General features: G+C 60.0%; 96 protein-coding genes and 1 pseudogene (1 of these 97 running past the window's edge). 58 read left to right on the top strand and 39 right to left on the bottom strand.

Annotated elements, in window-relative coordinates:
- From gmtZ to PMI25_RS16185, 5 genes are all read right to left on the bottom strand, one after another.
- Positions 1–2,432, bottom strand: partial view of a gamma-mobile-trio integrase GmtZ gene (gene gmtZ / locus PMI25_RS16205; protein WP_081755214.1) — the 5' portion only. 157 nt of this gene lie to the left of the window's left edge; the window shows 2,432 of its 2,589 coding nt (coding positions 1–2,432); the start codon lies at positions 2,430–2,432; its stop codon lies beyond the left edge, outside the window.
- Entirely contained in the window at positions 2,429–3,880 is a 1,452-nt protein-coding gene (gene gmtY, locus PMI25_RS16200) for a gamma-mobile-trio recombinase GmtY (protein WP_007967169.1), read from the bottom strand. The genes gmtZ and gmtY overlap by 4 nt, the downstream gene beginning before the upstream one ends.
- Before the next feature lie 232 nt (positions 3,881–4,112).
- Positions 4,113–5,222, bottom strand: a complete 1,110-nt coding sequence (locus PMI25_RS16195; protein WP_150113639.1) for an alpha-xenorhabdolysin family binary toxin subunit B — start codon at positions 5,220–5,222, stop codon at positions 4,113–4,115.
- On the bottom strand, positions 5,185–6,384 hold the full coding sequence (locus tag PMI25_RS16190) for an alpha-xenorhabdolysin family binary toxin subunit A (protein WP_007967173.1): 1,200 nt from the start codon (positions 6,382–6,384) through the stop codon (positions 5,185–5,187). The genes PMI25_RS16195 and PMI25_RS16190 overlap by 38 nt, the downstream gene beginning before the upstream one ends.
- Before the next feature lie 223 nt (positions 6,385–6,607).
- Complete coding sequence (locus PMI25_RS16185; RefSeq protein ID WP_007967175.1) at positions 6,608–7,528, bottom strand: helix-turn-helix domain-containing protein; 921 nt, start codon at positions 7,526–7,528, stop codon at positions 6,608–6,610.
- 161 nt (positions 7,529–7,689) lie between these two features.
- On the opposite strand from PMI25_RS16185, the gene PMI25_RS16180 reads away from it, so the two are divergent.
- The 5 genes from PMI25_RS16180 (at position 7,690) to PMI25_RS16160 (ending at position 14,013) form a co-directional block, all read left to right on the top strand.
- Positions 7,690–9,048 (top strand): glutamine synthetase family protein, encoded by a 1,359-nt coding sequence (locus PMI25_RS16180; RefSeq protein ID WP_045122083.1) that lies wholly within the window; start codon positions 7,690–7,692, stop codon positions 9,046–9,048.
- Between the two features lie 156 nt (positions 9,049–9,204).
- The gene (locus PMI25_RS16175) at positions 9,205–10,293 is read left to right on the top strand and encodes a polyamine ABC transporter substrate-binding protein (RefSeq protein WP_007967179.1); all 1,089 of its coding nucleotides are present in this window, start codon (positions 9,205–9,207) and stop codon (positions 10,291–10,293) included.
- Positions 10,290–11,591: an NAD(P)/FAD-dependent oxidoreductase gene (locus PMI25_RS16170; protein ID WP_007967181.1), complete on the top strand. Its 1,302-nt coding sequence runs from the start codon at positions 10,290–10,292 to the stop codon at positions 11,589–11,591. The genes PMI25_RS16175 and PMI25_RS16170 overlap by 4 nt, the downstream gene beginning before the upstream one ends.
- Positions 11,592–11,789: 198 nt before the next feature.
- Positions 11,790–13,445: a PqiB family protein gene (locus tag PMI25_RS16165; protein ID WP_007969455.1), complete on the top strand. Its 1,656-nt coding sequence runs from the start codon at positions 11,790–11,792 to the stop codon at positions 13,443–13,445.
- 16 nt (positions 13,446–13,461) lie between these two features.
- Positions 13,462–14,013, top strand: a complete 552-nt coding sequence (locus tag PMI25_RS16160; protein ID WP_007969453.1) for a PqiC family protein — start codon at positions 13,462–13,464, stop codon at positions 14,011–14,013.
- Here the strand turns inward: PMI25_RS16160 and PMI25_RS16155 are convergent.
- Positions 13,971–15,281 (bottom strand): sensor histidine kinase, encoded by a 1,311-nt coding sequence (locus tag PMI25_RS16155; protein WP_007969452.1) that lies wholly within the window; start codon positions 15,279–15,281, stop codon positions 13,971–13,973. The two genes, PMI25_RS16160 and PMI25_RS16155, sit on opposite strands and share 43 nt — an antisense overlap.
- A gap of 313 nt (positions 15,282–15,594) precedes the next feature.
- On the opposite strand from PMI25_RS16155, the gene PMI25_RS16150 reads away from it, so the two are divergent.
- The 6 genes from PMI25_RS16150 to PMI25_RS16125 all read left to right on the top strand — a co-directional run bounded on the left by PMI25_RS16150 (position 15,595) and on the right by PMI25_RS16125 (position 23,659).
- The gene (locus tag PMI25_RS16150) at positions 15,595–16,275 is read left to right on the top strand and encodes a histidine phosphatase family protein (RefSeq protein ID WP_007969451.1); all 681 of its coding nucleotides are present in this window, start codon (positions 15,595–15,597) and stop codon (positions 16,273–16,275) included.
- 294 nt (positions 16,276–16,569) lie between these two features.
- Positions 16,570–18,291, top strand: a complete 1,722-nt coding sequence (gene arnT / locus PMI25_RS16145; protein ID WP_007969450.1) for a lipid IV(A) 4-amino-4-deoxy-L-arabinosyltransferase — start codon at positions 16,570–16,572, stop codon at positions 18,289–18,291.
- A complete protein-coding gene (locus PMI25_RS16140) occupies positions 18,288–19,805 on the top strand; it encodes an ArnT family glycosyltransferase (RefSeq protein ID WP_024164471.1) in 1,518 nt (505 codons plus the stop codon). Before arnT (PMI25_RS16145) ends, PMI25_RS16140 begins: the two co-directional genes overlap by 4 nt.
- A 186-nt stretch (positions 19,806–19,991) precedes the next feature.
- Positions 19,992–21,005 carry an iron ABC transporter substrate-binding protein gene (locus tag PMI25_RS16135; RefSeq protein ID WP_007969503.1) on the top strand — a complete coding sequence of 338 codons (1,014 nt, stop codon included), beginning with the start codon at positions 19,992–19,994 and terminating at the stop codon, positions 21,003–21,005.
- A gap of 3 nt (positions 21,006–21,008) precedes the next feature.
- Positions 21,009–22,604, top strand: a complete 1,596-nt coding sequence (locus PMI25_RS16130) for an ABC transporter permease (protein WP_007969504.1) — start codon at positions 21,009–21,011, stop codon at positions 22,602–22,604.
- Positions 22,601–23,659: an ABC transporter ATP-binding protein gene (locus tag PMI25_RS16125; RefSeq protein WP_007969505.1), complete on the top strand. Its 1,059-nt coding sequence runs from the start codon at positions 22,601–22,603 to the stop codon at positions 23,657–23,659. The genes PMI25_RS16130 and PMI25_RS16125 overlap by 4 nt, the downstream gene beginning before the upstream one ends.
- Here the strand turns inward: PMI25_RS16125 and PMI25_RS16120 are convergent, their stop codons facing one another.
- Positions 23,660–24,550: a site-specific integrase gene (locus PMI25_RS16120; protein ID WP_027611947.1), complete on the bottom strand. Its 891-nt coding sequence runs from the start codon at positions 24,548–24,550 to the stop codon at positions 23,660–23,662. It abuts the gene before it with no gap.
- Positions 24,551–24,989: 439 nt separating this feature from the next.
- Between PMI25_RS16120 and arnB the strand changes: the two genes are divergently transcribed.
- The 14 genes from arnB to PMI25_RS16050 all read left to right on the top strand — a co-directional run bounded on the left by arnB (position 24,990) and on the right by PMI25_RS16050 (position 40,689).
- On the top strand, positions 24,990–26,138 hold the full coding sequence (gene arnB, locus PMI25_RS16115) for a UDP-4-amino-4-deoxy-L-arabinose aminotransferase (protein WP_007969509.1): 1,149 nt from the start codon (positions 24,990–24,992) through the stop codon (positions 26,136–26,138).
- Positions 26,135–27,166 (top strand): undecaprenyl-phosphate 4-deoxy-4-formamido-L-arabinose transferase, encoded by a 1,032-nt coding sequence (arnC, locus tag PMI25_RS16110; protein WP_007969510.1) that lies wholly within the window; start codon positions 26,135–26,137, stop codon positions 27,164–27,166. Before arnB ends, arnC begins: the two co-directional genes overlap by 4 nt.
- Positions 27,163–29,154: a bifunctional UDP-4-amino-4-deoxy-L-arabinose formyltransferase/UDP-glucuronic acid oxidase ArnA gene (gene arnA / locus PMI25_RS16105; protein ID WP_007969511.1), complete on the top strand. Its 1,992-nt coding sequence runs from the start codon at positions 27,163–27,165 to the stop codon at positions 29,152–29,154. The genes arnC and arnA overlap by 4 nt, the downstream gene beginning before the upstream one ends.
- Positions 29,154–30,038: a 4-deoxy-4-formamido-L-arabinose-phosphoundecaprenol deformylase gene (arnD, locus tag PMI25_RS16100; protein WP_007969512.1), complete on the top strand. Its 885-nt coding sequence runs from the start codon at positions 29,154–29,156 to the stop codon at positions 30,036–30,038. Before arnA ends, arnD begins: the two co-directional genes overlap by 1 nt.
- Positions 30,035–31,684: a lipid IV(A) 4-amino-4-deoxy-L-arabinosyltransferase gene (gene arnT, locus PMI25_RS16095; RefSeq protein WP_007969513.1), complete on the top strand. Its 1,650-nt coding sequence runs from the start codon at positions 30,035–30,037 to the stop codon at positions 31,682–31,684. The genes arnD and arnT (PMI25_RS16095) overlap by 4 nt, the downstream gene beginning before the upstream one ends.
- Entirely contained in the window at positions 31,681–32,025 is a 345-nt protein-coding gene (gene arnE, locus PMI25_RS16090; RefSeq protein WP_007969514.1) for a 4-amino-4-deoxy-L-arabinose-phosphoundecaprenol flippase subunit ArnE, read from the top strand. The genes arnT (PMI25_RS16095) and arnE overlap by 4 nt, the downstream gene beginning before the upstream one ends.
- Entirely contained in the window at positions 32,022–32,435 is a 414-nt protein-coding gene (gene arnF / locus PMI25_RS16085) for a 4-amino-4-deoxy-L-arabinose-phosphoundecaprenol flippase subunit ArnF (RefSeq protein ID WP_007969515.1), read from the top strand. The genes arnE and arnF overlap by 4 nt, the downstream gene beginning before the upstream one ends.
- On the top strand, positions 32,432–33,811 hold the full coding sequence (locus PMI25_RS16080) for a UDP-glucose dehydrogenase family protein (protein ID WP_007969518.1): 1,380 nt from the start codon (positions 32,432–32,434) through the stop codon (positions 33,809–33,811). The genes arnF and PMI25_RS16080 overlap by 4 nt, the downstream gene beginning before the upstream one ends.
- Complete coding sequence (locus PMI25_RS16075) at positions 33,808–35,406, top strand: ArnT family glycosyltransferase (RefSeq protein WP_007969520.1); 1,599 nt, start codon at positions 33,808–33,810, stop codon at positions 35,404–35,406. Before PMI25_RS16080 ends, PMI25_RS16075 begins: the two co-directional genes overlap by 4 nt.
- Before the next feature lie 83 nt (positions 35,407–35,489).
- Positions 35,490–36,008: a GNAT family N-acetyltransferase gene (locus tag PMI25_RS16070; RefSeq protein ID WP_007969521.1), complete on the top strand. Its 519-nt coding sequence runs from the start codon at positions 35,490–35,492 to the stop codon at positions 36,006–36,008.
- Positions 36,009–36,150: 142 nt separating this feature from the next.
- A complete protein-coding gene (locus PMI25_RS16065) occupies positions 36,151–37,329 on the top strand; it encodes an MFS transporter (protein ID WP_007969523.1) in 1,179 nt (392 codons plus the stop codon).
- A gap of 154 nt (positions 37,330–37,483) precedes the next feature.
- Positions 37,484–38,173: an HPP family protein gene (locus tag PMI25_RS16060; RefSeq protein ID WP_007969524.1), complete on the top strand. Its 690-nt coding sequence runs from the start codon at positions 37,484–37,486 to the stop codon at positions 38,171–38,173.
- 254 nt (positions 38,174–38,427) lie between these two features.
- Positions 38,428–39,534, top strand: coding sequence for an enoyl-CoA hydratase/isomerase family protein (locus PMI25_RS16055; protein ID WP_007969525.1), 1,107 nt, complete (start codon positions 38,428–38,430; stop codon positions 39,532–39,534).
- 3 nt (positions 39,535–39,537) lie between these two features.
- A complete protein-coding gene (locus PMI25_RS16050) occupies positions 39,538–40,689 on the top strand; it encodes an acyl-CoA dehydrogenase family protein (protein ID WP_007969526.1) in 1,152 nt (383 codons plus the stop codon).
- Between the two features lie 186 nt (positions 40,690–40,875).
- Here PMI25_RS16050 and PMI25_RS16045 read toward each other — a convergent pair whose 3' ends face one another.
- The 6 genes from PMI25_RS16045 to PMI25_RS16020 form a co-directional block, all read right to left on the bottom strand.
- Positions 40,876–41,649 (bottom strand): enoyl-CoA hydratase, encoded by a 774-nt coding sequence (locus PMI25_RS16045; protein ID WP_007968973.1) that lies wholly within the window; start codon positions 41,647–41,649, stop codon positions 40,876–40,878.
- A gap of 15 nt (positions 41,650–41,664) precedes the next feature.
- Positions 41,665–42,792, bottom strand: coding sequence for an acyl-CoA dehydrogenase (locus tag PMI25_RS16040; protein WP_007968974.1), 1,128 nt, complete (start codon positions 42,790–42,792; stop codon positions 41,665–41,667).
- Between the two features lie 131 nt (positions 42,793–42,923).
- Entirely contained in the window at positions 42,924–44,117 is a 1,194-nt protein-coding gene (locus PMI25_RS16035) for an acetyl-CoA C-acyltransferase (RefSeq protein ID WP_007963444.1), read from the bottom strand.
- 12 nt (positions 44,118–44,129) lie between these two features.
- The gene (locus PMI25_RS16030) at positions 44,130–44,891 is read right to left on the bottom strand and encodes an SDR family NAD(P)-dependent oxidoreductase (protein WP_007963441.1); all 762 of its coding nucleotides are present in this window, start codon (positions 44,889–44,891) and stop codon (positions 44,130–44,132) included.
- A gap of 15 nt (positions 44,892–44,906) precedes the next feature.
- The gene (locus PMI25_RS16025; RefSeq protein WP_007963439.1) at positions 44,907–46,571 is read right to left on the bottom strand and encodes an AMP-binding protein; all 1,665 of its coding nucleotides are present in this window, start codon (positions 46,569–46,571) and stop codon (positions 44,907–44,909) included.
- Between the two features lie 246 nt (positions 46,572–46,817).
- Positions 46,818–47,834, bottom strand: a complete 1,017-nt coding sequence (locus PMI25_RS16020) for an AraC family transcriptional regulator (protein WP_007963436.1) — start codon at positions 47,832–47,834, stop codon at positions 46,818–46,820.
- Between the two features lie 283 nt (positions 47,835–48,117).
- Here PMI25_RS16020 and efeU point away from each other — a divergent pair, with 283 nt between their 5' ends.
- Genes efeU through efeO (PMI25_RS16000) form a run of 4 tightly spaced genes read left to right on the top strand, consistent with a single transcriptional unit; the run spans position 48,118 to position 52,340 of the window.
- Entirely contained in the window at positions 48,118–48,966 is an 849-nt protein-coding gene (gene efeU, locus PMI25_RS16015; protein ID WP_007963434.1) for an iron uptake transporter permease EfeU, read from the top strand.
- Positions 48,967–48,974: 8 nt separating this feature from the next.
- Complete coding sequence (gene efeO, locus PMI25_RS16010) at positions 48,975–50,174, top strand: iron uptake system protein EfeO (protein WP_007963432.1); 1,200 nt, start codon at positions 48,975–48,977, stop codon at positions 50,172–50,174.
- 17 nt (positions 50,175–50,191) lie between these two features.
- Positions 50,192–51,490: an iron uptake transporter deferrochelatase/peroxidase subunit gene (efeB, locus tag PMI25_RS16005; RefSeq protein WP_007963430.1), complete on the top strand. Its 1,299-nt coding sequence runs from the start codon at positions 50,192–50,194 to the stop codon at positions 51,488–51,490.
- A 25-nt stretch (positions 51,491–51,515) separates the two neighbouring features.
- Positions 51,516–52,340, top strand: coding sequence for an iron uptake system protein EfeO (gene efeO, locus PMI25_RS16000; protein ID WP_007963429.1), 825 nt, complete (start codon positions 51,516–51,518; stop codon positions 52,338–52,340).
- A 132-nt stretch (positions 52,341–52,472) separates the two neighbouring features.
- Here the strand turns inward: efeO (PMI25_RS16000) and pssA are convergent, their stop codons facing one another.
- Entirely contained in the window at positions 52,473–53,816 is a 1,344-nt protein-coding gene (pssA, locus tag PMI25_RS15995) for a CDP-diacylglycerol--serine O-phosphatidyltransferase (RefSeq protein ID WP_007963427.1), read from the bottom strand.
- 217 nt (positions 53,817–54,033) lie between these two features.
- Here pssA and PMI25_RS15990 point away from each other — a divergent pair, with 217 nt between their 5' ends.
- Both PMI25_RS15990 and PMI25_RS15985 read left to right on the top strand, forming a co-directional pair.
- A complete protein-coding gene (locus tag PMI25_RS15990) occupies positions 54,034–54,597 on the top strand; it encodes a TetR/AcrR family transcriptional regulator (protein WP_007963425.1) in 564 nt (187 codons plus the stop codon).
- Between the two features lie 56 nt (positions 54,598–54,653).
- Complete coding sequence (locus PMI25_RS15985) at positions 54,654–55,133, top strand: nuclear transport factor 2 family protein (protein WP_007963424.1); 480 nt, start codon at positions 54,654–54,656, stop codon at positions 55,131–55,133.
- 122 nt (positions 55,134–55,255) lie between these two features.
- Here PMI25_RS15985 and sfnG read toward each other — a convergent pair whose 3' ends face one another.
- A complete protein-coding gene (gene sfnG, locus PMI25_RS15980) occupies positions 55,256–56,338 on the bottom strand; it encodes a dimethylsulfone monooxygenase SfnG (RefSeq protein ID WP_007963423.1) in 1,083 nt (360 codons plus the stop codon).
- 333 nt (positions 56,339–56,671) lie between these two features.
- Here sfnG and PMI25_RS15975 point away from each other — a divergent pair, with 333 nt between their 5' ends.
- Positions 56,672–57,451 carry a TSUP family transporter gene (locus PMI25_RS15975; protein WP_007963422.1) on the top strand — a complete coding sequence of 260 codons (780 nt, stop codon included), beginning with the start codon at positions 56,672–56,674 and terminating at the stop codon, positions 57,449–57,451.
- Here the strand turns inward: PMI25_RS15975 and nudC are convergent.
- The 3 genes from nudC to PMI25_RS15960 all read right to left on the bottom strand — a co-directional run bounded on the left by nudC (position 57,419) and on the right by PMI25_RS15960 (position 60,063).
- Positions 57,419–58,249, bottom strand: a complete 831-nt coding sequence (nudC, locus tag PMI25_RS15970; RefSeq protein WP_007963421.1) for an NAD(+) diphosphatase — start codon at positions 58,247–58,249, stop codon at positions 57,419–57,421. The two genes, PMI25_RS15975 and nudC, sit on opposite strands and share 33 nt — an antisense overlap.
- A 6-nt stretch (positions 58,250–58,255) precedes the next feature.
- The gene (locus PMI25_RS15965) at positions 58,256–59,068 is read right to left on the bottom strand and encodes a crotonase/enoyl-CoA hydratase family protein (RefSeq protein ID WP_007963420.1); all 813 of its coding nucleotides are present in this window, start codon (positions 59,066–59,068) and stop codon (positions 58,256–58,258) included.
- 221 nt (positions 59,069–59,289) lie between these two features.
- Positions 59,290–60,063: a class I SAM-dependent methyltransferase gene (locus tag PMI25_RS15960; protein ID WP_007963419.1), complete on the bottom strand. Its 774-nt coding sequence runs from the start codon at positions 60,061–60,063 to the stop codon at positions 59,290–59,292.
- A gap of 175 nt (positions 60,064–60,238) precedes the next feature.
- Between PMI25_RS15960 and PMI25_RS15955 the strand changes: the two genes are divergently transcribed.
- From PMI25_RS15955 to pncA, 4 genes are all read left to right on the top strand, one after another.
- Positions 60,239–60,772 carry a tetratricopeptide repeat protein gene (locus tag PMI25_RS15955; protein ID WP_007963417.1) on the top strand — a complete coding sequence of 178 codons (534 nt, stop codon included), beginning with the start codon at positions 60,239–60,241 and terminating at the stop codon, positions 60,770–60,772.
- Positions 60,773–60,835: 63 nt separating this feature from the next.
- Positions 60,836–61,321 carry an RNA polymerase sigma factor gene (locus PMI25_RS15950; protein WP_443200889.1) on the top strand — a complete coding sequence of 162 codons (486 nt, stop codon included), beginning with the start codon at positions 60,836–60,838 and terminating at the stop codon, positions 61,319–61,321.
- Positions 61,318–62,076 carry an anti-sigma factor family protein gene (locus PMI25_RS15945; protein ID WP_007963412.1) on the top strand — a complete coding sequence of 253 codons (759 nt, stop codon included), beginning with the start codon at positions 61,318–61,320 and terminating at the stop codon, positions 62,074–62,076. The genes PMI25_RS15950 and PMI25_RS15945 overlap by 4 nt, the downstream gene beginning before the upstream one ends.
- Positions 62,077–62,126: 50 nt before the next feature.
- Positions 62,127–62,753, top strand: a complete 627-nt coding sequence (gene pncA / locus PMI25_RS15940) for a bifunctional nicotinamidase/pyrazinamidase (protein ID WP_007963410.1) — start codon at positions 62,127–62,129, stop codon at positions 62,751–62,753.
- Between the two features lie 156 nt (positions 62,754–62,909).
- Here pncA and PMI25_RS15935 read toward each other — a convergent pair whose 3' ends face one another.
- Positions 62,910–64,211, bottom strand: coding sequence for an ATP-binding protein (locus PMI25_RS15935; protein ID WP_007963408.1), 1,302 nt, complete (start codon positions 64,209–64,211; stop codon positions 62,910–62,912).
- Between the two features lie 4 nt (positions 64,212–64,215).
- Positions 64,216–64,917, bottom strand: coding sequence for a response regulator transcription factor (locus tag PMI25_RS15930; RefSeq protein WP_007963407.1), 702 nt, complete (start codon positions 64,915–64,917; stop codon positions 64,216–64,218).
- A gap of 277 nt (positions 64,918–65,194) precedes the next feature.
- Between PMI25_RS15930 and PMI25_RS15925 the strand changes: the two genes are divergently transcribed.
- From PMI25_RS15925 to PMI25_RS15910, 4 genes are all read left to right on the top strand, one after another.
- On the top strand, positions 65,195–66,352 hold the full coding sequence (locus PMI25_RS15925; RefSeq protein ID WP_007963406.1) for an efflux RND transporter periplasmic adaptor subunit: 1,158 nt from the start codon (positions 65,195–65,197) through the stop codon (positions 66,350–66,352).
- Between the two features lie 15 nt (positions 66,353–66,367).
- Entirely contained in the window at positions 66,368–69,466 is a 3,099-nt protein-coding gene (locus PMI25_RS15920) for an efflux RND transporter permease subunit (RefSeq protein WP_007963404.1), read from the top strand.
- Between the two features lie 168 nt (positions 69,467–69,634).
- The gene (locus tag PMI25_RS15915; RefSeq protein ID WP_007963403.1) at positions 69,635–70,276 is read left to right on the top strand and encodes a DUF1345 domain-containing protein; all 642 of its coding nucleotides are present in this window, start codon (positions 69,635–69,637) and stop codon (positions 70,274–70,276) included.
- Between the two features lie 241 nt (positions 70,277–70,517).
- Positions 70,518–71,000 (top strand): hypothetical protein, encoded by a 483-nt coding sequence (locus PMI25_RS15910; protein ID WP_007963402.1) that lies wholly within the window; start codon positions 70,518–70,520, stop codon positions 70,998–71,000.
- 44 nt (positions 71,001–71,044) lie between these two features.
- Here the strand turns inward: PMI25_RS15910 and PMI25_RS15905 are convergent, their stop codons facing one another.
- The 3 genes from PMI25_RS15905 to PMI25_RS28155 all read right to left on the bottom strand — a co-directional run bounded on the left by PMI25_RS15905 (position 71,045) and on the right by PMI25_RS28155 (position 76,440).
- Positions 71,045–73,288 carry an autotransporter outer membrane beta-barrel domain-containing protein gene (locus tag PMI25_RS15905; RefSeq protein WP_007963401.1) on the bottom strand — a complete coding sequence of 748 codons (2,244 nt, stop codon included), beginning with the start codon at positions 73,286–73,288 and terminating at the stop codon, positions 71,045–71,047.
- 210 nt (positions 73,289–73,498) lie between these two features.
- Positions 73,499–75,547 (bottom strand): hypothetical protein, encoded by a 2,049-nt coding sequence (locus tag PMI25_RS15900; RefSeq protein WP_007963400.1) that lies wholly within the window; start codon positions 75,545–75,547, stop codon positions 73,499–73,501.
- 86 nt (positions 75,548–75,633) lie between these two features.
- Positions 75,634–76,440: a hypothetical protein gene (locus PMI25_RS28155; RefSeq protein WP_007963396.1), complete on the bottom strand. Its 807-nt coding sequence runs from the start codon at positions 76,438–76,440 to the stop codon at positions 75,634–75,636.
- A 213-nt stretch (positions 76,441–76,653) separates the two neighbouring features.
- Here PMI25_RS28155 and PMI25_RS15895 point away from each other — a divergent pair, with 213 nt between their 5' ends.
- The 5 genes from PMI25_RS15895 (at position 76,654) to PMI25_RS15875 (ending at position 82,018) form a co-directional block, all read left to right on the top strand.
- Positions 76,654–77,682: a LacI family DNA-binding transcriptional regulator gene (locus tag PMI25_RS15895; protein WP_007963389.1), complete on the top strand. Its 1,029-nt coding sequence runs from the start codon at positions 76,654–76,656 to the stop codon at positions 77,680–77,682.
- Between the two features lie 178 nt (positions 77,683–77,860).
- The gene (locus tag PMI25_RS15890) at positions 77,861–78,643 is read left to right on the top strand and encodes a sugar phosphate isomerase/epimerase family protein (RefSeq protein ID WP_007963388.1); all 783 of its coding nucleotides are present in this window, start codon (positions 77,861–77,863) and stop codon (positions 78,641–78,643) included.
- Positions 78,636–79,670 (top strand): sugar kinase, encoded by a 1,035-nt coding sequence (locus tag PMI25_RS15885; RefSeq protein ID WP_007963387.1) that lies wholly within the window; start codon positions 78,636–78,638, stop codon positions 79,668–79,670. The genes PMI25_RS15890 and PMI25_RS15885 overlap by 8 nt, the downstream gene beginning before the upstream one ends.
- A gap of 56 nt (positions 79,671–79,726) precedes the next feature.
- Positions 79,727–81,025: an MFS transporter gene (locus tag PMI25_RS15880; RefSeq protein ID WP_007963386.1), complete on the top strand. Its 1,299-nt coding sequence runs from the start codon at positions 79,727–79,729 to the stop codon at positions 81,023–81,025.
- A 15-nt stretch (positions 81,026–81,040) separates the two neighbouring features.
- Positions 81,041–82,018 (top strand): 2-hydroxyacid dehydrogenase, encoded by a 978-nt coding sequence (locus PMI25_RS15875; RefSeq protein WP_007963376.1) that lies wholly within the window; start codon positions 81,041–81,043, stop codon positions 82,016–82,018.
- Between the two features lie 142 nt (positions 82,019–82,160).
- On the opposite strand, the gene PMI25_RS15870 is transcribed toward PMI25_RS15875, so the two are convergent.
- From PMI25_RS15870 to PMI25_RS15855, 4 genes are all read right to left on the bottom strand, one after another.
- Positions 82,161–83,348, bottom strand: coding sequence for a pyridoxal phosphate-dependent aminotransferase (locus tag PMI25_RS15870; protein WP_007963375.1), 1,188 nt, complete (start codon positions 83,346–83,348; stop codon positions 82,161–82,163).
- Between the two features lie 41 nt (positions 83,349–83,389).
- Complete coding sequence (locus PMI25_RS15865) at positions 83,390–85,015, bottom strand: methyl-accepting chemotaxis protein (RefSeq protein ID WP_007963374.1); 1,626 nt, start codon at positions 85,013–85,015, stop codon at positions 83,390–83,392.
- 337 nt (positions 85,016–85,352) lie between these two features.
- Complete coding sequence (locus PMI25_RS15860; RefSeq protein WP_007963373.1) at positions 85,353–86,495, bottom strand: glycerate kinase; 1,143 nt, start codon at positions 86,493–86,495, stop codon at positions 85,353–85,355.
- A gap of 216 nt (positions 86,496–86,711) precedes the next feature.
- Positions 86,712–87,830, bottom strand: a complete 1,119-nt coding sequence (locus PMI25_RS15855) for a sugar diacid recognition domain-containing protein (RefSeq protein ID WP_007963370.1) — start codon at positions 87,828–87,830, stop codon at positions 86,712–86,714.
- A 172-nt stretch (positions 87,831–88,002) separates the two neighbouring features.
- On the opposite strand from PMI25_RS15855, the gene PMI25_RS15850 reads away from it, so the two are divergent.
- The 3 genes from PMI25_RS15850 to rarD all read left to right on the top strand — a co-directional run bounded on the left by PMI25_RS15850 (position 88,003) and on the right by rarD (position 91,550).
- Positions 88,003–89,313, top strand: a complete 1,311-nt coding sequence (locus tag PMI25_RS15850; protein WP_007963368.1) for an MFS transporter — start codon at positions 88,003–88,005, stop codon at positions 89,311–89,313.
- Positions 89,314–89,529: 216 nt separating this feature from the next.
- Positions 89,530–90,543 (top strand): aldo/keto reductase, encoded by a 1,014-nt coding sequence (locus PMI25_RS15845; RefSeq protein WP_007963363.1) that lies wholly within the window; start codon positions 89,530–89,532, stop codon positions 90,541–90,543.
- 125 nt (positions 90,544–90,668) lie between these two features.
- Positions 90,669–91,550: an EamA family transporter RarD gene (rarD, locus tag PMI25_RS15840; protein WP_007963362.1), complete on the top strand. Its 882-nt coding sequence runs from the start codon at positions 90,669–90,671 to the stop codon at positions 91,548–91,550.
- Between the two features lie 119 nt (positions 91,551–91,669).
- Here rarD and hppD read toward each other — a convergent pair whose 3' ends face one another.
- Together hppD and PMI25_RS15830 are read right to left on the bottom strand one after the other, a co-directional pair.
- Positions 91,670–92,746, bottom strand: coding sequence for a 4-hydroxyphenylpyruvate dioxygenase (hppD, locus tag PMI25_RS15835; protein ID WP_007963361.1), 1,077 nt, complete (start codon positions 92,744–92,746; stop codon positions 91,670–91,672).
- A gap of 245 nt (positions 92,747–92,991) precedes the next feature.
- Positions 92,992–93,940: pseudogene (locus PMI25_RS15830) on the bottom strand (DMT family transporter).
- A gap of 78 nt (positions 93,941–94,018) precedes the next feature.
- On the opposite strand from PMI25_RS15830, the gene PMI25_RS15825 reads away from it, so the two are divergent.
- The 3 genes from PMI25_RS15825 (at position 94,019) to PMI25_RS15815 (ending at position 97,142) form a co-directional block, all read left to right on the top strand.
- A complete protein-coding gene (locus PMI25_RS15825) occupies positions 94,019–94,891 on the top strand; it encodes a LysR family transcriptional regulator (protein WP_007963358.1) in 873 nt (290 codons plus the stop codon).
- A 115-nt stretch (positions 94,892–95,006) separates the two neighbouring features.
- A complete protein-coding gene (locus PMI25_RS15820) occupies positions 95,007–96,542 on the top strand; it encodes an EAL domain-containing protein (RefSeq protein WP_007963347.1) in 1,536 nt (511 codons plus the stop codon).
- A 234-nt stretch (positions 96,543–96,776) separates the two neighbouring features.
- Positions 96,777–97,142, top strand: a complete 366-nt coding sequence (locus PMI25_RS15815) for a histone-like nucleoid-structuring protein, MvaT/MvaU family (protein ID WP_007963346.1) — start codon at positions 96,777–96,779, stop codon at positions 97,140–97,142.
- 219 nt (positions 97,143–97,361) lie between these two features.
- Here the strand turns inward: PMI25_RS15815 and PMI25_RS15810 are convergent, their stop codons facing one another.
- Positions 97,362–97,880, bottom strand: coding sequence for a DUF4946 domain-containing protein (locus PMI25_RS15810; protein WP_045122096.1), 519 nt, complete (start codon positions 97,878–97,880; stop codon positions 97,362–97,364).
- 139 nt (positions 97,881–98,019) lie between these two features.
- Between PMI25_RS15810 and gloA the strand changes: the two genes are divergently transcribed.
- Positions 98,020–98,541, top strand: coding sequence for a lactoylglutathione lyase (gloA, locus tag PMI25_RS15805; RefSeq protein ID WP_007963339.1), 522 nt, complete (start codon positions 98,020–98,022; stop codon positions 98,539–98,541).
- A gap of 175 nt (positions 98,542–98,716) precedes the next feature.
- On the opposite strand, the gene ahpF is transcribed toward gloA, so the two are convergent.
- The 3 genes from ahpF to PMI25_RS15790 form a co-directional block, all read right to left on the bottom strand.
- Entirely contained in the window at positions 98,717–100,279 is a 1,563-nt protein-coding gene (gene ahpF / locus PMI25_RS15800) for an alkyl hydroperoxide reductase subunit F (RefSeq protein ID WP_007963338.1), read from the bottom strand.
- Between the two features lie 125 nt (positions 100,280–100,404).
- Positions 100,405–100,968 (bottom strand): alkyl hydroperoxide reductase subunit C, encoded by a 564-nt coding sequence (gene ahpC, locus PMI25_RS15795; RefSeq protein WP_003224621.1) that lies wholly within the window; start codon positions 100,966–100,968, stop codon positions 100,405–100,407.
- A gap of 136 nt (positions 100,969–101,104) precedes the next feature.
- On the bottom strand, positions 101,105–102,043 hold the full coding sequence (locus tag PMI25_RS15790) for a site-specific integrase (protein WP_007963337.1): 939 nt from the start codon (positions 102,041–102,043) through the stop codon (positions 101,105–101,107).
- Positions 102,044–102,220: 177 nt separating this feature from the next.
- Here PMI25_RS15790 and PMI25_RS15785 point away from each other — a divergent pair, with 177 nt between their 5' ends.
- Positions 102,221–103,237, top strand: a complete 1,017-nt coding sequence (locus tag PMI25_RS15785; RefSeq protein ID WP_007963335.1) for a DNA-binding protein — start codon at positions 102,221–102,223, stop codon at positions 103,235–103,237.
- On the opposite strand, the gene gorA is transcribed toward PMI25_RS15785, so the two are convergent.
- On the bottom strand, positions 103,234–104,592 hold the full coding sequence (gorA, locus tag PMI25_RS15780) for a glutathione-disulfide reductase (protein ID WP_024164469.1): 1,359 nt from the start codon (positions 104,590–104,592) through the stop codon (positions 103,234–103,236). The two genes, PMI25_RS15785 and gorA, sit on opposite strands and share 4 nt — an antisense overlap.
- 197 nt (positions 104,593–104,789) lie before the next feature.
- On the opposite strand from gorA, the gene PMI25_RS15775 reads away from it, so the two are divergent.
- On the top strand, positions 104,790–107,036 hold the full coding sequence (locus PMI25_RS15775; protein WP_007966072.1) for a TonB-dependent siderophore receptor: 2,247 nt from the start codon (positions 104,790–104,792) through the stop codon (positions 107,034–107,036).
- 201 nt (positions 107,037–107,237) lie between these two features.
- Complete coding sequence (locus tag PMI25_RS15770) at positions 107,238–107,447, top strand: hypothetical protein (protein ID WP_007966070.1); 210 nt, start codon at positions 107,238–107,240, stop codon at positions 107,445–107,447.
- A gap of 84 nt (positions 107,448–107,531) precedes the next feature.
- Here PMI25_RS15770 and PMI25_RS15765 read toward each other — a convergent pair whose 3' ends face one another.
- From PMI25_RS15765 to PMI25_RS15745, 5 genes are all read right to left on the bottom strand, one after another.
- On the bottom strand, positions 107,532–108,029 hold the full coding sequence (locus tag PMI25_RS15765; protein WP_007966067.1) for a GNAT family N-acetyltransferase: 498 nt from the start codon (positions 108,027–108,029) through the stop codon (positions 107,532–107,534).
- 108 nt (positions 108,030–108,137) lie between these two features.
- Complete coding sequence (locus tag PMI25_RS15760) at positions 108,138–108,719, bottom strand: DinB family protein (protein WP_007966065.1); 582 nt, start codon at positions 108,717–108,719, stop codon at positions 108,138–108,140.
- A 17-nt stretch (positions 108,720–108,736) separates the two neighbouring features.
- Positions 108,737–109,855, bottom strand: a complete 1,119-nt coding sequence (gene zapE, locus PMI25_RS15755; protein ID WP_007966063.1) for a cell division protein ZapE — start codon at positions 109,853–109,855, stop codon at positions 108,737–108,739.
- 126 nt (positions 109,856–109,981) lie between these two features.
- Positions 109,982–110,941, bottom strand: a complete 960-nt coding sequence (gene speB / locus PMI25_RS15750; RefSeq protein WP_007966061.1) for an agmatinase — start codon at positions 110,939–110,941, stop codon at positions 109,982–109,984.
- 16 nt (positions 110,942–110,957) lie between these two features.
- Positions 110,958–112,049 (bottom strand): polyamine ABC transporter substrate-binding protein, encoded by a 1,092-nt coding sequence (locus PMI25_RS15745; protein WP_007966059.1) that lies wholly within the window; start codon positions 112,047–112,049, stop codon positions 110,958–110,960.
- 99 nt (positions 112,050–112,148) lie between these two features.
- Between PMI25_RS15745 and PMI25_RS15740 the strand changes: the two genes are divergently transcribed.
- The 3 genes from PMI25_RS15740 (at position 112,149) to PMI25_RS15730 (ending at position 115,320) form a co-directional block, all read left to right on the top strand.
- The gene (locus PMI25_RS15740; RefSeq protein WP_007966057.1) at positions 112,149–113,042 is read left to right on the top strand and encodes a LysR family transcriptional regulator; all 894 of its coding nucleotides are present in this window, start codon (positions 112,149–112,151) and stop codon (positions 113,040–113,042) included.
- 272 nt (positions 113,043–113,314) lie between these two features.
- The gene (locus tag PMI25_RS15735) at positions 113,315–114,781 is read left to right on the top strand and encodes a nucleobase:cation symporter-2 family protein (RefSeq protein WP_007966055.1); all 1,467 of its coding nucleotides are present in this window, start codon (positions 113,315–113,317) and stop codon (positions 114,779–114,781) included.
- A gap of 65 nt (positions 114,782–114,846) precedes the next feature.
- Positions 114,847–115,320, top strand: coding sequence for an LEA type 2 family protein (locus tag PMI25_RS15730; RefSeq protein WP_007966053.1), 474 nt, complete (start codon positions 114,847–114,849; stop codon positions 115,318–115,320).
- Positions 115,321–115,343: the final 23 nt, after the last annotated feature.

The following is a 115,343-nucleotide window of genomic DNA, read 5'->3' as shown; positions in this document are numbered from 1 at the left end:
AGGCTGGAAACCTCACGAAAGCCTTCCATTTGGTTTCGCGGGGACACTCGTAATGCCATAGACCTCATCATCGCGTTGCCAGCAATGAGCTGGAGGCGATCATCCATTCCCATCAAAATGGGTGCATAGCCACCTTGCATGAGCAGGTTGTTCAGGGCGCGGGAGCGCTTCTCAATGGCTGGTGTCGCCCGCAGATCGTCCGTCAAAGCGGCGTAGATTTCGGCGTTCTCACAAAGCTGAGAAAGCTGCCACATTTCGCTGTTGGTCTCGATAAATGAAATAGGCTGGTGGATATCCTCCAGGGAGCCCAACGCGACCAGTTTCGCGGAGGAGTCATCTGCATTCCTCTCTTCCTCGATAGCGATAATCCTACTGATGATCTGGAAACAGGAGACCAAGTCTTTAGCGTACTCATCAGCCTCCTTGACCTGCTTCTGGTATCGACTTTCGGCCTGTTGTAGCTCCGCTTGCAGCAAAAACGGACGCTTTTCCTCCTTCGCAAAATACATCTCATTGAGCAATGCATCGCGCTCCTGCTCGATCTCGACGGCAACCGATGAGACCAAGGAGGCTCGATAACTCAGCATATTGAGGTGCGCTACCAGCGCCGGCAGATAGCTTGCATCCGTGAGGAACCAGCGGCATCGGACGCAGTTTTCCAGGCCGTGCGGCACTGGGCCGTAGACGTTGCCTCGACCACCACGCCCCAGAAGCTCCCCGCCGTTCCAGCACCCGCCAATGTTGCTCATTTCGTCGGATCGAACGCTATTTCCGCCGACGAGGCACAAGCCTATATGCCGCTGCTCCCAACCAATGGCGTTACGATTTAACAAAACAAGCTCAATCGCGCTGGCATCAATGTATGCCGTTTTTGAGTGGATCTGACGCATGTCAGCATCCTTAAGAAAGACTTTTAGGCTTTCGTCCTGGACTGCGCTGATGCGTCCGCTCGCACTGTCCATTACTTGCGACACCATCGCCGGGGTTGGCTTGGTGTAATGCAGGGTCATAATGATCCTGGAGTGCCCTGCAATCAGTTTTGAAAGCACGGGCATTGGGACACGGCCTTCCATGGCATAGCACGTCAGGAGCGAAACACGAAGACTATGAAGCGGGAAGTCCGTTTTGACTGGCGGCGTCTTCAGGCCAGGCGCAGGTGGCTCTACAAAGCGCAGCCTGGAGCCATCCGACAAGGTTTGCCCCCTGTCTGCGACGCGATCTTCCAACGTTGAAAGCAATCGATACCAAAGGTTGGGTAGCGAACTGATCGTAATAGGCTTGTCACGCTCCCCTTCATCGGCAGTCGGATCGCGGAAGAGGAAGCAAATTGAGCCCATATCGCTCTTTTGCTCCTGAGTTTTGACGCCACAGTGCTTCTCACCTAATTCGGTGCATGGTGTTGGGCCAGCGATTGGATTGTACTTTTCTTGCCAGTTTCGCAAACGCTCCAGCCAGTACAACACATCCTCGTTTTGCCACGGAATCGTATACCCACGCTCGCGTGTCTCCTTATTCTGGTCTGCCGTTTTGTTTGTGCTGATGTAGAGGCCGGTCATGACTTCGCCGATATCCTGACTATGGATACGGCAGAAAACCCCTCGCTTCCAAGGGTTTGATTCGCGGCCTAGCGAAAATTCGTGGCTCTCGTTGAGCACCCAGTCGCCTGCCACATAGCGCCACGTATCTGCCTCTCCCGAGTCTAGGAGGCGTACCTGGTAGGTGCGAAGGGGCAAGTGCAGCTTGGTATACAGAGCCACCGACCTGACGGGTGACCAGATTTCGTACCGGCCATTTTTGAAGCGCCAGACGCAGTCCGGATCGTTCTCGTTGATGATGGACTGCGCTACTTGGAACCAGTCTCCGAAGTCCGACCTCAGTTGGCCGGACTGCATTTGAGCCCATTTCCAGTCATGGAATGTGCCCCTGGCCTGCGGGCACAGAATTTCGCGTAGCTCACGAATGTATGCATAAGGCAAAGGGCTATGCACGGTCTCTGTGATTACCGTCTTTTCTTTACCTTTGACGAACGGGTTCTTGGCCATGGCTACTGGCACGCCATGATCAGTTGGCTCGCTGAAGCTATGAATGATGATCCAGTCGAACAGACTCACGATCCAGTTTTGGTTTTTCACGGCAGTGTTCGAGTTCATAGAGGCCTCCAAAAGCGACCTCAAGTCCGGCAACAAATCTTGCTGAGCGAACTGGAAAAACACTTCTGGACTGGCCCCGCCAGGCACCAACGGCAGGTAGTTGACCGCGAACCAGTTCATTGCGTTGATCTTTACCCCGATAGAACCCGTCTGAGTGGCCATCCAGCCCGACAAGAACTGACGCCAGCGCTCCCAGGCTTCGCCTCGCTCCACCGGAAGCCAACTGAAACTTGTATCTGAAGAGCGCCCGTCTCGTGGGCCGCGCTTGGTTGTCTTGGTCAAAATTTCTTAACTCTGTATGGGGCACGTGACGATTCGAGATCTGCCCAGGTTTCTGGCAGCGCCTCGTCCCAATTGTTGAATGACGAAATGATGTGGCCGCTGTCTGCCAGCTCCCTGAGCTTTTCTTCAGCGGCTGTAAGTGCAGAAGACACATCCGCGACACCAGGTGCGGTGTATCGTTTTTGCGACTCCAGGGAGGTGTGATGCAGCGCCTTGCGGATGATTTGCGGTGTAACTCCAGCCTTCGTCAGCCGCCTGCCGAAAGCATGCCTATGCCCATGGGTAGAGCGACCCTCAGGCTTGGAAACGGTCTGCCCAATACGTGCTAGGGCTCGCTTATAGTTGCCGTTAAAGGCCTGAAGGGTATACGGCTGGCCTGCCGCCGACTCGTCGTAGGATACGAAGGCGTATGGGTGGTGCCGCTCGACGGTTGTCAAATATCGAACATGCACCTTCCAAAGCTGCATGAAGAGCACGCTGAAGCGTGGAGGGAACCAGTGCAGCTGGATGTAATTGTCGGCATGGTCAACCATCCTTGTTTTCCACCCAATTCGTTTGGTGCCTTGCAGGAGATTCCGGGCTGTCAGTGCATACTGCTCTCTCAAATATGCCGCTCGTGTCGTGGCACCTTTGCGTCCCCTCCAATCGTCCGGTGCCCTGCCATCTTCTGGATGAAAGACGCGCACCATGGCACCGCCTTCGATCAGCGGGTGGTCTACCACATCCATCACCCAGAGGTGTTGCGCGTCGCTTTCCCGTAGCCCCGCACCATGCATCATGATCAGTATCAACTGATCCCGCACCGCACACCGGGGGTCTTTAGCCCCGCCGAAACCATCCATGTACATGGCCTGGAACAGCTTCTCTGGGAACGCCACGGCATCATCATCGACCTTGCTGAGAGTGCGCCGCCCACGAATGTTGCGTGCCTTGGCGACGTTGTCAGCGAGCGCCTTGCTTTTGATATGACCAAGGAAATCATTGCTGTTACGCCGATGCCAGGCGGCGTAATTGAGCCGCTGGTCAAACGTACTAGCAGTTATCAAGGGGTTCATGGCAGGCGCGTCGTACAGATCAGCCAGATAGTCGGTAAATCCCTTGAGCACGGAGACGTGTCGGTTAGACGTGTTCCGGCTAGCAGGAACCCACCCTAGGCCTGATGGATCTAGCCCATCATCACCAATGGTTCCCGTGTACAAGCGGGAGGCAAACGCCTGGAACAGGGCGCGGGGATCAGAGAAGTTATGCTGGTTGGCCTCCATGTACTCCAGCAGCAGCTTTGTGGCCTGAGTTACAACACGCTGCCAGCTAGGACTAAGGTGATGGTTGGACAGGAGATAGTCAACGAGAGAGGACACCACGCCATGGTCAGTGATTAGAACTGGGATCTCGCTTTGGAATCCCGAGTCATCTACTACCACCTTAGCTACTACCTGTACCACCGCCATCCAGAGCACCCACCCAAAAAGGGGCGAATGGTACAGATAGTACACCTAGTGATGTCAACACCTTGATTCTCAGGGGAGGGTAGAGCTGTGTTTCCCCCTTGATCTAGTATTCTTAGTATGGTTTTAGGTGATACCAATAACGGCTATTTAGTGGAGTTAAAAGACGATAGCAGCTCAATCGCCGAATTTTGCAACAAGCGCGATCAATCACTCGATTAATCGCGCCCCGTCCTTAACTGATCATCATCGCGTTGTAGTCAGCGCTCAATGACTGCAGATGATCACGATACCGCTTGACCATCAAAGACAGATCCCCCGGCGCGTAATCCGTCCCCGTGAGTCGTTCAAGTGCCACGGCAAAACCTCTCCAGATATTAGCCACTGTCATGATTTCCTCACCGGCCACCCTGCGGCGGCGGCTGATTTCGACGACCGCATTGGCATCCGCCAGCACATCTTCAGCCACTTGCAGATCGGTGTTAAGCGCGTCCATTGCTTGGGAAATGCTCTGGATCTCCTTGTCCAGATGATCGCGTGACTTCGCCAGTTCGCTGTACTTGATGCCGTCCGACACCACACCCAAGACCTTGCGCACCAGTTCAATGCCCTGCTTCACCGCTTCCTTTTTCGGGTTTTCCATGTCGAGGCTGTCGAGTTCCTTGTTCGTCGGAATGTAGTTCTTGTACATATCCGCCAGGTTGAATTCGCGAATTACATCCTGGGCCTTGATCAAGGTGTCGCGCTGCTCAACGCACGTTGCCTTGTTATGGCTGTGCTCATTCAGATGCGTCAGGATCCGCGCCTTGCGCTCCTTGGCGACATTGAGTGGTTCATTGGCTCGCTCACCTATTTCGACGTTGTAGACACTCCGCACATCCTGTTCCAGACGCTGCGCACACTCGGCAAATCGCGCCTCGACACGTTCGAGCATCGCTTCGACATTACTTTTCAGGTTGCGGATTTCGCCGTTGACCAGGCTGCGATCTTCGTCAGTCAGGTCGTCGCGGCTCAAGGCATCGCGCAATTCATCCAGCGCAGCGAAATAGCTGTCGCCGGATGCATTACTCAGCGCAGTAAGCAGGATCGGAAAAGCTTCGCGCAATGATTGATCAGTGTTGTTCAGGTACGCGGCGACTTGCTGCGCGCGCTCTTGTAAAACTTCGGACCGAACGTTGCGAAAACGCGCCAGCGTCGAGATATCGCGAATGGTCTGCACAATGTTCTTAACGTCGACCGTCGGGAAATGCGGGGTATTGATAGGTGTCACGCCGTTCATGGCAATAATCCTCACAGCAGATAAGTAATCAGTTGAACGATTTTTTGTATTCGTCCAGCGCTTCATTGAAGGTAGCCAGCAACTCACCGGCGGTGCTCTTCACGTCACGCCACGGGTCGATCACCAGCGCGAACTCGGCAACAAACGTGGTCAGGCGCTGGGCATCGTTGATGCGTTCGAATTGCTGCGCCGACGAATCGATTTTGCTGAGCATGGTTTGCCACATGGTGTTGAGGATGTTCAGCGCCGCCTCTGCGCCCGCCATGCGGATGCCGATGTCGCCGAAATTCGACATCGAGCTTTCAATTGCGCTTTGCAGGCTTTCCTTGCCGCTGACACTTTCTTGTAACGCATCGACCTCAGCCTTCAGTGCGTTGCGCTCCTTGCGCGCAGTCTCGGCCTTGGGGCCGAAGATCGAACCGGAAATCGGCCAGAAAATTGGCAGACCACCAGAGAAAGACATACCGACGTAATAGTCGTAATCCTTGTCCAACTGGGTGATTCGTTCTTTCTTCTCCTTGATGGTCTGCCTGGTGCTGGCGATCGACTCGACCAGGTTGTTGCGCTCCATCAGGTCGTACTTGCCCTTCACTTCCGACTGCAAACCGAACACTCGCTTGCCGCTCGACAAATCGCCACCCGAGAGCTCGATCTTGAAGTTGGAAATGCGATCCTTGAGTTCCCGCGTGGCGCCTTGCTGGCGTTGAACATCGGTCTTCATCAACTTGATGATTTCAGTCACCGCCGAGGCCACTTCACCATCGTCCGAGGTGTAAGTAATACCGGCCAGATCATTGCCGGTCATTCGCCCCAACGTAGCCCTGACCCGATCCATGATGGGCATTTCCTTGATCACCGAAATGATTTCCCCGCCACTGCTGACGATGTTTTTCGCCGCCGAGGAAAGATCGATACTTTGCTGAATGATCTTGCTTTCAACCGCATCCCAACTCGAGGCATGAATGCGGATCTTTTTGAACAACACCTGAATGTCGGCCGGCTCCAGCCCCGCTACGTTGATCGTCTTGTACTTCAGATACGACTCGACTTCCGGCAATTCACTGGGCAGTGACAGGCCTTTTTTCACGTACTGCTTGATCTTGATCACGTCTTCTCTGGTCAACAATCCGGCGTCGCGCGCAACGCCCGGGTATTGTCCGGAGATAAGGTGAAGTACCGCCTGCGGGAGGTTGTTACTGCTTTCCGAGTCTTTCAGTGGAACAGCCATCTTGATTGCCTCTATTCATGAAGGCCGATGCAATCGTTGCACCGACCCGCAGAAAGCTAGATGACGTTTTTGATTGACTCAAAGCGTTGGAATGAATCGTTAAACACAGCGCAAATGGCTGATTACACTGCGTTTTATAAAGAATGATGGCCTGCATGAAACATTGCGCCACACATGTCGGAATTGCCTGACAGGCAGCGATTACAAATTCATCAGCAAATACTCAACGCAGTGCGTTTGATTTGTCCGAACGCTTGAGTGTTTCACTCGGCAGCTCTTTGAACAGCGCCCGATAACTGCTGGAAAACCGCCCCAGATGCCAGAATGACCACTGCATCGCCACCTCGGCCACGGTGGTTTCCGTGGGCCGGCGCTTGAGCAATTCGCGGTGTGCACTGTTCAGTCGGCGCAGGCGCAGCCAGTGGCTCGGTGTCATCCCGGTATAGGCCTTGAACGCCTGCTGCAATTGTCGCAACGGCACCCCTGCGACCTTCGACAGTTCGAGCAGATTGACGGTGTCTTCCGGCGAATCCGCCGCCCACTCCCCTACTCGCTTCATGATCATCCGTTCCTCGCTACGCCGCTGTAATCCGCCGCGATCAAGACGGGTGTGTGCGTTGTCGAGGATGAACAGGCAGTCTTCGAGTAACTGCTGAGTCAGTGAGTCTTTATCAAACGGATCAACAGCTTGCGACAACTTCGTGAGCGTTGAGCTTAACCAGCGACTGAACAAGGCGTTCTGCCCGCAGTTAAGCGGCGCCATGAACAATCCATCGAGTCTCGCCACCTCCAGACCGTGCTGACGGACGAATTCCGGGCCGAACACCACGGCGATTTCCTGGTAGTTCTCCGGGGTGATCCAGATGTTGCGGCTGTCTTCGTTGAGCAGATACAGCGCGTTGTCGCTGCGATCGAAACAGAACGCCAAGGCACCCGATGGCGCACTGAATGTCTGCTCGACGCGGGTGTTCATCTGTTCTTCGTAGACCTGCACACCCTCCAGATCCAGATAGCGGATCTGCCCGGCGAAATGCCCGGGAGACATCTGCTGGTAATGCTGGACCCAACCCGGCGTGGCGCGGATCTGTTCGCTGACATCAGCGGTATTGAAAGCCTGAACCTGTAGCGGATTACACGTTGTCATGGGAGACCTTGCGCACTCTTTTGGTGCGCTTTGGTGCTGCTTAAAGTGGATAGATGGAACTGCAAGGCACGCCCAAGATAGTCGTCAACGCGCCACAGGGGAAGGGGCGGAAGATGAAACCCGCCCTCCCCGGCGTCTATAAAACCAATAACGAGGTCTTTATGAATGCCCCTTTCGATCAGCTGTTCACATGGCTGAAAGATCACAAGATTACCGAAGTTGAATGTGTGGTCAGCGACCTGACCGGCATCGCCCGCGGCAAGATCGCACCGACCAACAAGTTCCTGCATGAGCGAGGCATGCGCCTGCCGGAAAGTGTGCTGCTGCAAACGGTAACCGGGGATTTTGTCGACGACGACATCTACTACGACCTGCTCGACCCGGCCGACATCGACATGGTCTGCAAACCGGTGAGCGACGCCGTGTATGTGATTCCATGGGCAATCGAGCCGACCGCCATCGTCATCCACGACACCTTCGACAAGTTCGGCAACCCGATCGAACTGTCGCCGCGCAACGTGCTGAAGAAAGTCCTGCAGCTGTACACCGACAAGGGCTGGAAGCCGATCGTGGCGCCAGAAATGGAGTTCTACCTGACTCAGCGCTGCGAAGATCCGGACCTGCCACTCAAGGCGCCGCTGGGCCGTTCGGGCCGTGCCGAAAGCGGTCGGCAATCGTTCTCGATCGATGCCGCCAACGAGTTCGATCCGCTGTTCGAAGACGTCTACGACTGGTGCGAGCTGCAAGGTCTGGATCTGGACACGCTGATCCACGAAGACGGTCCGGCGCAGATGGAAATCAACTTCCGGCACGGCGACGCCCTGGATCTGGCCGACCAGATCACCGTGTTCAAACGCACCCTGCGCGAAGCGGCGCTCAAGCACAACGTCACCGCCACGTTCATGGCCAAACCGATTGGCGACGAACCTGGCAGCGCCATGCACCTGCACCAGAGCGTCGTAGAGATCGCCACCGGCAAGCCGATCTTCGCCAATGCCGACGGCACGATGAGCGAGCTGTTCCGCCATCACATCGGCGGCCTGCAGAAGTACATTCCGAAAGTGCTGCCGATGTTTGCGCCGAACGTCAACTCGTTCCGCCGCTTCCTGCCGGACACTTCGGCGCCGGTGAACGTTGAATGGGGCGAAGAAAACCGCACTGTCGGCCTGCGTGTACCAACCTCTGGGCCGGAAGCCATGCGCGTGGAAAACCGCCTGCCGGGCGCCGACGCCAACCCGTACCTGGCGATCGCCGCGAGCCTGCTGTGTGGCTACATCGGCATGATCGAAGGCATCGAGCCGAGCGCTGCCGTCGAAGGCCGCGCCTACGAACGCCGCAACCTGCGCCTGCCGATCACCATCGAAGACGCGCTGACGCAAATGGAAGAGTGCGACACCGTTGCGCGCTACCTGGGTAGCAAGTTCGTGCGCGGCTACGTCGCGGTGAAACGCGCCGAACATGAAAACTTCAAGCGCGTGATCAGTTCGTGGGAGCGTGAGTTCCTGCTGCTGAGCGTCTGACCAACAACCACAAACCCTGTGGGAGCTGGCTTGCCAGCGATTACGTCGGCACAGTCGACATCACTATCGACTGACCCACCGCTATCGCTGGCAAGCCAGCTCCCACAAGGGGCCGTGCTCACCCGAAAAACTCCAATAACTCCAAGAGGTGTCGATATGCGTCTATTGAAATCCATGGTTCCCGCGGCGCTGGCGCTGTTGTGCAGCACCGCTGCCCTGGCCCAGCCACAGGTCAGCGTCTACAACTGGACCGACTACATCGGTGAAACCACCCTCGCCGACTTCCAGGCCAAGACCGGGATCAAGGTGATCTACGACGTGTTCGACTCCAACGAAACCCTGGAAGGCAAGCTGCTCGCCGGCCGTACCGGCTACGACGTGGTGGTGCCATCCAACCACTTCCTCGCGCGTCAGGTGAAGGCCGGGGCGTTCCTCAAACTCGATCGCGAGCAGTTGCCGAACTGGAAAAATCTCGATCCCAAGCTGCTTGAACTACTCGAGAAGAACGACCCGGGCAATCAGCACTCGGTGCCGTACCTGTGGGGCACCAACGGCATCGGCTACAACGTCGACAAGGTCAAGGCTGTGCTCGGCATCGATCACATCGATTCCTGGGCTGTGCTGTTCGAGCCGGAAAATCTGAAGAAACTCACCCAATGCGGCGTGTCGATGATGGACTCGGCGGACGAAGTGTTTCCGGCGATCCTCAACTACATGGGCATGGACCCACGCAGCGAAAACCCGGAAGACTATAAAAAGGCTGAAGAGAAACTGCTGAGCATCCGCCCGTACATCACCTACTTCCATTCCTCGAAATACGTGTCCGACCTGGCCAATGGCGACATCTGCGTAGCCTTCGGTTACTCCGGCGATGTGTTCCAGGCGGCCAACCGCGCCAAGGAAGCCAAGAACGGGGTGAACATCGCTTACGCGATTCCGAAGGAAGGCGCCAACCTGTGGTTCGACCTGCTGGCAATCCCGGCCGACGCCAGCAACACCAAGGAAGCTCACGCCTTCATCAATTACCTGCTCGATCCGCAAGTGATCGCCAAGGTCAGCGCTTCGGTCGGTTACGCCAACCCGAACCCGGCCGCCAAGCAGTACATGGATCAGGCGCTGGTGAACAATCCCGAGGTCTATCCGTCCCAGGCGGTGCTGGACAAGCTCTACATCTCCTCTACCCCGCCTCAGTCGATCATGCGTCTGATGACCCGATCCTGGAGCAAAGTGAAGTCGAACAAATGAATCAGTACACGCAAGAACACGCCCGCTCCTATTACGCCGCTTCGGCCCGGGCCAGCACGCCCTGGCCGGCACTCGACGGTGATCTCAGCGCCGATGTCTGCGTGATCGGTGGCGGGTTCACCGGGGTCAACACCGCGATCGAGCTGGCGCAGCGCGGGCTGTCGGTGGTGTTGATCGAAGCCCGGCGCATCGGCTGGGGCGCCAGCGGGCGCAACGGCGGTCAGTTGATTCGCGGTATCGGTCATGAGGTCGAAGGCTTTGCTCGCTATGTAGGCAATGACGGAGTGCGTTACTTGCAGCGCGCAGGCATCGACTCGGTGGAACTGGTGCGCCAGCGCATCACCGAGAACGCCATCGAGTGCGACCTGCGCTGGGGCTTCTGCGAGCTGGCCAACACCCCGGCGCAGTTCGCCGCGTTCAAGGAGGAGCAAGTCAGCCTCGGCGAACTTGGCTATCGACATGAAACCCGGCTGGTCGGCTCGGAGCAGATCCGCCAGCAAGTGGTCAACGCCGACGGCTACGCCGGTGGCCTGATCGACATGGGTTCCGGCCACCTGCACCCGCTGGATCTGGTGCAAGGCGAAGCGCGTCTGGCGGCGTCTTTAGGGGTACGGATCTTCGAGCAAAGCCCGGTGCTGCAGATCATTCATGGCGAAACCGTTGAAGTGCGTTGCGCCAGCGGCAGCGTTCGCGCTGGCAGTCTGGTGCTTGGTTGCAACGCGCATCTGGATGAACTCGAACCGCAACTCAGCGGCAAGGTCCTGCCCGCCGGCAGTTACATCATCGCCACCGAGCCGCTGTCCGAGGAGCGCGCCGCGCAACTGATCCCGCACAACCTCGCGTTGTGCGACCAGAAAGTCGGACTCGATTACTACCGGCTCTCGGCGGATCGGCGCCTGCTGTTTGGCGGCGCCTGCCACTATTCCGGCCGCGACCCGGCGGACATCGCCGCCTACATGCGGCCGAAGATGCTCAAGGTCTTCCCGCAATTGGCGGACGTGCGCATCGACTATCAATGGGGCGGCAAGATCGGCATCACCGCCAACCGCTTCCCGCAGGTTGGCCGACTCCAGCAGCAGCCCAACGTGTTCTACGCTCAGGGTTATTCCGGTCACGGCCTCAACGTTACGCACTGGTGCGCCAAACTGCTGGGCGAGGCAATCCACGCCGGCCACAGTCAGGGCATGGACGTGTTCAGCGCCGTGCCGCACATGACCTTCCCCGGGGGCCCGGCCCTGCGTTCGCCGCTGCTGGCACTGGGCATGTTCTGGTACCGCCTGCGCGAAATCTTAGGCTGAACACTCCCCCCCGTAGGAGCTGCCGCAGGCTGCGATCTTTTGATCTTGATTTTTAAGGTCAAAAGATCGCAGCCTGCGGCAGCTCCTACACAAATCCACGTAATCCCGTGAATTTGCTCTATCGCCAAGCACTTCTATATTGATGAGGTGCTTTTGCGTTCCTGACGCTCAGCATCCACAAAACCGAGGAGGACATGGATGAAGTCGTCAGCCGCCGATGAGCCACGAGCACCGGGCCAAGCGCCGATCAAGACGCGACGCTTCAGTATTTCACTGGTGTGGATCGTTCCGATCGTCGCGGTGCTGGTCGGTATTTCGCTGGTGGTGCACAACCTGCTGCAGGAAGGCCCGACCATCGTCGTCAACTTCAAGACCGGCAGCGGCCTGACCGCCAACAAGACCGAGGTCAAATACCGCAACGTGGTGATCGGCCAGGTGACTGACGTCGAGTTGAGCGGCGATCAGAAGAGCGTCGACGCCACGATAAAACTGGCCAAGCAGGCCGAAACTTTCACCCGCGAAGACTCGCACTTCTGGGTCGTGCGCCCGCGCATCGGTGCCGGTGGCGTGTCGGGCATCGACACCCTGCTCTCCGGCGACTACATCGGTGCCGACATCGGCCAATCCGACAGCCGCGCGAAACACTTCAAGGGCCTGGAGAATCCACCGCCGATCACCTACGGCGAACCGGGCAAGCGCTTCATGCTGCACGCGCCGGATCTCGGCTCGCTGGACATTGGTTCGCCGGTTTACTACCGCAAGATTCCCGTTGGCCAAGTGGTTACCTACACCCTCAATCCCGAGGGTAAAGGCGTCGACATCGAGGTGTTCATCCATTCGCCGAACGACGCCTTCGTCACCGAAAACACCCGGTTCTGGAACGCCAGCGGCATCGACATCAATGTCGGCGCCAACGGCTTTGCGGTGAAGACCGAATCGCTGTCGACCATGCTGGTCGGCGGCATCGCCTTCCGTGCGCCGGATTACAGCCCCAACGATGTGGCCGCCGCCGACGACAAGGACTTCGAACTGTTCGCCGACCAGCAAACCGCCCTCGCCCCGCCCAATGGCAAAGCGCAATACATGGTGCTGCGCTTCGAACAGTCCTTGCGCGGGCTCAAGGTCGATGCGCCGGTGGAATTTCTCGGCATGGAGATTGGCCGGGTGGTCGGCATCAATCTGGACTTTGACGCGAAGAAACGCAGTTTTCCGCTGAACGTCGGCATCGTCATTTACCCGCAGCGCCTCGGTCAGGCCTACAAGAAAATGCTCACCGAATTCAAGCACGACCCCGACGACGAGGCCGCTGGCATTCGTTTGCTCGGCACTTTCGTCGACAATGGTCTGCGCGCCCAGGCCCGCAGCGGCAACCTGCTGACCGGGCAGTTGTACATCGCGCTGGACTTCTTCCCGAAAGCCGAGAAAGTCGCGTTCGACGCGACGGCTCGGCCGGTGGTCTTGCCAACCGTGCCCGGCAGCCTCGAGCAGTTGCAGGAAAAACTCGAAGCCGTGGTCGACAAGCTCAACAAACTGCCGGTCGAACGGATTGCCGGCAACCTCGACAGCAACCTCGTCGAGCTGCGCAAAGGCCTGACCCAGTTCAACGCGAAAACCCTGCCGAGCGTGCAGACCACCCTGGCCGATGTCAGCAAGACCTTGCAGTCCGCCAGCTCGACCCTGGCCGAAGATTCGCCGCAGCGCGAGAAACTCACCGAGACCCTCGACGAACTCGGGCGCATGTCGCGTTCGCTGCGTGAGCTGTCGGATTATCTCGGTCGCCATCCGGAATCGCTGATTCGCGGTCGTCCCGACAACGCGGCGCCGCTGGATCTGAAAGGACCGCCGCGCAATTGAGCACAGGAGCTCCCCCATGGCTTTACCGCTGAAGATCACCGTGCTCGCTGCGTTCATGCTGCTGGGCGCCTGCCGCAGCGAGCCGATCAACTTTCACACCCTGACCCCGGTGCAACTGCCGGCGTCCCGCTCGGGCGCGCAGATTCCGATCGAGGCGATCAGCGTGCCGCCGCAAGTTGACCGTCCGCAAATCGTCATCCGTCAGGGCAACAATGGCCTGGCGATTCTGGAAACCCAGTGGTGGGGGGCGAGTCTGGGGGATGAGCTGCGCAGTGCCTTGAACGATCAACTGAGCAATACCGGCAGTCGCGGCAACGTCTCGGTGCGCATCGATGTGCGGCGGTTTGATTCGATTCCCGGCCAGTACGGGTTGATCGACGTCAAATGGCGCCTGCGCCCCAGCGGTGCGGCGGACAATACTCTGCTGACCTGTCATTCAACCTTGCAAACAGCGTCCGGCCCGAGCATCGACGACCTGGTGGCCGCGCAACAGAACAACGTCAAACGCCTGGCTGCCCTGATCAATCAGGCGGCGGGCAATTCTCGCGTCTGCCCGTCGGCCTCCTGAGTCGCCAACAGCGTGACAGTGAAACGGCAGCCGTTGGGTTCTCGAGTCACCAACTGAACCTGCCAGCGCTGATGGCTGCAGATCCGCTGCACCAGCGACAACCCCAGCCCGAGGCCTTCACCGCGCTGCTCGTCACCGCGCACGAATGGCTGGAACATCGCGTGACGTTTCTCTTCCGGAATACCGATGCCGCTGTCCTCGACCACGAAACTGTCCTTGAGCAGGGTCAAGCGGACAAAACCCTGATCGGTGTAGTGCCAGGCGTTGCGCAACAGATTGCCCATGACCGACTGCAAGAACGTCAGGTCATAACGCGCAGTGCCCGCCAGTTGCGGCTCGTAGATAAACTCCAGACCCTTTTCCCGAATCAGTCGCCCCCAGATTTCCACCTGGGCGTCGGCGATAGATTTGAGTGTGCAAGTGGATTCGGTGCCAAGCTCTTCCGGCTTGCGCGCCAGCATCAAGAAGGTTTCGACCAGTTGGCGCATCTCAGCGCTGGCCCGGGCGATGCGTGTGACCTGTTGGGTGGAACGCGGATCCAGCGAGGGGTTGGCCAGTAACAACTCGCAGGAGCTGGCCAGAATCATCAATGGCGTGCGCAGTTCGTGGCTCACGTCGCTGGTGAAGAGCTTTTCCCGGTTCAGGGTTTCGCGTAACCGGCCGAGGGTCTGGTCAAAAGACAGCGCCAGCTCTCCTACTTCATCATCGGCGTAATCCGGATGCAGGGCCGGCGCCAGCGCGATCAACTGATCACGATGCCGCACCTGCCCCGCCAGGCGAATCACCGGCGCCATGACCTGCCGCGCCAGCAGCCTGCCGAGCGCGACAGCCAGCATGACGCTGAGGATGAACCCGACAATCACCACCACGAACAGCAAGTGCTCGCGCTGTTCGAAGCTTTCCTGATTGCGCAGCAGCACATATTTGCGGCCGCCGACCGCCTCGACCATCGCGTAGAAGTCATCACCGTTGAAGGTGATCTCCTGAAACCCCTGGGGCAATGCTGCCAGTTGTGGCGTCAGCGCCATGGGCCCCGGGCCGTTCTCGAAAAAAAACAGTTCGCTCTTTTCCGGCTCGTGGCGCCACTCGTTGATGTCGTCCATTGCCAACAAGCGGCGCAATCCGCCGCTGAGGGCGGTCATGGTCAGCTTGTGCTCGACGACATGCACCGTGGCCACGATGCCCATTGCGAAGACACCGGCCACCACCGCGCTCATCAAGGCGAACACAATCACAATCCGATTGGCGAGGCTTTGCTTGAGGTCCATCCGGTTCATTGACTCCAGTGCTGATGTCGGGGCTGCAAGGGGCGGCGCGACGACGTTGACCAATATTCGCAGCTTCGCCTTGCCCGGCGTTGTTGTTAAGTGTTTAAAACAAACAAAACGTGTATTTGAGTTTGTTTATCAAATAGCCGTTTTAGTTAAAACACGCCGGACCTCGCAAATTTTTCACATGTTCTTCACTGCACCGCCACGACTCTGAACGTAGTGTTCAGCAGCCATTCAAGTAGACCACCGTAAAGTAACTAACCTCCTGGAGCTTACGTTGCACTGTGCGTGTACTGAGTGGAACTCGGGAATGACAAGGGGCAACGTTGTGGTTGAATTAGTACAAGTACAATCGGTGTCCAAACGATGGGATCTGTCTCGTCCGCGCACCTGGGCAGTCATTGCTGTCGGTTTGCTGCTGATCGTATTGATTTGCGGCTTCGTCTGGACGCAACGCTCGCCCGCCAACCTGCGCTATGCCAGTGCATCGACTACCCAGGAGTGGGTGAAGGCCTGGCAGGCCGGTGAGATCGTCGCACTGGTGCGACATACCGAGCGTTGCGACCGCTCGACCAATACTTGTCTGGGGCCGGCGGACGGTATCACTCAGGCTGGCAGCATTGCTGCAGCCGACGTCGGCCGCGGCTTTACGCAACTGGGCCTGGAAAAGACCCAGTTCTTCAGCAGCCCGTTGACGCGCACCCTGCAGACTGCGCACTACATGCTCGGCCACGATGCCGTCGCTGCGGAATGGCTGGAAACCTGTGGCCCGACAATGCGCAATGAATTGGTGGCACACAAGACCCCGGGACAGAACATGATTCTGGTAACCCACAGCGGCTGCATCGCCGATTTCGAACGGCAAACCGGTTACCCACGCGCGGTCGCCGCCGAATATGGCAGCACTGTTTTGGCCCGGATAGATGCGCAAGGAAAACTTGAAGTCATCGGCATCATGAATCCCGAAGGCTGGCAACGACTGGCCAAGTAATCATCAAAACTTAGTCGACAACAAACGGCCCGGCCAATGCTCTGGCACAGGTATTGCCGTGTATGAAATTTGTAATAAGAAATGTTTTTTACTTTCCAGAACTGGAAAAAATTAATTTTAAAGCTTGTCTTCTCAAGGAGAACTTAACGCTGGAAGCAGACCCGTTCTCTGAATGCAGGACACGCCCATCGGCCGTGCTCGCCTCTGCATTCATTCAACCCAGTGCCGCGCCTGCAACGGAAATTGCCAGGCCGTCACTGAAACGCACACTTTGTACTGCACCAAGGTCCAGTCATGACGTCTGAGAACAAACCGCTGCACCATGCGGCGTTGAATTTGCCGCGCCTCCACCAGAGCACCCTGATCGAACGCTTCGCGATCCCCGGTCTGGTGCTGGCATTCGTGGTGTTTTATCTGCTGCCGCTGATGACCCACGGTCTGTGGATTCCCGATGAAACCCGATATGGGCAGATCAGCCAGGAAATGCTGCAGAGCGGCAACTGGGTGGCGCCGCACTTCATGGGTATTCGCTACTTCGAAAAACCGATCGCCGGCTACTGGATGATCGCCATCGGCCAGGCAATTTTCGGTGAAAACCTGTTCGGCGTGCGCATCGCCTCGGCACTCAGCTCCGGGGTTAGCGTGTGGCTGGCCTGGCTGCTGGCCCGGCGCCTGTGGAACAACCCGCGAATCAGCGCCGCGTGCGCCCTCCTTTATATGAGCTTCGGCCTGATCGCAGGGCAAGCCGGCTATGCCAACCTCGATCCGCAGTTCACCTTGTGGGTCAACCTGAGTCTGGTGGCGATCTGGTTTGCCATCGACAGCAACACCCCGCGCGCGCGCCTGGGTGGCTGGGCTTTGTTGGGATTCGCTTGTGGCATGGGCCTGATGACCAAGGGTTTCCTCGCCTTGATGCTGCCGGTGCTGATCGCCCTGCCCTACATGATCTGGCAGCGGCGTTTCGGCGAACTGGTGCGTTATGGGCTGGTTGCCGTTGCAGTGGCCGCGCTGGTCAGTGTGCCATGGGCACTGGCCGTACATGCCCGTGAACCTGATTTCTGGCGGTTCTTCTTCTGGCATGAACACATCCGCCGCTTCGCCGCTGGTGAAGACGCGCAACACGCACGACCATGGTGGTTCTACCTGCCGCTGCTGTTTGCGTCCACCTTGCCGTGGGCACTGCTGTTGCCTTCGACGCTGCTGCGTGCCTGGCGGGAAAAGCGCGATCCGAAAATCGCCTTCCTCGCCTTGTGGTTCCTGCTGCCGCTGGCATTTTTCAGCGCGAGCAGCGGCAAACTGCCGACCTACATCATGCCGTGCCTGCTGCCTCTGGCCCTGTTGATGGGCTACACGCTGATAGGCTGGCTTGAGCGCCAGAACGGCCGCGTCTTGCGGATCAACGGTGTGGTCAACGTGATGCTGGCCATTGCCGCACTGGTCGCGCTGATTTATCTGCAAGCGACCCGTGAAGTTTACGAACACACCGAAATGTTCAGCCTGTCGCTGGGCTATATCGTGCTGCTCGGCTGGCTGATTGCCGGTTCGCTGCAAGCCCTGCGCCCGCTGACGTTATGGGCGATGCCGGCGTTGGGCATCGGCCTGCTCGTCGCATTGCTGCCAGCGGCGATGCCGGCGACCATCGTCAACAGCAAGATGCCGGATCAGTTCATTGCCGAGCATCAGCAGGAACTGAGCGAAACCAGCTCGTTGCTGAGTAACGACCTGGGCGCTGCGTCGGCACTGTCTTGGCGTTTGCGTCGTCCGCAAGTCGACCTGTTCAACACAGTTGGCGAACTCAAGTACGGGCTCGATGACCCGGCCATGGCGTCACGCAAGGTCAGCCTCGACGGCGTAGGCGAATGGATGACCGAAGCGCGCAAAAAAGGCTCGGTGGGCGTGGTGATGCGGGTCAACAGCACCTCTGACGAGCAGCAACTGGAGCTGCTGCCGATCGATGGTCAGCACTTCCGGCGCGGCAACCTGGAAATCTTCATCTTTGCCCAGAGCAAACCATGACCGCAGACAAAAAAGATCGGGGTGCGTTGCTGCTTCTGCTGGCCGCGACTGCCCTGCTGTTATTGCTCGGCCTGGGCAGTCGCGAGCTGTGGGGCCCGGAAACCCGCTGGGCCAACATCGCCTTGCAGATGCTGCAAAGCGGCGACTATTTCGACCCCTATCTCAAGGGCAGTCCTTATTACGACAAACCGCTGCTGTCGTACTGGTTGATCACCGCCACCTCGTGGTTCACCGGCGGATTGGGGCACTGGTCGTTGCGTCTGTCTTCGGTGATTTCCGCGTGGTTCAGCGTGTGGCTGGTGTACCTGCTCGGCGAGCAACTGTTTCGCAAAGGCACCGGGCTGATCGCCGGCTGGATGCTCGCGACCACCTTCTACTTCGTGTTCTGGGCGCGAGTGGCCACCGCCGACATTCTCACTGTCTGCGGTGTGCTGGCGGCCGTCTGGTGGTATTGGCGCGGCCCGGATGACACCCGTTTCTGGCGCTACGTGGTGTTCTTCGGCCTGCTGTCGCTGACCTCGCTGTTCAAGGGCCTGATCGGTTTCATCCTGCCGGGGCTGGTGTTGCTGCCACACCTGCTCAGCGAACACCGCTGGAAACGTCACCTGAACCTGCGACTGTTCGGCGCGCTGTTGATCGCCGGGGCGTTTTACATGGCGCCGTTCCTGTTGTCTCACCTCTACGGTGCGCCCAATTACGAACAAAGTGGCCTCGGCCTGGTGCTGCGTGAAAACGTCGTGCGGTTTTTCCAGCCGTTCGATCAATTCGGGCCGATTTACACCTACTTGATCTACCTGCCGGTCTACACCTTGCCCTGGGCGCCGTGCTGGTTGATTGCCTTGTGGGTTGCCGCGCGTAACTGGAAGCACATCGAACCGGACACCCGCTGGCTGATTCAAGGCCTTGCACTGCTGATGCTGTTTTTCACCGCCAGTGGCAGTCGCCGCAGCTATTACGTGTTGCCGCTGGTGCCCTTCGCGCAGTTGCTGGGTGCCTGGTGGGTAACCCGGCGCATGGCCGCCCGCAACAGCGAAGGCCGTGGGCTGAAGATCGGTTTCGCTGTCACCACTGTGTTGCTCGTCGCGGTACTGGGTGTGCTTTACCCGTGGACCAACAGCGGCGGCGGTGTCATCCGTTTCGGCGAACAGGTACGCGAACAGGCCAGTCAGCAGGCACCGTTGAATCAATGGCGCTTGGTCATGATCGAGGTCGACAACAAGGTGCCGATGTACCTGCAAACCGGCGGTACACCGTTCTACTACGTGCCGGAAACGATCGAGGACTTCCCACACAATGGCGACACAGCGACGCTGATCGCCTGGCTGCAACGCACCAGCGGTGAACATTGGGATCCGCAACGCACGATTTTCGTGGCGCAATACCGTTCCGGTGACGCCGTGCCACTCGATGCGCTGAAGGCTGATCATCAGGTCATCACCACCACCCCGACCCGTGGCGAGCAGCTATTCCACGGGCGAGCAGACCAGAGCGTGGCCTACATCCCCCACTCCTGAGCAATGACGTTAAGACAAAAGTAGAGAGTCGCGGTAAATTTGAATGGCAATGACAAGTATTAACGGCTTCTTTGACGTTTTTTTCTCATTTGCCACCCTACATTGCCGCGACTCGACACTTGCAAATCGTTCGCATTGTTTCCTGCGAGGGTTTGCTCATAACGTCTGAAAACAGGAGCTGCCCAAATGAATCCACGCCTTCCATCCTTCTTCAAACGCGCCTTGCTGGCCACCGCGTTGCTCGGCACCGGGCAGGCATTTGCCGCAGACTCGGTGGGTCTGGTGGTCTACAACGCGCAGCATGAAACCCTGACCAAGGCCTGGGTGGCCGGGTTCACCGAGGAAACCGGCATTCCGGTGACCATCCGCAACGGCGATGACACCGAGATGGGCAACCAGCTCGTGCAAGAAGGCGCCGCCTCGCCGGCAGACGTATTCCTCACCGAGAACTCCCCGGCCATGGTGCTGGTGGACAACGCCAAACTGTTCGTCCCGTTGGCGCCGACAACCCTTGAACAAGTCGATTCCGCCTACCGTCCGGCCCACGGCAATTGGGTCGGCATCGCCGCCCGTTCCACCGTGTTCGTCTACAACCCGAGCAAGTTGACTGAAAAAGACCTGCCCAAATCCCTGCTCGACCTCGCCACCCCGGCCTGGAAAGGCCGTTGGGCCGCCTCCCCGGCTGGCGCCGACTTCCAGGCGATCGTCGCCGCCGTCCTGCAGCAGAAAGGCGAAGCCGCCACGCTGGAATGGCTCAAGGGCATGAAGACCAACGCAACCATCTATCGCGGCAACAGTGCAGTGCTCAAGGCCGTCAACGCCGGGCAGATCGACAGCGGCGTGATCTACCACTATTACAGCTTCGTCGATCAGTCCAAGACCGGCGAGAACAGCAAAAACACCAAGCTGTACTACTTCAAACATCAGGATCCGGGCGCGTTCGTCAGTACCTCCGGCGCCGGCGTGCTGGCATCGAGCAAGCATCAGGATGAAGCGCAGAAGTTCGTCGAATACATCACCGGCAAGCAAGGTCAGGAGGTGCTCAAAACCGGCACCTCGTTCGAATACGCCGTGGGCAAAGACGCGCCGTCCAATCCGAAGCTGACCCCGCTGAAAACCCTCGACGCGCCGAAAGTCGATGCTTCGACCCTCGACAGCAAAAAAGCCGTCGAGCTGATGACCCAGGCCGGATTGCTCTGAGTGATGCCCGAAACCTTGCCTGCACCGGCCGTTGCGACGGCCGCCGCCAGCCTCATTCACCCGCCCCGCACGCTGGCCGGGCGTGGCAGTTCGTGGGTGGTGAGCTCGGCGGTGCTGGTGTCGTTGTTGTCCCTGCTGCCGATTGCATTCGTGATCGGTGTGGCGTGGTACACCGGCTGGGCGACCATCGAGGCCCTGATCTTTCGCCCGCGGGTCGGCGAATTGCTGATCAACACTGTGCTGCTGGTGCTGATCACCCTGCCGCTGTGCATCGTGCTTGGAACTACCCTGGCCTGGCTGACCGAACGCAGTAACCTGCCCGGCCGCCGATGGTGGTCAGTGCTGGCGGTCGCGCCGCTGGCGGTGCCGGCGTTCGTCCACAGTTACGCGTGGGTCAGCCTGGTTCCGTCGATCCACGGTCTGCCGGCCGGTGTGCTGGTGTCGGTGATCGCCTATTTCCCGTTTCTGTACTTGCCGATTGCCGCGACCTTGCGCCGTCTCGATCCGGCGATTGAAGATGTCGCGCAATCCTTGGGGCTCAAGCCGTGGGCGGTGTTCTTTCGGGTGGTGTTGCCGCAATTGCGCTTGGCAATCTGCGGTGGCGCCTTGCTGGTCGGTTTGCATTTGCTGGCCGAGTACGGCTTGTACGCGATGATCCGTTTCGACACCTTCACCACGGCGATCTTCGATCAGTTCAAATCGACCTTCAACGGCCCGGCCGCCAACATGCTCGCCGGGGTTCTGGCGCTGTGCTGTCTGGCGATGCTCACCGCTGAATCCGCTGCCCGTGGCAACGCTCGCTATGCGCGAGTCGGTTCCGGCAGCGCCCGGGACCAGCGCAGCGTGCAACTGGGCCGAGGCGTGACAACCCTGGCTTTATTGCTGCAAACCTTGACCTGCCTGCTCGCTCTCGGTGTGCCGTTGCTCACGCTGGGCCGCTGGTTGGTGGCCGGTGGTATGCAGGTCTGGCAAGGTGACGAGTTGCTGCCGGCGCTGCTGCAGACCTTGTCTTACGGAGTGGCCGGCGCGTTGCTGACCAGTGTCGCGGCGATTCCCATTGCCTGGCTGTCGATCCGTTCTCCCGGCAAACTGCAGCGCTTGCTGGAAGGCTGCAACTACATCACCAGTTCGCTGCCCGGCATTGTCGTTGCGCTGGCGTTGGTCACCGTAACCATCCATTTCGCCCGGCCGATCTACCAGACCACCATCACCGTGCTGCTGGCTTATCTGCTGATGTTCCTGCCGCGGGCACTGGTCAGCCTGCGCGCCGGTTTCGCTCAGGCCCCGGTCGAGCTGGAAAACATCGCGCAAAGCCTTGGCCGCTCGCCGATTCGCGCATTATGGCTGATCACCGTGCGCCTGGCGGCTCCCGGCGCGGCGGCGGGTGCAGCGCTGGTGTTTCTGGCAATCACCAATGAGCTGACCGCGACCCTGCTGCTTGCGCCCAACGGCACGCGCACCCTCGCCACCGGTTTCTGGGCCATGACCAGCGAAATCGATTACGCCGCCGCAGCGCCCTACGCGTTCTTGATGATCCTGCTTTCCCTGCCGCTGACGGCCATCCTCTATCACCAATCCAGGCGTACCGCTGGCCGATGAACGCTCTCGAACTGCTCAACCTCAGTAAAACCTTCGGCGCGCAGAAGGCGCTCGACGACGTCAGCCTCAACGTGCCGACCGGCAGCCGCACGGTGATCGTCGGCCCCTCCGGTTCCGGCAAGACCACGCTGTTGCGGATGATCGCCGGCTTCGAGTTTCCCGACAGCGGCAGTCTTACCCTCAACGGCCAGACGCTGGTCGACCGCAGCCACGCAGTGCCGGCCTATCAACGGCAGATCGGCTACGTCCCGCAGGACGGTGCGTTGTTCCCGCACATGACGGTGGCGGCGAACATCGGTTTTGGCCTGGCGCTGACCGGTGCCGCGCGCCATCAACGCATTCAGGAATTGATGGACAGCGTCGCCCTCGATGCCAACATGGCCAACCGTTGGCCCCACGAATTGTCCGGTGGCCAGCAACAGCGGGTCTCGCTGGCCCGTGCTCTGGCGCAACAGCCACGGCTGATGCTGCTCGACGAGCCGTTCTCCGCCCTCGACACCGGTTTGCGCAGTGCCATGCGCAAAATGGTCGCGCGCCTGCTCGAAGACGCCGGCGTCACCACCATTCTGGTGACCCACGACCAAAGCGAAGCGTTGTCGTTTGCCGATCAATTGGCGGTGATGCGCGGTGGCCGGCTGGTGCAGTCCGGGCATCCGATGGATCTCTACCGCTATCCGCAGGATGAACAGACCGCGCACTTTCTCGGCGAAGCGGTGGTCCTGCCCGCGCGAATCGAGGCGGGTTGGGCGCATTGCGATCTGGGTCAGGTGGCGGTGAACAGCAACGGCTTCAGCGGCGCTGCGCAGATCATGCTGCGCCCCGAACAATTGCAGATCGCCGAGGTGGCGTCTGACGGTCAAGGTTGCCCTGCGCTGGTCACCGACCGCGATTTTGCTGGCAACACCTGCACCCTGACGGTTGAACTGAGTTCATCCGCTATTCAGGATCCGGCCCGTTCGATTCTGGTGCGCAGCTCCGGCATGCACGCGCCGCCCGCCGGCAGCGCGGTGCAACTGTCGGTGCTCGGCGCGGCGCATGTGTTTGGCCTGAGCTGATCAGAGATCGAAACGATCCACTGCCCGCCGCCGCTCGTTGTCATCGCGCACATCGTAGTTGGCGGTGGTCTGGATGTTGCTGTGATGCGCCAGTTTCTGTGCGATCGACAGGTCGTGCTCCTCGATCACCCGGGTGATGAACGAGCGACGGAAGTCGTGGGGCATGATCTTCACCCCGACCTGCGTGCCGCGCTGACGGGCGATGTAGTAAATCGCATGCTTGGTGATGCGCTCGCGGGTGATGTGGCTGCCACGGCGAATACGGTTGAACAGGAAGGCATCGTCGCTCTCGCCTTCCTTGAGCTGCGAGCGGCGCAGTTCGAGCCACGCGTCGAGCTTGCTGAACGCCCATGCCGGAGCATATTTGATCAACTGCTTGTTGCCCTTGGCGGTGACGCACAGGCTGCGTTCGCTGAAATCGACCTGATTCAGATCCAGGTCCACCGATTCCGATTTGCGCATGCCGGTGCCGTACAGCAACGCGATGATTGCTGCATCACGCAGGCCCTGCGGGCGTGGGTCGGCGGCGCAGACTTCCATCAATTCGTGAATCAGCGTGCGCTTGAGATTGCGCCCCTGAGACAGCCGCGTGCCGGCGATGCCCTTGACCGAGCGCATCTTCAAAAGATGTTCCTGGCTGATCAGGCTCATGCGCCAGGCCTCATTCATCACCCCGCGCACCGCATTCACATACAACGAAGAAGTGTTCGGTGCGTAGTTGTCTGCGCGTAATGCAGCGACCAGCGCTACAACATCTTCCGGTTGCAAGGCATGCCAGGGAATCTCTTCGACATTCATGTCTTCAAAGCCCAGGCGATCGGCCGCATCTTGCAGCACGTAACGCATGGTCAGTTGGCTGGAGGGCGCCAAACGCGCGAGGTACAGGCTCATCGGGTTGGTTTTTGGAGCGTCGTGGGTTGCAGCAACTAAATCAATCAAACGTTAAACCTTGAGTAAAAAATGTACAGCACTGCAACAACTAACAAATGCAATGTACTTGAAGTAAAGAAGGTACTTGAGCCGCACTGTCCGACAAAAAACTGCGATGGACGGCAGAAGCCTGAACAGCGGCTGTATAAGTGACAGATAAACGATTCGCCAACCGGTTTTTCATGTTCCTTTCACAAAAACCGGCATAACCTTAATTCCCATAGGTTCGGTAGTGGCTATGCCCCAACCTGCCGGGCAAATCGTGAAAAGTCAATCAATCCCCGACGTCATGCTTTTTTTGCCAAGTTATTGATGCAGGAGCGCTTTTCTGTGTCTACGCTGAGGCTGGATCCAATAACCGCGTGAATCCATCCTTTATTTTTTTTGTAATGAGGTGCCCATGAGTCAGGCGTTTCTCCCCTTCTCCCGCCCAAGTATTGGCGATGAGGAAATTGCCGCTGTCGAGCAGGTGTTGCGCTCGGGCTGGATCACCACGGGGCCGAAAAACCAGGCACTCGAAGAGCAGTTTGCGCAGTACGTGGGTTGCAAGCACGCGGTGGCCTTGTCTTCGGCCACCGGCGGCATGCACATCACCCTGCTGGCCTTGGGCATCGGCCCGGGCGACGAAGTCATCACCCCGTCGCAGACCTGGGTCTCGACCGCCAACATGATCTCCCTGCTGGGCGCCAAACCGGTGTTCGTCGACGTCGACCGCGACACGCTGATGACCGACGCTGCGCGCATCGAAGCGGCCATCACCCCGCGAACCAAGGCAATCATTCCGGTGCACTATGCCGGTGCTGCATTCGATCTCGATCCGCTGTACGCCCTGGCTGACAAGCACGGCATCCCGGTCATCGAAGACGCCGCCCACGCCGCCGGCACTCGCTACAAGGGGCGTCACGTCGGCTCGCAAGGCACGGCGATCTTCTCGTTCCATGCGATCAAGAACATGACCTGTGCCGAAGGCGCGATGTTCGTCACCGACGACGAAGCGCTCGCCAGCCGCGTGCGCATGCTCAAATTCCACGGCCTGGGCGTTGACGCCTATGACCGTCTGACCGGTGGCCGCAAGCCGCAGGCGCAAGTGATGGAACCGGGCTTCAAGTACAACCTAGCCGACATCAACGCCGCGATTGCCCTGGTGCAGCTGCAACGTCTGGACGAAATCAACGCCCGCCGCACAGAGCTGGCCACCAGCTACCTGCAAAAATTCGAAGGCCTGCCGGTGCAACCGCTGGCCCTGCCCGCCTATGCCCAGCAACACGCCTGGCACCTGTTCATCCTGCGCATCGACAGCGAGCGTTGCGGCATGGACCGCGAAGCCTTCATGAAGGCGTTGCAGGATCAGGGCATCGGCACCGGTATCCATTTCATTGCCACCCACCTGCACACCTGGTATCGCCAGCGTGACCCCGACCTGTACCTGCCCAACACCGAATGGAACTCGGCGCGGCTGTGCTCGATTCCGCTGTTCCCCGACATGACCGGTCAAGACCTTGATCGCGTGGTCGGTGCCATCGAACAAATCATGGAAAAACGCCTGTGAAACCTTATCCAATCCGTAGCGTGTCGATCGTCATCCCGGTCTACAACGAACAGGAAAGCCTGCCCGAGTTGCTGCGTCGCACCGAAGCGGCCTGCCGCCAGTTGCAACACGATTTTGAAATCGTGCTGGTCGACGACGGCAGCCGCGACGAGTCGGCCAACATGCTTGAAGAAGCCGCCGGGCGCGAAAACAGCCCGTTCGTGGCGGTCATTCTCAACCGCAACTATGGTCAGCACGCCGCGATTATGGCCGGTTTCGAGCAGTGCAAGGGCGACGTGGTGATCACCCTCGACGCCGACCTGCAGAACCCGCCGGAAGAAATTCCGCGTCTGGTGGCAGAAGCTGAAAAGGGTTACGACGTGGTCGGCACCGTGCGCGGCAATCGTCAGGATTCGGCGCTGCGCCGCTACCCGTCGAAGCTGATCAACCTGGCCGTGCAACGCTCCACCGGCGTCGCCATGAGCGACTACGGCTGCATGCTGCGCGCCTACCGCCGCACCATCATCGACGCGATGCTCGCCTGCCGCGAACGCAGCACGTTCATCCCGATCCTGGCCAACAGCTTCGCCCGTCACACCACCGAAATCGTCGTCGCCCACGCCGAGCGTGAACACGGCGATTCGAAATACAGCCCGATGCGCCTGATCAACCTGATGTTTGATCTGGTCACCTGCATGACCACCACGCCGCTGCGTCTGCTGAGCATCGTCGGCTTCGCCATGGCCGGATTGGGCGTGCTGTTCGCCGTTGCGTTGATTGTCTTGCGTCTGGCCTTCGGTGCCGGTTGGGCCGGTGACGGCATGTTCGTGCTGTTCGCCGTACTGTTCGTGTTCACCGGTGGCCAGTTCATCGGCATGGGCCTGCTGGGTGAATATCTCGGCCGCATGTACAGCGATGTGCGCGCCCGTCCACGCTTCTTCATCGAAAAGGTGTTGCGCAGCCAGCCGGCCGCTCCGGCCCCTGCCGTCACCGTTGATGGTCTTTCTTCTACCGCTACTTCTTCCACTTCCGATCAGGTTCTCTCATGAGTGCAAAAACTGTTGTCTTCGCCTACCACGATATTGGCTGCGCCGGCATTGAAGCCCTGCTCAACAGCGGCTATGACATTGCAGCAGTGTTCACTCACGCCGATGATCCGAAAGAAAACGCGTTCTATGCCTCGGTTGCACAGCTGTGCGCCAACAAAGGCATCCCGGTGCACGCCCCGGAAGACGCCAACCACCCGCTGTGGATCGAGCGCATCGCCAAGCTGGACCCGGAGTACATTTTCTCCTTCTACTACCGCAACCTGCTGAGCGAGCCACTGCTGGCCCTGGCCAAAAAAGGCGCGTTCAACCTGCACGGTTCGCTGCTGCCACGCTATCGCGGTCGCGCACCGGCAAACTGGGTGCTGGTCAATGGCGAAACCGAAACCGGCGTCACCCTGCACCGCATGGTCAAGCGCGCGGATACCGGCGCCATCGTTGCCCAGCAGCGCGTTGCCATCGACCGCAGCGACACCGGCCTGACCCTGCACGCCAAACTGCGCACCGCCGCCAGCGACCTGCTGCGCGACACCCTGCCGAACATGCTGCAAGGCAAGATCACTGAAACCCCGCAAGACGAATCGAAGGCCACCGTGTTCGGTCGCCGTACTCCGGCGGACGGCAAACTGGTCTGGGCCAAACCGGCCGAAGAACTGTTCAACCTGGTGCGCGCCGTCACCCGTCCTTACCCGGGCGCGTTTTGCGCCGTGGGCGAGCACAAACTGATCGTCTGGAGCGCCGAAGTCGTCAAGGGCAACGAAGGCCAGGCGCCAGGCCGCGTGATCAGCGTCGATCCGCTGCGCATTGCCTGCGGTCAGGACTCGCTGGTGATCAACGCCGGTCAGCGCAACGACAACGGTCTGTACCTCAGCGGCCCGCAACTGGCCAACGAGTTGGGTCTGGTTGACGGCTCGCTGCTGCGCGGTGCCGAATCCGGTCGTGCGCCACGTCGTACTCGCGTACTGATTCTGGGCGTCAACGGCTTCATCGGTAACCACCTGTCCGAGCGCCTGCTGCGTGACGACCGCTACGAAGTCTACGGTCTGGACATCGGCTCCGACGCCATCGACCGTCTGCGCAGTCACCCGAACTTCCACTTCGTCGAGGGTGACATCAGCATTCACTCCGAGTGGATCGAGTACCACATCAAGAAGTGCGACGTGGTCCTGCCGCTGGTGGCCATCGCCACCCCGATCGAATACACCCGCAACCCGCTGCGCGTATTCGAGCTGGACTTCGAAGAGAACCTGAAACTGGTTCGCTACTGCGTCAAGTACAACAAGCGCGTGATTTTCCCGTCGACCTCGGAAGTCTATGGCATGTGCCAGGACAAGAACTTCGACGAAGACAGCTCGAACCTGATCGTCGGCCCGATCAACAAGCAGCGCTGGATCTACTCGGTCTCCAAACAACTGCTGGACCGCGTGATCTGGGCTTACGGCGCCAAGGGCCTGAACTTCACCCTGTTCCGTCCGTTCAACTGGATGGGCCCGCGTCTGGATCGTCTGGATTCGGCGCGTATCGGCAGCTCCCGCGCCATCACCCAGTTGATCCTCAACCTGGTGGAAGGCACACCGATCCGTCTGTTCGACGGTGGCGAGCAGAAGCGTTGCTTCACCGACATCGCTGACGGCGTCGAGGCACTGGCGCGCATCATCGATAACGACAACGACGTGTGCAACGGCCAGATCATCAACATCGGCAACCCGGACAACGAAGCCAGCATCCGTCAGTTGGGCGAAGAGCTGCTGCGTCAGTTCGAAGCGCACCCGCTGCGCCACAACTTCCCGCCGTTCGCCGGTTTCCGCGACGTGGAAAGCAAGGCGTTCTACGGTGCCGGTTACCAGGACGTGGAACACCGCAAACCAAGCATTGCCAACGCCAAGCGCCTGCTGAACTGGGAGCCGACCGTGGAAATGCGCGAGACCATCGGCAACACCCTGGACTTCTTCCTGCGTGAAGCCATGCTCGAAATCGCGGACAAGAAGTAATGCAGGCAGGTCTTCGTATCGATGTCGACACCTACCGCGGCACCCGTGAAGGTGTGCCGCGACTGTTGGAGATGCTCGACGAGGCGCAGGTCAAGGCAACGTTTTTCTTCAGTGTCGGCCCGGACAACATGGGCCGGCATCTGTGGCGCCTGATCCGCCCGCAGTTCCTCTGGAAAATGCTGCGCTCCAACGCTGCCGGCCTCTACGGCTGGGACATTTTGCTGGCCGGCACTGCCTGGCCCGGCAAACCGATTGGCCGTGATCTCGGGCACCTGATGCGTCAGGCCCGGGACGCCGGTCACGAAGTCGGCCTGCACGCCTGGGATCACCATGGCTGGCAGGCCAACGCCGGGCGCTGGAGCGACGCGCAACTGATCGAACAGATCCGGCGCGGCGTCGACACCTTGAGCGACATCCTCGGCGAAAAGATCCAGTGTTCGGCCGCCGCCGGCTGGCGTGCGGACGAGCGCGTGATCGAGGCCAAGCAGACCTTCGGCTTTCGCTATAACAGCGATTGTCGAGGGCAGAGCCTGTTCCGTCCGCTGCTGGCGGACGGTTCGCTGGGCACTCCGCAGATTCCGGTGGACCTGCCGACCTTCGACGAAGTCGTCGGCCCGCACGTGGCGGCGAGGGACTTCAACGCCTTCATCCTCGACCGGTTCCAGTCGCAAGCACTCAACGTCTACACCATTCATGCCGAAGTAGAAGGGATTCTGATGGCTCAGGATTTTCGCCAGTTGCTAGCTGATGCACGCCAGCGCCACATTGACTTCAAACCCTTGGGCGACTTGTTGCCCGAGTTCTTCAACACCCTGCCCGTAGGCCGCGTGCAACGCGGTGTGCTCGAAGGCCGTGAAGGCTGGCTGGGAGTGCAAGGCGCATGACCAGACGCTGGGCACTGCCGCTGTTGGTCGGCCTCTGTCTGCTGGCCTATCTGTTGCCGTTGAGCACCCATGGCCTGTGGATCCCCGACGAAACCCGTTACGCACAGATCAGCCAGGACATGCTGCTCAGTGGCAACTGGGTGTCGCCGCATTTCATGGGGCTGCGGTATTTCGAGAAACCGATTGCCGGCTACTGGATGATCGCCATCGGCCAGGAATTGTTCGGGCAGAATCTGTTCGGCGTGCGCTTCGCCTCGGCCCTCAGCACGGCGTTGAGTGTGCTGCTGGCCTACCTGGTCGCGCGCAGGCTATGGAACGATCCGCGCAAGAGCTTCGTCTGCGCCCTGCTCTACATGAGCTTCACGGTCGTCGCCGGTCAGGCCGGGTACGCCAACCTCGATCCGCAGTTCACCTTCTGGGTCAACCTGAGTCTGGTGGCGCTGTGGTTTGCGCTCGACAGCCGCAGCACCGGGCAACGGCTGGGCGCATGGGCGCTGCTGGGGCTGGCCTGCGGCATGGGTTTCATGACCAAGGGCTTTCTCGCCTGGTTGCTGCCGGTGCTGATCGCGTTGCCATGGATGCTCTGGCAGAAACGCTGGCGTGAACTGCTGGTGTTCGGCCCGGTGGCGATCGCTATCGCGATCATCGTCAGCTTGCCGTGGGCGCTGGCGGTGCACGCACAGGAACCGGATTACTGGCGGTTTTTCTTCTGGCACGAACACATCCGCCGCTTTGCCGGTGACGATGCGCAGCACGATGCACCGTGGTGGTTCTACCTGCCGCTGCTGGTGGCATTCAGCCTGCCGTGGGTCGGTCTGCTGCCGACCGCGTTCAAGCAGGCCTGGCAAACCCGGGCCCAGCCGAACATGGTCTTCCTGTTGTTGTGGCTATGGCTGCCGCTGGGCTTTTTCAGTCTGAGCAACGGCAAGCTGCCGACCTACATCCTGCCTTGCCTGCTGCCTTTGGCACTGCTGCTAGGCAATGCGCTGGCTGATCGCCTGCGTCTGGAACAAGGTCGGGCGCTGGGAATCAACGGTCTGCTGAACCTGTTGCTGGGTGTGGTCACGCTGATCGCACTGGTTTACCTGCAATTGAACAAACCAGTGTACGACCACGAACTGCACAGCCTGGTGCTGGTGTTCATCGCCCTGATCGGCTGGATCATCGCCAACCTGGCGCAAGCGTTCCTGCCGTTGCAGTGCTGGGCGGCGCCGGCGTTGGGCAGTCTGTTGCTGGCGGGAATCCTGCCGGCGGCGTTGCCCAAGTCGGTGGTGGCCAACAAAACCCCGGATCAGTTCATCCGGCACCACGTCACCGAACTGTCCGGCGCCACGCACCTGCTGAGCAATGATCTGGGCGCGGCGGCAGCGCTGGCCTGGCGCATGAAACAACCAGAGGTCGCGCTGTACAACACGGTCGGCGAACTCAAATACGGTCTGTCCTACCCGGAAGGCGCCGAGCGCCGACTCACCAAGGACAACGTTCAACAATGGGTACGCGAAGCGCGCCGCAGCGGATCGGTCGGTGTGCTGATGCGTGTCAAGGGCCAGGACGAGCTCGAAGAGCTGGACCTGCTGCCCAAGGACGGTACCCGTTATGAGTCGGGCAATCTGGTGATCATGGTGCTGCCCAAGGATCCGACATGAGCTGGTTGCTGTTACTGACGGCGTGTCTGCTGACGTGCCTGGGGCAAGTCGCGCAGAAATACGCGGTGGAGAGCTGGCGCGGGGTCGAGTCGTCCTGGGCCGACAAACTGCGTTCGCCGTGGTTGTGGCTGGCGCTGTTTTCACTCGGCAGCGGGCTGCTGGTCTGGCTGCTGGTGCTGCAACGTCTTGAAGTGGGCATCGCTTACCCGATGCTCAGCCTCAACTTCGTGCTGATCACCCTGATCGCCCGCTTCGTCTTTCGCGAGCCCATCGACCGCCGGCATTGGCTGGGCGTGGCGCTGGTGATCGGCGGCGTGGTTTTGCTGGGGCAACAGTCATGAACCAGGCACGGGGAATCGGTTTTGCTCTGGGCAGCGTCATGCTGGTCAGTGGCGCGCAACTGGGTATGCGCTGGAGCATGACGCGCCTGCCGCAACCGGAACAATGGCTGACGGCGCTGAGCGCCGGCAGTGTCGATCTGTCGGCACTGGCCGTGGTGCTGGCGGCGATTTTCGCCTACGCCCTGTCGATGCTCTGCTGGCTCGCGGCCTTGCGCGATCTGCCGCTGGGGCGGGCCTATTCGCTGCTGAGCATCAGCTATGCGCTGGTGTACCTGCTGGCGGCCAGTCTGCCGCTGTTCAACGAATCCTTCAGTTTCACTAAATCGCTGGGCGTGGCACTGGTCATGCTCGGGGTCATCACTATTAACACTCGTCCGTCTCGTGCGCCCGAATTCAGGAGTGCTCCATGAAAATCACAGTATTTGGTAGCGGTTATGTCGGCCTGGTGCAGGCCGCCGTGTTGGCCGAAGTCGGTCACGACGTCGTGTGCATGGACATCGATCAGAAGAAAGTCGAACTGCTGCGCCAGGGTCACGTCAGCATCTTCGAACCGGGCCTGTCGAGCCTGGTGCGCGAAGGCCTGGACTCCGGCCGCCTGCATTTCACTTCCGATGAAAAACTCGCTGTACAACACGGTCGCGTCGCGTTCATCGCCGTGGGTACACCGTCCAGCGAAGACGGCTCGGCCGATCTGAAATACGTGCTGTCGGTGGGCGACGCCGTGGCGCGTCACCGTGAACAGCCGCTGATCCTGGTGGAGAAATCCACCGTACCGGTCGGCACCGGCGACACCCTGCGTGCGCACATTCAGGCCGCGCTGGACAAGGCCGGTCGCGAGTTGCAGTTCGATATCGTCTCCAACCCGGAATTCCTCAAGGAAGGTTCGGCGGTGTCCGACTGCCGTCGTCCCGACCGCATCGTCATCGGCTGCGAAGGTGATGAAGTGCAGGACGTGATGCGCGACCTGTACTCGCCGTTCAACCGCAACCATGACCGCATCATGTTCATGGACCTGCGCAGCGCCGAGCTGACCAAGTACGCCGCCAACTGCATGCTGGCGACCAAGATCAGCTTCATCAACCAGATCGCCGAACTGGCCGAGCACCTGGGCGCCGACATCGAGTCGGTGCGTCAGGGCATCGGCGCCGACACGCGCATCGGTTACCACTTCATCTACCCGGGCTGCGGTTATGGCGGTTCGTGCTTCCCCAAAGACATGCGTGCGCTGATCCACAGCGCCGAGCAGGCCCATTGCTCCAGTGACCTGCTGCAAGCGGTCGAGGCGATCAACGAGCGGCAGAAGCACAAGCTGTTCGACCGCATCAACGCGTTCTACAAAGGTGATCTGCGCGGCAAAACCTTCGCCCTGTGGGGACTGGCGTTCAAGCCAAACACCGACGACATGCGCGACGCGCCGAGCCGTGTCCTGCTCGATTCGCTGTTCGCCGCTGGCGCCAGCGTGCGCGCGTTCGACCCGGAAGCGATGCAGGAAACCCAGCATCTGTACCCGAACGAAGAAAAACTGATGCTGATGGGCACCCCGGAATCGGTGCTGGCCGGTTCCGATGCGCTGATCATCTGCACCGAATGGCAGCAGTTCAAGGCGCCGGATTTCGACCTGATCGAGCAACGCCTGAAAGCTCCGGTGATCTTCGACGGCCGCAACCTGTACGACGCCGAGCGTCTGGCACGCAACGGCTTCAAGTACTTCCCGATCGGCCGTGGCGATTCGCGCAAACTGCCGATGCCGCTGCAGCAGTGGCCTAACACCGCGGACGTCGCTTGATCACGTTGTCGCCTGTCATCCGCCGGCAGTCCCTGATCGCAGGGCTGCTGGCACTGCTGTTGTTTATCGCCGGGGTTTACGGACAGGCTCCCATTGGCTTCGATTCACGTTTTGTGCTGTTTGCCCAAGAGATGCTTCGGCATGGGCCAACGGTATTCCCGACCACTTACGGTGAGCCGTACGCCGACTATTCGGCGCTCTCGACGCTGTTCATCTGGTTGTTGTCGTTGCCCTTTGGCGCGGTCAACACCCTGACGGCATGGCTGCCGAGCGCGATTGCCGGCGGCGTGATCGTGACGTTGATGTATCGCTTGCTGGCGGTGCATTCGCAACGCTGGGCCCTGATCAGCATCGCGCTGTTGATGCTCACCAGCACCTTCGTCACCGAAGTGCGCGCGGTGTCGCAAGACCTGATGCTCGCCGCCGTGGCGCTGTCGGTGTTTTACCTCGGCTACGCATACGACCACTTCGGCTCGCGCCGGCGCTGGCCGCTGATCTTTATTCTGTTGCTGCTGGGCTTCGGGATTCGCGGCCCCATCGGCCTGGTGGTGCCGACCGGCATGCTTTGCAGTTACTACTTGCTCAACCGCGAGTGGAAACGCCTCTTCGTGTTCGGCGTGTTCGCTTCTGTGTTACTCGCAGCGTGTGTCGGCCTGCTGTTATGGCTGGCGAAACTCAGCGGTGGCGAAGCCTTCCTGCAAGACGTGATCCGCATGCAGTTCATGGGGCGCATGGACGGCAGCGAAGGCGTCAGCGGTTCGCTGTATTACTTCACCAGCTCGATGGGCAATTACGCACTGGCCTATCCGCTGGCGATCCTGACGTTGGCGGCGACCTGGCTAAGCAAACCGCATCAGCGCGGGCCAGCGTTGCGTCTGGTGCAGTATTGCGCGGCGGCGGGGCTGATCGTCATGGTTGGCCTGTCGATTCCACAGGCGAAGAAGGCGCGTTACCTGCTGCCGATGTTGCCGATGGCGGCGATCATCGCGGCGTACCCGTTCCAGGTCCTGCACGGTCGGGTGTTCCGCGTATTGCGCGGGGTGATTCAAGGCATCTGGCTGGTGACGCCGGGGCTGTTGATGGTCGCCCTGCTGGTTGCCAGGCGCCGCTTTCCCGAGCAACTCGACGGCATCTCTCTGGTGCTGATCGTACTCGGTGTTCTGCAATTGCTCGCACTGTCGCGCCTGTTGATCCCGCGCTGGCGTGCCGAAGTGTTGGCGCTGTGTTCGGTATTGGCCTTGTGGACGGTGTATGCCGCCGTATTCGAACCGGTGGAGCGACGTCTGTACGACACGCAGGCGTTCAGTCGTGCTGCCTTTGCTCAGGTTCAGGCCAATCCGGCACCGCTGGTGCTGCACGGCATGGGCAAAGACGCCAAGGCGATCAAGTTCATGGTCAACGTCGAGCAGGACCTGCAACCGCAGTTCACCGAATCGGTGCAGCAACTCGAAGCGCTCAAGGGGCCGGCGTGGTTGATGATGGACAGCAAGGACCTGCAATCGCTACAGGGCACCTCGCTGGCCGGTCTGCAACCGGTGCTGACCGGCCGTTTCGACAAGAACGATTACGTGCTGTTGTATCTGAAGCCCTTGTAGGATCTGACGCGGGCTGCGATCTTGGGCTTCTGAAAAAGCTGAAAGATCGCAGCCTGCGGCAGCGCCTACAGGGACTTTTTACCATGAGTTTTGTTGTACGCCGGGCGCAGCAGCGTGATGCCGCCGCCCTCCCCGCCATTGAGCGCTCGGCCGCCGAGCTGTTTCGCACAGATTCTACCCTCGCCTGGCTTGCCGACACCGATGTGGCCAGCGCCGAGCAACATCTTCAAGCCATCGACAATGCGTACGTCTGGGTCGCCGAAAACACTTCGGCGCAACTCGCAGGGTTTATCCGCGCGCTGGATTTCGACAACCAACTGCACATTGAAGAACTGTCGGTCAGCCTCGCGTTTCAGGGACAAGGCGTGGGCCGTCAACTGCTGCTGGCCGCGATTGAACATGCCCGCCGTGAGCAAATGCGCGCGGTGACCCTGACCACGTTTCGCGACGTGCCGTGGAATGCGCCGTTTTATCAGCGCATGGGGTTTATCGTGATCGCACCGGGTGAACATGAAGCGCATTTGCTCGACGCTTTGCAGAAAGAAATCGAGCATGGCTTTGCCGCCGAACGCCGCTGCGCCATGCGCCTGAGATTGCCCTGACAGGACAAATCCCTTGTAGGAGCGAGCCTGCTCGCGATAGCGTCCGCTCAGTCAACTGCGTTGGTGCCTGACACTCGGTATTCGCGAGCAGGCTCGCTCCCACACGGTTTCTCATCATGAAAATAAGGACATTTGCACTGCCGTGGCCACCTACTCCCGCCTGATCCGCCGACTGATGATCACTTCGCTGAGCATCGTCATCAGCCGTGCCCTGATCAGTCCGCTGCTGACCCTGTTTCTCAGCAACAAACTGGGCCTCAACCCACAGGACGTCGGTCTGCTGCTGGGCATCGCGGTGTTCAGTGCCACGCTGTTGTCGCTGTACGGCGGCTACATCATCGATCGCCTCGACAAGCGCCAACTATTGATTCTGACCATGCTCTCCAGCGGTGTCGGCCTGATGCTGCTGACGTTCGCGCAGAATCTGTACCTGGTCACGCTGGTGCTGATCATCAGTGAAACGGCGTCGGCGCTGTTCCTGATCTGTTCCAAAGCGATGCTCAGTGAAAACCTGCCGGTCGGCCAGCGGGTCAAGGCGTTTTCGCTGAACTACACGTTGACCAATATTGGCTACGCCGTCGGCCCGATGATCGGCGTGGTGATTGCCGGGGTTCAGCCTTCAGCGCCATTTATCGTCGCGGGGCTGATTGCCGCTGGCAGCGTTTTTCTGCTGCTGGGCGTGTCCCGTGAGGCCAGTCCGCTGTCGCAGGCCAGCCCCCCACAGAGTTTCCTGAACACCCTGATCATCCTGAAAAACGACCGCACGATGATCCTGTTCACCCTCGGCTGCCTGCTCAGCACCCTGGTTCACGGGCGCTTCACCCTGTACCTGTCGCAGTATCTGCTGGTGACCTACACGCAAGAGCAGACCCTCGACACCATGGCCGCCCTGCTCGCCTGCAACGCGATCACGGTGATCCTGCTGCAATACCAGATCGGGCGCTTCCTCAAGCGCGAGCACCTGCGCTACTGGATTGCCGGCGGCACCGCGTTGTTCATCGTCGGTCTGATCGGCTTCAGCATGGCCGACAGTCTGGTCGGCTGGTGCGTGGCGATGTTCATCTTCACCCTCGGCGAGATGATCATTTACCCGGCGGATTTCCTCTTCGTCGACACCCTCGCTCCCGAAGAGCTGCGCGGCAGTTACTACGGCGCGCAGAACCTCGCGGCGCTGGGCGGTGCGCTGAGTCCGGTGATGTGCGGGTTCCTGCTGATGCACACGCCGGCGCCGAGCATGTTCTACGCCTTGAGCGCTCTGGCGGCGTTGGGTGGGTATTTGTGTTTTGTCAGTGGACGCCGCGTGGCGACAATTCAAAAATAATGCACTGAAGCAGCATTTATATGAATTTGTCAGCATCGACTTTGCACGGCACACTGTGCGCGTTCCTCCCCCAATAGTTGGAACGCTTCGAGGACTTTCCGAAACGGACAAGTCCTTTTTTTTGCCCCGAATTTACTGCAAGGACCCGATTCACATGCTCGCTCGCTGGTTGCCCGCCGCCATCAACACCCGCCCCACCGAATGGAGCCGCGCCGCCATCGGCATGGCGCTGGGCACGCTGATCAGTGTCTGGGTGTGCAGTCAGGTGTTCGGCATTGAAGTGGCGTATCACCTGATCGGCCCTCTGGGCGCATCGGCGGTGTTGCTGTTTGCCGTGTCTTCCGGCGCCCTCGCGCAACCCTGGTCGATCATCGGCGGCTACCTGTGCGCCAGCGTGGTCGCGCTGCTGGTGGCCCACGTCCTCGGCCGAACCCTCGGCAGCGCCTGCCTGGCGGCGGGCATCGCGCTGATCCTGATGTGCTGGCTGCGTTGCCTGCATCCACCGGCCGGCGCCTTGGCGCTGACGCTGGTGCTGGCCGATCCGGCCACTATCGCCATGGACTGGAAAGCCATGGAACCGGTGATGCTCGCCGCCGCCTGCATGCTGCTTAGCGCGCTGGCCTACAACAACCTGACGCGCATCCGCTACCCGAAACGCCCGGCCGAGCCATCGCCGGCACTGGTGCCAGTCGATAGCCAGGCAATTACCGCTGAGGATTTGAAACTGGCACTGGCCGACATGGAAGCGTTTATCGACGTCACTCCCGAAGACCTCGAACAACTGATCCATGCGAGCGAACTGCACGCCAAACGCCGCAGCATCCGCGAAGTTTTCACCCGATAACCACCTGGATCATTGTGGCGAGGGAGTTTGCTCCCGCTCGGCTGCGCAGCAGTCGTAAACCCGCGGTGTCGGGCCGCTTTGCAGCCCGGCGGGAGCAAGCTCCCTCGCCACAAAGGCAACCCTTAACTTGCTGCAAAAACGCAAACTCCCCCTGCACATATCCCGGTTGTACACGGCAAATTTGCACTGTTACGATCCGTCAACGCTCGCGCGCGAGCTTCTCGAATAAAGACAATAAAAGCAGGGAGTTAGTGATGACTGCTCAGGCTTCATCCCCGCGGACCCCGTCCATGGATGCCACGCAAAACGAAGTGCTGGCCGAGGTTCGCAATCACATCGGTCATCTGACCCTCAACCGCCCCGCCGGTCTCAACGCCATCACCCTCGACATGGTGCGTCAGTTGCAGCAGCAACTCGATGCCTGGGCGACTGACGCCAGCGTGCACGCCGTGGTGCTGCGCGGTGCCGGTGAGAAGGCGTTCTGCGCCGGTGGCGATATCCGTTCGCTGTACGACAGCTTCAAAAGCGGCGACACGCTGCACGAAGATTTCTTCGTCGAGGAATACGCCCTCGACCTGACGCTTCATCATTACCGCAAACCGGTGCTGGCCTTGATGAACGGTTTCGTCCTCGGCGGCGGCATGGGCCTGGTGCAAGGTGCGGATCTGCGGGTGGTCACCGAAAAGAGCCGTCTGGCGATGCCGGAAGTGGCGATCGGTTATTTCCCGGATGTCGGCGGCAGCTATTTCCTCTCGCGGATTCCCGGTGAACTGGGGATCTATCTGGGCGTCAGCGGCGTGCAGATTCGTGCGGCCGATGCGTTGTACTGCGGGCTGGCGGACTGGTTTGTCGACAGCAGCAAACTGCCGAGCCTCGACGAACAGCTCGATCATCTGGAATGGCGCGACACGCCGCTCAAGGACCTGCAGAACCTGCTGGCGAAAAACGGCGTGCAAACCCTCGCCGATGCGCCGCTGAAGCAACTGCGCCCGGCCATCGACCATTTCTTCGCCCTGCCGGACGTACCGAGCATTGTCGAGCAACTGCGCGCGGTCACCGTCGCCGACAGCCATGAGTGGGCAACGAGCACCGCTGACCTGTTGGAAACCCGCTCGCCACTGGCAATGGCCGTGACTTTGGAGATGCTGCGGCGCGGCCGGCAACTGAGCCTGGAACACTGCTTCGCCCTCGAACTGCATCTGGATCGCCAGTGGTTCGAGCGCGGCGACCTGATCGAGGGTGTGCGCGCCCTGCTGATCGACAAAGACAAGACCCCACGCTGGAACCCGCCGACCCTCGCTGCGCTGAACGCCGGGCATGTCGCGAGTTTCTTTCACGGTTTTACTGAGAGCGGGAGCTGAGCCATGCACGATCTCGAACTGACTGAAGAACAAGTGATGATCCGCGACATGGCCCGGGACTTCGCCCGTGGCGAAATCGCGCCGCATGCGCAAGCCTGGGAAAAGGCCGGCTGGATCGACGACGCGCTGGTGGCGAAGATGGGCGAACTCGGTTTGCTCGGCATGGTGGTGCCCGAGGAATGGGGCGGCACTTATGTCGATTACGTGGCCTATGCGCTGGCGGTGGAAGAGATTTCTGCCGGCGACGGCGCCACCGGTGCGTTCATGAGCATCCACAACTCGGTGGGCTGCGGGCCGGTATTGAATTACGGCAGCGAAGAACAGAAAAAGACCTGGCTGGCGGATCTCGCCAGTGGCCAGACGATTGGCTGCTTCTGCCTCACCGAACCGCAGGCCGGCTCCGAAGCGCACAACCTGCGCACCCGCGCCGAACTGCGCGACGGCCAGTGGGTGATCAACGGCGCCAAGCAATTCGTCAGCAATGGCAAACGGGCGAAACTGGCGATCGTGTTTGCGGTGACCGATCCGGATCTGGGCAAGAAAGGCATTTCCGCGTTCCTGGTGCCCACCGATACTGCGGGTTTCATCGTCGATCGCACCGAACACAAAATGGGCATCCGCGCCTCCGACACCTGCGCGGTGACCCTGAACAACTGCAGCATTCCCGAGGCCAATCTGCTCGGCGAGCGCGGCAAGGGTCTGGCGATTGCCCTGTCCAACCTCGAAGGCGGCCGCATCGGCATCGCCGCGCAAGCCTTGGGCATCGCCCGGGCCGCGTTTGAAGCGGCGCTGGTGTATTCCCGCGATCGCATCCAGTTCGGCAAGCCGATCAACGAACACCAGAGCATCGCCAACCTGCTGGCCGACATGCACATGCAAATCAACGCGGCGCGCTTGATGATCCTGCACGCGGCGCGCCTGCGCACGGCGGGCAAACCGTGCCTGTCGGAGGCCTCACAGGCCAAACTGTTCGCCTCGGAAATGGCCGAAAAGGTCTGTTCTTCGGCGATTCAGATTCATGGCGGGTATGGGTATCTGGAAGACTATCCGGTCGAGAAGTACTACCGCGATGCACGGATTACCCAGATCTACGAGGGGTCGAGCGAGATTCAGCGGATGGTAATTGCGCGGGAGCTGAAGAACTACCAACTGTAAAAGCAAAAGATCGCAGCCTTCGGCAGCTCCTACAGGAAACCGGTGTAGGAGCTGCCGAAGGCTGCGATCTTTTGATGTTGCCTCAAAAGCTTCGCGAGCAAGCTCGCTCCCACACTGGATCTGTGTCGTACACAAATCCACTGTGGGAGCGGGCTTGCTCGCGAAGGCGTCAGTCAGCTCAGCGCATTATTTGCCCTGAAATTCCGGCGCACGCTTGGCCACAAACGCCGCCATGCCTTCCTTCTGATCCTGCGTGGCAAACGCCGCATGGAACACCCGGCGTTCGAAGCGCACGCCTTCGGTCAGGTTGACCTCAAAGGCGCGGTTGACGCTTTCCTTGATCATCATCGCAATCGGCAAAGACTTGCTGGCTATCACTGCGGCGACTTTCAGCGCCTCGTCGAGCAGCTCATCACTCGGCACGATCCGCGCAACGATGCCGCAGCGTTCGGCTTCCACAGCATCGATCATCCGCCCGCTGAGGCACATTTCCATCGCCTTGGCCTTGCCCACCGCGCGGGTCAGGCGCTGGGTGCCGCCCATGCCCGGCAGCACGCCGAGGTTGATTTCCGGCTGGCCGAATTTGGCGTTGTCACCGGCCAGGATGAAGTCGCACATCAGCGCCAGTTCGCAGCCGCCACCGAGGGCGAAACCGTTGACCGCAGCGATGATCGGCTTGCGCCGGTTAGCCACGCGGTCGCTGTCGCTGAAAAGGTCGTCCATGTAGATCTGCGGATAGGTCAGTTCGGCCATTTCCTTGATGTCGGCGCCGGCGGCGAAAGCTTTCTTCGAACCGGTGATGACGATGCAACCGATGTTCGCATCCGCTTCCAGACCATCGAGGGCATGGTTCACTTCGCTGACCAGTTGCGCGTTCAGGGCATTCAGCGCCTGCGGGCGGTTGAGGGTGATCAGGCCGACGCGGCCGTGGTTTTCCAGCAGAATCGTTTCGTAAGTCATGGGCAAGATTCCTTGTCAGAGATTGCGCGAAATAACCATGCGCTGAATGTCGCTGGTGCCTTCGTAGATCTGGCAGACGCGCACGTCGCGGTAGATGCGTTCCAGCGGGAAATCGTTGAGATAACCGTAACCGCCCAGCGTCTGCAGCGCCATCGAGCAGACCTTCTCGGCCATTTCCGAGGCGAACAGTTTGGCCATCGAGGCTTCGACCAGCGCCGGCTGACCGCTGTCGCGCAGCGCCGCGGCGTAATGCACCATCTGCCGGGCGACGGCGATCTGCGTGGCCATGTCAGCGAGGCGGAAGGCCACGGCCTGGTGTTCGATGATCGGTTTGCCGAACGTGTCGCGTTCACGGGCGTAATCGCGGGCCGCTTCGAACGCAGCGCGGGCCATGCCCACTGATTGCGAGGCGATGCCGACCCGCCCGCCTTCGAGGTTGGCCAGGGCAATTCTGTAGCCTTCGCCCTCCTCACCCAAGCGGTTGGCCACCGGCACCTTCACATCCTCAAACAGAATCTGGCAGGTGTCCGAGGCGTGCTGACCGAGCTTGTCTTCGACCCGGGCAACTTTATAGCCCGGCGAATCGGTGGGCACGATGAACGCCGTGATGCCGCGCTTGCCGGCACTCGGATCGGTCACCGCAAACACGATGACGATCCCGGCGTTCTGCCCGGAGGTGATGAACTGTTTGCAGCCGTTGAGCACGTAATGATCGCCCTCAAGGCGCGCGCGGGTTTTCAGGCTGCTGGCGTCGGAGCCCGCCTGCGGTTCAGTCAAGGCGAAGGCGCCGAGCATGGCGCCGCTGGCCAGCGGTTTGAGGAAGCGTTCGCGCTGATCGTCGTTGCCGAACTTGAGGATCGGCACACAACCGACCGAGTTGTGCACGCTCATGATGGTCGAGCAGGCGCCGTCGCCGGCGGCGATTTCTTCCAGGGCCATGGCGTACGCCAGGTAGCCGGTGTCACAGCCGCCCCATTGCTCCGGCACGAGCATGCCGAAGAAGCCCAGTTCGGCCATTTCGCCGATGGCTTCCTTGGGGAAACGATGCTCGCGATCCCACTCGGCGGCGAACGGTTTCAGCCGCTCCTCGGCAAACTGCCGGGCCATGTCGCGGATCTGGGTCTGGTCTTCGTTGGGAATCATGGTGAATCCTTAATCCGGGTTACGCACGATCTCCTGTAGGAGCTGCCGCAGGCTGCGATCTTTTGACTTTGATTTTTAAAAGCAAGATCAAAAGATCGCAGCCTTCGGCAGCTCCTACAGGGGGAGTGCGTTTAGTAGATGCATTCCACGGCTATCGCCGTGGCTTCGCCGCCGCCGATGCAGATCGCCGCGATCCCGCGCTTCAGGTTTTTCTGGCGCAGGGCCGAGAGCAAGGTCACCAGAATCCGCGCGCCCGAGGCGCCGATTGGATGGCCCAGGGCGCAGGCGCCGCCGTGCACGTTGAGCTTGTCATGGGGGATTTCCAGGTGGGTCATCGCCGCCATCGCCACCACGGCGAACGCTTCGTTGATTTCGAACAGATCGACCTCGTTCAGCGCCCAACCGGTCTTTTTCACCAGTTTCTTGATCGCGCCAATCGGCGCCACCGGGAACAGGCCCGGCGTGTCGGCAAACGCCGCGTGACCGTGAATCACCGCCAGCGGTTTAAGCCCGAGTTTCTGCGCTTGCGACTGGCGCATCAGCACCAGCGCCGCCGCGCCATCGGAGATCGAGCTGGAGTTGGCCGCCGTCACCGTGCCGCCTTCGCGGAACGCCGGTTTCAGCGAGGCGACTTTGTCCAGTTTGGCTTTCGGCGGTTGCTCGTCGTGGCTGATCAGCACTTGTTCCTTGCCGACGGTCACGGTCAGCGGCACGATCTCGGCCTTGAAGCTGCCGTCCTTGATCGCCTGTTGGGCCCGAGTGGTTGAAGCGATGGCAAACGCATCCTGGGCTTCGCGGCTGAAGTCGTTGGTTTCGGCGCAGTCTTCGGCGAAGGTGCCCATCAGGCGGCCCTTGTCGTAGGCGTCTTCGAGGCCGTCGAGGAACATCGAGTCGAGCACCCGGCCATGGCCCATGCGGTAACCGGCGCGTGCACGGTCCAGCAGATACGGCGAGTTGGACATGCTTTCCATGCCGCCGGCGATCACCACATCGGCGCTGCCGGCCAGCAGCATGTCGTGGGCCAGAATGGTGGTTTCCATGCCCGAGCCGCACATCTTGTTGACCGTGGTGCAACGGGTGGATTTATCCAGCCCGGCGCCCAGAGCCGCCTGCCGCGCCGGTGCCTGACCGAGGCCGGCGGGCAATACGCAACCGAACAACACTTCATCAACCGCGTCGCTGGCAATGCCGGCGCGTTCAACTGCAGCCTTGATCGCGGCGGCGCCGAGTTGCGGCGCGGTGAGGCTTTTCAGTTCGCCCTGAAAACCGCCCATCGGCGTGCGGACGGCGCTGACGATAACAATCGGATCGTTGGAAATGGTCATGACAAATCCTCCTTACTTGGCGGCCATGCGCAAGGCGCCGTCGAGACGGATCACCTCACCGTTGAGCATGCTGTTTTCGATGATATGCCTAACCAGCGTGGCGTACTCGGCAGGTTTCCCAAGGCGTGGCGGGAACGGTACGCCGGCGGCCAGCGAGTCGCGCACTTCCGGGGTCATGCCGGCCATCATCGGGGTTTCGAAAATGCCCGGGGCGATGGTCATCACGCGGATACCGAAACGCGCCAGTTCGCGGGCGGCCGGCAGGGTCAGGCTGGCGATGGCGCCTTTGGAGGCGGAATACGCCGCCTGACCGATCTGGCCGTCGAACGCAGCGACCGAGGCGGTGTTGATGATCACCCCGCGCTCGCCGTCGGCATTGGCTTCGCTCTCGGCAATCGCGGCTGCTGCAAGGCGCAGCATGTTGAAGCTACCGATCAGGTTGACGTTGATCACCTGAGCGAAGCTGGACAGTGCATGCGGGCCGTTCTTGCCGAGGATCTTCTCGCCGCGAACGATGCCGGCACAATTGACCAGGCCATTGAGACTGCCAAAGGCTTTGAGCGTGGCCTGCACCGCAGCTTCGGCGGCGGCTTCGTTGCTGATGTCGGCCACCACGCTTTGCGCGCCGAGTCGCTGCGCCTGGGCGGCTACCGCTTCGGCGTTCATGTCCACCAGCATCACTTTGGCGCCGGCGCTGACCAGCAATTCCGCGGTGGCCGCACCGAGCCCAGAGGCGCCGCCGGTGACGATAAAAACCTTGTTCTCGATCTGCATGACTGACTTCCTGATTCAAGCTGAAACGTTGTGCACCGCGGCCTCTTGAGCCTTGGCGATTTCCTGGTTGCGCAAGATAAAGCGCTGCAATTTGCCGCTTGGGGTTTTCGGCAATTCGCTGACAAATTCGATTTCCCGCGGGTACGAATGCGCGGCCAGACGCTTGCGCACGTGTTGCCGCAACTCTTCGGCCAGCGCCGGTTCGGCGCGGTATTGCGGGTTGAGCACGACGAAGGCCTTGACCAGTTCGGTGCGCTCCGGATCCGGCTTGCCGACCACGGCGGCTTCGACCACCGCCGGGTGTTCGATCAGCGCGCTTTCGACGTCGAACGGGCCGACGCGATAACCGGAGGTGGTGATCACATCGTCGCTGCGGCCGACGAAGCTGATGCTGCCGTCCGGGTTCCACTCCACAGTGTCGCCGCTGAGGTAGTAATCGCCGACGAAAGCTTTGGTCGGCACGCCTTGGTAACCGCCGAACCAGCACATCGGCGACTGCGTGCGGTCGATGGCGAGAATGCCCGGCTGGCCGACGCCGAGTTCGTTGTACTGCTCGTCGAGCACCACGATGCGGTGGCCCGGCGAGGCAAAACCGGCGGCGCCGAGGTGGATTGGGTGCTGCAGACCGTGGTGATTGCACAGGACCATGCCCAGTTCGGTCTGGCCGTAATGGTCGTGAATCACCACGTCGAGGTTGTCGGCGAACCAGCGGATCACTTCCGGGTTGAGCGGTTCGCCGGCGCTGCTGACGATACGCAGCTTGCCCTTGATCGACTTGGCGAACTCGTTGCCGCCGGCAATCAACAAGCGGTACGCGGTCGGCGAGCCAGTGAGATTGGTGATCCCGTATTTGTTGATCACCCGGCAGGTGCTTTCGAGGGTGAACGGGCCATCGTAAAAGGTGATCGGATGCCCCATCGACAGCGGGCCGGTGACGCCGAAATAGATGCCGTAGGCCCAGCCCGGATCGGCGACGTTCCAGAACGAATCTTCAGGACGCAGATCCACCGCATCGCGGGTGTAGCTCTGGAACGCGACGATCGCCTTGAGCGGCACCGACAGTGCTTTCGACGGACCGGTGGTGCCCGAGGTGAACATCAGCAGGAACGGCTCTTCGCCGCTCAGCAGCACCGGCTCGCAGAGATTGGAATAGTTGGCCAGCTCGGCCCAGAAACTGAAATCGCCACGCACAATGCCCTGACCTTTGGCGCCGCCGACGGTGACGACGGTCGGGCAATCGCTGACTTCAGCGAGTTTCGGCCGGTTGACCGCGTCGGTGACCACCACTTTGGCGCCGGAGCTGTTCAGGCGATGTTCGATGGCCTTGGGGCCGAATGCGGTGAACAACGGCTGATACACCGCGCCAATGCGCCAGGTGGCGAACACGGTGATGAGCAATTCGATGTTGCGTGGCAGCAGGCCGGCGACCTTGTCGCCCTTCTGCACGCCTTGTTCGAGAAGGAAATTGGCGAAACGCGCGGCTTTGTCTTGCAGCTCGCTGAAGGTGTACGTGGCACTGGCGCCGTCGCGGCCCTCCCAGAACAGCGCAATGCGCCCCGGCAAGGCGTGGCGGTCGCAACATTCGATGCAGGCGTTGAGCGCCTCCAGCGTGCCGCTGAGCGCAGCGTCCACGGTGTGCTGATAGTTGAACTGTTCGGTGGCAGACAAGTAATCGCGCATTGCCAGAATCCCTCTGTGTTTTTATTAGGCTGGGAGGCGTAAACAACACAGGGATAGTCGCGCTGCGGCGCGGAGGCGGCAATGGTCAAAGCCCTCAAAGTGGCTGACTGGTTTGGCCAAGGTTCAAACGATGCGTTGTCCTGACTGGCCCTATCGCTGGCAAGCCAGCTCCCACAGTGTTAGCGCAAAATCTGTGGGAGCTGGCTTGCCAGCGATAGGGCCGTGCCAGGCGACAGATACTCTGAATCAGACCGCTTCGTTAAGGATCAGCGTGCGGTAATGCCCAGGATTGGACCCCGACCACTTGCGAAACGCCTTGTAGAACGAGCTCGCATCGGCAAACCCCAGCCGCGTGGCAATTTCGACGAAGCTGATCGACGGCTCGGCCAGCCAGGTGATCGCCAGTTCCTTGCGCACGCTGTCCTTGAGTCCCTGATAGGTCTGCCCCTCCTCGGACAAGCGCCGGCGCAGGGTCGAGGCGGACATGCACAGTTGTTGCGCCAGGGCTTCGGTCTCCGGCCATTGTTCGGCGGGTAGCTGCCGCAGATCCTGTTTGATCCGGCTGGCGAGGCTTTCCGGGTCGCGGTATTTCACCAGAATGTTCGCCGGCGCATGGGCCAGAAAGCGCTTCAGTTCCTCGGCCGTACGCTTGATCGGCAGGTCGAGGCAGTCAGCAGCAAAGATCATCCGTGTGCGCGGACGGTCGAAGCGCAGGTTTTCCGAGAACATCACCCGGTAGTCGTCGCAGAAATCCGGCTCGGCGCAGCGCAGTTCGATCGCCAGAATCGGAATCCGCCGCCCCGCCAGCCAGCAGGCCACGCCGTGGACGATCATCCAGTAGGTAAAGTAAGTGAAGGCGCGGCGCGGTTCGGGATCGTCTTCGAGCAGGACGATTTCCGCCAGACTTTGCTGATGCGCCAATTGCGCGGGCATTTTTTCCAGCATCAAGGAGAGGAAATTCAGGCCCATGCCCAGGCCGGCGGCCAGCGTCGGTTGCGTCATGGCGCTACGACACAGGAACTCAAGGCTGCCGGACTTGAGACGGCGCGGATCCATGCCGAAGAACTCGTCATCACCGCGCCGGGCCAGCAAGCGCCAGAGTTTCGCGTATTGCGAGGCAGGCACCCGCCCCTGTTCGCTGTGCAGCAGCGCCGGAGCAATCCCGACCTTGTTCAAGACTTCATCCGTGGCCACGCCCGGGGCACAACTTTGCAGCAGCGCTTCACGCACCAGTTGCACGGCGATGGTGTCTTTTTCCGACATGGAGCGAGGCAGGCCTTGTTGTTTTCGAGTGAGGGGCATCTTACCCCAAACATGACTCAGATCCCCTGTGGGAGCGAGCTTGCTCGCGAAAGCGTTGAATGAGTCACAGAGATGTCTACCGGTCAGCCGCCTTCGCGAGCAAGCTCGCTCCCACAGGGATTTGTGCGTGGCAAAAAACAGGTTGTTCAGCTTGCGTTCAGGTTTATGTCAATCATTGTCATGTGAGAATGGTTGTCATTATGTTACAACTTGTAACTTCTTCGAATGACTTAGTGGACACCGAATGCTCGTTCCCTTTCTGATCATGCTGCGCGAAGGCATCGAAGCCGCGCTGATCGTTGGCATCATCGCCAGCTACCTGCAACAAACCGGCCGTGGCCAATGGATGCCGGCGGTGTGGATCGGCGTGTTTCTCGCCGCTGCGCTGGCGCTGCTGGTCGGCGGTGGTCTGGAGTTGGTCAGCGCCGAATTCCCGCAGAAACAGCAGGAACTGTTCGAAGGCGTGGTCGGGCTGGTGGCCGTGGGTATTCTCAGTTCGATGGTGTTCTGGATGCGCAAGGTCGCGCGGTCGATCAAGCATTCGTTGCAGGCCTCGCTGGATCACGCCCTGACCTCGTCAAAGCATCAGGTGATCGCGCTGATCGCCATGGTGTTTTTCGCCGTGGCTCGCGAAGGCCTGGAAACCGTGTTCTTCCTGCTCGCGGTGTTCCAGCAGAGCGAAGGCCCGGGCGCGCCGATCGGTGCCCTGCTCGGCCTGGTGCTGGCGATTGTCGTCGGTTTTCTGATCTACAGCGGCAGCATGCGTCTGAACCTCTCGGCGTTCTTCAAGTGGACCGGGCTGTTCATTCTGGTGGTCGCCGCCGGGATTCTCGCCAACTCGGTGCAAGCCCTGCATGAAGCCGGCCTGTGGAATCACCTGCAAACCGTGCTGTTCGACTTCAGCGCGACGCTGCCGATGGATGGCCCGCTGGGCTCGGTGCTGGCCGGCATGTTCGGTTATCAGGATGCGCCGACCGTCAGCACCCTCGGTGCGTATCTGATCTATCTGGTGGTGGCGCTGGTGGTGTTTTTCTACCCCGCCGCGCCTGCTGCGCCCAAGTCAGCCAAATCGTCTTCCGTTTCCAGCCAATAAGGGCATCCATGTCAAAGCCTAATACTCCCCAGGCCTCCCCTCCCCGCGCCTTGCGCTGGGCGGTGGCCGGTTCGGTGGTCGTGATGATTGCCGCCGGTGGCCTGTTCTACTACGCCTCGAAAATGGCTGCGGCCAAGCGTCAGCACAACCATGACGAAGTGGTGGTCAACATCAACGCGCACAGTTGCGAGCCGAACGAGCTGACGGTTCCCGCCGGCCGCGCCAGTTTCCGCATCGTCAACCGCTCCGACCGCGCAGTGGAGTGGGAAATTCTCGACGGTGTGCTGGTGATCGAAGAGCGCGAGAACATCGCACCGGGCCTGAGCCAGGTGATCAACGCCAACCTGCAACCCGGCGACTACGCGATTACTTGCGGTCTGCTGAGCAATCCGCGTGGCGTGCTGCACGTAACGCCGACCGCAGCTTCCGACGCGGCTGCGAAGGCCAAGCCGTCGATGGTCGCCTTCGTCGGGCCGCTGTCGGAGTTCCGCGTGTATCTGGCGAGCCAGAGCAGCGCACTGATCAAAGCCGTCACTGCGCTCAACGACGCAATCGCCAGCGGCGACCTCGCCCAGGCGCAAGCGCTGTACCTGCCGGCGCGCGCCGCCTATCAGCGTCTGGCCCCGGCGGCGCAACGTCTGGCGGAACTGGACAACAGCATCAATGCCCGCGCCGACTACTTCGAAAAACGCGAGCAGGATCCGGCCTTCGCCGGCTTCCACCGCATCGAATACGCGCTGTTCCAGCAACGCAAACTCGACGATCTGGCGCCCATTGCCCAGCGCCTGCTGACCGACGTCACCACGCTCAAACAGCAACTGCTGGCCCAGTCGCTGCCGCCGGAACAACTGGTGAGCATCGTGGTGCGCAACCTCAACACCCTGGCCGATGTGCGCGCCGCCAGCGGTGAAGAGGAACGCTACAGCCACGCCGACCTCAACGGTTTTGCCGGCAATCTGGAGACCGCACACAAGGTCGTCGAATTGCTGCGGCCAATGTTGAGCAAATCGGCGCCGGACCTGCTGCCGAAAATCGACAGCGCACTGAGCGATTTCGACAGCGTACTGAACAGCTTCAAGGTCAAGGACGGCTACGCCACTTACGACACGGTCAGCGGCGAACAACGCAAACAGATCGCCGACAAGGCTCAGGCCCTGGCTGACGCTCTGGATGGCATCGATCCCGCCCTCGGCCTCTCCGGCCTGTAAGCAGAAGACGAATACCGATGAAAGATTTGCAAAACCTCGATCTGCAACGTCGCCGCCTGCTGATGGGCATGGGCGCCGCCGGTGTTGCGCTGGCCGGTTCGGCCCTGAGCTGCCCGGCGATGGCCGCCGCTCCGGCGCAAGTCACCGAAGCGCCAAGCAGCGACAAGACCGAAGACCGTCATGACTTCCACGGCGTGCACCAGACCGGCATCGTCACCCCACGCCCGGCGTCCGGCATGTTCGTGTCGTTTGACGTGCTGGCCAGTGATCGCGAAGACCTTGAGCGGCTGTTCCGCACCCTCAACGAGCGCATTGCGTTTCTGATGAAGGGCGGCCCGGTGGCACAGATCGACCCGAAACTGCCGCCGCCGGATTCCGGCATCCTCGGCCCGGTGGTGACTCCGGACAACCTGACCATCACCGTCTCGGTGGGCGAATCGCTGTTCGACGAGCGTTTCGGCCTGGCCGATGCCAAACCGAAACGTCTGCAACGCATGGTCGGTTTCCCCAACGATGCGCTGGAGGCTGATTGCTGCCACGGCGACTTGAGCCTGCAGTTCTGCTCGAACACCGCCGACACCAACATTCACGCCCTGCGCGACATCGTCAAAAACCTGCCGGACCTGCTGCTGGTGCGCTGGAAGCAGGAAGGCAGCGTGCCGCCGCAAGCCCCGGCCAAACCGGGGGTGCCGGCGCAATCGGCGCGCAACTTCCTCGGTTTCCGTGACGGCTCGGCCAATCCCGATTCCAACGACGCCAAGGCGATGGACAAGCTTGTCTGGGTGCAACCGGGCAGCGATGAGCCGGCCTGGGCCGCGCACGGCAGCTATCAAGCGGTGCGGATCATCCGCAACTTCGTCGAGCGCTGGGACCGTACGCCGCTGCAGGAACAGGAAAGCATCATCGGCCGGGTCAAGACCACCGGCGCACCGATGGGCGCCAACCATGAAACCGAGGTCCCGGATTACAGCAAGGACCCGGAAGGCAAGCTGACCAAACTCGACGCGCACATTCGCCTGGCCAACCCGCGCACCGCCGCGAGCCAGGCCAACCTGATCCTGCGCCGGCCGTTCAACTACTCCAACGGCGTCAACAAGAACGGCCAGCTCGACATGGGGCTGCTGTTCATCTGCTACCAGGCCGATCTGGAAAAAGGCTTTATCACCGTGCAGACCCGGCTCAACGGCGAGCCACTTGAGGAGTACCTCAAACCGGTCGGCGGCGGTTACTTCTTCACCCTGCCGGGTGTCACGGGCGACAAGGATTTCATCGGTCGCTCGCTGCTCAACGCCACACAACCCAAAACAGCTGCATAACCATAAAAACCCTCGGAGCCGCTCCATGAAAAAGTCGCCACTCGCGTTATTGCTGACCCTTGGTTTGCTCAACACCCCGCTGTCGGCGTTCGCCGCGACGGCGCCGCTGGATCTGGTCGGCCCGGTGTCGGACTACAAGATCTACGTCACCGAGCAACTGGATGAACTGGGCAGCCACACCAAACAATTCACCGATGCGGTGAAGAAAGGTGATCTGGCCACCGCGCAAAAGCTCTACGCGCCGACCCGCGTCTACTACGAGTCGATCGAGCCGATTGCCGAGCTGTTCAGTGACCTGGATGCTTCCATCGATTCGCGCGTCGACGACCACGAAAAAGGCGTGAAGGCTGAAGACTTCACCGGTTTCCATCGCCTCGAATATTCGCTGTTCTCGGAAAAAACCACCGAAGGTCTGAGTGCTCTGGCGGACAAGCTGGACAGCGACGTCAAAGACCTGCAGACCCGCGTCGCCGGCCTGACCTTCCCGCCGGAGAAAGTCGTCGGGGGTGCCGCCGCCCTGCTGGAAGAAGTCGCCGCAACCAAGATCTCCGGTGAAGAAGACCGTTACAGCCACACCGACCTGTACGACTTCCAGGGCAATATCGACGGCGCGAAGAAAATCGTCGACCTGTTCCGTCCGCAGATCGAAAAACAGGACAAGGCGTTCGTCGCCAAAGTCGACAAGAACTTCGCCACCGTGGACAAGATCCTCGCCAAGTACAAGACCAAGGACGGTGGGTTCGAGACTTATGACAAGGTGAAGGACAACGATCGCAAGGCGCTGGTCGGGCCGGTGAATACCTTGGCGGAAGACCTGTCCACGTTGCGTGGCAAGCTGGGTCTGAACTGAGTTCATTGAGCGTCTAAGCAGGCCCCATCGCTGGCAAGCCAGCTCCCACAATGTTCTTGGTGTACACGAAATTTGTGAATGACCGAGAATACTGTGGGAGCTGGCTTGCCAGCGATGGCATTTTCAGCGGCGCTAGAGAATCCGGTAGAGCAACCGCTCGATCCGCACCCGACTCACCCGCTTCAAAAACTTCGCCACCCCCGCCGGGTACTCCGGCAGAGTCTCCAGGCTCTGGAAGCTGGCAATCCGCGTGGTGTTGCGGAAGATCTCCTCCTGCTCCTTCGCCCGTGGCTCAAGCCATTCGCCCTGCGGATCATCGATCAGCAGCGCGTTTTCCAGGTCGAGGCGGAACGCCCGCGGATTGAGGTTGTTGCCGGTCAGCAGCGTATAGCGCTGGTCGACCCACATGCCCTTGAGGTGATAGCTGTTGTCGCCGTCACGCCACAGGTGCAGGTTCAACTGGCCGCTGTCGATGTTGCGCTGATGCCGCTTGGCGAAGCGCCGCAGGCTGATTTCGTACAGGTATGGCAGCGCCGCAATCACCTTGAACGGCTCGCTCGGCGGGATGTAGAAATCGTTGGCGGTCTTGTCGCCGACCACGATGTCGATCTTCACCCCACGGGCCAGCGCACGGTTGACCTCGCGGATGATCGGCAGCGGCAGGTTGAAGTACGGCGTGCAGATGGTCAGCTGCTGTTGCGCACTGGCGATCAGCTCGACAATCACCCGGTTCAACGGGTTGTTCTTGCCCACGCCCAGCAACGGACTGACCGACAGGCCGGTATGCGCGGTGCTGCCGGCGCTGGTGTCGTACGCCGCATATTTGAGCCGGCTACGCAGGTCGCCGATGTCATTGCGCAGGCTGCGGGTGGTCGGCAGGTTGGGCAGGTCGAGGCGATGCACAGCCTTGGATTCGATCAGGCCGTGCTTGACCAGATGATGCATCGAGTCCGCCAATTCGCGGCTGTGCAGCACGTGGTAGCGGTCGAAACGGTACTTGTCGAACTTGTGCAGGTAGACGTTGTTCAGACTCGCGCCGCTGTAAACCACACAATCGTCGATCACAAAGCCTTTCAAATGCAGGACGCCGAACAGTTCGCGGGTCTGCACCGGCACGCCGTAGACCGGCACTTCGCTCTGATGGGTGCGGGTCATTTCCTGGTACCACGCCGAGTTGCCCGGCTGTTTGCCGGCGCCGATCAGCCCACGCTGGGCGCGCAGCCAGTCAACCACTACGACGATCTCCAGCTCCGGGCGCTTGAGCTTGGCGGCATGCAAGGCATCGAGGATTTCCTGACCGGCCTCGTCGTGCTGCAGATACAGCGCAACGATGTAAATGCGCCGGGTCGCCTCGGCGATTTTCTCCAGCAGGCAACGACGGAACTCGGCGGCGCCGGACAGAATGGTCACGGCCTCGGCAGTCAGCGGAAAGCTGCGCAGTTTGGGCAGCAAAGAGCGTTTGAAAAGCAACGGCATAGGGCTCGCAATGGGTCGAATCCGAAGAACCCGAGAGCTTACACCATCAACCGGTTCGGGTCTTGTTACTGTCTGTAATGCCCCCTTCGCGAGCAGGCTCGCTCCCACATTCGAATGCATTCCCCTGTGGGAGCGAGCTTGCTCGCGAAAGCGGTATGGCAGACACAAAAAAAATAACCACTTGACCAAGGAGAACGATCGTTCTACTGTTCGCCACATGAACGAAATCAGTGACACCTCGACCCGCGACATCATTCTGGATGTCACCGAAAAGTTGATCTACAAAAGTGGCATCGCGGCCACCGGCATGGATCTTCTGGTGAAAACCGCCGGCGTCTCCAGAAAAAGCATCTACCGCTACTTCGCCAACAAGGAGGAGCTGACCGTAGCCGCCCTGCAACGCCGCGACGTGCGCTGGATGCATTGGTACAGAAGTGCTGTCGATCAGGCCGAAACCCCGGCCGACCGCCTGCTCAACCTGTTTACCGTGCTCAAGGGCTGGTTCGCTTCGGAAGGCTTCCGCGGCTGCGCCTTTATCAATACCAGTGGCGAAACCGGTGATCCCGAGGACCCGGTGCGCCAGGTCGCCAAAGACCACAAACAGAAGCTGCTCGACTACCTGTGCGAGCTGTGTACCGAACATGGCGTCGAAGATCCGCAACGTCTGGCCAGACAATTGCTGATCCTGATTGACGGCGCCATTACCGTAGCGCTTGTGATGGGTGATCACAGTGCCGCTGATAATGCGCAATGCATGGCGCGTAAGTTATTGGACCTGTAACGCCTTAAATAAGCCTCAACTGTTGTTTAATCGTTAATTAGATCGGGAGACTGACAATGTCGACTGCTGCCCAAGTGCGTCCGCCTTTACCGCCGTTCAACCGTGAATCGGCTATCGAAAAAGTACGTCTGGCCGAAGATGGCTGGAACTCCCGCGATCCCGAGAAGGTGTCGCTGGCCTATACCCTCGATACCAAATGGCGCAATCGCGCCGAGTTCGCCAACAACCGTGAAGAAGCCAAGGCCTTCCTGACCCGTAAATGGGCCAAGGAACTCGATTACCGCCTGATCAAGGAACTCTGGGCCTACTCCGACACACGTATTGCCGTGCGTTACGCCTATGAATGGCGCGACGATTCGGGCAACTGGTTCCGCTCCTACGGCAACGAAAACTGGGAGTTCGATGAGCACGGCCTGATGTTCCAGCGCTATGCCTGCATCAACGACATGCCGATCAAGGAAAGCGAGCGCAAGTTCCATTGGCCGCTGGGTCGGCGTCCGGATGATCATCCGGGGCTTTCCGATCTCGGCCTCTGAGTTCACATAGATCGAAAATGTGGGAGCGAGCTTGCTCGCGAAGGCGTCGTGTCAGTCAATATTCATGTAACTGACAAACCGCTTTCGCGAGCAAGCTCGCTCCCACATTGGTTTTGTGGTGTTCAGGCTACTGCGGCAGTCTTCTCAGCCTCCAGTTCCCGCACCAGCGGCAACACCCGTTTGCCGAAATACTCCACCTCTTCCTGAAAGTGCAGAAACCCCGCCAACACCAGATCCACCCCCACCGCTTTCAACGCTACGATCCGCTCGGCAATCTGCTGTGGCGTGCCGATCAGGTTGGTCTTGAAGCCGTCGTTGTACTGCACCAGATCCTCGAACGTCGATTTCGCCCAGTTGCCCTCACCCTCCGGTGATGCCCTGCCCGCTTGCTTCGCTGCGTCGCCAAACGCATTCACCGCGTCCGGATCGGCCTGGTCGATGATCTGCGCCAGCACCGCGTGCGCCTCTTCTTCGGTGTCGCGGGCGATGACGAAAGCGTTGACGCCGATCTTCACCGAATGCTTGTTGGCCGCCGCTTTGGCGTGGATGTCATCGACCTGCGCCTTGATCCCTTCGACGCTGTTGCCATTGGTGAAATACCAGTCCGAAACCCGCGCCGCCATGTCTCGTGCCGCACGGGAACTGCCGCCCTGGAAGATTTCCGGGCGGCCCAGCGGTTTCGGTTTGAGGCTGTAATGGTCGAAGCGGTAGAAGTCGCCGCGAAAGCTGAAGTTATCCTGGCTCCAGATGCCGCGCAGCGAGCGGATGAATTCCTCGGAACGCCGGTAGCGCTCGTCGTGTTCCAGCCAATGTTCGCCGATGGCCTGGAATTCGCCCTTGAACCAACCGCTGACGATGTTCACCGCAATCCGACCGTTGGTGAGTTGATCGATGGTCGCCAGTTGCTTGGCTGCCAGCGCCGGTTGCCATGGGCCGGGCAGAATCGCCGCGATCACCTTCAGCTTGGTGGTGGCCGCCAGCAGCGCATGACTGAACGCCACCGATTCATGCTGGAACTCGGCACCGTAACCGGCGGTAAAGCGGATCTGCGTCAGGGCATACTCGAACCCCGCCGCTTCGGCGAGTTGCGCCAGTTTGCGGTTGTAGTCGATGCCCCAGTCGGTGCGCTGCTCGATCTTGCTGACCACCAGACCGCCACTGACGTTCGGCACCCAGTAGGCGAATTTCACGGCTTGCTTGCTCATTGGCGTGTCCTCGGGACATTGGGAAGGTCAGTGGGACAGAGCAGCAAGCGTGCCAGCGTCCAGAGGGCCGGTTTTATTGGGCTTGAGGCTGATGGAGTTGCATTGCTGGAGGATGATTTGTTGTGTGGGTGTTGGGTGGGCAACAGTTGGGTTTTGAGTTGAAAGAGTTGACCCCATCGCGAGCAGGCTCACTCCTACAAGGAGAACGCATTTCAAATGTAGGAGTGAGCCTGCTCGCGATAGGGCCATACGGGTCGCCGCAACACTAGGAAATGAGTAACATGTCAGCCCTTCCCCGCAGCCCCTCTGCGCCCTGCCGAATAAGCCGATTCCATGCCTTTCGAACTCAGCGTTGACCTCACCACCCTGGCCGTTCTGGCCCTCGTCGCTTTCATTGCCGGTTTCATCGACGCCATTGCCGGCGGCGGCGGTCTGTTGACCACCCCGGCGCTGCTCACTGCCGGTCTGCCACCGCATCTGGTGCTGGGCACCAACAAACTCAGTTCGACCTTCGGTTCGGCCACCGCCAGTTTCACCTTCTACCGGCGCAAGCTGTTCCACCCTCGGCAGTGGATGCACGCGATTGTCGGCACTTTGGTCGGCGCGCTGACCGGTGCCGTCGTCGCGCACTACCTGCCGGCGGAATGGCTGAACAAGATGCTGCCGGTGATCGTCTTCGCCTGTGGCCTGTATCTGTTGTTCGGCGGCACGCCCAAGGCGCCGCTGGACAGCGATGCGCCGATCAAGAAGAAATGGCAATCGACCCAAGGCTTCAGCCTCGGTTTCTACGACGGCGTGGCCGGCCCTGGCACGGGTGCGTTCTGGACGGTCAGCAGCCTGCTGCTCTACCCGATCGACCTGGTCAAGGCCAGCGGTGTGGCGCGCAGCATGAACTTCGTCAGCAACATCGCGGCGCTGTCGGTGTTCGTGTTTTCCGGGCAAGTGGACTGGATCATCGGCCTGAGCATGGGCCTGTCGGTGATGGTCGGGGCGTTCTTCGGCGCGCGCACCGCGATCAGCGGCGGCGCCAAGTTCATTCGTCCGGTGTTCATCACCGTGGTGCTGGGGCTGACCGTGCGCCTAGCCTGGCAACACTGGTTCAGCGTGACCTAAGCGGCGCGCCACGTAGACGTCGATCAGGTAACGGGCAATCGATTTGGACGCCGGCAACGGCGGCAGATCGTGCACGTTGAACCACTGGGCGTCCTCGATCTCATCCTCCTGACAGACGATCTCGCCCCCGGCATATTCGGCATGGAAGCCGAGCATCATCGAATGCGGGAACGGCCAGCACTGGCTGCCCATGTACTGGATGTTCTTCACTTCGATGCTGACCTCCTCGCGCACCTCGCGAATCAGGCAATCCTCGGCCGACTCGCCCGGCTCGGCGAACCCGGCCAGCGTGCTGTAGACCCCGGTGACAAACCGCGGTGAACGCGCCAGCAGGATTTCGTCGCCGCGGGTGATCAGCACAATCATGCTCGGCGAAATGCGCGGATAACTGCGCAGATCACACGGCTGGCAATACATCGCCCGCTCACGCGGTACCTGGGTCATCGCCTGCCCGCAATTGCCGCAAAAACGATGCTCGCGAGCCCATGTACCGATCTGCGCGGCATAACCCAGCACTTTGTAGATCGTGTGATCGCCATCGAGCATGAACGCCCGCAGGCCTTTCCAGTTGCAGCCCGGCACTTCACTGGAACTGCGCAGCTCCAGCAGATAGACCGGCTCGCCATCGAGGTGGCCGATGCCGTGTTCCGCCAGGACCGACAAGTCCTGACGCTTGAGCCATTCCCGCGGGAACAGCGCGCCGTTGTCATCGAACAGAAAGCCATCGGGGCTGCGCGCCACGGCCCAGCCGCCGGGTTGATCGGTGTCCAGTACTGCAGTGGTCCAGCGAGCTGTCATGGTTTCTCAATCCAGAAATTCGGGTTTCTGTTTACTCATATGGGCGGCCATGGCCACGCGCAAGTCGGTGGATTGCAACATGGCGGCGTTCCAGGTGGCAACGTATTCGAGGCCATCGTCGATGCGATGGTCGCGCATGTAGCTGATCATTTCCTTGGTGCCGGTAACCGCGATTGGCGATTTGCCGGCGATGTCGCGAGCAATGTCCATCACGCCTTCAAGCAGCAGCTCCTTGTCAGCGTAAACGCGATTGACCAGACCGATGCTGCGCGCCTCATCAGCACCGAAAGTGCGCCCGGTGTAGGCCAGTTCACGCAGCATGCCGTCACCGATGATCCGTGGCAACCGTTGCAAAGTGCCAACATCGGCGGCCATGCCGATGTCGATTTCCTTGATCGAGAATTGCGCGTCCTCGGCGGCGTAACGCATGTCGCAGGCGGCGATCAGGTCAATCGCGCCGCCGAGGCAATAGCCTTGAATCGCCGCCAGCACCGGTTTGCGGCAGTTGTCGACGGCGTTGAACGAAGCTTGCAGGGTGAGGATCTTGCGCCGCAGCAGGCGCGCATTACGGCCGACGTCCTTGCCCAGTTCATTGGCGACGCCGGCGAGCATCATCAGGTCGATGCCGGAGGAAAAATGTTTACCGTTGCCGCTCAGCACCACGACCCGCACTTCATCGGTGTCATCGATCCACTGGAAAATCTCGACGATCTCGCTCCAGAACGCGGCGTTCATCGAGTTGATCTTTTCCGGACGATTGATCTGCACATGGGCGATGTTGTCGGCCAGTTCGACGCTGAAGGCGGTGTATTGAGTCATGGCAGTGATCCTTTACCGGGCAGAAAATGAGGCCCGAACTATAACAAGGCATCACGATGGCGGTTCGGCCAAATGCGGGACTGGGTCGAGAGATGCAGTGTCAGGGCTGGCCTCTTCGCGAGCAAGCTCGCTCCCACATTGATATTCGGTGAACGCAGTTTCTGCATTCACCACCGATCCTTGTGGGAGCGAGCCTGCTCGCGAAGGGCTGCACCGCCGATCTAACCGACCTTCACCGCCACATACGCCGCCGTCTCATAAGGCACCGTCAGCACATGCCGCCCCCGCAACGCCGGTTCCGAGGCAATCAACGCGCGGATCTGCTCATCGACCTTGTCGCGCTGCGCCTGCGGCAATGCTGCGATGAAACTGGTGGAGCGCACCCGATTGAAGATCACGTCTTCCGGCGAGCCGGTGTGTCCGTGATGAAACTGCTGTAGCTGCAGCGCCCCGAACGCCGGATGCGGAAACGCCTCGCGCCATTGGCCGGTGTAATAACGGGGCGTATCACCTTCCAGTGCATTGACGATCGCGTCAAGTTTCGGCACCCAGCTGACTTGCGTATCGCGCAGGTTCCAGATCAGCCCGAGCTTGCCGCCGGGCTTGAGTACCCGGGCGATCTCGGTCAAGGCTTCGGGTGTGGCGAACCAATGGAACGCCTGCGCACAGACCACCGCATCCACGGAGGCGTCGGGCAACGGCAGATCGGTCGCAGTGCCGCTCACGGCCAGCACCTCGGGCCAGGCGGCGGACAATTTTTCCAGCATCTGCGCCACCGGTTCCACGGCGATCACCTGCGCGTCGGTCGCCACCAGCCGGCCGGTGAACTTGCCGGTGCCGGCGCCCAGATCGATGACCGTCCTGTGACTGTCCAGGCCCAATGTCTGGGTCAACCATTGACTGACCTGCGGCGGGTAATCGGGGCGACCTTTGACGTAGGTGTCGGCGGCAGTCTTGTAGCCGGCGGCAGCGGAGTGATGGACCTGATCTTTCATGGCAGTTCCTCGTGTGTCAGCGCCGGGTCATGACAAAGCGCTGGATGGACGGCAGGCGTAGCTGAGCATAACGCCGCGATTTGCGCGTACCTTGAACAGAGCCTGACAAAGCAATGAATAAAATCCCGGGCTGTGGTGTTCAAAGTGAAACATAACCCTCTGTGGAGCCTTGCCCATGACTATCCGTTCCGTTATGTTCGCCGCCCCGTTGCTGCTGGTGACCGCACTGTCCGCATCAATGGCCTTTGCCAACGGTGATGAAAGCGCGCCCGTGCAGAAGCCCAACTGCCCCAAAGGCCAGGTCTGGGACAGCAAATCGCAGAAATGCGTGCTGCAGACCAGCAGCGCCGTGCCGGATGCCGATCGCACCGATTACGCCTACCGATTGGCCAAGGACGGTCGCTACGAAGAAGCCCTGGCCCTGCTCGACACCCTGAAACAACCGAACACCGCCAAAGCCCTCAATTATCGCGGTTACGCCACGCGAAAACTGGGGCGTACCGATGAAGGCATCGGCTATTACCTGCAATCGGTGAAACTCGATCCGCAGTACGCGCAAGTGCGTGAATACCTCGGCGAAGCCTATGTGATCAAAGGTCGCGTCGACCTGGCGCAGGAGCAGTTGCAGCAGATCAAATCGATTTGCGGAACATCCTGCGAGGAATACCAGGACCTGGCTGAAGCCATCAACGATTCATCGAAAACCTGAGATAGATAAAGGAACGCCATCATCGTCAGCGATCAGGCATTCAGAGCAGAACTCGGACAGCAGCTGGCGCGACTGTGGCGCTACGGACTGCTGCTGTCGCGCAATCGGCACGTGGCCGAGGATCTGGTGCAGGCCACGTGTGTGCGGGCGCTGGAACGTGCCGGGCAATATGTGGCCGGCACGCGCATGGATCGCTGGTTGCTGAGCATCCTGCATTCGATCTGGCTCAACGAAGTACGCGCGCGTCGGGTGCGTCAGGGCACAGGCCAGGTCGATGCCGACGGGCAACTGGCCTTCGACGGCGAATACGCCGCACAAACCCACGTGATGGCGGCGCAGGTGATCCGCCGGGTCGATGCGTTGCCGGAAACCCAGCGCGAAACCGTTTATCTGGCCTACGTCGAAGGCCTGTCCTACCGCGAAGTTGCCGAGATCCTGCAAGTGCCGATCGGTACCGTGATGAGCCGTCTGGCCACCGCGCGGCTGAAACTGGCCGAGTACCCGCCGCTGCAAGCCGTGCCGAAAACCACTGGAGGTGACCACCCATGAACAAGCCCTCCGACGAACAACTGGTGGCCTACCTCGATAACGAGCTGGACCCGGCGTATCGCAGCCAGCTCGACAGCGCGATTGTCGACGACCCGTTGCTCAGCCTGCGCGTGCAATGGTTCGAACGCAGCAGCCTGCCGTACAAGGATGCCTATGACGAACTGGCGCAACAGGCGCCGCTGGAGCGTTTGCAGGCGCGCCTCGATGCCATCCCTGCCCCTCAGCGGCCAGGCCTGAGCCGACGCTGGTTCATTGGTGCGGCCGCCGCGAGTCTGCTGGCGGGCGGCGTGTTGGCCGATCGCCTGTTTCTCGCCTGGCAAACGCAGCAAGCGCATAACTGGCGCGCCCTGGTGGGCGACTACATGGCGCTGTATGTGCCGCAGACGCTTGATCATTTGCCGAGCGACGAGGCCAACCAACGCGTGCAATTGCGTGCGGTGGACACGCGGCTCGGCCTGAACCTGTCACCGGCGCTGCTGAAGCTGCCGGGCGCCGAACTCAAACGCGCACAAATGCTCGAGTACGACGGTGTACCGATTGCGCAACTGACCTATCTCGACGCGAAACACGGGCCGCTGGCCTTGTGCGTGACTCGCTCCAACAGTGGCAGCCAGCCTTTGGCGCACGAACGGCGGCATGAGATGAACGTGGTGTACTGGACCGAAGGTGAGCATGCGTGGATGTTGATCGGGCACAATCCGGCCCCGGCGCTGGAAGACCTCGCCAGACACTTGATCGAACGCTTGAGCGCATGAGTGCCGCTGCCACTATGCTGAGCGCGTGATTATCCAAGGAGGAAGCATCGATGCAGATTTCACCCCGCAGCGCCCTGCTGGTCATCGACGTGCAGAATGACTTCACCCCGGGCGGCCAGTTGGCCGTCCCCGAAGGCGATCTGATCGTGCCGCTGATCAATCGCCTCGGCGCTCTGTTCAAGCAAGTGATCATTGCCCAGGACTGGCACCCGAGCGGCCACGCGTCGTTTGCCTCGAGTCATCCCGGACGCAAACCGTATGAGGTCATTCAGTTGCCCTACGGCGAGCAGACGCTCTGGCCGGATCATTGCGTGCAAGGCACCATCGGCGCCGGGTTTCACCCCGAATTGAACCTGCCTCACGCGCAACTGATCATCCGCAAGGGCTGCAACCCGGACATCGACAGCTATTCGGCGTTTCTCGAGGCGGACCGGCGCACCACCACCGGTCTGGCCGGTTACCTGAAAGAACGCGCTATCGACACGGTGTACATGGTCGGTCTGGCGCTGGATTTCTGCGTGATGTTCTCGGCGCTGGATGCGCGGGCGGCGGGGTTCAATGCGTTTGTGCTGCTGGATGCCTGTCGCGCCATTGATATGGAGGGTTCACTGTCGGCGGCGATGGAGCGAATGCAGACGGCCGGGGTTGGCTTGATCCAGTCAAACCAACTGATCTGACACCGCAATCGCATCCCTGTGGCGAGGGAGCTTGCTCCCGCCCGGCGGCGAAGCCGTCGCAAAACCGGCAAATGACGCCTGGCTGCGGATTGCCTAGGGCCGCTTCGCAGCCCAGCGGGAGCAAGCTCCCTCGCCACAGGTTTTCCTTCACTTTATTCAGCCAGCGGTGGGCAACCACAATCTGAATCGCGCCCCGCCCAGCGGCGAACTTTCCACCGTCAGCGTCCCGCCTTGCGCCTCCAGCGCCCGGCGGCTGATCGCCAGGCCCAGGCCAAAGCCACCGGTGGCACGGTCACGGCTGCGATCAAGGCGATAGAACGGTTCGAAAATCCGCTCACGCTCGTCATCCGGGATGCCAATCCCATCATCGTCGACCCAGATCCCGCAGCCATCAGGGCTGACCTGCACGCCAATCTGAATGCGTTTCTCGCAATAGCGCATGGCATTGCGCAGCAGGTTCTGGATCGCCCGGGCGGTCAGGCGCGGATCCAGCGAAAAGCGTTCGAGCTGACCATGCAACAACACATCAATAACGATGTCCGGTGACTCCAGCTCTTCATCGACACTGCCCAGAATGCTGTCGATGAACTCATCCAGCGAAACCTCAACCTGTTCGGGCAATTGCGCCGGATTCTGCAGGCGACTGTAAGACAGCAACTCCAGCACCAGCTCATCCAGTTCGCGAATGTGCGCGACCAGCCCTTGCAGGCGCTCGCGACTGGTCGCCGGCAAGTCATCGGACAGCGCCAAGGCCAGGCCGAAGTCCAGACGGGTCAGCGGCGTGCGCAATTCGTGGGACACCGCATTGAGCAGATCGCGCTGCTGATTGAGCAGATTTTCGATGTCGCCGGCCATGGTGTCGAACACGTTGGCCAGGCTGCCGATGTTGGAACTGGCGGGGATCTGCGTGCGCTCGTTCAGGTGGCCCTTGCCGAAGCGTTCGGCAGCGCCCTTGAGGCGTTCCAGATCGCGCCAGTGCGGGCGAATCCACAGCAGCAGGCAGGCGAGCATGCTCGCGCCGATCAGCACGTTGATGCTCCAGTACAACAGATTGACGTCCAGCGGATCCGGCGGCACCACCATTTGCACGGCGACATCATCGTTCAGCGGCGTGACCGCCAAGGTGCGCCAGCCCCAATCGCCGATACGCACCACGTTTTCCCCGGCGCGCAAACGCGCTTGCTCGGGGGCGGTGAACCCGGCGTCGTCGATACGTGCCAGAGCGATGTGCAGCGGCTGGAAGTCTTTGTCCATCGACTGCGCCAGCGCTGGCCACTGGTCTTGCGGCACCGCGTGAAACTGCCGGGTGATCAGCGTTTGCAGGCCGCGCGAATAGTCGAGGTTGTAGGTGATGAAGCGCTCGCGGAACGCCATGACCACCAGATCCGGCACCAGATAGATCGCCGCGCTGTAGGAGACGATCGTCACCAGATACAGGCGAAACAGGATTCTGAACATCAGCTCAGCATTCCCACTCGGAACGACTGAACAAGTAACCCTTGCCCCACACGGTCTTGATCTTGCGCGCCTCACCGGCGTGGTCGTCGAACTTGCGCCGCAGCTTGGAAATCGCCACATCCACCGAACGATCGGTGCCGTTGAACTCGATGCCGCGCAAGCGCTGGAGGATCTGATCGCGGCTCAGCACCTCCCCGGCGTGTCGGGCCAGCACCACCAGCAAATTGTATTCGCCGCTGGACAGCTCCACCGGTTGATCGCGCCAGGAAACGGTGCGCTCGGACAGGTCGATGCACAGATTGCCCATGACGATCCGGTCATTGACCGTCATCGGCTCACCAAGGCTGCTGCGGCGCAGCAAAGTACGCACTCGTGCCAGCAGAACCCGTGGTTCGCAGGGCTTGGTGACGTAATCGTCTGCGCCCATTTCCAGGCCCAGTACCTGATCGTGACTGTCATCGCGGGCGGTCAGCATCAGGATCGGCAGCGTCGCCGAGTCGGCCCGCAGCAAGCGGCAGACCTGCAGGCCGTCGAGGCCCGGGAGCATCAGGTCGAGGATCACAAGGTCCGGCGGATTGATCCGCGCCCGCTCACGCACATGGTCGCCACGGCCGATCACGCTGACGGAATAACCGTTGCGCTCCAAGTAGCTGGAAATCAGTTCGGCGAGGGCGGTGTCGTCTTCGACCAGGAGGATGTTGGGCATGGGGTGTTCCAGGAAAGTGCTGTGGCGACTGTTTGGGCCTCATCGCGAGCAGGCTCACTCCCACAGTAGTTTGCGTCGATCACAAAAACCCATGTGGGAGCGAGCTTGCTCGCGAAAGCGGTTTATCTGTCGCAATAAATTTCAAGGCGTAAAGGATATACGCCCTCACCCGTCCCTGAGTAAAACCCTTACACAATTTCACACAGCGCCTACAAAGCTTCACCGCTACCCTCGGCGTCTGGCCTTAGGATGCGGGCTTCAATATTGGGGGTGGTACATGTCGAAAAATCTGCTGGCCGGGCTCGGCCTGATCGCCGCTGCGCTGTTGCTGAGCGCCTGTGATTCGTCCTCGAAGGCCGAAGAAGAAGCGCCGCCAGCCACCGTGCGCATCGAGACCATCGAGGCCCGCCCCCTGTCGATCAGCAGCGAACTGAGCGGGCGTATCGCCGCGCCACGCATCGCCGAAGTACGTGCCCGAGTGGCCGGCGTGGTGCTGCAACGGACCTTCCGTGAAGGCAGCGACGTGAAAAAGGGCGACGTGCTGTTTCGCATCGACCCGGCACCGTTCAAGGCTGACCTGGACAGCGCCGAAGCCGCGCTGCGCAAAGCCGAGGCCAACGCCTTCCAGGCGAAGTTGCAGGAGCAACGCTACGCGCAGTTGATCGACGACAAGGCCATCAGCGCTCAGGATTACGACAACGCCCGCGCCAATGCCCGGCAAACCGCCGCCGACGTGGCAGCCAATAAAGCTGCGGTAGAACGAGCGAAGCTGAACCTCGGCTACGCCACCGTCACCGCGCCGATTTCCGGACGCGTCGGCCGTGCGCTGGTCACCGAAGGCGCGCTGGTCGGGCAGAACGAAACCACGCCACTGGCACTGATTCAGCAGCTAAACCCGATCTACGCCGACCTCACCCAGTCGACCCGTGAACTCAACGAATTGCGCCGCGCCTTCCGTTCCGGGCAGTTGCAGGAAGTCGGTCATGATCAGGTCAAGGCCACACTGATTCAAGATGACGGCAGTCTCTATCCGTTGCCGGGCAAGTTGCTGTTCAGTGACATCAGCGTCGACCCGGGCACCGGCCAGATCATTCTGCGCAGTGAATTCCCCAACCCCGATCTCGATCTGCTGCCGGGCAGCTTCATCCGTGTACGCCTGCAACAAGCCACCGTACAGAACGGCATCACCGTGCCGCAACGTGCGGTGCAGCGTGACAGCGCCGGTATCGCTCAGGTGCTGACCGTCGACCAGCAGATGCGCGTGGCGCAGCAACCGGTGCAATTGGGCGCGGTGCAAAACGATCGCTGGATCGTCACCGGTGGCCTCAAGCCCGGCGACCGCATTGTCACCGAAGGCCTGCAGCACGCCCGTCCCGGCGAAAAAGTGCAGATCGACGACACCCCTCTTCCACTTGCCCAGACCTCTGGTCAGTAAGCAGGACGCTTTCATATGCCGCAGTTCTTTATCGATCGCCCGGTGTTCGCCTGGGTTGTCGCCCTGTTCATCCTGTTGGCCGGTGCGCTGTCCATCCCGCAATTGCCGGTGGCGCAGTACCCCGACGTCGCCCCGCCGCAGATCGAAATCTACGCCGTGTACCCCGGCGCATCGGCGCAGACCGTCGATGAAAGCGTGGTCAGCCTGATCGAGGAAGAGCTCAACGGCGCCGATCACCTGCTGTACTTCGAATCGCAGAGCAGCCTCGGCAGCGCGACGATCAAGGCCACCTTCCAGCCAGGCACCAACCCGGAACTGGCCCAGGTCGATGTGCAGAACCGCCTCAAAGTGGTCGAATCGCGCCTGCCGCAAGCGGTCAACCAGCAAGGTTTGCAGGTGGAGAAAGTCTCCGCCGGCTTCCTGCTGCTGATCACCCTGACCTCCAGCGACGGCAAACTCGATGACGTGGCGCTCAGTGATTATCTGGCGCGCAACGTGATGAACGAGATCAAACGCATCGACGGCGTCGGCAAAGCACAGTTGTATGGCGCCGAACGGGCGATGCGGATCTGGATCGATCCGCAGAAGCTGATCGGTTTCAACCTGACCCCGGCTGACGTCAACGCCGCCATCGTCGCGCAGAACGCCCAAGTGTCGGCGGGCAGCATTGGCGACTTGCCCAATCCGTCCTCGCAGGAAATCACCGCGACCATTCTGGTCAAGGGACAGTTGTCGACGCCGGAAGAGTTCGCCGACATCGTGCTCAAGGCCAACCCCGACGGCTCCACCGTGCGCATCGGCGATGTAGCGCGGGTCGAAGTCGGCAGTCAGGAATACCAGTTCGGCACACGCCTGAACGGCAAGCCGTCCACCGCCGTCGGCGTGCAACTGGCCCCGGGGGCCAATGCGCTGGCGACCGCCACATTGATCCGGGCGAAAATGGACGAACTGTCGCGCTACTTTCCGGCCGGCGTCGAATACAAGATTCCGTACGACACCTCGCCATTCGTCAAAGTCTCGATCACCAAAGTGGTTTACACCTTGGGCGAGGCAATGTTGCTGGTGTTTGCGGTGATGTTTCTGTTTCTGCAGAACATCCGCTACACGCTGATCCCGACGCTGGTGGTGCCGGTGGCGCTGATGGGCACGTTCGCCACCATGCTGGCGCTGGGTTTCTCGATCAACGTGCTGACCATGTTCGGCATGGTGCTGGCCATCGGCATTCTGGTGGACGACGCCATCGTCGTGGTGGAAAACGTCGAGCGGATCATGGCCACTGAAGGCTTGTCGCCGAAAGAGGCGACGCGCAAGGCCATGAAGCAGATCACCGGCGCGATCATCGGCATCACCCTGGTGCTGGTGGCGGTGTTCATTCCGATGGCGTTCATGCAGGGTTCGGTGGGCGTGATTTACCGGCAGTTCTCTTTGTCGATGGCGACCTCGATCCTGTTCTCGGCGTTCCTTGCCCTGACTCTGACGCCTGCACTGTGCGCCACGCTGCTCAAGCCGATCGCCAAGGGTGAACATCATGAGAAAAGCGGCTTCTTCGGCTGGTTCAACCGCCGCTTCGAACACCTGACCGATCGCTATCAAGGCTGGGTCGGCTACGCGCTGAAGCGCAGCGGGCGATATCTGTTGATCTACGGCGTGCTGCTGATCGGTATGGGGCTGTGTTTTGCGCGTCTGCCCTCCTCGTTCCTGCCGGTTGAGGATCAGGGTTACACCATCACTGACATTCAACTGCCACCGGGTGCGAGCAAGAACCGTACGGTGCAGGTGGTCGAGCAGATCGAGGCGCACAACGCCAGTGAACCGGGTGTGGGCGACAGCACGGTGATTCTCGGTTTCAGTTTCTCCGGCAGCGGCCAGAACGCGGCGCTGGCGTTTACCACCCTCAAAGACTGGTCTGAACGCGGCAGCGACGATTCGGCTACTTCCATTGCTGATCGCGCCAACATCGCCCTGAACCAGATCAAGGACGCCGTTGCCTTCGCGGTGTTGCCGCCACCGGTCGACGGACTCGGTACGTCCAGCGGCTTCGAATTCCGCCTGCAGGATCGCGGCGGTCTCGGTCACGCGACATTGATGCAGGCGCGCACTGAACTGCTCGCCGCCGCCGAGAAAAGCCCGGTACTGATGAATGTGCGCGAAAGCGCGCTGGCCGAAGCGCCGCAGGTGCAACTGGAGGTAGACCGCAAGCAGGCCAATGCGCTGGGCGTGTCGTTCGCCGACATCGGCAACGTGTTGTCCACCGCCGTGGGTTCCTCCTACATCAACGACTTCCCCAATCAGGGGCGCATGCAGCGGGTGGTGGTACAGGCCGAAGGCGATCAGCGCAGTCAGGTCGATGACCTGCTGAAAATGCACGTGCGCAATAACGCCGGGCACATGGTGCCGCTGTCGGCGTTCGTTCAGGCCAAATGGACGCAAGGTCCGGCGCAACTGACCCGTTATAACGGTTATCCGGCGATTGCGATTTCCGGTGAACCGTCGCCAGGCCACAGCACCGGTGAGGCCATGGCGGAGATTGAACGGCTCGTCGCTCAAGGGCCGAAAGGTCTGGGTCAGGAATGGACCGGGCTGTCACTGCAGGAACGGTTGTCCGGCAGTCAGGCGCCGATCCTGCTCGGCCTGTCGTTGCTGATCGTGTTCCTGTGTCTGGCGGCGCTGTACGAGAGCTGGTCGATTCCGACCTCGGTGCTGCTGGTGGTGCCGCTGGGCGTGCTCGGCGCAGTGCTGGCGGTGACCTTGCGCGGGATGCCCAACGACGTGTTCTTCAAGGTCGGGCTGATTACCATCATCGGTCTGTCGGCGAAGAACGCGATCCTGATCATCGAGTTCGCCAAGAGCCTGTATGACGAAGGCCACGACCTGATCGATGCGACATTGCAGGCAGCGCGCCTGCGTCTGCGCCCGATCGTCATGACTTCGCTGGCGTTCATCCTGGGCGTGGTGCCGCTGGCCATCGCCACCGGCGCCAGCTCGGCGAGCCAGCAGGCGATCGGTACCGGCGTGATCGGCGGGATGATCACGGCAACGCTGGCGGTGATCTTTGTGCCGTTGTTTTTCGTGGTGGTGATGAAGCTGGTACAGCGTTTCACCAAACCCCACTGATCCCACTGCAGGAGCTGCCGAAGGTTCGGGCCGCGATCGGACGATCTCTTGAGTCTGTTTTATCAAGATCAAAAGATCGTCCGATCGCGGCCCGAACCTGCGGCAGCTCCTACAAAAGCACAGCTGCGTGCGCTAAGGTGCAGGGATTGATCATCACTGTGAATCCCCATGCGCTTTCTCGCCCGCACCCACCCTCGCCTGTCCGCCGCCGCCCTGGTCGGCCTTGCCTCCGGCCTGCTGGTTCCTGCCGACTCCATCGTCAGCAAAATCCTCATCGGCTGGAATGCTGGCGTCTGGACTTATTTGATCCTGATGTTCTGGCTGGCCACCCGGGCCAAGGCGCCGGACGTCAAACGCATCGCCGTCGTTGAAGACGAGAACGCCGGACTGGTGCTGTTCGTAGTGTGTATCGCAGCGCTGGCAAGCCTGGCCGCCATCACCCTGGAACTGGCCGGCACCAAGGATCTGGATACCCATCGCAAACTTTTGCATTACGCGTTCACCGCCGTCACCGTCGTAGGTTCGTGGCTGGTGATCGGGGTGATCTTCTGTGTGCACTACGCACGCCTGTTTTACACCTGGGACGGCAAGGAACCGGCCCTGCGTTTTGCCGAAGGCCTGACCACGCCCAACTACTGGGACTTTCTGTATTTCTCGTTCACCATCGGCGTGGCGGTGCAGACTGCCGATGTCGGCGTTGCTACTCGCGATATTCGCAAGATCGTGTTGGCGCAATCGTTGATCGGTTTTGTGTTCAATACGGCGATTCTGGGTTTTTCGATCAATATCGCGGCGGGCTTGTTCGGCTAAGCAGGCAGACTCATTCAATAAAATCAAAGATTTGCTCAAAAGAGCAGTCACTTGGAAGCGAATAGCACAGATGGATGGATGTGTGGTCTTCAGGCAAACCCAAACTCGGCCCTCACACTTTCGGCCACTTGTAAACTGTCAGCACTGACAGTTTACAGCGTGTCGCTTTAACGGTCTGATAGCGTATCCCGAAAGTTTCCTTTATCACGGGATATTTCGTTATGACATGGAGACCGCAATAATGACCAACCGCATCCAGAACATCAGGAATGAAGTCCGCTCAGGCAAGTGTGAAGGAACAATAAACGGAGTAGATAGATTCAACGCCTCTCTTGTAGAACTATCGGAGCAGTCTTTACCACACGGCCAGGCCTACGTGATGTTTGCCCGCCACCGTAATTCTGACTGGACCGCAAAAGAGCTTAAGCTCGCGTTCATGAAAGGCTTGCCGGACGATACCTATCCTGTGACACCGGGTTCGAACCAAGTCATTCTGACATTTGCCGATTTCAGCAATCCCGCCCAAACCATTGTCTACACTCAACAATCGGGGGATGTCGTCATTAAATACGATAGTAATGCAGGCGTTCTATCTGGAAAACTGGAAGACGTCACGCTGATCAATCAAGACGATGACGTACGGAAAGAAGTCAAACTCAAAATCGATTTTGATGCCAAGGGAGATATTGCCAGTTTGCGTCGCGATAAAACTCGCGCGGCGTGATCAACTGATAAAAAAGGAAGCTCGCGCTTCCTTTTTTATTTGAATCACCATGTATAGCGTAATCCGATATTAGCGCCAAAAGGCTCCTCTATATTTTTCCCATTGCTGTATTCCACATCCGCATGCAGGCTGAAGTTTCTCGCCAGGGCCAATGCGACCCCCGCCCCCAACTCTCCCCGTGAACCTGAAAGATCGTTATTGAAGACATTGTTATTGACTTGCACTTCGTTGTTTTTCGCAAATTCGTGAGCCACTGCCACACGAACATAAGGCTGTATCGTACGACCCTGCTCCAGAGCGATGTTCCGGCCGGCGGTGAGCCCGATCTTGCCAATGAACGAGCGTGTCCGGTCCCCTTCAGCCTGCAGGTCATTGTCCAGGGCATAGTTTTTACCCTGGACGACCACCGCAGACCAATGCGTGTACGGTTCAAGGAAGTTGCCACCGGCAAAGGTGATGTGTCTGCCAAACTCCACCGAGCCGCCGAAGCCTGAGTTGTCGTAATGGCCCTTGGCGCGAGTACCATCGCTCAGGCCTACCTTGGCGTCATTACGGAAACGGTTGGCCTTCAATACCCCATCGAAGTAATAACCTGATCCTGCATCCAGCCAGGTCAGGTAGCTGCCCAGATAGTAGCTTTCCACACTTCCCGATGTGCCGGCAGCAAGATCGAGGTCGGATTGGCTTTGACCTGCCATTACGCCGATCAGCCATTGACCATCGCCAAGGGGTAGCGGAGCATCCGCGCCAAGGGTGAATCCGTGCTGACGTTGCTGATAGCCGACGCCCGAGCCGTCAGCGATATTGTATTTACTGGTGTAAGTACGTCCCCATGCACCCGCTTGGCCACCGTTGAAACGCAGCTCGCCCATCCGGCTGCGCAGAGAGGTCAATTCGCCCAACCAGACGGTGGACGCCGTATTGAACAGTGCAAGCACCGAGCGTGTCCCCGGACTGACCGTTTTGGTGCTGGGGTCTAGAATCCAGTCATTTCCGCTCTTTGCCAGAGCATAGGAATACGTACCGAGATCGACTTCGCGGTTTATGAAGAAGTGGGCATCACCACCCGCCGTTTGCACCACTCGGACAGGCTGCCCCGCAGCAGGGTCCAGACCACTGCTGCTGATCAACAGCTCATGGGTTCCTTTCGCGGAACCGGTAATGTTCAACAAGTCGGTTTCGCCGGTTGCGAAATTGGTTCCGAGCACAAAGCGACCGTTACCGGATAACGAATGCACGTTGAGCTGATAGAAAGCATCACTGGAGCCCAACTCCACGGTTCCCCCGTTATTCAGGGTGAGTTCGTCGATCGTGGTTGTGCCTGTCATGACTAATCTGGAACTATCATTGATCGTGGCACTGGAAACGTTTTGCAAATGTCCCGTCAACATGGAGTTGTTCTGCAACGTCAGGTCAGTGCGACTGCCTTGCTCAGTGACAATGTCACCGTGGAGTTGGCTGTCATTGACAACCAGGGATGCATTGGCCCCTCCCTTGACCTCCAGCAACGTGCCATTGCCCGCTACCAGGTTTGATCTGGTCAATGAAATGGAAGCGTTGGCGTCTGAGGTGCCAGCGAAATCAACAAGGATGGCCGAGCCGGTTTTACCCTGCACCGTACTGTCCTCAATATTCAGTACGGCCGGTTGCACCTCGTTCAGGTCCAGGTCGATGACCACGCCTTCCCTGCCGCCGACGACAGTGCTGCCGCGAATCGCTGCCTGACCACTGCTCAAACGCAATCCATAACTGCTGGCACCGGTTCCCACAAGCGTCGAGTCGGCAAGTTCAAGCGTGCTGTGAGCGGTGACCAATGCCCCACCCGTGACTCCGCTGATTGTACTGTCCATGACCGAAACATGGGAGCCGATCTGAGTACCTACTGTACGAGCGGCCTGCAGCCCTATCCGGCTGCCGGTGATAAAACTGTTGTTGATCGAGGCGTTGGAGTTACTCAGCAGGACTGCCGCGAGGCCTGCCCCGGAAACAGTTGCACCAGTGAGGTTGACCGTCGACCCGTTGCGAGCCGAGATGGTCTGAGTCGAGCTGCCGGCATTCACGATCAGCGTCGAGTTGTCAGAGGAGATGCCAAGCGTTTGCGCAGCATTGACAGTCAAGGTGGCATTATCGGAAAGATCCCAACGTTCCGGTGTGCCGCCGACCACTGTTTCATTCCCGCCAATAACGGTACCGGCACTTGCAAATGAAGTGCAAAGCGCCAGCAGAGGCGAACTGAAGATAATGTAACGGGACGCTCGAGCGGCTCCCAACGATAGTTTATCCCGCATAGTGAATACCTGTTTTGACTTTTGATGAGGGCTGATTCATCCCTCTCTATATGGGAGCGAGGCTATAGAGATGTATCGCAATGTTCTGTAGGACTTATCCCTTAACCCCACAGGACAAATCCTAAAAATACGAGCGACGTCATTTTTGGATAAACAAAAAAGGGGATGACAGCTCACCTGCCGCCCCCTTCGGCTCAAGTCAAACCATGCTCAGGGCTCTGGCACGTATTCATCACAGTATTGGCCATCGCTGTAAACCAGGTCCAACTCATGAGTAGCAATTAATGAATCTTTTGTCGGGTTATTTCCTGGTCCTCCACGAGAAATTACGTAGAGCAACCTGGCGTCCCCTCCATGTGCCGGTTTGAACTGATCTTTCCAAACGCCGAGTTCGAGCACGACTCCCTCTTCAGGAAAATTGCCCTCAATCTCAAACTTCACGTCAACTTCTGTATCGGGTATCAGTACCGGAGGACTGGCCTTGTCATAAGCGGCATATTTCAGCGTAATTTCTTCACCAGCGACCGTGTAGGGGTTGGGTAATATAGTTACGCGCAGATTTCTCCTTTCCGTACCATCACCCGGGTTGGTTGCAGTTGGATAGTTCAGTGTTGCACAACCAATCCTGCGCCGCGGACCAGCAAGGTTTTGCACGATGGGCGCAGCCATTTCAACAGGAAACTCTTCAACCGCAATATTTCTCGGTCTCGAGCGCGTTGGGTTGGTGCCTGTTTGAGTATACAGTACATATTCCAATACTTTGTTTCCACTTTTCTGCTGCTCAATAATCTCCCAAGGAATATTGCGAGCGATCTCTGTATCCTCCTGACCTGCTGTCAAAGCGATAGGGTCGCCGATTCTTATATCGTTATAGAACACGTCCATAAACCAGCCTTCTTGAGTAGGCGGCTTATCGAACAAACGAATATAGGCAGTAACATTTGTGTCGCCGTAATCGTCTTCCTTGATTTCGTTTGCGCTGCCTTTTGTAGTTGTTAGTCGCGGCGCCTCCAGCCCGATGGTAATGGGGTCAGGACCTATGTAGGAAATATCAACCTCGATGATCTTACTGCTCGTCGCAAGTTCCCGGCTTCCATTACGGAACATTTTGAAACTGACAATCGTCGGTACAATACCATCGGTGTCGCCATAAACAGCTTTGACAATATCATAAGGAGCATGGAACGTTAGCTCGGTCGAAGTTCCTACTCGCTGTTCGCTGCCGACCTGTTTACCCCCCCAAAGTCCAATGATGGTATCGCTAGGTGTGTTAGGTGTCGGCACCTTGACCTTGAATTCCACACCGAGAGGATCATATTGAGTATCCTCGAGATCAATCAAATTATCGCCATCCTCACCCTTGGCCAGTGTTACGACCGGCGGCAGGACGGTGGCAGGATCCGGATCTTTTGCATGGACGACATTGCGCTGGCTGGAGCCTGATCGTTTCGACACATTCCTAGGCAAATCCCTTGCGAAATAAATGAGCTGATTCGGCCCATCATCTGCTTCCAGAAAAAACCTGACGGGAATGGCCGCCTCGCCTGCTGTCGACAGATGGCCTTCAAACACTTCAGGATCAAACTCGGGATCAGGAGCCAGTGCAAAGTAGAACGTGTACCAGTCCGTCGCTTCGTAATTGGCTGGAAGCGGAGGTTTGACGATGATATGGGTTTTGCCCTCGAGATATTCGTCATCTAGGTTCTTGTCTGGCGGCAGATCCGCGGGCCATTCAGGCGCACCGGGAGTGCGATCGGAAGGCGGTTCTTTTACGACGTAGGGTCTCGTGCGGTCGATAGCGAAGGTAGCGATGTCCGATCTCGCATCATTCGTCCCGTTGGACCAATAAATATAGGAAAACTCCCATTCAGTTGGAGTCTCCGGCGTGCGTTCTTCTATCAGAAAGCGTTCTGGAATCGTGAACGGTATGGACCAGTCGCGCTCAGCTACAGGGCCTGGCTCTATGAAATCATCTTCGCCCCCAGGCAGAATATAAAGCCAAGCGATGCTGCCCTTCTTGCGGATCTGAGGTTGAAAAGCATCGTCTGCATATTCAATCAAGGGCTTGGGCACCAAATAATCCAGATCCATACCAGGTTTCAGGTTTGCCACCGGAATGCGAAGATCCCCTCCCGGCAGAGTCTGCGCAGGAAACGTGACCTGCTTCGGCGGATCCTCATCAATACCCTCAGCCGGAGTCGTCCTCGCTCTGAGTGCAGCTAATCTGGACAACTGGCCTTTTTTCACGATCGCATTCATATCAGTCTCCATTTCCTTCAAGATTATTTAACGCATTACAATTACGACGTCCCTCTATTGCCACTCCAACCTTGTCACTCACATAACTACGGACCACAGGGCAATGGTTCCCCCGATATGATCCTGTCTATCTTTACAAGAGCAACTTTAGAAACCCCTATCAATTTGCGTCCACGATATATTCGATATTGAAGTGTCGCCGAGGCTTCTGTGACCAGCGGTTTGACATGTACATCGTAGGGCAGCACTGCTTCTTCATACCCCGAACTGATGTCGGTATTGCTCAGCAAACGAGGAGTAAACTTTTTACGCGCCCTTGTATATTCCAGACCGGAGGCATTCCAGCTGGCGGGGTAGGCTCTCCAAAACAGTTCCAGCCGATCCTCCCTTTGATACCCCATCAACGGAGGAATCCGTACCCTGATACCCTCCCATAACGGCGGTTGAGTACTGCATGACAAATATCCATTAATGTTGGCATCCAAAAAACGCGGCTCTTCAAGCTCTCGCGGGATTGGCGTGTGATCAATCGTGAGATTGCGAGGTTTTGAAGGAGATGGGTTATCAGCAGTGTCCATCACCTGATACCACAACTGCCCAATACCATCGAGTTGCAAATAAACCGCATCAATATGAACAATAAACTCTGACTTTATGTCCGCAGGCGTAATAACAGTTTGGATTTCGACAATCGGCTGCCGGGGAAGCTCAAAATAAACAGTCAAAAGATCTCTGTCGCCCGGATCTGTTGCATGATCGGGCCAGAGAGGTACGACTACATCAATGCCGGTAAGCAGCAACTCTTGCGGAATATGCCCATCCGGATCAATGTCAGGATCTTCCACACCAATTACTTCAGGTGGATTGAAGTCAAGGGGGGTTTGGTCAGGCATATATAAATCCTCTGTAAGTCTTGGAATAAAATCCAGTCCCTGCAAGGATTAAACGCCGCGACCGGGCATTTGCCTACTGTCAGATCTGACAGTTATTTCGACCGCCTGTCGGAATTTCCCGGTAACTTCCCGCGAAAGAGCTTGACGCGTCACCCGAAACGCGGATTCACTGAAACCGGTTTCATCGCCCTCGAAAAACAATAAGGCACACGCATGAACGATTTCTCCGCCGCCCAGCGCAGCCGCGTGACCATGCTCGATGTCGCCGAACGCGCCGGCGTGTCCAAGGCCAGCGTCTCGCGCTTCATCGGCGATGACCGCGCCCTGCTCTCCGATGCCATCGCCTTGCGCATAGAACAGGCGATCGCCGAACTGGGTTATCGCCCCAACCAGATGGCCCGCGGCCTGAAACGCGGGCGCACCCGCCTGATCGGCATGCTGGTGGCCGATATCCGCAACCCTTATTCGATTGCCGTGATGCACGGGGTGGAAACCGCCTGCCGTGCGCATGGCTACAGCCTGGTGGTGTGCAACACGGACCGTGATGACGAGCAGGAACGCCAGCACCTGGCGCTGTTGCGCTCGTACAACATCGAAGGGCTGATCGTGAACACCCTCGGCCATCACCGTGACGAGCTTCACGAACTGCACCGGGAAATGCCGCTGGTGCTGGTGGATCGCAAGGTCGATGACCTCGACAGCGACATGGTCGGGCTGAACAACTCGCAAGCGGTCGAGATGGCCCTGACGCACCTTGAGCAGCGCGGCTATCGCGATGTTTTGCTGGTGACTGAGCCGTTTGACGGCACCAGTTCGCGGATCGAGCGGGTCAGCAGTTTTCAGGCGCAAATTGCCCGGCGCTCCGGGTTGACCGGAGCAGTGCTGGAAACCAGCGACGCGCTCGCCACTGATCTGCAAACATTTTTAAACACCAAGGCTAACGGCCCCAAAGCACTGTTTTGCGCCAACGGCGTGGCGGCGCTGGCCTGCACCCTCGCCTTGCGCGAAATCGGTTGCAGGTTATTCGAGGATGTCGGGCTGATTGCCCTGGACGATCTGGATTGGTACCCGTTGGTGGGCAGCGGAATTACCGCCCTCGCCCAGCCGACAGCCGAGATTGGCGCGCGGGCGTTTGAATGTTTGCTCAAGCGCTTGCGAGGGGATGTCGAGGTAGCGCGCAGGGTGGATTTTGCGCCGGTGTTGGTTGAGCGGGGTTCTACCCGAGGGATGGGTGGTGTTTGAGCTGACGCCTTCGCTGGCAAGCCAGCTCCCACAGGGTTTTGTGGTGTCAATGCAATCTATCCAGCCCCCCAGAAAATTGTGGGAGCTGGCTTGCCAGCGATGAGGCCCGAAAGGCCATCACAGAACCACTTGATATTTTTTTGAACAAAAATGAAACCGGTTTCAGAGGTAGATAACAATGAATAAACCTGCCGTTTCCATCAGCCTGTCCAGCTACGGCGCCGAGCTTGTGCGCCAGCGCGGCCAGGACTTCTTCATCGACGTGCTGGCCGCTGCCGGCGCTGATCGCATCGAATGGCGCGAAGAGCTGCTGACCCGCGAAGTACCCGAGCAACTGCAAGCCGCCACCCGTGCGCAGGGCCTGCAAAGCATCTATTCCTCACCGACCGAACTGTGGCTGGCCGGGCAGGCACGGCCCAATCCCGAGCTGATCAGCGCCCTGCAACATGCAGAGGCGTTTGGCTCGAAATGGCTGAAAGTCTCGCTCGGTTACTTCACCGACAATTGTGATCTGCAGGTGTTGAAGCAACTGCTCGGCAACAGCCCGGTGCAACTGCTGGTGGAAAATGACCAAACCTTGCATGGCGGCCGCATCGAACCGTTCCAGCGCTTTTTCGCGGCGGTCGAGCAGCATGATTTGCCGATCAAGATGACCTTCGACATCGGCAACTGGCAGTGGCAGGACCAGTCCGCCGCCAACGCCGCACGCCTGCTCGGACGCCACGTCGGCTATGTGCATTGCAAAGCGGTAGCGCGCCGCGCCGACGGCAAACTGGTCGCCGTGCCACCGGCCGTCAGCGACCTGCATTTGTGGGAACAACTGCTGCGGCACATGGCCCAAGGCGTTATGCGTGCCGCCGAATACCCGTTGCAGGGCGATGATCTGGTGGCACTGACCACCGAGCACGTTGCCGCCCTCGCCCGCCTGGGCCAATCGCGTCTGGAGCCTGCCCATGTCTGAGATCGATATTCTGTCGTTCGGCGAAACCATGGCGATGCTGGTCGCCGAACAGACCGGTGATCTGGCTGCCGTCGAGCACTTTCACAAACGCATTGCCGGCGCCGACAGCAATGTGGCGATCGGCCTGTCGCGCCTGGGTTTCAATGTGGCGTGGCTGAGCCGGGTCGGCGCCGATTCCCTCGGACGCTTCGTGGTCCAGACCTTGATCGAGGAAGGTCTGGATTGCTGTCACGTCGCAGTCGACAGCGCGCATCCGACCGGTTTCCAGTTCAAGTCGCGTAACGACGATGGCAGCGATCCGCAAGTCGAGTATTTCCGCCGTGGCTCGGCGGCCAGTCATCTGTCACCGCTGTCGATCAGTGACAGCCTGCTGAGCGCCCGCCACCTGCACGCCACCGGGATTCCACCGGCACTGTCGGCGAGCGCCCGGGAAATGTCTTGCGAGCTGATGACGCGCATGCGCCATGCCGGGCGCAGCGTGTCGTTCGACCCCAATCTGCGCCCGAGCCTGTGGGCCTCCGAGCAAGAGATGATCCGCGAGATCAACCGCCTCGCCGCCCTCGCCCACTGGGTGCTGCCGGGCTTGAGCGAAGGTCGGTTGCTGACTGGCTTCGAAGATCCGGCGGACATCGCGGCGTTCTATCTCGATCAGGGCGCCGAAGCCGTGGCGATCAAGCTCGGGCCGCAAGGTGCCTATTACCGCACCCATCTGGATCAGGAGTTTGTCGCCGGGGTGCCGGTGGCGAACGTGGTCGACACCGTGGGTGCGGGTGATGGCTTTGCGGTCGGCATGATCAGTGCCCTGCTGGAGCATCAGAGTTTTGCCGAGGCGGTGCAACGCGCGAACTGGATTGGCAGTCGGGCGGTGCAGAGTCGCGGGGACATGGAGGGGTTGCCGACCCGGTCTGAACTCATCGTTGAATTCGAAACCGCTTTCGCGAGCAAGTCGAATCGTCGCACCGTCGCTCCCACATTTGGAATGCATTCCCCTGTGGGAGCGAGCTTGCTCGCGAAGAGGCCCGCTTGATCACCGAAAAAATTTGAACCTGCTGCGACAAAAACAACAAGCTCAGGAGCAACACCATGAAAACCGCAACCCTCGCCGCCCGCCGCTGGTGGTACATCATGCCGATCGTGTTCATCACTTACAGCCTGGCGTATCTGGATCGCGCCAACTACGGCTTTGCCGCCGCGTCCGGCATGGCTGCCGACCTGATGATCACCCCGGGCCTGTCTTCATTGCTCGGGGCGCTGTTCTTCCTTGGCTACTTTTTCTTCCAGGTGCCGGGAGCGATCTACGCGCAAAAGCACAGCGTGAAGAAGCTGATTTTCTTCAGCCTGATCTTCTGGGGCGGCCTCGCCACCCTGACCGGCGTGGTCTCCAACGCCTACTGGCTGATCGTGATTCGCTTCATGCTCGGCGTGGTCGAAGCCGCGGTGATGCCGGCGATGCTGGTCTACCTGTGCCACTGGTTCACCCGTGCCGAACGCTCGCGGGCCAACACTTTTCTGATCCTCGGCAACCCGGTGACCATGCTGTGGATGTCGGTGGTTTCGGGCTATCTGGTGCAGCACTTCAGTTGGCGCTGGATGTTCATCATCGAGGGCTTGCCGGCGGTGATCTGGGCGTTTATCTGGTGGAAACTGGCCGATGATCGTCCGGCTCAGGCCAAGTGGCTGAGCGACCAGGAAAAGCACGATCTGGAAAGCGCCCTCGCCGCCGAACAGGTCGGGATCAAAGCGGTAAAGAACTACGCCGAAGCGTTCCGCTCGCCGAAGGTGATCATTCTGGCGCTGCAGTTTTTCTGCTGGAGCATCGGCGTCTACGGCTTCGTGCTGTGGCTGCCGTCGATCCTCAAGGCTGGCGCGCAGATGGACATGATCGAGGCCGGCTGGCTATCGGCGCTGCCGTATCTGGCGGCGGTGATCGGCATGCTCGCAGTGTCGTGGGGCTCGGACAAACTGCAAAAGCGCAAACGCTTCGTCTGGCCGCCACTGCTGATCGCCTCCATTGCGTTCTACGGCTCCTACGCCCTGGGCGCCGAGCATTTCTGGTGGTCGTACACGCTGCTGGTGATCGCTGGCGCCTGCATGTACGCACCGTACGGGCCGTTCTTCGCCATCGTTCCGGAGATTCTGCCGGCCAACGTTGCCGGTGGGGCCATGGCGCTGATCAACAGCATGGGCGCGCTCGGCTCGTTCGGCGGCTCGTATCTGGTCGGTTATCTGAACAGCTCCACCGGTTCGCCCGGCGCTTCGTACCTGTTGATGAGCGGCGCGTTGCTGCTGTCGGTGGTACTGACGATTTTTCTCAAGCCCGGCGCCAGTGACCGCGTCGTGGCCAAAGCCGTTGCCACGCGTCCTGTGCCAGCGCATTCCTGAAAGGATTTTTCGCCCATGAAAAAGCAAGTCGTGCTGTACAAGAAACTCTCGCCGGCGCTGATGACGCGTCTGCAGCAACAGTGTGACGTGACACTGATCGAAAGCCTCGACGCCGACGGCCTGATGAAGCTGCGTGACGCCCTGCCAGGCGCCCACGGTTTGCTCGGCGCCAGCCTGAAACTCGACGCGGCGTTGCTCGACCTGGCGCCGCAACTGCAGGCGATTGCCAGCGTTTCGGTGGGCGTCGACAACTATGACATCGACTACCTGACGCGGCGCAAGATTCTCCTGAGCAATACCCCGGACGTGCTAACCGAAACCACCGCCGACACCGGTTTCGCCTTGATCCTCGCCACGGCCCGGCGCGTGGTGGAGCTGGCGAATATGGTGCGCAGCGGCCAGTGGCATCGCAACATCGGCCCGGCGCATTTCGGTACCGATGTACACGGCAAGACCCTGGGCATCATCGGCATGGGGCGGATCGGTGAAGCATTGGCGCAGCGCGGGCATTTCGGCTTTGGCATGCCGGTGCTGTATCAAAGCCAGTCGCGCAAACCGGCGGTCGAGGTGCGCTTTGACGCGCAGTACCGCAGCCTTGAGGCGCTGCTGCAAGAGGCGGACTTCATCTGCCTGACCTTGCCGCTGACTGCGCAGACCGAAGGTTTGATCGGCGCCGAGCAGTTTGCGCTGATGCGCCCCGAGAGCATTTTCATCAATATCTCGCGCGGCAAAGTGGTGGATGAAGCGGCGCTGATCGACGCGTTGCGCCATCGGCGGATTCGCGCAGCGGGGCTGGATGTGTTCGAGCGTGAGCCGCTGAATCATGATTCGCCGTTGTTGCAGCTGAATAATGTGGTGGCAACCCCGCACATGGGCTCGGCGACGCATGAGACGCGCGAGGCGATGGCACGGTGTGCGGTGGAGAATCTGCTGGCGGCTTTGGCTGGGGAGAAGCCGGTGAATCTGGTGAATCCGGCGGCTTGGCAGGGCTGAAAAAATCGCCGACTGAGAGTCCGTCTTCGCGAGCAAGCTCGCTCCCACAGGGTTCGGGTTGCACATAAAACTTTGTGCCCCCCCAATTCACTGTGGGAGCGAGCTTGCTCGCGAAAGGGCCAGCCTCGACAACACAAAACTATCAGGCACTACGCGCCTGAAGAAGCTGCACCGCACACAACGCAATCCGCGCACAGGCATCCGCCAGCTGCACCCGATCCAGCACCAGCCCGATGCGAATATGCCCCGCCGCACTCGGCCCGAACGCCTCACCGGCCAGCACCGACACGCCGTACCCTTCCAGCAGCCGCTCGGCAAACGCCTGTGCGCCATACCCGGTCTGGCGCACATCGACCATCACGAACATCCCGCCATCCGGGCGGATCGGTTGCAACCCCGGACAACCGCGCAAGCGTTCGCAGACCAGATCGCGGCGCAACCGATATTCCTCGCGCATCTGCGTCACTTCCGGCAGATCACTTTCCAGCGCCACTTGCGCGGCTTTCTGCACGAAGTCCGGCAGGCCGAAGAGCATGCTCAACGACAGGTTCACCAGATGCTCGGCCAAGGCTTTCGGCCCGATCGACCAGCCGATACGCCAGCCGGTCATGGCATGGGATTTCGACAGGCTGTTGATGGTCGCCGTGCGTTCGGCCATGCCCGGTAGACTCGCCGGGCTGATATGTTCGCCCTCGTACAGCAGATCGCTGTAGACCTCGTCACTGATCAGCCACAAATCGTGGCGCACGCACAGCGCCGCCAGTTCCTGCCAGATCAGCAGGGACAGGCTTGCGCCAGAGGGATTGTTGGGACTGTTTAGCAGCATCGCGCGGGTCTTTGGCGTGATCCGCGCGGCAACATCGGCGGGATCAACGCGAAAACCGTTCTCCGGCCTGACCGGCACCGGCACCACCGTCGCACCGCAGGCGCCGAACACGCCCTCGTAGGTGACGTACATCGGCTCGGCGACGATCACTTCGTCACCCGGATCCAGCAGGCATTGCGCCACCGAATACACCGCGCATTGCGCGCCGGGCAGCACGATCACGTGCTCGGCATCCACCACCTGACCGCTGCGCCGCTGGTGGCGGGCAGCGATCAATTTGCGCAGCGCCAAGCGGCCACGCACTTCGGAATAATGGGTGTCGCCGGCCAGCAGACTGTCGATGGCGCCGTGGATGATCGGCAGCGGCGTGTCGAAATCCGGATCCCCCACGCTCAGCAGCAGGATATCGACACCCTCGGCGCGCAGCTCCAGCGCTCGGTCATGAATCTGCCAGGCCGCTGCTCCCTCCCCGGCGATGCGTTGGGTCAAGGCTGAATAGCGCATGCACGTCTCCTGATTGCGCGGTCTCCAGCCTTCACCCTAGGTCAAATCACAAACCGCGCCACCATGGCATTCAAATCCACTGCCAGACGCGACAGTTCATGGGTGGCGGCGCTGGTCTGGTTGGCGCCGGCAGCCGATTGGGTGGCCAGGTCGCGAATATTGACCAGGTTGCGATCAACTTCACGGGAGACCTGCGCCTGTTCTTCCGAGGCGCTGGCGATCACTAGGTTGCGCTCGTTGATCTGATGGATCGACTGGGTGATCTGTTCCAGCGCGACGCCGGCGGCGCGGGCCATTTCCAGGGTGGTCTGGGTGCGCTGGTTGCTTTGCTGCATCGACGACACCGCTTCACCCGTGCCGTTCTGGATGCCGGCGACCATTTTTTCGATTTCCTGGGTCGATTGCGCGGTGCGATGGGCCAAGGCGCGCACCTCGTCCGCCACTACGGCGAAACCGCGTCCGGCCTCACCGGCACGCGCCGCTTCGATCGCCGCGTTGAGGGCCAGCAGGTTGGTCTGTTCGGCGATGGCACGAATCACGTCCAGCACCTTGCCGATGTCGCGGCCCTGCGCGGCAAGGCCTTCGATCATCTGTGCGGTGTTCTGCACGTCGTGGGTCATGGTCTGGATCGCGTCGACGGTTTTCACCACCTGGTCGCGACCTTCGCGGGCAGCCTGGGTCGACTGGTTCGAGGCTTCGGACGTCGACACCGCGTTGCGTGCGACTTCTTCCACGGCAGCGGTCATTTCGTTGACGGCGGTGGCAGCCTGTTCGATTTCATCGTTCTGCTGCTGCAGGCCACGAGAAGCTTCTTCGGTGACCGCGCTGAGCTCTTCGGCAGCAGCGCCAAGTTGCGTGGCGGAACCCGCGATCTGTTCGATGGTTTTGCGCAGGTTGGTCTGCATCAGAGCCAGCGCTTCGAGCAGGCGGGCCGGTTCGTCCTTGCCGTCGACTTCAATGGTTTTGCTCAGGTTGCCGCCGGCAATGGTTTGCGCTGCCAGCACCGCACGGTTCAACGGGGTAACGATGCTGCGGGTCAGCAGCAGGGCCAACAGCACCGTCGCCAATGCGGCAACCACCGCGACAATGACGATGCCGGTGATGGCGCTGTCGTAGTGCTCGCCCGCTTGAGCGGACGCGTCTTTCGCACCGGCGGCGTTGATCGCAATCAGTTTGTTGAGTTGCTCGCCCATCTGATCGGTGCCGTCCTTGATTCGCGTGTTGATCAGGGTGCGCATCTCCTCGACCTTGTCCTGGCGCGACAGCTCCATCATCTGGTTTTGCGCTTGCAGATAGTTGTCCAGCGTCGCGGCGAACGCCTTGTATTGCGACAGCTCTTCGCTACCGGCGGGCAACGCGGCATAACTGGCCTGAGCACTGCGTACCTTGTCCACCAGCACGCCGATGCGCGTTTGCGCTTCTTGCAGACCTGCCGGGTCGCGGTTGACCAGAATCCGGAACGACAGGATCCGCAGGCGCAGAACGTTTTCCGTCACCACGCCAAGGTAGGTCACGCTGGGCAGTTGATTGGTTTCCATGTCGATGGAAGCCTGGCGGATGGTCGACATGCGGTTGACGGCGAACACACCAAGGACAATAACCAGCAAGGCAATAAAAGCAAAACCGAGGAAGGCACGGGGCGCGATATTCAGGTTACGCAAGGACATGGTTGGACTCTCGGGTAGAGGTAACTGCGAGCGTCCTTGCCGTCATCACTGGACCTTGGGGGCGGGACCAGTCAGGCGTCACTGTTCGAGGGAATCTGTGTGCGCCTGATCTCTGTATCGGCCAGGCTTTAGGAAGATTTGGTGTAAAGCGAAAATATTTTTCAAGGTGTTTCACCGCTGAAACACACCGACACCAACCCACTGTGGCGAGGGGATTCATCCCCGATCGGCTGCGCAGCAGTCGCAAACTCTCAAAACTGGTTTTTAGCGAAAAACGCGGGGAGCTGCTTCGCAGCCCATCGGGGATAAATCCCCTCACCACAACATCTTCAGGGCGTCAGCTATTGAGTTTGGCCATCTGCCAGACCCGGGCAATGTCAGCCGCGCGTTCACGCAACAAACGCGGAGCCTCGGCGCAGGCCTGTTCGAGGGTCATCGGGCCGCTGGTGACGGCGAATGCCGCGTCGATGCCGTGCTCGTACAGTTCCTGATAACCTTCGCCCAGCGTGCCGGCGATGACAATCACCGGGACATCGTGTTGCTTGGCAATCCGCGCCACGCCAAACGGGGTCTTGCCGCGCAGGGTTTGCGCGTCGAACCGCCCTTCTCCGGTGATCACCAGATCGGCGCCGTTGACCGCTTCGGCCAGGCCCACCAGCTCGGCCACCACTTCGACGCCGGCCTGAAATTGCGCACCGAGAAATGCCTTCGCCGCAAAGCCCAATCCGCCCGCTGCTCCGCTGCCCGGCTCATCGCGAACGTCCTTGTCCAACGCCTGCGCGCAGAGCTCGGCGAAGTGTCCCAGCGCCTGATCCAGTTGCTGCACCTGTGCCGGTGACGCGCCCTTTTGCGGGCCGAAAATGGCCGAGGCGCCGTGCGGGCCGCACAGCGGATTGTTGACGTCGGCGGCGATATCGAAGCGTACCTGCGCCAGACGCGAATCCAGATCACTCAGATCCAGATGGGCCAATTGCGCCAAGGCAAGACCACCCGGCACCAGCGCCTGCCCCTGCGCATCGAACAATTTCAAACCGAGCGCCTGCATCGCGCCGGCGCCGCCGTCGTTGGTGGCGCTGCCGCCAATCGCCAGAATCACCCGTTGCGCACCGGCATCCAGCGCCGCGCGAATCAGTTCACCGGTGCCGAAGGTGCTGGTGATGCAGGCATCGCGCTGCCCGGTTGGCACCAACTGCAAACCACTGGCCTCGGCCATTTCGATGATCGCGGTGTGATTGTGTGGCAACCAGCCCCACGCGGCGTCGACCGGCGCACCCAACGGCCCGCGCACCCGGGTGCGGCGCAGCTCGCCTTCACACGCGGCAAGAATCGACTCCACCGTGCCCTCGCCACCGTCGGCCATCGGGCACTTGACCAATGTCGCCTGCGGCCAGACTTGCGCCAGCCCCAGGGCAATGGCCTCGGCAACGCCTTGGGCACTCAGGCTGTCCTTGAACGAATCGGGGGCGATGACGATCTTCATGCGAATTCTCCAGTTCCAATGCCCCTCATGCTGCCAGTCGGCATGCGCATTGACGCCTGTCCGCTGCACAAGGGCGGTGGGCGTTTATTGTTCATTTCTACAAAAGCCTGTGTTGAATGTGCCGACGCCTTCGCGAGCAAGCTCGCTCCCACGAGGGGAATGCATTTCAAATGTGGGAGCGAGCTTGCTCGCGAAGGCGCCGGTGAAAACACCCGATCAACTCGGGTCAGTCTGCGGCAACAACTGCACCCCAAGGTACAACGCCAACATCCCGTCCAGCCGCAGCGGATCAACCCCGCTCAACTCGGCAATCCGCTCCATCCGGTAACGCAGACTGTTGCGATGAATGCCCAGCGCATCGGCACACGCCTGACTCTGCCCATCGTGTTCACACCAACTGCGCAGGGTCGCGAGCAACTGGCCGTTGCCGTCCTTGGCGATGACCTTGCGCAACGGTTTGAGCAATTCATCCAGCGCATCATCGTTGCGATGGCGCCAGAGCATCACCGGCAAGCGATAGCGATTGAGCGTCAGCAAACGCGAGTGCGGCAGCACGTCCCGCCCATAGGCGAGCAGATCACCGACCCGCCGATAGCAACGGCGCAAGCCAGCCAGCCCATCCGCCTGCCCACCCACGGCGATACGCAAAATGTTCCAGCCGAGGGCATCAAGCTTTTCCAGCAAACGATCATGCTCAACCGTCTGACCTGCGGGTCGGCACCACAGCAGCGATGACTTGGCCGAACTCACGCACCAACTGTCCGGATAGCGCGAGGTCAGCCAGGCGCTCAAGGCCTCGACGGTCTGCCCCGGCCCGTGCTCCAGACCCAGCTCGAACAGATACGGCACCCGGGTCAATTGCGGCTTGAGCCCCAATTGCTGCGCCTCATCGACCAGCCGCGGCGAGTCCCCCGCTTCGCTCAACAGCAACGCCAAGAGGTCGTCGCAACGCTGGCGTCGCCATTGCTGCTCGGCCTGCTGGTTGCGCTGGCCGACGAGCATTTCGGCAGTCATGCGCACCAGTTCGGCGTAGGTGCGTAGTTGCTCCGGTTCGCCGGTAATACCGAGCACGCCGATCAGGCGTTGATCGAGCATCAGCGGCAGGTTGATCCCCGGCTGCACACCCTTCAAGTGCACGGCGGTTTGTGCATCGATCTCTACCACCCGCCCGTTGGCCAGCACCAGTTGCGCACCTTCGTGACGGGTGTTGATGCGCTCCGGCTCGCCGCTGCCGAGGATCAGCCCCTGGCTGTCCATGACGTTGACGTTGTAGGGCAAAATGGCCATGGCCCGGTCGACGATATCCTGAGCGAGGTCGTGATCGAGTTCGAACATGATCGGCAAAATCCTTAAGCAGCGGCGGCGGACGGTTGTTCACCCGCACAGGGTCTGGCGGCAAACCCTGTGCTCAGGCACAAAGACAATCCGGCCACAGGTGGCCGAGACTCTCGGGGCGATCAACGTTAACCTGTGCATCGCAAAAAATCATAATAAAGAGAGAGCCGCTATGTCGCAGAGCGCCGCAGCTACCCAGACCATCGATGACGGTAAAAACGCCGTCTACAAACGCATCACCCTGCGTTTGATTCCCTTCATCTTCATCTGCTACCTGTTCAACTACCTCGACCGGGTCAACGTTGGCTTCGCCAAACTGCAGATGCTCGACGCACTGAAGTTTAGTGAAACCGTGTACGGCCTCGGTGCCGGGATCTTCTTCATCGGCTACGTGCTGTGCGGCGTGCCGAGCAACCTGGCGCTGACCCGATTCGGCCCGCGCCGCTGGATCGCGCTGATGATGATCACCTGGGGCACACTGTCGACCTGCCTGTTGTTCGTCACCACCCCGACCCAGTTCTACACCCTGCGCCTGTTCACTGGCGCCGCCGAAGCCGGGTTCTTCCCCGGTGTGGTGCTGTATCTCTCGCAGTGGTTCCCGACGTTCCGCCGTGGGCGGATCATGGCGCTGTTCATGTCAGCGATCCCGGTGTCCGGCCTGCTCGGCAGTCCGTTTTCCGGCTGGATTCTCAATCACTTCGCCGCAGGCCAGGGCGGTCTGGCCGGCTGGCAGTGGATGTTTCTGCTGCAAGGCATTCCAACGGTCATCCTCGGCGCCCTCGCCTATTTCCTGCTGAGCGACAGCTTTGCCAACGCCAAGTGGCTGAGCCCGCATGAGCGCGCGGTGCTCGAGGCGGATAAGGCCGAAGACCTGGCGAACAAGCCGAAAACCACCTCCGACTCGCTGCTCGCAGTGTTCAAGAACCCGGCGATCTGGGCCTTTGGCCTGATCTACTTCTGCATCCAGAGCGGCGTGTACGCGATCAACTTCTGGCTGCCGTCGATCATCAAGAACCTCGGCTTCAGTGACAATCTGGTGATCGGCTGGTTGAGTGCGATTCCGTATCTGCTGGCGGCGGTGTTCATGCTGCTGGTCGGGCGTTCGGCGGACTTGCGCAAAGAACGGCGCTGGCACTTGGTGGTACCGATGCTGATGGGCGCGCTCGGTCTGCTGATCGCGGTGAACTTCGCCGCCAACCCGGCCATCGCCATTCTCGGCCTGACCATCGCGACCATGGGCGCGCTGACCGGTCTGCCGATGTTCTGGCCGGTGCCGACCGCCCTGTTGAGCGCGGGCGCGGCGGCCGGTGGTCTGGCGTTGATCAACTCGATGGGGCAAATGGCCGGTTTCCTCAGCCCGTACCTGGTGGGTTGGGTCAAGGACAGCACCGGTTCGACCGATGCGGCGTTGTATTTGCTGGCGGGGGTGATCGTTGGCGGCAGCTTGCTGGCGTTGCGCATGACGCGGACTCTGCGGGCTTAAGCATCACGCTTTAAGATCAAAAGATCGCAGCCTGCGGCAGCTCCTACAGGGAAGCGCGTATTCGCGCGCAGGAGCTGCCGCAGGCTGCGATCTTTTTACGATGTCCGAACAAACTCAGGTACTGCAGGCAGGTCGCTCAGCCGATAATTCACTTTGCCCCGTGGGATGCTTCTGGTATTTGATTGGAGCTTTCCCACCCGATAAAAGGATTTCGGCATGAGCTATCGCACACTGGGGCACTCGGGGTTGCAGGTGTCCACCCTCACCCTCGGCACGATGATGTTTGGCGAGCAGACCAGCGCTGAAGACTCGCTGCGCATCATCGACAAGGCCTGGGATCAGGGCATCAATTTCATCGACACCGCCGACGTCTATACCAACGGCCGCTCGGAAGAAATCGTCGGCGAGGCGATTGCCCGCCACCGGCATGAATGGGTGCTGGCGACCAAGGTCGGGTTCGGCCCGGTGGATGGTGTGCCGAACCGCAGCGGCTTGAGCCGCAAGCACATCTTCAATGGTCTGGAGGCCAGCCTGACGCGCCTCGGCACCGACTATCTCGATATCTATTACCTGCACCGCGAAGACCACAACACGCCGCTGGAAGTCAGCATATCGGCAATTGGCGACCTGATTCGCCAAGGCAAGATCCGTTACTGGGGCCTGTCGAACTATCGCGGCTGGCGCATCGCCGAGGCGATTCGCATCGCTGACCAGTTGGGTGTCGATCGCCCGGTGATCAGTCAGCCGCTGTACAACATCGTCAACCGTCAGGCCGAGACCGAGCAAATCAGCGCCGCGCAGACCTATGGCCTCGGCGTGGTGCCTTACAGCCCGCTGGCCCGCGGCGTGCTCAGCGGCAAGTACGCACCCGACGTCACTCCCGATGCCAACAGCCGCGCCGGGCGTCAGGACAAGCGCATTCTGGAAACCGAATGGCGGGTGGAATCGCTGCGCATCGCCCAGCAGATTCAGCAGTACACGCAAGGGCGTGGGGTCGGGATTGTCGAGTTCGCGATTGCCTGGGTGCTGAACAACAGCGCAGTGACCTCGGCGATTGTCGGGCCGCGTACCGAACAGCAGTGGGATGCCTACACCAAGGCGCAGGCGGTGCAGATCACGGCGGAGGATGAAGCGTTTATCGACTCGCTGGTGACTCCGGGGCATGCGTCGACGCCGGGGTTCAACGATGTGAGCCATTTTGTGTCGGGCCGCAAACCGCGTCATAGCTAATACCGCCGCCCTGTAGGAGCTGCCGCAGGTTCAGGATGTGGGAAATATTGATCACTCGGCCAATATTCAACACAAAAACCACGTATCCTGCGCGCCCTGTTTGATCACCCATCCGCGAGGACAGTTTGTCTAAAGGTATCGCTCTATCGGTTTCAGCCTCGGTGCTGTTTGCCGTCATGTATTACTACACTTCGCTGCTCACCCCATTGAGCGGCGTGGAAATCTTTGGCTGGCGGATGCTGCTGACCGTGCCGTGCATGACCGTGTTCATGCTGGTGTCGGGGGAATGGCGGCGGGTGCTGGAACTGTTGCGCAAGGTGGCGGGCTATCCAAAGCTGATCGGCGGTTTGATCGTTTCGTCGGGCTTGCTCGGCGTGCAGTTGTGGTTGTTCATGTGGGCGCCGCTGAATGGCTACAGCCTCGACGTGTCGCTGGGTTATTTCCTGTTGCCGCTGGCGATGGTACTGACCGGGCGCATCGTGTACGGCGACAGCCTGTCGTACCTGCAGAAGATCGCGGTGTTCTTTGCCATTCTCGGCGTGGCCAACGAGCTGTATCAGGTCGGCGGATTCTCCTGGGCGACGCTGGTGGTCGTGGTCGGGTATCCGCTGTATTTCGTCCTGCGCAAACGCCTGAAGACCGACCACCTCGGCGGTCTGTGGGTCGATATGACCTTGATGCTGCCGGTGGCCTACTGGTTCGTGCGCGGCGGAGAGCAAGGCTTTGCCGTGTTTGATCAATACCCGGGGCTGCTGTGGCTGATTCCGCTGCTCGGCCTTATCAGTGCTTCGGCGCTGGTGGTGTACATCATCGCCAGCCGCTTGTTGCCGTTCAGTCTGTTTGGCTTGCTCAGCTATGTGGAGCCGGTGTTGCTGCTCGGCGTGGCTTTGTTGCTTGGCGAAAGCATCAAGGCGGGTGAGTGGCTGACTTACATTCCGATCTGGCTGGCGGTGGTGGTGCTGGTGTTTGAAGGATTCAAGCACTTGATGCGGCAGCGCCGCTCGTAAAGCAAAAGATCGCAGCCTGCGGCAGCTCCTACAGGGTATGCATTCCAAGGTAGGAGCTGCCGCAGGCTGCGATCTTTTGATCTTGAAAAAGCCTGGCATACGCCAGGCTTTTTCATGGCTTACTCGGTGGTCAGCACACCACGACGCACCTGATCACGCTCGATCGATTCGAACAGTGCCTTGAAGTTACCCTCGCCGAAACCATCATCGCCCTTACGCTGGATGAATTCGAAGAACACCGGGCCCATCAGGGTTTCCGAGAAGATCTGCAGCAGCAGGCGCTTGTCGTCCGGGTTCGACGAGCCGTCGAGCAGGATGCCGCGCGATTGCAGTTGATCAACCGGCTCGCCGTGGTTCGGCAGGCGGCCTTCGAGCATTTCATAGTAGGTGTCCGGCGGTGCGGTCATGAAGCGCATGCCGATCTTCTTCAACTGATCCCAGGTCTTGACCAGGTCGTCAGTGAGGAACGCCACGTGCTGGATGCCCTCGCCGTTGAACTGCATCAGGAACTCTTCGATCTGCCCGGCGCCCTTGGACGACTCTTCGTTCAGCGGGATGCGGATCATGCCGTCCGGAGCGGTCATCGCTTTCGAGGTCAGGCCGGTGTATTCGCCCTTGATGTCGAAGTAGCGGATCTCGCGGAAGTTGAACAGCTTCTCGTAGAAGTTGGCCCAGTAAGCCATGCGGCCACGGTACACGTTGTGGGTCAGGTGATCGATGATCTTCAGGCCGGCACCGACCGGGTTGCGGTCAACGCCCTCGATGAACACGAAGTCGATGTCGTAGATCGAGCTGCCTTCACCAAAACGGTCGATCAGGTACAGCGGCGCACCGCCGATGCCTTTGATCGCTGGCAGGTTCAGCTCCATCGGGCCGGTTTCGATGTGGATCGGCTGGGCGCCGAGTTCCAGGGCGCGGTTGTAGGCTTTCTGTGAATCCTTGACGCGAAACGCCATGCCGCACACCGACGGGCCATGTTCGGCGGCGAAGTACGAGGCGACGCTGTGCGGTTCGTTATTGAGGATCAGGTTGATCGCGCCCTGACGGTACAGGTGTACGTTCTTGGAGCGGTGGGTCGCGACTTTGGTGAAGCCCATAATCTCGAAGATCGGCTCCAGGGTGCCAGGAGTCGGCGATGCGAACTCGATGAATTCAAAGCCCATCAGGCCCATTGGGTTTTCGTATAAATCGGTCATGGTGACGCCTCATCATTCTTATCAATTAACCAGAGTTATTTGTCAGTAATGCTGAGACCGGCGGGAGGTGCGCAGGAGATGCCTCGCACACTGCGGGCGAGGAAGTCACCGTAGATCAGTTGAAACCCGAATATCTTCATTGTCGACCCAAGGCTCTTGCGGGCGAGGCTTCTGCTGCCAGAAGACGATTATTATTGTATGCGTAACCCGATTCTACACAGCGTAAATAGGGTTGTCTGCCCTCTCTATAAAATCCGCCTTTTTCGCATCGGTGCAAGAGGTTTGTTGCACAGGTAAATCCCCACCAGCACCAATCCGCCGCCCAGGCACATGCTCAACGTCAGTTGCTCGCCGAGCAGCAGTGCGCCGAGCACCACCGCGGTCAGCGGATTCAGGGCAATGAACACGCCGGAGCGGGTCGCGCCGATTTTGCGGATGCCGTCGTAGTAGCCGATGTAGGCCAGCGCCGAGCCGAGTACGCCAAGGTAAAACAGGCTCAGCCATTGTGGCGTACGGAGGTTGATCAAGGCCGCCCCGCTGACCTCGCCACGCAGCATTGCCACCGTCCACAGCATCCCGCTGCCGATCAACACGGAAAACGTCACGGTCTGCAGCGGGCCAATGGATTGGTTCAGCCCCCCGGGAAAACAGCGAGTAAATGCCCCAGCTCAACACGCAGCCAAAAATCAACAGGTCACCGATCCATGCATCGGGTGTCACGGCAAGTAATTGCGGGTTGCGGCTGACAATCACCAGAGCGGCGCCGGCGATGCAGGTCGCGATACCGGCGACTTTCACCCGGCCCAGGTGCTCCTTGAACAGCAGCCATGAGGCCAGACCGATCACGGCCGGGTTCAACGCGACAATCAACGAGGCCCGTGAAGCATTGATGTACTGCAGGCCATAAAAGAAGCACAGGTTGTAGAAGAAAATCCCGAAGAACCCGAGCAAAGTCAGTTGCAGCCATTGCCGGGACGTTGGTCGCGCCAGCGGGATACGCGCTATCCACAGAAACCCGAGCAGCGCCATGCTGGCGAGCAGGAAGCGCAGGCTGGCGGCGAACAGCGGGCTGAGGCTGCCCGCCAGAAAACGTCCGGCGACAAAGGTTCCGCCCCAAATCATGGTTACCGTCGCCAGGGTCAGATAAACCGGGCGGTCGGAAGTTGTTGCGTGGGTTTGTTCGACGCTGCGCATGAGGCTCCAGACCAAAGCAGGCAAAGGATGGCGTATCATTCACCTCATTCCCTCTCATCGTAAAATGAGCAAACACTCATGACCCTCACGCAACTGGAGATCTTCTCGCTGGTCGCTGAACTGCGCGGTTTCACCCTCGCCGCCCATCGTCTGGGGATCTCGCAGTCGGCGATATCCCACGCGATGAAGTCGCTGGAGCAGGAGTTGGGCGTGGAGTTGTTGCGGCGGCATCAGTCGCAAGTGGAACTCACCGATATCGGCGAGCAGTTGCTCCAGCGCGCACGGGCCATGCTCGGCCTGGCCAACACCTTGCGCCAGGAAGCAGCCGATGCGCGCGGCATGAAAAGCGGTACGTTGCGGATCGGCTCGTTCGGCCCGACATCATCAATCAAGTTGCTGCCGAAGATTCTGCAGCGCTATCGCGAAGTGCATCCGGGCATCGAAGTGCACATTGATGAGGGGCCGGACCGGCAGGTGCTGCAGTGGCTGGAGGAGCGGCGAATCGACGTCGGTTTTGTGGTGTTGCCCGAGGAACGCTTCGACACTTTTGCTCTGGTCGAAGACCAGATGGTTGCCCTGCTCCCGCTCGATCACCCGCTGGCCGCACGTGCGGCGCTGAGCCTCCAGGATCTGTGTGCCGACCCATTTGTGCTGACCGAGGCCGGGTCATCGGAGCTGGTTTCGCGCTTGTTCACCGCCGCGCGCCTGCAACCGAACATTCGCTATCGCTGTTCGCAATTGCTCAGTACGCTGGACGTCGTCAGCCGGCGCGATGCAATCACCGTCGTCGCTGAAGGCTCGTTGCCGGACGATCCTGCCCCGCGTTACGTGAAGAAGCCGCTGTTGCCGGCGGTGCAACGCCTGATCGGCCTGGCTGTCCTCGATCAGCGTCAGGCTTCGCCCGCCACGCGAGCGTTTATCGAACTCGCTGCACAGATCAACCCGCCGTGAGCGGCACAAGCGCCAACGGCCATCTATCATCCCTTCTGACTTCGCTGTTACTCACAGGCGCGCCGTTGCCAGGCCTGCGTTCGAGAGTTCCACTCCATCGCAACAGGATGCGTCCATGCCCTTGACCGTCAAACCCCGCCGCAAACGTAGCGTACGCATTTGTGTGAGCCTGCTTTGTGGTGTTTTACCCGTTCTGCTGGGCGGCGGAATTCTGTATCTGCAAGCCGAGCGCACCTTGCAACAGAGCACGCAAAATACCGCCGAGGAGGCGCTGCGCCAGTTTGAACTGATGCTCGACAACACCGCCCAGGCCGCCAGTGAATTGTTGCCATTGGCCGGTCAACCCTGCGACAGCGTCAAACTGGCGTTGCGTGAGCAGGTGACGCGTCGCCCCTTCGTGCGCTCGACCAATCTGGTGTGGGACAACAACCTCTATTGCAGTTCGCTGTTCGGGGAGTTCCAGGAGGCCGTAAACCCGGGCGACTACACCCAGGGCAAGCTGTGGTTGATGAACGGCAATCCCGTGACGCCCAACACCGCGCTGCTGGTGTATCGGCTCAGCGAAGGTCGCGGTGGCGCGCTGACCACCCTCGATGGTTATCACCTGAGCAACATCCTGCGCCTGATCGGCCGGCAGACGCTGCTGTTGCTGCAAGTCGGCGACAATTGGCTGTCCGCCGATGGCAAAGTGCATCAGGGCGCCCTGCCGCCGTTGCCGGTGGCGCAGAGTATGCTCGCGTCTTCGCGCTATGCCTTCAGTGTCAGTGCAGGCTTCCCGCAGGGACAAACCTGGCGCTACATGGGCAGCGAATACCCGCCGCTGTTCAGTTTGCTGATATTTTTCGGGGTGATCGCGGGCGCTATCGCCCACGTCCTGCAGCGACGCGCCACCTCCCCCAGCCATGAAATGCTGCGAGCGCTGGAGGCCGGCGAATTCATTCCCTACTTCCAGCCGGTGGTGCATGGCGACAGCCGGAAATGGTCCGGTGCTGAAGTGCTGATGCGCTGGAATCACCCCAGGGAAGGTCTGGTGCGGCCGGACCTGTTCATCCCGTTTGCCGAACATTCGGGCCTGATCGTGCCCATGACCCGCTCCCTGATGCAGCAGACTGCCGCCCTGCTCGGTCCGTTGTCGGCGGACTTCGAAAAACCGTTCCACATCGGCATCAACATCACCGCCAGCCACTGCCAGGATCTGCAACTGGTCGAAGACTGTCGCGAGTTTCTCGCTGCATTTGCCCCCGGCAGCATCAACCTGGTGCTGGAGCTGACCGAGCGCGAGCTGATCGAGCCAACCGATGTCACGCACCTGTTGTTTGAGCAGTTGCACACGCTGGGGGTGATGATCGCCATCGACGACTTCGGCACCGGCCATTCAAGCCTGGGTTATCTGCGCAAATTCAACGTCGACTTCCTGAAGATCGACCAGAGTTTCGTCGCGATGATCGGCATTGACGCGCTGTCGCGGCATATTCTGGACACCATTATCGAACTCTCGGCCAAGCTCGATCTGGGTATTGTTGCCGAAGGTGTAGAAACTCCGGCACAGGCTGACTATCTGACCGCACACCACGTCAACTTCCTGCAGGGCTATCTGTTCGGAAAACCCATGCCCGGCGCCGACTTCATCGATGCATTAAGTCACCATTAACTAAAAATAAATTAAGCCCGGTGCTGCCACCCGACGCACCAAATTGATACAAAACACCACTGTTGTTACATGACGACAAGATCAGGATTTACTCTTGGCGCATTAACTACTACAATTTTTTCAGCCTGTGCAAGATTGGCAGGTGAGCCATTATCACCGAGTCGCTTCAAGGCTCTTGGCTTATAGCTTTGTTTGCGGTTGGTATCAGCCAAACACACTATTGGAGTAAAGATATTGTCCAGACTCGCTGAATTTCGTGCAGCTGAAAAGGCCCTTCAGGAACAGCTCAAGCAGTTGGAATCGCTGAAGAACGATGCCGGGCTCAAGAAAGAAATCGAATTCGAAGAAAAGCTCCAGGGGCTGATGAAAACCTACGGCAAAGGCCTGAAAGACATCATCGCCATCCTCGATCCGAACCCGTCCAAGTCCGGCTTGCAAGTATCTACCGCACCAAAAACCCGCCGCGCGCGCGTGGTCAAGGTTTACCACAACCCACACACCGGTGAACTGATCGAAACCAAGGGCGGTAACCACCGTGGCCTGAAAGCCTGGAAGGAACAGTACGGTGCTGCCACCGTTGATTCCTGGTTGCGCGGTTAATCTTGCGTCAACAAACAAGCCCTGCATTATGCAGGGCTTTTTTTTTCGACAATATCTAACAAAAGCAACGATTTCCCCCACGCTAGTTATCAATCCGCTTTAACACCCACAAGCCGTGAGGCTAAACATTTTGCGCCGGGATGTTGCAGCCGCAACGATCACTAAACTTTGTGCTTAATTCCTTCGGGTATCTAAACCCGTCGCGGTGCAAACAGACGCTTAAAGTTTCAAGCTGTTTCTCACTGCGACTATTTCCTCGGCGCTCGCCTTATAAACCTCGACCTGACCCGCGTAAGAAAGTACATAGGCCTTATCCGCCGTAGCCGCAGCAACCAATGTTTGCGACAACACATGTCGACCGTTTTCGGTGATCGTGCAGGTGGTTTCCAGCGCTTCCAAAGAGCCGAGCGTCGTCGGGTGCACCTTGTTGCAAACACTTTGATAGCCGCCCTGGAAGAAGTCTTTCTGAATCGACTTGCGCATCTCCAGCAAAACGCCCGGCACGTTAACCTGATGACCCGCTTCGACCTGGCTCATGGTCAGCTCCATCACCATCACTTGATTGCCGTCAGCGTCGTTTTTTACCGCGCGCTGGCGCGAAACCTGAGCGGCTTGTTCGGGCAGCGCCTCCACTTCCCAGCCTGCCGGCCAGGTGATGCTTGGCTGATCCGCCAGCGCCGAAACGGCAAGCAGCGATGAGAAAAGGCAAACGAACAGCGCTTTGAACGGTCGGATCATTACCAGAGGCACTCGCAGATTAAGCTGCAAAGTCTGACGCCCGGCCGCCCACAGAGCAAGCCGCGCATTCGGTTTGGGAATGCTGCCCCGCATGCGTATCATTGCGCCCATTCACTCGCCCCATTGTTACGGAGGGCCTATGAGCCTGCACGAACTGAACACTTTCCCCGGCGTCACCGCCACTCCAGACAGCGCAACCCGCAACTTTGTCTTCAACCACACCATGCTGCGTGTGAAGGACATCACCAAGTCCCTGGACTTCTACACTCGCGTACTGGGCTTCTCGCTGGTTGAAAAGCGTGATTTCCCGGAAGCCGAATTCAGCCTGTACTTCCTCGCGCTGGTCGACAAGGCGCAGATCCCGGCGGACGCCGCTGCGCGCACCGAATGGATGAAATCGATTCCCGGCATCCTCGAGCTGACCCACAACCACGGCACCGAAAACGACGCCGATTTTGCCTATCACAACGGCAACACCGACCCACGCGGTTTCGGCCACATCTGCATCTCGGTGCCGGACATCGTTGCCGCGTGCGCACGTTTCGAAGAACTGGGTTGTGATTTCCAGAAGCGTCTTACTGATGGCCGCATGAAAAGTCTGGCGTTCATCAAGGACCCGGATGGCTACTGGGTAGAAATCATCCAGCCTGCGCCGCTGTAACTGACTGCATATTTCTCCTGTAGGAGTGAGCCTGCTCGCGATAGCGGTGTGTCAGGCCATGATGTTTTGAATGTGCAGCCGCCATCGCGAGCAGGCTCACTCCTACAATTGGATTGTGTCAGGCATAAAAAAACCCATGATCACTCATGGGTTTTTTCGTTTCAGCGACTGACGTTTACGCCGGCGCCGAAGTGCGAATCAAGTGATCGAACGCGCTGAGGGAAGCCTTGGCGCCCTCGCCCACTGCAATCACGATCTGCTTGTACGGCACAGTGGTCACGTCGCCGGCCGCGAAGACGCCCGGAATCGACGTCTCGCCACGGTTGTCGACGATGATTTCACCGCGCGGCGACAGCTCGAGGGTGCCTTTGAGCCAGTCGGTGTTCGGCAGCAGACCGATCTGCACAAAGATCCCTTCCAGCTCGACGCTGCGCAGCTCGTCAGTCTTGCGATCCTTGTAATGCAGACCGTTGACCTTCTCGCCGTTACCGGTGACTTCAGTGGTTTGCGCACTGGTGATCACGGTCACGTTCGGCAGGCTGTGCAGTTTGCGTTGCAGTACCGCGTCGGCACGCAGTTGCACGTCGAACTCAAGCAAGGTTACGTGGGACACGATACCGGCAAGGTCAATCGCCGCTTCAACGCCGGAGTTACCGCCGCCGATCACCGCCACGCGCTTGCCTTTGAACAGTGGGCCGTCGCAGTGCGGGCAGTACGCCACGCCCTTGTTGCGGTATTCCTGCTCACCCGGCACGTTCATTTCACGCCAGCGTGCGCCGGTCGCCAGGATCACGCTCTTGGCTTTCAGGGTCGCACCGCTGGCGAAGTGGACTTCGTGCAACTCGCCGTTCTTGCCGGGAATCAGCTTGTCGGCGCGTTGCAGGTTCATGATGTCGACGTCGTACTGCTTGACGTGTTCTTCCAGCGCCGTCGCCAGTTTCGGGCCTTCGGTTTCCTGCACGGAAATGAAGTTCTCGATGGCCATGGTGTCGAGCACCTGACCGCCGAAGCGCTCAGCCGCGACACCAGTGCGGATGCCTTTACGGGCCGCATAGATAGCGGCCGAAGCACCGGCCGGGCCACCGCCAACTACGAGCACATCAAAGGCTTGTTTGGCGCTGATTTTCTCGGCCTGACGCTCGATGGCGCCGGTGTCGAGCTTGGCGAGGATTTCTTCCAGGCCCATACGGCCCTGGCCGAAGTTTTCACCGTTGAGGTAGATGCTCGGCACGGCCATGATCTTGCGATCGTTGACTTCGTCCTGAAACAACGCGCCGTCGATGGCGACGTGACGGATGTTCGGGTTCAGCACGGCCATCAGGTTCAACGCCTGGACCACGTCCGGGCAGTTCTGGCACGACAGCGAAAAGTAGGTTTCGAAGTTGAACTCACCTTTGAGCGAGCGGATCTGTTCGATCACGTCGGCACTGGCTTTCGATGGGTGGCCGCCGACTTGCAACAGGGCCAGCACCAACGATGTGAATTCATGGCCCATCGGGATGCCGGCGAAACGCAGGCTGATGTCGGCACCTGGGCGGTTGATCGAGAACGACGGCTTGCGGGCATCGGTGCCGCTGTCGATCAGGGTAATCTGGCTCGAAAGACTGGCGACGTCTTTCAGCAGGTCAAGCATTTCCCGGGATTTCGCACCGTCGTCGAGGGAAGCAACGATCTCGATCGGCTGGGTGACCCGTTCCAGGTACGATTTCAACTGGGCTTTAAGATTGGCGTCCAACATACGGGCGATTTCCTTTGTTTGAGGCGAAAAAAAAGCCCGAGCGAATCTCGCCCGGGCATTTTTATTGGGCGGTGCAGCGTACTTAAGAAGGTGCGGCGTACCGCCCTGCGTTGCGTGTCACAGACTTAGATCTTGCCGACCAGGTCCAGGGACGGAGCCAGAGTGGCCTCGCCTTCTTTCCATTTGGCCGGGCAAACTTCGCCTGGGTGAGCAGCAACGTACTGAGCAGCCTTGATCTTGCGCAGCAGCTCGGAAGCGTCACGGCCAACGCCGCCATCGTTCAGCTCAACGATTTTGATCTGGCCTTCAGGGTTGATCACGAAGGTGCCACGGTCAGCCAGGCCAGCTTCTTCGATCAGCACGTCGAAGTTGCGGGAGATGACGTGGGTCGGGTCGCCGATCATGGTGTATTCGATTTTGCCAATGGCTGGCGAAGTGTTGTGCCAGGCAGCGTGGGCAAAGTGGGTGTCGGTCGAAACGCTGTAGATTTCCACGCCCAGTTTCTGGAACGCAGCGTAGTTGTCGGCCAGGTCTTCCAGCTCGGTTGGGCACACGAAGGTGAAGTCGGCTGGGTAGAAGAATACTACGGACCATTTGCCTTTCAGGTCAGCGTCCGAGACTTGTACGAAGTCGCCGTTTTTGAACGCGGTAGCTTTGAACGGTTTTACTTGGCTGTTGATGATAGGCATTGATGACTCTCCGTCAGGGTTGTGAATTCGATGGGTGAATCCTACCCACTCACTCGGCGGATGGCTCATTGGCAAACCTGATGCTGCTGATTTGTTTTCGCTATTAGCAGACTGTATTAATAGAAGAAAACCATATCTACGACGAAGCCGGCTTATCCGTAATCCGCGCCATCCCGTGAAAGGGGCTGGCTTCAACATAGCGCATGGCTGACTTCATATCCTTCCAGCCGACGTAACTCATCAGCGATTTCAGATCCCAACCGCTTTGATGCGCCCACGTGGCGAAGCCGCGGCGCAGGGAATGGCTGGTGTAACGCTCGGCCGGGATGCCGGCGCGCTCCAGGGCCTGACGCAGCAGCGGAATGATGCTGTTGGCGTGCAAGCCCTCCTCGCTCAGATGACCCCAGCGGTCAACGCCGCGAAATACCGGCCCGCGTACCAGCGCCGCCTCGGTGATCCAGTCGATATAAGCTTGTACCGGGCAAAGCTTGAGCAACGCCGGCGCCTGATACGTCTGCCCGAGGTTGTCGCGGTCGCCCTTGCTGCGCGGCAAATACAGGGTGATGCCGCTGCCGGCGTGCGCCTGCACATGTTCGATCTGTAGACGGCACAACTCATCACTGCGAAAGCCGCGCCAGAAGCCCAGCAGAATCAGCGCCCGATCGCGATAGGCCTTGAGCAACTGCGGACGATCCTGATTCTGCCTGGCGCTACTGGCTTCCTGTTCGAGCCAGTCGACCACTTGCTGCAGATCGTGCAACTGCAACGGTTCGGCCTGTTTTTCCTGCGCCGGATGCAGTGCGCGAATGCCTTTGAACACTTTGCGCACCACCGGGGCCTTGGTCGGATCGGCAAAGCCCTGACTGTTATGCCACTGCGCCAGCGCTGACAGCCGCAGTTTCAGCGTGTTGATCGACAGCACCCCGGCATGCTCGACCAGATACCGCGCCACGCTGTCGGCGGTTGCCGGCAGGAAGCCGCCCCATTTCACTTCGAAATGTTCGATCGCCGAGCGGTAGCTGCGGCGGGTGTTGTCGCGGGTGGCGGCTTGCAGATAGCGATCGATCTCGCTCATGGGCAGTGTTCTCGCAGGCGTACTGATTGCTGGATGAAAAAACCGATTCAGGGGTCTGACATTGGGTAATACCAGTATATCCCGCCTGTGATTAATCAAGCATTTAACTTTATTTTCAGCGTGGTACACTGCGTACTTTGGTGGCATGTACCACAGTACGTAATGGTAGGAGTTAAAATGGCCCGTGGTGGCGTTAACAAAGCAGTGGTGCAGATCGCGCGCTCAGCGATTCTGGCCCGAGGCGAACACCCCAGCATCGATGCAGTACGCATCGAACTGGGCAACACCGGTTCGAAAACCACGATCCATCGCTATCTGAAAGAGCTGGATGACGGCAGCCAACCGGTCGAAGCGTCCGCGGAACCGATCAATGACGAACTGACCGCACTGGTCTCGCGTCTCGCCCAGCGCCTGAAAGAACAGGCGCAAGAGCCGATCGAACTAGCGCGCGAGCAGTTCGAAGAGCAGCGCGAAACCCTGGAAGCGGAACTCAAGCAGGTACGCCAGGCACTCGAACAACTGGAACAACAGCACGACATTCAAGGCGCGGCGCTGGCCAAGGAATCCGAGGCGCTGAAAGAAACCCGCTCAATGTTGCAGACCGAGCAAACCCGCAACGCCGGACTCAATCAGGCGCTGGCTGATTTCGAATTGCGCCTGCAGGACAAGGACGAGCAGATCCGCTCGCTGGAAGAAAAACACCTGCACGCCCGCGATGCGCTTGAGCATTACCGCAACGCCAGCAAAGAGCAGCGCGAGCAGGAACAGGCCCGTCACGAAGGACAGCTGCAGCAGTTGCAGATGGAATTGCGCCAGGCGCAACAAAGTGCGCTGGTGCGTCAGGACGAAATCACTCAGTTGCACCGCGACAACGAACGCCTGCTCACGGAAAACCGTGGCACTCAGCGCGAGCTGAGCCTGATGCAGGACCAACTCAAGCACAGCAACCAGCGTCAGGATCAGTTGCTGGAGCAAGCCACTCGCGTCGACAGCGAACGCACCCTCCTCCAGGAACGCCTGCGCGTGGCCCTGCTGGAAAGTCAGACGCTGAAACAGGATGCCGACGAACAGCGGCAGCTCAATCAGTCACTGGAGAAGGAACTGACCAAGACTCAGGCCAGCCTCGAAGACAGCTTGCGTCTGGCGGCTACCGTTGCGGCAGCGCCAGACACAGCCAAAGCCAAGGACGCTTAAGCGCCGACCGGCGTTCGCATGGTGACGAATTCCTCGGCGGCCGTCGGGTGCACCCCGATCGTGTCGTCGAAGTCACGCTTGGTCGCACCAGCCTTCAGTGCAATTGCCAGACCCTGGACGATCTCCCCCGCGTCCGGGCCGACCATGTGGCAACCGAGGACTTTGTCGGTCTTGCCGTCGACCACCAGTTTCATCAGGGTTTTCTCCTGACATTCGGTCAGCGTCAGCTTCATCGGGCGGAAGCGACTCTCGTAAATCACCACCTCATGGCCCGCGTCCCGCGCCTCTTCTTCTGTCAGGCCGACAGTGCCGATGTTCGGCAGACTGAACACGGCGGTCGGGATCATCTTGTAATCCACCGGACGGTATTGCTCAGGCTTGAACAAGCGCCGCGCCACCGCCATGCCTTCGGCCAGTGCCACCGGCGTCAATTGCACCCGACCGATCACATCACCCAGCGCCAGAATCGACGGCTCGCTGGTTTGGTATTGCTCGTCGACCTTGATGAAACCTTTGTCAGTGAGCTGCACATCGGTGTTTTCCAGCCCGAGGTTGTCCAGCATCGGACGCCGGCCCGTGGCGTAGAACACGCAGTCGGCTTCCAGCACGCGGCCATCCTTGAGGGTCGCCTTGAGGCTGCCGTCTGGCTGTTTGTCGATGCGCGCGATGTCGGCGTTGAATTGCAGATCCATGCCGCGCTTGGTCAGTTCTTCCTGCAGATGCTTGCGCACCGAGCCATCGAAACCGCGCAGGAACAGATCACCGCGATACAGCAGCGTGGTGTTCGCGCCTAGGCCGTGGAAAATCCCGGCGAACTCGACCGCGATGTAACCACCACCGACCACCAGCACCCGTTTCGGCAGCTGTTTGAGGAAAAACGCCTGATTGGAACTGATCGCGTGTTCGTGTCCAGGGATTTCCGGGATCTGCGGCCAGCCACCGGTGGCAATCAGAATGTTTTTCGCGGTGAAGCGCTCACCGTTGACCTCGACCTCGTGCGGGCCGACGATCTTCGCGTGGGCTTCGTGCAGGGTCACGCCACTGTTGACCAGCAAGTTGCGATAAATGCCGTTGAGGCGATTGATCTCGCGGTCCTTGTTGGCGATCAGGGTCGCCCAGTCGAAATTCGCTTCGCCCAGACTCCAGCCAAATCCGGACGACTGTTCGAAGTCTTCGGCGAAATGCGCGCCGTACACCAGCAGTTTCTTCGGCACGCAGCCGACGTTGACGCAGGTGCCGCCCAGATAACGGCTCTCGGCCACCGCCACTTTCGCACCGAAACCGGCCGCGAAGCGCGCTGCCCGTACACCGCCGGAACCGGCACCAATCACATAAAGGTCAAAATCGTAGGCCATTGCTATCTCCTCGGCAGGCCAACAGCATACCCGCCGCCGCCCATTGGGCAAGCGCTGTGCGCAGCTTTTCGCGCGGACCGGTGATCTCGGGAAACATCTACAAATAATAATATTTCTCGTTTGTGACTAAATCGCCGGGCTGCACCTCGTCTCTGAACCAACGGATTTTTTCCCTCGAAGACAAGGAGTCGGCTGCGATGTTCGCGCCCATTACCCGTTCCATGACCCTGACTGTCGGCTTGTTCAGCATGGCGTTGAGTCCCGATCTGCTGGCTGAAACCGACCCGGAAACAGCGCCACAATCCGCCGCCCAGGCGCTGGAACTGGACGCCACCAACGTCAGCGCTGAAGGACTCGGCCTCAACACCGAAAACACTGCTTCCTACACCACTGGCGCGATGAGCACCGCGACGCGAATGAACCTGTCGATCAAGGAAACCCCGCAATCGGTGTCCGTGATCACACGCCAGCAAATGGATGATTTCAAACTCGGTACATTGTCCGAAGCCATGCGCCAGACCACCGGCATCGTCGTGCAACACAACGACTCGGATCGGGTCAGCTATTCGGCGCGCGGTTACCCGATCAACAATTTCCAGATCGACGGAATGCTCAACACCTTCGGGCGCATGAAGTCAGACTCGGACACCATCATCTACGACCGCATCGAAGTGGTACGCGGCGCCACCGGCCTGACCACCGGCGCCGGCGATCCCTCGGCCACCATCAACATGGTGCGCAAACGCCCGACTGCCCAGTGGCAGGCCCTGGCCGGGGTCAGCGGTGGCAGTTACGACAATTACTACAGCTATGTCGATGTCGGCGGGCCGCTGGCCTTCGACGGTCGACTGCGCGGGCGCACCGTGCTGGCCTATCGCGACAGCCAGTCGTTCCGTGACAAATACGCGCTGCAGCGCGAGGTCGGCTACGGCATTCTCGAAGCTGATCTGACCGACTCCACGGTGCTTGCCGTCGGTTACGACTATCAGGACAAGCAGGTTCAGGGCACCTCCTGGGGCACCGTGCCGTACTGGAACGCCGACGGCAGCAAGGCGGGGCTCGGCCGGTCGACCAACATGGCGACATCCTGGAGTTCCTGGCCGCTGAAGGACAAGACCGCGTTCGTCACCCTCGACCAGCAACTGGGCCATGGCTGGAAGCTGAAGGCTGCCTACACCCACCGCGAAAGTGATACCGACGGCAAGGTCTATTACGGCGGCGCCGGTTTTCCCGAAGCCGACCGCAGCGGCATGACGGCCTATACGGGACACATGCTCGGCACGCAGAAAATGAGCGTGTACGACTTCAATCTGTCGGGGCCGTACCCGCTGTTCGGCCGCGAACACGAGATGATGTTCGGCTACGGCGAGGCGGAAAACCGCTCGACTTCGCCCTACGCCTTCAACGGTCCCCAAGCCGCCGACTACGGCAAGATCCGCGACTGGAAATACATGGGCGATATCGGCAAATTCGCCGACACCGTCACCAGCCTGCCGGGCGCGCGCGGCATCACCCGGCAAAAAGCCGGTTACATCGCAACCCGACTGAGCCTCACCGACGAACTGCACGCGGTACTCGGCAGCCGCTATGGCAGCTGGGATGAATCCAGCACCGATTACTACTATGATGCGCAGCAAAAACTGACCCGCACCGATGCCACCCATCAACGCCAGAATGATATCTGGACGCCCTACGCCGGCCTGCTCTACGACCTGACGCCGGAGTACACGGTTTACGCCAGCTACACCGACATTTTCAAACCGCAGAGTAACCGCGACAGCAACCGCAACTACCTCGACCCGGTGATCGGCAGCAACTATGAAGTCGGGCTCAAGGGCAGCCTGCTCGACGAACGCCTGAACCTGGCGACGGCAGTGTTCTCGAGCAAGCAGGACAACGTCGCCGAACGCGACAACTCGGTGCCACCAGACCCGGTGAGCGGCGAGGAGTTTTTCAAGTCCGGTGGCAAGGGCAGCAAGGTCAATGGCTTCGAGGCCGAAGTGTCCGGGGAAATTCTCAGCGGCTGGAACATGACCGCCGGCTACACCTACACCCACTCTGTCGACGGCGAAAAACAGCGCAGCAACACCGCTCAACCACTGAACATGCTGCGGCTGTCCACGGCCTATCGCCTGCCGGGCAACTGGCACGCACTGACCGTCGGTGGCGCAGTGAACTGGCAAAGCGACGTCTATGGCGAGGCCAACCGCCCGGTCGGGCGCGGCGCCAACGGCCGGATCATCACCGAGCGGTCGCGGATCACTCAGGAGTCCTACACCGTGGTCAAGCTGATGTCGCGCTATGAATTCGACAAGCATCTGTCGGCGTCGCTGAACGTCGATAACCTGTTCGACAAGAAGTATTACGACAACGTCGGCTTCTACAACGGCGTGTACTGGGGCGATCCGCGCACGGTGACCCTGAGCCTGGACTGGAAGCTCTGACCGATCCGCTCAAACAAAAACCCTGTGGTGAGGGGATTCATCCCCGACGGCTCGCAAAGCGGCCCCAATTTCGATGAAGCGCAATGCGTCACGTCCCCCTCACCACAGCTGTTAACCCCGAGTTAATTCCCCGTCGCGACACTGTGCCCCGAGATCTGCTTCATGGACGAACGGCTCCCACGTTTTTCAGTAGGAGGCACCATGAAAACCAGCATCACTATTCTTGCCGGGCTACTCGCCCTCGTTTCCGCCAGCGCCTTTGCCGAGGGCGGCGCCGAACGCATGCGGCATTACTACGACAACTTCCCGGTCCACCACGCGCCAAGCGAACAGCCGACCGACAGCAAAGCAGCGGAACTGAAGGTTCCGAACGATCAGACCGCGCAAGTCACCGAGTCTTATCGCGACTGATTCACCGAGCAACCGATGGACCTCCGATGGCTCCGCTCTGGCCTCGGAGACGACAGTTGGGCGCCCTGTTTGGGGCGCCTTTTTTTATGCCTGCAGATCCTTGATCCAGAACAGCATGCGGCCATACGCCGGGTCGAACATGCCGGGGGCGAAGCCGAACTTGCGGTAGGAATTCTGTGCCACCTCGTTGCCTTCGAGCACTTCCAGGGTGATCTTGCAGCAGCCGCGCTGACGGGAAATCTCCTCGACCTTACGCAGCATTTTCTGGCTCAGGCCGAGGCCGCGAAATTTGCTCACGACCGCCACATCATGGACATTGACCAACGGCTTGCAGGCAAACGTCGAGAACCCTTCGAAGCAGTTCACCAGCCCTGCCGGCTCGCCGCCGACGAACGCCAGCACACTGAAAGCATGCGGCCTGCGCGCCAGCTCTTCAGGCAGGCGACGCAGCAGTTCCGGGTCAAGCGAATGGCCGCCACCCATGGGATCTTCTGCGTAATGATTGAGCACGATGCCGATGGCTTCGGCGTGCAGTGGATTGGTGTAACTGGCTTGCAGCACAAGCATTTCTGCGGAATCCATTTCCATCCCCGATCATGGCCCCGGCGTGCAAGGTGCGCACCTGAAAGGCTGTTCGACCTTAACGCGAGGATGTTGCGGGCCACAACCGGATCTTTTGATTTCCAGGCTTCAGCGCCCCCAGATCAGCTCTTCCGTCCACCCCAGCTCGGCAAAGTCCTGAGCCCGCAACCCGCTCTCACCGGCGCAAAAAAACTCATCCAGCTGCGGCGGTTTCACCGAGGTCGCGCTGAGCATCGCATGCACCTGCCCACGATGATGAATCTGATGCTCGAACAAGTGCGACAGCATGCGCAGGCGACTGTCATGCTGTGGCGTTTCACGGGCGATGGTGACGATCCGCCCCAGATCGGCATCGCGCAATTGCTCGCAATAGGCGATCAAACGTCGGTCCACGTGCGCCTGTTCCTCGCGCAATGCTGCGGCCTCGGTAAATGGCTCGTCATGGGTGAAAAAGACGTAGCAGTCGGGATGCGGTTCGTCACCGCGCAACTCACGCTCCAGCGCATCGACGTAGAACCAGTCGCAGGTCAGGATGTGATTGAGGGTGAGGCGGATGCTCGGAAAGAAGCTCGCTCGCGGTGCTGCCAGGGCATCAGCGTCAAGCTGGCGCCAGGCTTTGCCGAGGCGGTGATTGGCCCACGCATTCTGGTAGGCCATGGTCAGTAAATGATGCGACAGCGGTTGACTCATGTTCGCGCCCTCTGCGCTCAGGATTCGGCAAAACGCTGCAGCTGCATCTCCTGCAAACGGCTGAGGGTGCGTCGGAACGGGAATTCCAGATACCCCTCGGTGTACAGCGCCTCCATCGGCACCTGAGCCTCGATGTACAGCGGGACTTTACGGTCGTAACACTCGTCCACCAACGCAATGAAGCGGCGTACCCCGTCGTCGTGTACCGACAATTGCGGCAGTTCGCGGTCGCCGGCCACCACCTGCGCCGAGCCGTCCTCGGTGCCGCGAGCGATGCGCCCTTCGCGTTTCTGCGCGCTGAGGTTCGGCACGTCGCTCAACAGAATAGACCGATAGCTGTCGCACAGTGCGATGAAGTCCATGGCGGCAAACGGTTGCTCGCAGAGATCGGCGTAGCGGCACCATAAAACCGTTGCGCTGGCCTGCACTACATTCAATACGCGATGGCCGACAGACACCGGTTCTGCGCTGGCGGGTTGCCCGGCGTTGAGTGCCTGGAAAACCTTGTCCAGCGCAATTTCCCGCCCTGATTCAACGACAAAATAACGCTGCTCGACCGCGCCCGGATGCAGGCGATGATCCTCGGCGCCGTTCACCGCCACAACCTGCATGTGCGCCTTGATTGCGGCAATCGCCGGGACGAAGCGATCGCGGTTGAAGCCATCGGCGTACAGCTGATCCGGCGGCAGGTTGGAGGTGCAGACGATCACCACACCTTCATCGAACATCACCTGAAACAGGCGCCCGAGGATGATCGCATCGCCGATGTCGTTGACGAACAGTTCGTCGAAGCACAGTACCCGCACCTCGGCTGCCAGCTCCTTTGCGAGCGCCCGCAGCGGATCAGCGATGCCGGTCAGCTGGAACGAACGCTGATGCACCCAGCCCATGAAATGATGAAAGTGCTGACGCCGGGCTGGAACTCGCAAGCTCTGATAGAACTGATCCATCAACCAGGTCTTGCCACGCCCGACCGGCCCCCACAAGTACACGCCGGTGACCGAACGGGCACCGGCGTGCAAGGCTTCATGGCATTTTTGCAAGGCCCAGACCGCGTGCTCCTGGGCTTCATCCTGGATGAAACCCTTGTGCTCGATCGCGTGTTGCCAGGCGCTTAACGGAGAGTCGAAAGTCATGCGCGGCAGTATATATCCCTGCAGGAGCTGTCGAGTGCAACGAGGCTGCGATCTTTTGATTTTGTTTTTTAAGATCAAGATCAAAAGATCGCAGCCTGCGGCAGCTCCTACAGGGCATTGTGTGTTTTAAAGGTCAGTTTTGTGTCGGGCGGCGTAGAGGCAGAGCATTTCCATCGCCAGGGTTGCCGCCGCCAGTGAGGTGACTTCTGCATGGTCATAAGCCGGCGCCACTTCCACCACATCCATGCCCACCAGATTGATCCCGCGCAAACCGCCGAGGATTTCCAGCGCCTGCACCGTACTCAACCCGCCACACACCGGAGTGCCGGTGCCCGGGGCAAAGGCCGGATCCAGGCAATCGATATCAAACGTCAGGTACACCGGGTGATCGCCGACCCGCGCGCGAATCGCTTCGACAATCGCTTCGCAGCCACGCCGATGCACCTGGCGCGCGTCGAGCACTTCAAAGCCCTGATGATCGTCATTGGTGGTGCGCAAACCGATCTGCACCGAGCGCGCCGGATCCACCAGCCCTTCTCTGGCCGCATGCCAGAACATGGTGCCGTGATCGACGCGCTTGCCGTCCTCGTCCGGCCAGGTGTCGCTGTGCGCATCGAAGTGGATCAGCGACAGCGCGCCATGCTTACGTGCATGGGCCTTGAGCAACGGATAAGTGATGAAGTGGTCGCCACCAAAGGTCAGCATCGCACTGCCGGCATCAAGAATTCGTTGCGCGTGAGCCTCGATGCTTTCCGGAATGGTGTGCGGCGAGCCGTAATCGAAATCGCAGTCGCCGTAGTCGATCACCGCCAGATGATCGAACGGATCGAACGCCCACGGCCAGTGCCGTTCCCAGGCGATCCCGGTGGAGGCGGCGCGAATCCCCCGTGGCCCGAAACGCGCGCCCGGACGGTTGCTGGTGGCGGTGTCGAACGGCACCCCGCTGACCGCCACGTCGACGCCGCACAAATCACGGCTGTAGCGGCGACGCATGAAACTGGTGATCCCGGCGTAGGTGCTTTCGGCAGAGGTGCCGTACAGGCTGTCGCGGGTCAGGGCTTGGTCGTTGAGCATCGGCACGTCCATCGGTGTGCTCCTTTTGTTATTGATGGCTACGGAAAGTGGTCCAAAGGCGTGTGCGCTGACGCATGTCCTTGAGGCTCATGCTGCGGTCGGCGTACAAGCGCTCGCGCATTTCGGCCGGCGGGTAAATGTCCGGATCGTTGCGCACCGCCTCATCCACCAGCGGCGTCGCGGCCGTGTTGGCGGTGGCGAAAAACAGCGTGTTGGTCAGTTCGGCCACGGATTCGGGGCGCAGCATGAATTCGATGAACGCCCGCGCCGCTTGCGGATTGGGCGCGTCCTTGGGAATGGCCAGATTGTCCTGCCAGATCAACGTGCCTTCGCGAGGGATCCGGTACGCGACCTCATAGGGTTTGTTGGCCTTGTGCGCCTGATCGGCAGCCATGCTCACGTCGCCGTTGTAGGTCAGCGCCAGGCACACGCTGCCATTGGCCAGATCGCTGATCTGCCGACCAGTGGCGACGTACAGCACCGACGGCTGGAGCTTCTGCAACAAGGCTTCGGCGGCGGCCAGATCATTTTTGTCGGTGCTGTAGGGATCTTTACCGAGGTAGTGCAGCGCCAGACCGATGACTTCCTGGGGCGAGTCGAGCACGGCAATCCCGCAGTCCTTGAGCTTGCTGGCGTACTCGGGTTTGAACAGCAGATCAAGGCTGTTCAGCGGCACATCCGGCAAGCGCTTTTTCACCGCTTCGACATTCAGGCCCAACCCGAGTGTGCCCCAGGTATAAGGCACGGCGTAGCGATTGCCCGGATCGACGGCCGCCAGTTTTTCCAGCAGATCAGGATCGAGGTTGGCGTAGCCCTTGAGGCCTTCGTGGGGGATTTCCTTCAAGGCGCCGGCGGCCAGACCTCGGTCCAGCACGCTGGAGGACGGCACCACCACGTCATAACCGCTGCCACCAGTGAGCAACTTGGTCTCCAACACCTCGGAGGTATCGAAAGTGTCGTAGCGCACGTGAATCCCGGTCTCCCGCTCGAAACGCTGCAGCGTCTGCGCCGGCACGTAATCGGCCCAGCTGTAGAGATTGAGGGTCTTGTCCTCGGCCTGGGCATTGAGGGCCACGGACAATAACAGCGCGGGAAAACACAGCTTGAACACGGGAGCCATGACGAACACCTGACCGGAGGAAGTGGTGGCAGGATGCCCCGTCGGATACATTGCAGAAATATCAAGTTTGTTAACCTGACTTTATCCGGGAGTAATGTGATGCTCGGTCAGCTTCACGACGTCGATTTGCAGTTGCTGCGCCTGTTTGTGCGGGTCGTGGAATGCGGCGGCTTCAGCGCGGCGCAAGGTGAACTGGGTCTGAGCCAGTCGAGCATCAGCCAGCAAATGGCCAAACTCGAAACCCGCCTCGGCTATCGCCTGTGCAGCCGGGGCAAGGGCGGTTTCAGCGTCACGCCCAAGGGTGAGCAATTGCTGATCGCCATTCGCACACTGTTCCAGTCCATCGAGACTTTCCGTCATCAATCCAACGGCGTCGCCGGACGGCTGATCGGTGAGGTGCGGTTGGGTTTGTCCGAGGCAGTTGATCAGTCGGTGTTGCTGCGGGTGGCGGATGCGATCCGGCGCTTTCGCGAACGCGATGAGTCGGTGCGCATCGAGTTGATCAGCGCGATGCCCGGTGAAATGGAGCGCCTGTTGCTGCAACAGCGGCTGGACCTGGCCATCGGTTATTTCTCCCAGGTGCAGAGCGCTTTCGATTACCGCGAGCTGTTCCGGGAAACCCAGCATTTGTATTGCGCGCAGGGGCATTCGCTGTTCAGCGTCGATGCGCCGGATGACGCGGCGTTGCAGGCCTGCGACCGGGTGGATCATCCGTATCGATTCATGCGCAGTGGCGAGCCGTTCCCGGACAAACGCTTTTCCGCGCGTTCGGAGCAGGTCGAGGGCACCCTCGCCTTCATTCTCTCCGGCAAGCATGTCGACTATCTGCCCGATCACTACGCGCGGGTCTGGGAGGACAAGGGCTTGCTGCGCGCACTGCGGCCTGGCGAGTTGAGTTTCGAAGTGGCGTTTCATCTGGCCCGGCATCGTGCTCAGGTGCCAGGGGATGCACAAAAGGCGTTTGAGGAGGATTTGCTCAGCGCGTTTACATGACCTCTAAGCTTTTGTGGCGAGGGAGCTTGCTCCCGTGCGGCTGCGTAGCAGTCGTAAAAAACTGTTGACTGGATAATGCAGAGGGCTGCTTCGCAACCCAGCGGGAGCAAGCTCCCTCGCCACAACAATGTGTGTCAGTGCGCGCGGACGCCGCCAACACCAATAAATCCTGACCTTTCAGGCAATTTTTGCTCGTTGCCCTCGCCGCCCTCTTCCGGCATCCTGCGCCTCCATTTTCTGACCCGGCCCCGCCTCGCGGCGCGCAAAACACCATGACCGCCTCTGAAAAAGTCCCGCGCAACAACGATCTGCTCTACGGCCTCAACGACCGTCCGCACCTCACCGCCACCGTCTTCGCCGCGCTGCAACACGTGCTGGCCAGCTTCGTCGGCATCATCACCCCAACCCTGATCATGGGCGGCGCCCTCGGTCTGCAGAGTGAAATTCCGTACTTGATCAGCATGGCGCTGTTCGTCTCCGGCCTGGGCACGTTCGTTCAAGCCAAGCGTTTCGGCCCGGTCGGTTCCGGTCTGCTGTGCCTGCAAGGCACCAGTTTTTCCTTTATCAGCGTGATTCTCAGCGCCGGGTTCATGGTCAAGGCCCGGGGCGGCGGCACCGATGAAATTCTCTCGACGATATTCGGCGTGTGCTTTTTCGCCGCGTTCATCGAAGTGGTGCTGAGCCAGTTCATCGGCAAACTGCGGATGCTGATCACTCCGGTAGTCACCGGCACCATCATCACCCTGATGGGCCTGTCGCTGATCAAAGTGGCGATGACCGACATTGCCGGTGGCTTCGGCGCGCCCGATCTGGGCGCCGCCAGCCATGTGTTTCTGGCCGCGTTGGTGATCGGCACTATCGTTGTGCTGAACCGCGTCGACGTGCCGTTTCTGCGCCTGGGCGCAATCGTCATCGGCCTGACTCTCGGCTACGTGGTCGCGTGGCTGATGGGCACGGTGGATTTCGCCTCGATGCCCGAGGTGCCGCTGGTCAGCGTGCCGGTGCCGTTCAAGTACGGCTTCAATTTCGACTGGGTGGCGTTTGTGCCGGTGGCGGTGATCTTCCTGGTTTCGCCGCTGGAAGCAGCCGGTGACCTGACGGCCAACTCGATGATCTCGCGGCAACCGGTCAAGGGACCGCTGTACATCCGCCGGATCAAATCCGGTCTGCTCGCCGATGGCCTCAACTCGGCGATGGCGGCAGTGTTCAACAGCATGCCGATGGTCACGTTCGCGCAGAACAACGGCGTGATCCAGCTGACCGGTGTCGCCAGCCGTTACGTGGCGTTCTTCATCGCCGGCCTGCTGGTGCTGCTGGGGCTGTTCCCGATGATCGGCGCGGTGCTGCAACTGATGCCCAAACCGGTGCTCGGCGGTGCCGAACTGGTGATGTTCGGCACCGTGGCCGTGGCCGGGATCAAGATCCTCGCCGAGGCCGGCCTGCATCGGCGCAACATGTTGATCGTGGCGATCTCCGTCGGCATGGGCCTGGGCATCGCCGCCGTGCCGGAAGTGCTGCGAGAACTGCCGCAAGCGCTGCGCAACATCTTCGAATCGCCGATCACCGTCGGTGCGTTGTGCGCTATCGTGCTGAATATCTTCCTGCCGGAAGAGTTCATTGAGCTGGAAGAAGACGATTTCGATCCGGAAGCGTCGATTCTGCAGGTCATGGAAAACCCCGATCTGCCGGCCAAAGCTGAACCTGCATCGGCAGCGGCGGTCGCACAGTTGAACCGCTGACGCGACGCCATGAAAAAAGGGCTGAGCCGGCAACGGTTCGGCCCTTTTTCGTTGAGAGACTGTTTATGCGCCGCGTCCACGCCGTCATCCTGTCCCTGCTGCTGTTGTCCCTGAGCGCCTGCGCGCTGTTTCCCAACCGCGATCCGGTGAACATCAACGTGGTCGGCCTCGAACCGTTGCCGAGCCAGGATCTGGAAGTGCGTTTCGCGATCAAGTTGCGGGTGCAGAACCCCAATGAGACGGCCATCGATTACAACGGCATCGCCCTGGATCTGGAGGTCAATGGCCGTCCACTGGCCTCGGGCGTCAGCGATCAGGTCGGCTCGATCCCGCGCTTCTCGGAAACCGTGGTCAGCGTGCCGGTCAGCGTTTCCGCGTTCTCGGTACTGCGCCAGACTCTGGGTTTGAGCCAGACACAAACCCTCGACAACCTGCCCTACGTGCTGCGCGGCAAACTCGCGGGCGGCGTGTTCGGCACCATGCGTTTTGTCGACAGTGGCAAGCTGAGTTTGCCAAAGGCCACTGCTGCGACGTGGTAATCAACTGCACATACTTCTCCCCT

Origin of the sequence: Pseudomonas sp. GM30, assembly GCF_000282275.2 — a bacterium.
Taxonomy (GTDB): domain Bacteria; phylum Pseudomonadota; class Gammaproteobacteria; order Pseudomonadales; family Pseudomonadaceae; genus Aquipseudomonas.
This window is presented reverse-complemented; position numbering and strand designations above follow the sequence as displayed.

Bases quoted from the DNA above. Each gene is read 5' to 3' on its own strand.
- PMI25_RS16070 (WP_007969521.1), top strand. From the start codon at position 35,490: ATGAGTTTTGTTGTACGCCGGGCGCAGCAGCGTGATGCCGCCGCCCTC.
- PMI25_RS15900 (WP_007963400.1), bottom strand. From the start codon at position 75,547: ATGAATGCGATCGTGAAAAAAGGCCAGTTGTCCAGATTAGCTGCACTC.
- PMI25_RS15730 (WP_007966053.1), top strand. From the start codon at position 114,847: ATGCGCCGCGTCCACGCCGTCATCCTGTCCCTGCTGCTGTTGTCCCTG.
- arnB (WP_007969509.1), top strand. From the start codon at position 24,990: ATGAGTCAGGCGTTTCTCCCCTTCTCCCGCCCAAGTATTGGCGATGAG.
- PMI25_RS15850 (WP_007963368.1), top strand. From the start codon at position 88,003: ATGTCGCAGAGCGCCGCAGCTACCCAGACCATCGATGACGGTAAAAAC.
- PMI25_RS16165 (WP_007969455.1), top strand. From the start codon at position 11,790: ATGAAGTCGTCAGCCGCCGATGAGCCACGAGCACCGGGCCAAGCGCCG.
- nudC (WP_007963421.1), bottom strand. From the start codon at position 58,249: ATGACAGCTCGCTGGACCACTGCAGTACTGGACACCGATCAACCCGGC.
- arnT (WP_007969450.1), top strand. From the start codon at position 16,570: ATGACGTCTGAGAACAAACCGCTGCACCATGCGGCGTTGAATTTGCCG.
- speB (WP_007966061.1), bottom strand. From the start codon at position 110,941: ATGGACGTGCCGATGCTCAACGACCAAGCCCTGACCCGCGACAGCCTG.
- PMI25_RS15740 (WP_007966057.1), top strand. From the start codon at position 112,149: ATGCTCGGTCAGCTTCACGACGTCGATTTGCAGTTGCTGCGCCTGTTT.
- PMI25_RS16155 (WP_007969452.1), bottom strand. From the start codon at position 15,281: ATGGACCTCAAGCAAAGCCTCGCCAATCGGATTGTGATTGTGTTCGCC.
- PMI25_RS15930 (WP_007963407.1), bottom strand. From the start codon at position 64,917: ATGCCCAACATCCTCCTGGTCGAAGACGACACCGCCCTCGCCGAACTG.
- arnD (WP_007969512.1), top strand. From the start codon at position 29,154: ATGCAGGCAGGTCTTCGTATCGATGTCGACACCTACCGCGGCACCCGT.
- PMI25_RS15905 (WP_007963401.1), bottom strand. From the start codon at position 73,288: ATGCGGGATAAACTATCGTTGGGAGCCGCTCGAGCGTCCCGTTACATT.
- ahpC (WP_003224621.1), bottom strand. From the start codon at position 100,968: ATGCCTATCATCAACAGCCAAGTAAAACCGTTCAAAGCTACCGCGTTC.
- arnT (WP_007969513.1), top strand. From the start codon at position 30,035: ATGACCAGACGCTGGGCACTGCCGCTGTTGGTCGGCCTCTGTCTGCTG.
- PMI25_RS16180 (WP_045122083.1), top strand. From the start codon at position 7,690: ATGAATGCCCCTTTCGATCAGCTGTTCACATGGCTGAAAGATCACAAG.
- PMI25_RS15845 (WP_007963363.1), top strand. From the start codon at position 89,530: ATGAGCTATCGCACACTGGGGCACTCGGGGTTGCAGGTGTCCACCCTC.
- zapE (WP_007966063.1), bottom strand. From the start codon at position 109,855: ATGACTTTCGACTCTCCGTTAAGCGCCTGGCAACACGCGATCGAGCAC.
- PMI25_RS16150 (WP_007969451.1), top strand. From the start codon at position 15,595: ATGACAAGGGGCAACGTTGTGGTTGAATTAGTACAAGTACAATCGGTG.
- PMI25_RS15825 (WP_007963358.1), top strand. From the start codon at position 94,019: ATGACCCTCACGCAACTGGAGATCTTCTCGCTGGTCGCTGAACTGCGC.
- PMI25_RS16120 (WP_027611947.1), bottom strand. From the start codon at position 24,550: ATGAGCCTGTACCTCGCGCGTTTGGCGCCCTCCAGCCAACTGACCATG.
- PMI25_RS16050 (WP_007969526.1), top strand. From the start codon at position 39,538: ATGCACGATCTCGAACTGACTGAAGAACAAGTGATGATCCGCGACATG.
- PMI25_RS15880 (WP_007963386.1), top strand. From the start codon at position 79,727: ATGAAAACCGCAACCCTCGCCGCCCGCCGCTGGTGGTACATCATGCCG.
- PMI25_RS15990 (WP_007963425.1), top strand. From the start codon at position 54,034: ATGAACGAAATCAGTGACACCTCGACCCGCGACATCATTCTGGATGTC.
- PMI25_RS16040 (WP_007968974.1), bottom strand. From the start codon at position 42,792: ATGATTCCCAACGAAGACCAGACCCAGATCCGCGACATGGCCCGGCAG.
- PMI25_RS15975 (WP_007963422.1), top strand. From the start codon at position 56,672: ATGCCTTTCGAACTCAGCGTTGACCTCACCACCCTGGCCGTTCTGGCC.
- PMI25_RS15855 (WP_007963370.1), bottom strand. From the start codon at position 87,830: ATGTTCGAACTCGATCACGACCTCGCTCAGGATATCGTCGACCGGGCC.
- PMI25_RS15955 (WP_007963417.1), top strand. From the start codon at position 60,239: ATGACTATCCGTTCCGTTATGTTCGCCGCCCCGTTGCTGCTGGTGACC.
- PMI25_RS15945 (WP_007963412.1), top strand. From the start codon at position 61,318: ATGAACAAGCCCTCCGACGAACAACTGGTGGCCTACCTCGATAACGAG.
- arnE (WP_007969514.1), top strand. From the start codon at position 31,681: ATGAGCTGGTTGCTGTTACTGACGGCGTGTCTGCTGACGTGCCTGGGG.
- PMI25_RS15765 (WP_007966067.1), bottom strand. From the start codon at position 108,029: ATGGATTCCGCAGAAATGCTTGTGCTGCAAGCCAGTTACACCAATCCA.
- pncA (WP_007963410.1), top strand. From the start codon at position 62,127: ATGCAGATTTCACCCCGCAGCGCCCTGCTGGTCATCGACGTGCAGAAT.
- PMI25_RS16130 (WP_007969504.1), top strand. From the start codon at position 21,009: ATGCCCGAAACCTTGCCTGCACCGGCCGTTGCGACGGCCGCCGCCAGC.
- arnF (WP_007969515.1), top strand. From the start codon at position 32,022: ATGAACCAGGCACGGGGAATCGGTTTTGCTCTGGGCAGCGTCATGCTG.
- PMI25_RS16140 (WP_024164471.1), top strand. From the start codon at position 18,288: ATGACCGCAGACAAAAAAGATCGGGGTGCGTTGCTGCTTCTGCTGGCC.
- PMI25_RS15910 (WP_007963402.1), top strand. From the start codon at position 70,518: ATGACCAACCGCATCCAGAACATCAGGAATGAAGTCCGCTCAGGCAAG.
- PMI25_RS15870 (WP_007963375.1), bottom strand. From the start codon at position 83,348: ATGCGCTATTCAGCCTTGACCCAACGCATCGCCGGGGAGGGAGCAGCG.
- PMI25_RS16185 (WP_007967175.1), bottom strand. From the start codon at position 7,528: ATGACAACGTGTAATCCGCTACAGGTTCAGGCTTTCAATACCGCTGAT.
- sfnG (WP_007963423.1), bottom strand. From the start codon at position 56,338: ATGAGCAAGCAAGCCGTGAAATTCGCCTACTGGGTGCCGAACGTCAGT.
- PMI25_RS15960 (WP_007963419.1), bottom strand. From the start codon at position 60,063: ATGAAAGATCAGGTCCATCACTCCGCTGCCGCCGGCTACAAGACTGCC.
- PMI25_RS15745 (WP_007966059.1), bottom strand. From the start codon at position 112,049: ATGGCTCCCGTGTTCAAGCTGTGTTTTCCCGCGCTGTTATTGTCCGTG.
- PMI25_RS15865 (WP_007963374.1), bottom strand. From the start codon at position 85,015: ATGTCCTTGCGTAACCTGAATATCGCGCCCCGTGCCTTCCTCGGTTTT.
- PMI25_RS15820 (WP_007963347.1), top strand. From the start codon at position 95,007: ATGCCCTTGACCGTCAAACCCCGCCGCAAACGTAGCGTACGCATTTGT.
- efeO (WP_007963432.1), top strand. From the start codon at position 48,975: ATGTCAAAGCCTAATACTCCCCAGGCCTCCCCTCCCCGCGCCTTGCGC.
- efeB (WP_007963430.1), top strand. From the start codon at position 50,192: ATGAAAGATTTGCAAAACCTCGATCTGCAACGTCGCCGCCTGCTGATG.
- PMI25_RS15920 (WP_007963404.1), top strand. From the start codon at position 66,368: ATGCCGCAGTTCTTTATCGATCGCCCGGTGTTCGCCTGGGTTGTCGCC.
- PMI25_RS15770 (WP_007966070.1), top strand. From the start codon at position 107,238: ATGAAAACCAGCATCACTATTCTTGCCGGGCTACTCGCCCTCGTTTCC.
- PMI25_RS16030 (WP_007963441.1), bottom strand. From the start codon at position 44,891: ATGCAGATCGAGAACAAGGTTTTTATCGTCACCGGCGGCGCCTCTGGG.
- PMI25_RS16080 (WP_007969518.1), top strand. From the start codon at position 32,432: ATGAAAATCACAGTATTTGGTAGCGGTTATGTCGGCCTGGTGCAGGCC.
- PMI25_RS15790 (WP_007963337.1), bottom strand. From the start codon at position 102,043: ATGAGCGAGATCGATCGCTATCTGCAAGCCGCCACCCGCGACAACACC.
- ahpF (WP_007963338.1), bottom strand. From the start codon at position 100,279: ATGTTGGACGCCAATCTTAAAGCCCAGTTGAAATCGTACCTGGAACGG.
- PMI25_RS16060 (WP_007969524.1), top strand. From the start codon at position 37,484: ATGCTCGCTCGCTGGTTGCCCGCCGCCATCAACACCCGCCCCACCGAA.
- PMI25_RS16195 (WP_150113639.1), bottom strand. From the start codon at position 5,222: ATGAAGCGCTGGACGAATACAAAAAATCGTTCAACTGATTACTTATCT.
- PMI25_RS15760 (WP_007966065.1), bottom strand. From the start codon at position 108,719: ATGAGTCAACCGCTGTCGCATCATTTACTGACCATGGCCTACCAGAAT.
- PMI25_RS15935 (WP_007963408.1), bottom strand. From the start codon at position 64,211: ATGTTCAGAATCCTGTTTCGCCTGTATCTGGTGACGATCGTCTCCTAC.
- PMI25_RS15785 (WP_007963335.1), top strand. From the start codon at position 102,221: ATGGCCCGTGGTGGCGTTAACAAAGCAGTGGTGCAGATCGCGCGCTCA.
- gmtY (WP_007967169.1), bottom strand. From the start codon at position 3,880: ATGGCGGTGGTACAGGTAGTAGCTAAGGTGGTAGTAGATGACTCGGGA.
- PMI25_RS16135 (WP_007969503.1), top strand. From the start codon at position 19,992: ATGAATCCACGCCTTCCATCCTTCTTCAAACGCGCCTTGCTGGCCACC.
- PMI25_RS16020 (WP_007963436.1), bottom strand. From the start codon at position 47,834: ATGTCGGAAAAAGACACCATCGCCGTGCAACTGGTGCGTGAAGCGCTG.
- PMI25_RS15890 (WP_007963388.1), top strand. From the start codon at position 77,861: ATGAATAAACCTGCCGTTTCCATCAGCCTGTCCAGCTACGGCGCCGAG.
- PMI25_RS16025 (WP_007963439.1), bottom strand. From the start codon at position 46,571: ATGCGCGATTACTTGTCTGCCACCGAACAGTTCAACTATCAGCACACC.
- PMI25_RS15985 (WP_007963424.1), top strand. From the start codon at position 54,654: ATGTCGACTGCTGCCCAAGTGCGTCCGCCTTTACCGCCGTTCAACCGT.
- PMI25_RS15965 (WP_007963420.1), bottom strand. From the start codon at position 59,068: ATGACTCAATACACCGCCTTCAGCGTCGAACTGGCCGACAACATCGCC.
- PMI25_RS16045 (WP_007968973.1), bottom strand. From the start codon at position 41,649: ATGACTTACGAAACGATTCTGCTGGAAAACCACGGCCGCGTCGGCCTG.
- gorA (WP_024164469.1), bottom strand. From the start codon at position 104,592: ATGGCCTACGATTTTGACCTTTATGTGATTGGTGCCGGTTCCGGCGGT.
- PMI25_RS28155 (WP_007963396.1), bottom strand. From the start codon at position 76,440: ATGCCTGACCAAACCCCCCTTGACTTCAATCCACCTGAAGTAATTGGT.
- PMI25_RS16055 (WP_007969525.1), top strand. From the start codon at position 38,428: ATGACTGCTCAGGCTTCATCCCCGCGGACCCCGTCCATGGATGCCACG.
- PMI25_RS15885 (WP_007963387.1), top strand. From the start codon at position 78,636: ATGTCTGAGATCGATATTCTGTCGTTCGGCGAAACCATGGCGATGCTG.
- PMI25_RS15895 (WP_007963389.1), top strand. From the start codon at position 76,654: ATGAACGATTTCTCCGCCGCCCAGCGCAGCCGCGTGACCATGCTCGAT.
- PMI25_RS16035 (WP_007963444.1), bottom strand. From the start codon at position 44,117: ATGACCATTTCCAACGATCCGATTGTTATCGTCAGCGCCGTCCGCACG.
- PMI25_RS15915 (WP_007963403.1), top strand. From the start codon at position 69,635: ATGCGCTTTCTCGCCCGCACCCACCCTCGCCTGTCCGCCGCCGCCCTG.
- PMI25_RS15735 (WP_007966055.1), top strand. From the start codon at position 113,315: ATGACCGCCTCTGAAAAAGTCCCGCGCAACAACGATCTGCTCTACGGC.
- PMI25_RS16125 (WP_007969505.1), top strand. From the start codon at position 22,601: ATGAACGCTCTCGAACTGCTCAACCTCAGTAAAACCTTCGGCGCGCAG.
- efeU (WP_007963434.1), top strand. From the start codon at position 48,118: ATGCTCGTTCCCTTTCTGATCATGCTGCGCGAAGGCATCGAAGCCGCG.
- PMI25_RS15875 (WP_007963376.1), top strand. From the start codon at position 81,041: ATGAAAAAGCAAGTCGTGCTGTACAAGAAACTCTCGCCGGCGCTGATG.
- gloA (WP_007963339.1), top strand. From the start codon at position 98,020: ATGAGCCTGCACGAACTGAACACTTTCCCCGGCGTCACCGCCACTCCA.
- PMI25_RS15925 (WP_007963406.1), top strand. From the start codon at position 65,195: ATGTCGAAAAATCTGCTGGCCGGGCTCGGCCTGATCGCCGCTGCGCTG.
- PMI25_RS16170 (WP_007967181.1), top strand. From the start codon at position 10,290: ATGAATCAGTACACGCAAGAACACGCCCGCTCCTATTACGCCGCTTCG.
- arnA (WP_007969511.1), top strand. From the start codon at position 27,163: ATGAGTGCAAAAACTGTTGTCTTCGCCTACCACGATATTGGCTGCGCC.
- PMI25_RS15775 (WP_007966072.1), top strand. From the start codon at position 104,790: ATGTTCGCGCCCATTACCCGTTCCATGACCCTGACTGTCGGCTTGTTC.
- PMI25_RS16175 (WP_007967179.1), top strand. From the start codon at position 9,205: ATGCGTCTATTGAAATCCATGGTTCCCGCGGCGCTGGCGCTGTTGTGC.
- PMI25_RS16190 (WP_007967173.1), bottom strand. From the start codon at position 6,384: ATGGCTGTTCCACTGAAAGACTCGGAAAGCAGTAACAACCTCCCGCAG.
- PMI25_RS15860 (WP_007963373.1), bottom strand. From the start codon at position 86,495: ATGAAGATCGTCATCGCCCCCGATTCGTTCAAGGACAGCCTGAGTGCC.
- efeO (WP_007963429.1), top strand. From the start codon at position 51,516: ATGAAAAAGTCGCCACTCGCGTTATTGCTGACCCTTGGTTTGCTCAAC.
- pssA (WP_007963427.1), bottom strand. From the start codon at position 53,816: ATGCCGTTGCTTTTCAAACGCTCTTTGCTGCCCAAACTGCGCAGCTTT.
- PMI25_RS16160 (WP_007969453.1), top strand. From the start codon at position 13,462: ATGGCTTTACCGCTGAAGATCACCGTGCTCGCTGCGTTCATGCTGCTG.
- hppD (WP_007963361.1), bottom strand. From the start codon at position 92,746: ATGACCGATTTATACGAAAACCCAATGGGCCTGATGGGCTTTGAATTC.
- PMI25_RS15810 (WP_045122096.1), bottom strand. From the start codon at position 97,880: ATGATCCGACCGTTCAAAGCGCTGTTCGTTTGCCTTTTCTCATCGCTG.